Source organism: Arthrobacter sp. NPDC055138, assembly GCF_053607305.1.
Map to the genome: position 1 here is coordinate 1 of NZ_JBSGTH010000008.1, position 107556 is coordinate 107556.

Genomic DNA, 107556 nt, shown 5'->3' on the forward strand with positions numbered 1-107556 from the left:
GAAACCGCCGCCACGGGGGCGGCCGCCCGGGACAAGGCGACCGGCAACGGGGCCGCCGGCCAGGGCCACTGCACCTGCTGCGGCGCGAACACCACTGCCTCGGTCGCAGTCACCGCGCCGCTGACCACGCTGCTCGGGCTGGCCGAAGACCCCGGCGAACTCACCGGCTACGGACTCATCCCGCCCGGCATGACCCGCCACCTCACCGCGCTGGCCAAATCCTGGCTCCTCGTGCTCACCGACGACTGCGGCCAAGCCGTCGCCGCCGCCAAAGACCTGCGCATCCCGCCCGAATGGCTCAAACGCCTCGTCCGGCTACGCGACCGGCACTGCCGCGACTTCGGCTGCACCGTCCCCGCCGACCAATGCGAGATCGACCACACCATCGCCTGGGAAGACGGCGGCAAAACAGTGGCCGAGAACCTCGGCGCCCGCTGCAAACCCGGCCACAAAACCAAACACCACGGCGGCGGCACCGTCACCCAAGACAAGGACGGCACCCTTCACTTCACCACCCGCTCCGGCCACACCCACACCACCACCCCCGACGAAGGCTGGGCCATCACCTACCCCACAGCCGAAGACCAACCCAGCAACACAACCAGCCCCGGAAAAAGCGCAGCAGGACAGCCCGCCGACGCAGAGGATGGCGAACCATGCGACGACACGCCGACGCCCTTCTGATGAAAGCAGCGCGGCGCTGCCTATCCACGGGGTTGCTTATCAGGGGAGCGGGGTGTCGCTCCGGGACGTGCCCCAGCCTGCCGGACCAAGGCTCCCGGCCTCATACTCTTCCAGCGGCACCACGTCATTTTTCCAAGCATTGAGGACTGGTTCGACAATCCGCCAGCAGTCTTCGGCGATGTCTCCGCGGACAGACAACAGTGGGTCGCCGTGCAGGACGCCTTCCAGGACTTCGCCGTAGGGCAGGAGGTCTGCGGCGTGCAGATCTGCCGCCAGCACAGCCCGGTCCAGTGTGAAGAGGTCACTGGGGCCGTTAACATCGATCTCCAACTGCAGGGTTTCGGGCCCGAGGCCGATCCTCAATCGAGTCGGCGAGTCGACGCCCTTAAATCCTGCAGGCAGGTGATTGACCGGCTTGAAGGTGATGATGACTTCCTTTTTCGGCTCGGCCAGCGCCTTGCCCGAGCGCAGGATGAACGGCACGCCCGCCCAACGGCTGTTGTTGATGGAAACCTCAACTTCAGCAAGGGTTTCTGTTTTCCGAGAGGGGTCCACGCCTTGTTCTGAGGTGTAGTCGGGTATGTCACGGTCGCCGATGCGGCCTGCGGTGTAGCGGGCCCGCCGGGTGCTTTTGGCGAAATCGGGGTTGACGCTGGCGGCCCGCATCACGCTGCCGATGTGGTCGCGCAGGTCTCGCTCCTTGAGGGTGGCCGGTGGGTTCAAAGCCGTCAGCGCCATGACCTGCAGCAAGTGGCTCTGGATCATGTCCCGCAATGCCCCGGCGCCGTCGTAGTAGCGGGCGCGCCCCTCCAGGGCCAGGGATTCGTCGTAGAAAATCTCCACTTTGGCCACATGTTCATTGCTGAGCAGCGGTTCCAAGAGGCGGTTGGCGAAGCGCAGACCCAGGATGTTGAAGACGGTCGCCTTGCCCAGGAAATGGTCCACCCGGTGGATATGGTCTTCCGGCACCAGCTTCAGCAGCATCTTGTTCAGCAACTCAGCCGACTCGAGGCTGGTGCCGAACGGTTTCTCCAGCACCAGACGGGTCCCCTCCGGCACCTCCTCGGGCCGGAGCACTTCGCACGCTTTCTGGCTGACGGCCGGCGGCAGGGCGAAGAACACAGCCACCGGGCCCTCCAACTCCGCCAGCAGCTTGGCCAGAGCGCCCTCGGCGGTCACATCCACCGAGTGGTATTGAGTGTCTTGCTGGATGTCGAGCAGTTGCTGCCGACCGTCGTCGTTCGCGGCACCAGCACAGGAATCGAAGGCGCCGCTGACGCGTTCCTGCCATCGTGAGGAGTCCCAGCCATCGGAGCCGGCGCCCACCAGCTTCAGTCCGGTGGTTTTGCCCTGAGCAATCAGCTTGCCCAGCCCAGGCAGCAGCAACCGCCCGGTCAGATCGCCGGAGGCCCCGAGGATGAGCAGTGTCCGGATCTGCATGGGCCCGCTGGCATAGGGGGAGGAGACGTCCTTGGTCTGGGTTTGTTCAGCGCTCACGATTCCCACCTTGCCATGGCCGCGACCCGGAGGGAACGGTACCGGAGGCAGGTGCAGGGACGGCGGTCTACAGACCTGTGTGGTCCAGCCTCCGCAGTAGGGCAATCAAAGGACGGCGCGACTGAGGCCACCGCCAGTTGATACCCTTAAGAGCTGAACTCCGGCGTAGCCCGGGGATTGTGAACCAGATCGACGAAAGTAGACACGGCGCGTGTTCAATTCACTCTCTGACCGGTTGACCTCAACCTTCAAGAATCTGCGCGGCAAGGGACGCCTGTCCGAGGCCGACGTCGATGCCACCGTGCGCGAAATCCGGCGTGCCCTGCTTGACGCCGACGTCGCCGTGCCCGTGGTGCGCGAGTTTACCGCCCATGTGAAGGAACGCGCCCTCGGCGAGGAAGTCTCGGGCGCCCTGAACCCGGGCCAGCAGGTCGTCAAGATCGTCAACGACGAACTGGTCAACATCCTCGGCGGCGAGACCCGCCGCCTCAAGCTGGCCAAGAACCCGCCGACGGTGATCATGCTCGCCGGCCTGCAGGGCGCCGGTAAGACCACGCTGGCGGGCAAGCTGTCCAAGTGGCTCAAGGGCCAGGGCCACAGCCCGCTGCTGGTCGCCGCCGACCTGCAGCGCCCCAACGCCGTGACCCAGCTTCAGGTCAACGGCCAGCGCGCCGGCGTGCCCGTCTTCGCCCCGCACCCGGGCGTCCAGTCCGAGTTCGATTCGGTGACCGGCGATCCGGTGGCCGTTGCCCGCGACGGCATCGCCGAAGCGCGGCAGAAGCTCTACGACGTGGTCATCGTGGACACCGCCGGCCGGTTGGGCGTCGATGCCGAGATGATGCAGCAGGCCGCGGACATCCGCGCCGCCATCAACCCGGACGAAGTCCTCTTCGTGATCGACGCGATGATCGGTCAGGACGCGGTCAATACCGCGCAGGCGTTCAACGAGGGTGTCAACTTCACCGGCGTCGTCCTTTCCAAGCTCGACGGCGATGCCCGCGGCGGTGCGGCGCTTTCCGTCGCGTCGGTGACCGGCAAGCCCGTGATGTTCGCATCCACCGGCGAGAACCTGGACGATTTCGAGATCTTCCACCCGGACCGGATGGCCAACCGCATCCTGGACATGGGCGACATCCTCACCCTGATCGAGCAAGCGGAGAAGTCCTGGGACAAGGGCGAAGCCGAGCGGATGGCGCAGAAGTTCGCCGACCAGGAAGACTTCACGCTGGACGACTTCCTCGCCCAGATGCAGCAGATCCGCAAAATGGGCTCGATGAAGAAGATGCTCATGATGATGCCCGGCGCCGCCAACATGCGCCAGCAGCTGGAGAACTTCGACGAGCGCGAGATCGACCGGGTGGAGGCGATCGTCCGCTCGATGACCCCGCACGAGCGTGTTGCGCCGAAAATCCTCAACGGTTCCCGCCGCGCCCGCATCGCCAAGGGCTCCGGCGTCCACGTCTCCGAGGTCAACGGCCTGCTGGAACGCTTCGGCCAGGCCCAGAAGATGATGAAGAAGATGGCGCAGGGCGGCGGCATTCCGGGTATGCCTGGCGTGGCTGGCCCCGGCGGCTTCGGCGGCGCACGCAAGAAGCAGCAGGCCGCCAAGGGCAAGAAGAAGACCCGCTCCGGCAACCCGGCCAAGGCGGCGCAGGAACTGCGCGAGGCCGAGGAGCGGCGCAAGAACAAGGCATCGGTTCCGGCCGGAAGTGCCTTCGGCGCCCCGCAGGACGGACAGGACTTTGATCCGTCGGCGCTGAACCTGCCTAAGGGCTTCGAAAAGTTCCTCGGCAAGTAGTCCGCCAGAATCCAATCGCATGATGAGTGCCCCGCCGGTGAAGTCCGGCGGGGCACTTGGCATGTAGGGGGAAGGTAAGCTGGGTTGCTGAATCGTTTCGGCGACGACGAGGGCCGTGAAGCCCCACCGGCGAGGCAGCGCAGCGAAGGAGTTTTGTGGCAGAGCAGGCACACAGCGGCGTGGACCGCCCGGCCGGAAGGCGGCAGGCCGCCGTCGTGGTCATCGTACGCAGCGTCGGCGGTGCCGTGGTGCTGGTGAACGGCGCCGCCGGCCCCGCGCTGCCGGCTGCTGCAGTGCGGCCGGGCGAAGACCCGCGGTCCGCTGCGTCCCGAGTGCTCGCCGAATGCTCCCTGCCGGTGCCGCCGGGGCGCATCTTGGCGCTGGACTACCAGCCTGTGGCTCCAGCGGCGGCCGAAGCCATCACCTTTGTGTACGACGGCGGGACGTACGACGGCGGTGAGCTCGCCGCGGGTGCCGGGGGACAGGCCGTCTTCCTCCCGGTGGAACAGGCCGAAGCTGTCTTGGACAGCGCGCAGTCCGCCCAGCTGGCCGCCGGTCTCCGCGCCCATGAACTGCTCACCGTGGTGGAACTGCGCAACGGGCAGGTGCTGCGGACAGCGCAGTCCCGCGTGCCGGAACGCGAGCTGGCGCCGCAGGTCTGGGAACATGAGCCAGCGGCCGGCTCGAAAGGAACTGTCGGGTCCGGCGTCTAGTATTTCTCCCATGGCATTCGGCAGCGGAGAGCGGGTGGTCTTTGTCCACGGCACGGACAGCTTCGGTGCAGCGGCCTGGCCGCACCAGCACCGGCTGGCCGGACGCTACGACTGCCTGTTCCTCCGCCGCCATGGGTTTGACCTGCAGTCCGACCCGCTGCCGACCGACTTTGATGAAGACAACCGGATCGTCGGCCGGCATCTCGGCGAGGGCGCCCATGTGGTGGCACATGCGCAGGGTGCCGTCGCGGCCATGATGGCCGCCGTGGAGCACCCGGACAAGGTGCATTCGCTGACGCTGTTCGAACCGGCATGCTTATCCCTGACCGCCGATTTGCCGGCCACCCGGGCCTACCGCCAACGGCTGGAGCCATTGTTCGCTGCCCGTGGTGAGCTGACCGACGAGGAGTACCAGCGAGAGTTCGTCCGGCTGGTGGTCGGGGCCGAAGCGCTGCCGCTGACCACCGCGGCCGACCGGGCACAGGCCACGCGGGAACGGCTGCAGGCTCCGCCGTGGAACGCGCCGCTGCACATTGTCCCCGGCCTGCCCACGCTGGTGGTCACTGGCGGCTGGGAGCCGCTGTATGAGGAAGTGGCCCACTACCTGTCCGGCACCGGCGCCATCCACCGCCACGCCGGCGGGCACCACCGTCCGCAGGACACAGCCCAGGGCCATGCGCTGCTGGAAGCCTTCCTGGCCGGCAAGGCACTGCCGAACTGACCGGAGGATTTCCGCCCGTCGCTGCGCAGCCGGACCGACCAGAGGTTGCTAGCGTTGAGCTATGAACCAAACAGGCTGGGAACCGGCGTCCGGACAACTGTGGTGGCCATGGCCGCTGGACGAGGCCGGAGTGGCGGCACTGCAGCAGCAACTCACCAACCGGTCCCTGCTGGGCGCCTTCGCCGGCGGAGTCCCGCAGCCCGGCGACAGCGTGGTGTCCCTGCTGCTGGCCGTCAATCCGGAGCAGCGCGCGGCGGTCTTGGATACCGCCGGCAAGGCGGTACCGGGCCCGGACGTCGCGGCCCTGGTCCGCGGGCTCTCCGCCGATCTAGGGGCGGCTGTGGAGATTGACGGCGTCGAATACGAGGCGCCGGCACCGGAAGCCGCGCTGGAGCTGGAAGCCGTGCCCGAGCCGGACGACACCGAAGAGTTCGAAGCGCCGGATGCCGCCGAACTGCGCACCGTACTGGTGGGAAAGTTCCGGCGCGAGGATCTGATGATGTTCGGTGCACTCAACGGCGTGGAAGTCCACGTTTTGGAGTCCGGGAAGGGAAGCACTGACCAGCCTGCGTCCGAGCAGCGCATCGTGCTGATCCACGGCGAGGCGGCGCCGGGGCTCTACAACTGGCCGGCCTCCGCCAAACCCATCGTGGCGTTGATGGATCTGGACGGTTTCCGTGCGGTGGAGGCATGGCTGCCGGGAACCCGCCGCGACCCGGATACCAGTTTCTGGCACGCTTGGGAGGGGCCGGCCAAGCCGTTCCCGTCGGCCTCCCGCGCCGACGCCGAGGCACTGCGGCTGCTCGGCCGGATTGTGCATCCCGAAGGACCCGATCCGCGGCGGCTCAGCGAAGTCCTCGGACTGGAGCCGGGCGCCGTTCAAGGACTGCAAGAGCTGATGGCCTCGCCGGATGAGCCGGGGATCTTGGCCCGCGCCGGTCAACTCCTGGAACTGCCGCCGGTCGCCGCCCGGCTGGCCGAAGGATCTCTGCCGCCTGACAGGGTGCCCGGAATGGAGACCCTCCCGGTCCAATCAATCGGCAAAGCTCTGCTGGAACTGGCCAGCACGCCCGCCGAAGGGAGGGGGCCGCTGGCCGCCTGGCAGCGCGCCGTCGTCGCACGCCCCGGCATGTTGGCTGGCAGCGCCGCCGCCGCGGCCGCCGGTGCCGCGCTGCTGTTCCGGGCCGCGGGCCGGAAACCGGCCAGCGCCCGGTTGCTGCGCGCCGGCGCCCTGGGCCTGGTACTTCAGGCCGCCAGCGACGTTGCGTTGGGCAGCTACCTGGCTTACCGTCGGCGCCGCTGATTCCCGGAAACCCCGGCCAGCCGTTCGACGGCGTCGAGTCCGGCCTCCGTGCCGGGCCAATGCCGGCGCAGCGGATCCGGTCCCGCCGACCGAACCATCGCGCGCAGCAGCCAGGCGGCCACCAACACGTCGTCGGCGTAGCCGAGCACCGGGACGAAATCGGGAACCAAGTCGATGGGTGAGGCCAAATAGGCCAGCAACAGGAGCGGCAGCAGTCGCGTCCGGACCGGCAGTTCCGGGTCTGCCGCCAGCCGGCGCAGCAGACGTAGCAGATCGGGCAACAGGCGCAAGGCGTCCCGCATTCGGACGGTGTCCGGATGACGCCGCGCGTACCCCCACAGGGCCAGGAGCAACAGGGCATACAACAGCGCCAGCCCGCCGGCCACGGCGAGGACGGGTTCCCACCATTGCATCGCGGCATCCTGACTCGAAGTGACTCTTAGGAATCAGGTTACCGGCCCGGGACACGGCCGGATCGGCTGGACCGGCGTCGAAATCAGCTACCAGTCCGCCCGGGGGCGTTCGTCCATGCCGGGGGAGTAGCGTGGCCTTCACCCCCGAAACGGGGGACTGGAATAAACATGAAGCTTCAAGTATTATATTTACATGAACTTTCAAGTAAACCCCCAGGACCTGCTCTCCGCCGACCTCAGCATGGGCACCGTGATGCTCAAGGTGGGGGACATGAAGAACATGACCAACTACTACCAGCAGGCTCTGGGACTGGACCCTGTTTCCGAGGGACTCGGCGGGGTTTTCCTGGGCCGCGGCACCACGCCGCTGCTCCACCTGGCTCCGGCCAACGGGCTGCAGTTGCCGTCCCGCGGAGAGGCCGGACTTTTCCACACTGCCTTCCTGTTCGAGAACCAGTCTGACCTGGCGGCCACCGTGGCCACCGCCGCGCAGACCGATCCCTCCCGCTTCACCGGCAGCGCCGACCACCTGGTCAGCGAGGCGTTCTATTTCACCGACCCGGAGGGCAACGGCATTGAGCTCTACTGGGACCGCCCGCGCGACCAGTGGTCGTGGAACGAGACCGCCGAGGGCAAGGAAGTTCACATGGACAGCCTGGCTCTGAATCCGCAGACCTACCTGCAGAGCCACCTGACCGAGGAGTCGCTCGCCAGCCAGCGCCAGTCCGGCGCCGGCATCGGCCACGTGCACCTCCAGGTCGGCGACACCAACATCGCCGAAGAGTTCTATGTGAAGACCCTGGGCTTCGAGCGCACCGCCGGCTGGCATGGCCAGGCGCTGTTCGTCGCTGCCGGCGGCTACCACCACCACATGGCCATGAACGTCTGGAACAGCCGCGGCGCAGGCCCGCGCAAGGACACCCTGGGTCTGGGCGAAGTGCTCATCCATGTGCCTACCGACGACGAGGTGGGCGCCTTGGCCGAGCGGCTGACCAGCGCCGGCGTCTCGCATCACCACACCGGCGCCGAGCTGCGCTTCGAGGATCCGTGGCGCAACCAGCTGCGCATCGCCGTCGGCTAAGCGGAAATCCGCCCGCTGCGGCTAGGCTGAAAGAGAACCATCGGTCTAGCCGCGGAAGGGCTTGCACATGTCCGGAACCACCGAAATCTTCGTTGCCACCCACGATGCCGCCGTCCGGCGCGCCGCGGAACTCGAGGCCAGCGTCGAATCCCGCGGAGAAACCGACGGGCCCATGGCCGCGGTCGGGGATGCGCCCAGCCTCCGGCTCAATGGCGTCACCGACCTGGAGGTTGAGATCCTCGGCGGCCTGGCCGCCAAGGCGGTCGGAGCCGCCGGCGGCGAGTCGCTGGACATGGCCGACGTCTCCAGCGACTACCTGATGGTGGCCTCGGACGGCATGGTCCAGTCGCTGGCTGAACTACTGACCCACACCGACGACGCCGGTGCCTCCTTGATCCCGGAGGTCGCCGCGCTGTGGGCTGCCGAAGAGGACATGCCGTTCAGCGGCGAGATCGCCGAGGACCACGTCCGCCGGATCGCGGAACTGGCGTCGCAGGCCGAGCAGGCCGAACGCCAGCAGCTCTACGTCTGGTCCAGCACCGCCGAAGCCTAAGCTGCGTTGGCCGGCCCGCCCAGTGGTGCGCCCCTCCGGTGGTCGACCAAGTGAGCGCCAGCGATTGCCGCGCCCGGTGGTCGACCAAGTGAGCGCCAGCGAACGCGTGGAGACCCGCCAGCGAACGCGTGGAGACAGCGCAAAACCCAAGCACCGCCGTCGAGTCGCGCGGATTGGTTCCTATCTGGCACAATAGACAGGTACTCGATCTGCGCGGCCCCTCTCTCCGTGTATGCATCTTGTCCTTTGAACCCCAACCATGGCCCGCCCCACGGGAGCAGACATACGGGTTCGCCCATTTTCAGAACCAGGAGTGACCACAACAGTGGCCGTAAAGATTCGCCTTAAGCGCTTCGGTAAGAAGTTCTCTGCCCACTACCGCGTCGTTGTCATGGATTCCCGCGCCAAGCGCGACGGCCGTGCCATCGAAGAGATCGGGCAGTACCACCCGACCGAAGAGCCCTCGTTCATCGAGATCAACTCCGATCGCGCTCAGTACTGGCTCGGCGTCGGCGCCCAGCCGACCGAACAGGCTGCAGTCCTGCTCAAGATCACCGGTGATTGGCAGAAGTTCAAGGGTATTGAGGGCCAGGAAGGCACTCTCAAGACCAAGGAAGCCAAGGAAGCCTTCGTGGCTCCCGAAAAGGGCTCCGTGATCATCCCCGAGGCCATCACCCCGAAGGCCAAGAAGGAAGAAGCTGCCGAGGCTCCGGCCGAGGAAGCTGCAGACGAAGCCGAAAAGGCTGAGTAATGCTGGCTGAAGCGCTCGATCATCTGGTCCGCGGGATCGTTGACAGTCCCGAGGACGTCAAGGTCACGCAAAAGAACAACCGCCGCGGTGACATCATCGAGGTGCGTGTTCATCCGGAGGATCTGGGCCGCGTCATCGGCCGCCAGGGCCGCACCGCCCGCGCACTGCGCACCGTGGTGAACGCCTTGGCCGATGAGCAGGTCCGCGTCGACGTGGTGGACACCGACCGCCGACGCTGATCCGGATCGGCGCTGCCCGGCGTCATGCCAGGCACCCATTCCATAACCTCCGGCCCCTGTACCAGCTAATGGTCCAGGGGCCGGACGTTTTTCACCCCACGGACGTTTTTCCTCAAGGAGTCTGCATGCAGCTACAAGTTGCCCGGATCGGCAAACCCCACGGCATTCGGGGCGAGGTCACCGTACAGGTACTGACCGATGCTCCGGCTGACCGCTTCGTGCCCGACGTCGAACTGACCGTGGAGCCGGCGAGCCTCGGGCCGTTGACTGTGAGCAGTGCCCGCTGGAATAAGGACATCCTGCTGCTGGGCTTCCATGAAGTCTCGGACCGTAACGGTGCCGAAGAACTCCGCGGCGCCAAGCTCTTCATCGATACCGACGACGTCGAGGACGACGACGATGCCTGGTACGAACACGAACTGGTCGGGCTCGACGTACGCGTGGGGGACGAGGTAGTGGGCAAAGTGTCAGGATTGAACACCATGCCGGCCCAGGACCTGCTGGTGGTGGAAAACGTCAAGGGCGAGGAAGTCCTGGTGCCCTTCGTCGAAGCCATCGTGCCGGAGGTCGATGTGGAAGCCGGTTTCGTCCGGCTCACGCCGCCGGCCGGGCTGTTTGAGCTGAACTCGCCCGACGCACAGGAAACCCCCGACGACGGCGAGGGGGAGCGCTAGGTGCGCATCGACGTCGTCAGCATCTTTCCGGAGTATCTGGCAGCGCTGGATCTGTCGCTGATCGGCAAAGCCCGGCAGGACGGACTCCTGGCGTTGAAGGTGCATGACCTGCGCGACTTCACCACCGACCGCCATCGCACCGTGGACGACACCCCGTACGGCGGCGGTGCCGGCATGGTGATGAAGCCCGAACCCTGGGCTCAAGCGCTCGAATCGCTCGTCACCTCCCCGGTCGTCGACCAAGTGAGCGCCAGCCCGGTGGTCGACCAAGTGAGCCACTCCCCGGTGGTCGACCAAGTGAGCGCCAGCGAACGCGTGGAGACCCAGGCAGAGCCGACCTCCCCGGTGGTCGACCAAGTGAGCGACTCCCCGGTGGTCGACCAAGTGAGCGCCAGCGAACGCGTGGAGACCCGGGCAGAGCCGACCTCCCCGGTGGTCGACCAAGTGAGCGCCTCCCCGGTGGTCGACCAAGTGAGCGCCAGCGAACGCGTGGAGACCCGCGTGAAGACTTCCGCCGAGCCCGCGCCGCACGCTGCCCGCCCGATCCTGATCGTTCCCTCGCCCGCCGGCGAGGTCTTCAACCAGGCCCTTGCCTACGAACTCGCCCTTGAGGACCATCTGGTCTTCGCCTGCGGCCGGTATGAAGGCATCGACGAGCGTGTCCTTGAGTGGGCCGCTGAGCACTTCCGGGTGCGCCCGGTTAGCCTCGGCGACTATGTGCTCAACGGGGGAGAAGTGGCCGTTCTGGCCATGGTTGAAGCCGTGGGCAGGTTGGTGCCCGGCGTGGTCGGCAATCCCGAATCTCTGGTGGAAGAGTCGCATTCGGACGGGCTGCTGGAGTACCCCGTCTACACCAAACCGTCGGACTGGCGCGGCCGCGGCATTCCGGAGGTGTTGCTGAGCGGCAACCACGCCAAGATCGCCCGGCACCGCCGCGACGAACAACTGCGCCGCACCGCCGAACGCCGCCCGGACCTGATTCAGGCGCTGGATCCGGAGACGCTGGATAAGGCGGACCGTGCCACCCTCGGTTCGCTTGGTTACGTCATCACCCCGACGCAGATCCGGCCGGTTGCGTCGGAGTCAGGGGTTGCCGTCGAGGCGACCCCGCACACCCCCTGATCTCGTAGCCAGGGGGAGATCTGCCCGCCACGTAAGGGATTGCTGCCCCCGACCTGGCAGCTAGGCCCAGATCTCGGGGTCAGCCCCAGAGATCGTAGCCGCCAACGACCTCGCAGCCAGGCTCAAAGCTCGTGGCCATCTCTGGGCCACGGCGCCGTCACCGGACCACGGCGCCGTCCCCGGCCTTGCAGCGGCCGCAGACGTCGGAGCCGGGACCGGATCGCCGAGGAATTAGAGCTTCGGCCGCGCCATGTGGCAAAATAGAGGATTGTGTCCGCTGGGCGCGATCCTGCCACAGGGGGAGCGCTGCCAACAGCTGGATTCGTCGGCCGCCGATTCCCGGACGGGCCGGTTCTTGAATTTCGGCAGCGACTGTTGCAGGGTACGCCCTGACCGTCGCGCCGTAACCAAAGTGAATGACCTGTGGCGTTCACCAGGAGTGAGAAATGCATATCCTCGACTCTGTCGACGCAGCATCCCTGCGCGACGTTCCCGAGTTCCGCGCCGGCGATACCGTCAAGGTGCACGTGAACATCATCGAAGGCAAGACCGCTCGTATCCAGGTTTTCCAGGGTTACGTGATGGGCCGCCAGGGCCATGGTGTCCGCGAGACCTTCACCGTCCGCAAGGTTTCCTTCGGCGTGGGCGTGGAGCGTACCTTCCCGGTACACTCCCCGATCATCGACCACATCGAGGTCGTAACCAAGGGCGACGTTCGCCGCGCCAAGCTGTACTACATGCGCAAGCGCCACGGTAAGGCTGCCCGCATCAAGGAGAAGCGCGACTTCGGCACCGCCAAGTAAAGCTGCCCACAGCAGCTTCTTGACTTAGGCAGTGCAGCAAATCTCTGGCTCCCCGGACACTTCCGGGGAACCGCCAAGACGCCGGCCCGGACTTCCGGGCTGGCGTTTTGTGTTGGCCATCGTGGTCTGCGCGGTCGTGCTCAGTGCCATCGTGCGGGCAACGCTGGTGGACGTTTACTACATCCCCTCCGGTTCCATGGAGCCGCTGCTGGAGACCGGAGACCGGGTGCTGGTCTCGCGCACCGACTACCACTTCGGTGAAATACGGCGCGGCGATCTGGTGGTCTTCGACGGCCGCGGCTCGTTCGCGCCGTTCAACAGCGGCAACTCCCCGTTTGTGGATCTCCTGCAGCAGGCCGGCCAGTGGCTCGGCGTTGCCGGCAGCGACACCATCTACGTCAAGCGCGTGATCGGGCTGGCGGGGGACACTGTCAAATGCTGCGGTCCGGACGGCCGCCTGCAGGTCAACGGTGAAGCGGTGCAGGAGGATTATATTTTCGACGGCGACGCGCCCAGCGATATGGAGTTCTCCGTCGAAGTGCCCAAAGATAGATTGTGGTTGATGGGGGACCATCGCTCCGCCTCGGCGGATTCCCGTGCCCTCCTGGGGGCGCCCGGCGGGGGTATGGTTCCGGTTGAGCGGGTCATCGGCCGGCCGCTGAGCATCATCTGGCCGCTGGACCGGACGGCCGGTCTGGACCGGATACAGTTGGGTTCCCAGCCGGCGGACCAGCCCGCGGAGAATTGAGGATAGTGAGCATGAATCAGGACGACCCGAAGGACACTGGCGGGTACCAGCCGGACGCCTCCGGGCCGCAGAAACGCGATCGCACAAACCGCGAACGCAAGAACACCGGGCGAAACTCGCTGTTGTCGTGGCTGAAGGAGATCGCCACGATCGTCGCGGTCGCCGTCGTCCTCTCATTCCTGATTAAGACGTTCCTCTTCCGTGCCTTCTTCATTCCGTCCACCTCAATGGAGGACACGCTGGAAGTGGACGACCGGATTTTCGTCAACCTGTTGGTGCCGCAGCCGTTTGCGCTCACCCGCGGCGACGTGGTGGTCTTCCAGGACGACCTCAGCTGGCTGCCTCCCAACGGGGAGCACAATGCCGGCAACTGGTTCCAGCAGTTCCTCACCTTCGTCGGCCTGATGCCCGACGCCTCGCAGCAGCACTTGGTCAAGCGCGTCATCGGCATGGGCGGAGACCATGTGGTCTGCTGCGACGCCGACGGCCGGATCTCGGTCAACGGCGAACCGCTGGACGAATCTCCGTATCTGGCTCCCGGCTCGGACAACACGCGGATCCCCTTCGACGTGACCGTGCCCGAGGGTAAAATCTGGGTCATGGGCGATAACCGGAATCATTCCGCGGACTCGCGCGAGCACCAGGACGAATCCTCGAAGGGCTTCGTTGACGTGGAATCCGTCGAGGGCAAGGCCAGCGTCATCGCCTGGCCGCTGGACCGCCTGAGCTTCCTAGGAAACTATCCGGAAGTGTTCGACGGCGTTCCGGCACCTTCCGCGGCGGCCGGCGCCGAGCCGCCCGCCATCACCCGTCAGAACGAGTCCCCGTGACATCCAAAGCCCCCACGCTGCGTTTTGAGCGTTCGTTCGTCGAGGCCGGACACCGCCTGGTCGCCGGTGCGGATGAAGTGGGCCGCGGCGCCCTTGCCGGTCCGGTCAGTGTAGGGATGGTGGCCATCGACGCGACCTCGGCCAAGCAGATCCGCGGCGTGCGGGACAGCAAGCTGCTCACCCCGGCCGATCGCGTGGCCCTGGTGCCCAAGATCCAGAAATGGGCGCTGGCCTACGGCGTGGGCCACGCCAGCGCCGCGGAGATCGACACGCTGGGCCTGATGGCGGCCATGCGGCTCGCCGGCGCCCGCGCCTGGGGACAGGTGGTGGAAACCGCCCGCCCGGACATCGTGATTTTGGATGGGAACCACGACTGGCTCTCGGCCGGAGAGCCGTCGCTGTTCGACGACGTCGCCCAGCCGGGCTGCGACGCCCCGGTCCTGACCCGGATCAAGGCGGACCTGCAGTGCCTCAGCGTGGCCGCAGCCAGTGTGCTGGCAAAGGTTGAGCGCGACGCCATGATGACCGGCTATGCGGCCGAATATCCTGAGTACGCTTGGGAGATCAACAAGGGCTACGCCACGGCCGCACACCGCGCGGCCCTGCTGGGCGTCGGCCCCTCCAATCTTCACCGCCGGAGCTGGCGGCTGACCCCGGAGCAGCCGCTGATGCCCGCGGTTGACATCGCCAACTAAACACCGCCAGCCAATCTGGGGCAGGATGGACACATGAGCGCCGAAGACCTTGAAAACTATGAAACCGATATGGAGCTGCAGCTCTACCGGGAGTACCGCGATGTCGCCGGCCTGTTCAGCTACGTTGTGGAGACGGAGCGCCGCTTCTACCTGGCGAACCACGTTGACCTGCAGGCACGGTCGGCCGACGGCGAGGTCTACTTCGACCTGACCCTGCAGGACGCGTGGGTCTGGGATGTCTACCGCTCCGCCCGGTTCGTGAAGTCCGTCCGCGTGATCACGTTCAAGGACGTCAACGTCGAGGAGCTGACCAAGAACGACGACCTCACCCTGCCCAAGGACGGCCTCGGCGGCTGAGCTTAGCTGCCGAACTACTGGGCACGCCGGCGGTCCGCGCGTTCCCGCAGCAGGCTGAATGCAACGACGGCGGTGCAAAGGTACAGCGGTAGGGTCACGGCAAGCGCGGGGCCGTTCAACTCCAGTTCCACACCCGTCGCGCCTGCCCCCAACAGGATCCGGTTGACGGTCAGGAATGCCAGGTGTGCGCCGATGCAGGTCCAGATACTTGACGACACCGTGGCTTCGCGGGCGAAGATCAGCAGCATGCTGAAGCCGGCCAGCATGGCGTAGTAGGTCAACGCTCCCTCTTCGGCGGGCTCGGGTGAGGGGAGCGGTGCCGAGCCGGCGAGCCCGCTCAGCAGGGCCTGCAAACCTAGGGCAATCGGCGGGAGTGCCAAAAACGCTGCGGTGGCCAGCAGAGCTGCGACGCCGCGGGAGCAGTGCGACCGCAGTGCCGTGAGGGCGTAGCCGCGGATGGATAGTTCTTCGGGCAGCGCTTCCAACAGCAGGGCGATCGCCGTGTTGACAGCCAAGAATGTCAGGAACTCCAGTGGATCGAAGCCGATCCAGCTAATGCCCCTGATCAGGGACACCGCGGCGACGATAAAAGCGCCGCAGCCGGATACGACGGCCGCGCCCAGCAGTAGGGAATTCACGCTGGTCCGAAGGCCGGTGAGCCCGATCCCAGACGAACGTCTTCTGTCCCACCGGAGGCGAAGTAACAGTATGGCCGGCACCACTACGACCGAAACCAACGCCGCCGGAAGCAGCCTTTCGACAAAGCTCCTGCCATCACCCAGCCACGCCGTCAGCAGCCCGGCCGCAGCCAGCGCAACTGCCATCACCAGCACGGCAGCGGCAGCCCGCAGAAAGGGCACAGGCAGCGGCGTGCGCGCAGTGGCAAGGAAAGGCTGGGACATCGCAAGCGATCCTGCCATCGTCCGCCTCCAACCGCAATGCGGAACGAACGGACCGGGAGATCCTTGACCGCTGAGTAGTCGTGCATTGTCCTGCAGACATAGCGAAGCAGAACCATGCATCGTCAGGCCACGCCGGCAGAAGGCGGGAGCAGCCAGCCAACGGAGATCAGTGAGACGCCAGCGGCTCTTCCTGACTCGCCCTTCACAGGCTCTCTCCCATTGCGGCCTGTCCACATTCGGGCCCTTCGTTCCGCCCTCCACTGATGCACCCCACCAAGCTGGAGAGTATGAGAGCGAAGGATGAACTCGGGCGGCGCGGCGAGGAGATGGCCGCGGCCTATTTGGCGGGCGCCGGGCAGCGGGTGATCGACCGCAACTGGCGCAGCCCGGACGGGGAGTTGGACCTCATCACCGTGGACGGGGCGTCCATCGTGGTCTCCGAGGTGAAGACGCGCCGCAGCACCGACTATGGGCACCCCTTCGAAGCCATCACCAGCGCCAAGGTCCGGCGGCTCCAATCTCTTGGGCACCAGTGGCTGCACGACCACGGTATGGCAGGCACCGCCATGCGGGTGGACGCCGTGGCGGTGCTCTACGGACAGGCCCGCTGGCCCGTGATCGAGTACCTGAAGGACGTCGGCTGATGGGGCTCGGGCGGACGTTCTCCGTCGCGCTGGTGGGTCTAAACGGTCACATCGTGGAGGTCGAAGCGGACATCGGACAGACCCTTCCGGCGTTCGTGCTTCTGGGGTTGCCGGATGCGTCCCTGTCCGAAGCCAAGGAGCGGATCAAGGCCGCCGCGAAGAATGCCGGTGTCCCGCTCAGCCGACGCAAGATCACTGTCAATTTGGTTCCGGCCTCGCTGCCGAAAAAGGGATCCGGCTTTGATTTAGCCATCGTTCTGGCAGCCCTTCAAGCCGCGGACGACATCCGCCCCACCGGCCGTACGGTATTCCTGGCCGAGCTCGGGCTGGACGGACGGCTCCGGCCGGTGAGCGGGGTCCTGCCGGCCGTCATGGCAGCTGTGGACTCGGGATATTCGCAGGTAGCCGTCGCCGCGGCAAACGCCGAGGAAGCCGCTCTGGTGCCGGGCGCGGAAGTACGCAGCTTCGAGACGCTGGCCGAGGTGCTCCTGGCCTTCGGAGCGGATCTCGACCGGCTCAGCCTTGCCGCGCCGGGACCGCGGTTGGAACCAACGGCGGCTGCCGTTGCCCCTGCCGGTCCGGCGCCGGATTTGGCAGACGTGGCGGGCCAGCACGAAGCCCGGACGGCTTTGGAAGTGGCCGCCGCGGGCGGGCACCACCTGCTGCTGGTCGGCCCGCCCGGCGCTGGGAAGACCATGTTGGCCGAACGCCTACCCGGGATCCTGCCCGACCTGCCTGACCATCACGCCATGGAGGTCACCGCCATCCACTCGCTGAGCGCCACAGCGGCGCCGCTCACCGAACTGATCCGGCGCCCGCCCTATGAGAGCCCCCACCACACGGCCACCGCCGTTTCCATCGTAGGCGGCGGCTCCGGCCTGCCCCGACCGGGCGCCGCCTCAAGGGCTCATCGCGGCGTGCTTTTCATGGACGAGGCGCCGGAGTATGACCGGCAGGTGCTCGACGCCCTGCGCCAACCGCTGGAAAGCGGAAAGCTGGTGGTGCACCGGGCCGCCGGAAGCGCTGCCTACCCGGCACGCTTCCAACTGGTGATGGCGGCCAACCCTTGTCCGTGCGGGCTGTCCGGAGGCAAGGGGCTGGACTGCACCTGTACGGCCGATCAGAAGCGCCGCTACTTTGGCAAGCTCTCCAATCCCTTGACCGACCGCATCGACCTGCAATTAACCTTGCAGCGTCTGACGGTGGGAATGATGGCCGCCGGCACCGGCCGGGAGAGCAGCGCGGTCGTCGCCGGCCGGGTCGCCACTGCCCGAATGGCCCAGCAGGAGCGGCTTCGCCGGTGGGGGTTCGGACTGAATTCGGAGATCAGCGGGGAACTGCTGACCGGCAAACTGCGGCCATCACCGGCTGTCACCCGCGACCTGGACCGGGCGATGGAGAAGGCCGTGCTGACCGGGCGCGGCTATACCCGGGTCCTGCGCGTGGCTTGGACGCTGGCAGACCTAGCCGGCTTGGATCAGCCGGACCGGGACGCGGTCAGCACCGCGCTGACCTTCCGCCAACAGGTCAAGGCGGCCTGAGCATGCTTTCCCCACGAGCGTCGACGACCAGCTACCAGGAGATGACTAGAATGACGCAACTGCCCTCCGACGACGAGCGGCTGGCCCGGGCGGCGCTGTCCCGGCTGATGGAGCCGTCGGACTGGATCGGCCTGGCCCTGGTTGCCGTTGCCGGCCCCTTCGATGCCTTGCGCATCGCCACCGGACAGGTGAGCGCCGGGCACGGTCTGCAGGCAGAGCTGCTCAGGATCCTGGACCGACAGGCCGCGACGGGTACCACGCAACCACTGTCAGATGCCTTGGAACGCTGGGCGCCGCGGATCAAGGATCTGGCGCCGGAACGCGACCTCGCTGTCGTGGGCAGACTCGGCGGCGCGCTGCTCATTCCCGGAGACGCCGTCTGGCCAGCAGCCCTGGCCGACCTCGGGCTCGGAGAACCGCTCTGCCTCTGGGCACGAGGCAGGTTCACAGACGGCATTCCGGCGGTCGGAACAACGGTGGCTGTCGTCGGCTCCCGTGACAGCACCAACTACGGCAACCAGGTGACAGGCGACATCAGCAGCGGACTCGTGCAGCGGGGGTACTGCGTCATCTCCGGCGGCGCCTACGGAATTGACGCCCAAGCTCATCGATCGGCACTAGCAGCGGACGTTGACCACGTCCCGACCATGGCAGTCACGGCCGGCGGTCTGGACCGTTACTACCCGGCAGGCAACGAGGAACTGCTCCGGGCCATTGCCAGCCAGGGGATCCTGCTGGCCGAGGTGCCGCCCGGTGCGGCACCAACGCGTTGGAGATTCCTGCAAAGAAACCGGCTGATAGCAGCGCTGGCGGCGGCCACCATCGTTGTGGAAGCGCGTTGGCGCTCCGGCGCTCTGAACACGGCGCACCACGCCGCGGGACTAGGCCGGGGCGTGGGCGCGGTTCCTGGATCCGTCTACAGCGCGAACTCGGCCGGTACACATCGGTTGCTGCGCGACGGCAGCGCAACGGCCATTACCGACGCGGCGGAAGCTGCCGAACTCGCTGGACCCGTTGGAACCGCCCTCGAATCGGGAACTCAGGAAACGTTGGCGGACCACGACGGTCTCGGCGTGGACGACTTGCTGCTGCTGGACGCCCTGCCGGTTCGCCGCGGAAGCACCGTGGACAAGCTCGCCACAGTCGCCGGAATCCCGGTCCGCACCGTGCTGGCGGGCCTCGGGCGGCTGGAAGCTGCGGGGCTCGCGGTGCAGGACGCCGGTGGCTGGCGGCGGGGGAGGAGGGGCTGAAGGCCGGACAGCGAGACCTGTGGGTGACGATCAGGCGGACGACGACAGAACCGGCGGGCGGATTCGACGCGGTCGGGATACAAAGATCGGGACCATGCCGTGCGCCTGCTTGAGTTCGTCGGGCCCGGACAGCAAAGTGAAGGGATGAGCTCTGCAGATAATCCCGAAGTGCAGGGCACAGACCCACTTCCGGGGGCTTTGGATACGGCTCTGGACGGCTTCGCCCGCTATCTGAGTGCTGAACGTGCCCGGTCGGAACACACCGTTCGGGCCTACCTGACCGACGTCCGGCACCTGCTTGGCTACGCGGCGGAGGCTGGTGCCACAACGCTCTCGGACATCACCCTCGGGACCCTGCGCTCTTGGCTCGGTGCGATGAACGGCGCCGGCATGGCCAGGTCCACGCTGGCGCGGCGCACTGCGACGGCGCGCAGCTTCATGGCTTGGGCGCTGCGGGAGGAGCTCATCCGCGCCGACCCATCGCTTCGGTTGAAGGCACCCAAACGCAACAGTTCGCTGCCGACCGTGCTGCGGCCGGCCCAGGTGGACGAGTTGTTCCGCACCCTCGCAGAGGAAGCAGCCGACGGCCAACCGCTGCCGCTGCGCGACCGGGCGATGATCGAACTGCTCTATGCCACCGGGATCCGGGTCAGTGAATTGGCTGGCCTCGACATCGACGACGTCGACAACGAACGGCGGACCATCCGGGTATTGGGCAAAGGCAACAAGGAGCGCACCGTACCGTTCGGGCTGCCGGCCGCCGTCGCCTTGGATGACTGGCTGCGTCGCGGGCGCCCCAAACTTGTTGGGGGAGACAGCGGCCCGGCCGCGTTCCTGGGCCAGCGGGGGAAACGGGTGGACCCGCGGCAAGTACGCTCAGTGTCGGCCAGGCTGTTCGCACTGCTGGGCGATACGTCGGCCACAGGGCCACACGCGCTGCGGCACAGCGCGGCCACACACCTGCTGGACGGGGGAGCGGATCTGCGTGCCGTGCAGGAAATTCTGGGTCACAGCACCCTGGCCACCACACAGCTCTACACCCACGTCTCGGTGGACCGGCTGCGGCGCAGCTACCAGCAGGCGCACCCTCGGGCTTAGCCCCTGGCTAGCCGGCGCCAATGGTAGCGGGAACGATGAGTCGGGACCAGACATCCAGCAACCCGAACAGGCCTGCTGGGGCCGAATCCGCGACACGCAATGGCACATTGGTAGTTACACTGGCGCAATTAGCCGCCGTACGGCACAATGAGGATCGAAAGCGTCGGAAACAGCAGTACTGACATGTTCCATCTGTCGCAAGGCTGAAGGTCGTTGGGGAAGACGTACCTACAGCAAATGGAGGATGGGATGTCTGTTGTGATGACTCGTGGCGTGCTGTTTGTGCATTCAGCACCTTCGGCATTGTGCCCTCATATCGAGTGGGCCGTCGGGTCGGTCGTGGATAAGCGAACCGATCTCGAGTGGACCGCTCAACCCGCCGCGCCCGGAATGTACCGGGCCGAGCTGTCGTGGGTCGGGCCCCAAGGGACCGGCGCCATGCTGGCTTCTGCCCTGCGCGGCTGGGCGCACCTGCGCTATGAAGTGGCCGAAGAGCCGAGCCCCGGCGTCGACGGCGGCCGCTGGTCGCACACCCCCGAACTCGGGATTTTCCACGCGATGACGGACGTCCACGGCAACGTCATGGTGAGCGAAGACCGCATCCGCTACGCCTACGAGGCCGGTGCCGGCGATCCCGCCGCCGTCTACCACGAACTGTCCCTCGCCCTGGGCGAGGCCTGGGACGAAGAACTCGAGCCGTTCCGCCATGCAGCCGAAGGCGCCCCCGTGCGCTGGCTGCACCAAGTCGGCTAACCGCGGGCTTCAACCCCTCCTCCAACAACGCAAAAGGGAGGGCGACCGGTAAACACCGGCCGCCCTCCCTTTCGTGCTGCCCGCGGGCGGCACACTCAACTACTAGACGTTGCGGAACACGACGACGGCGTTGTGTCCGCCGAAGCCGAAGGAGTTGTTCAGCGCAATGATGTCGCCCTGCGGCAGATCGCGGGCCGAGGTGACCACGTCAAGCGGGATCTCCGGATCCTGGTTGTCCAGGTTGATCGTCACCGGTGCGCGGCGTTCGTAGACGGCCATCACGGTCATGACGGACTCCACGGCGCCCGATGCGCCGAGCAGGTGGCCGGTTTGCGACTTGGTGGCGGAGACAGCCACGTTGGAAACATGGTCTCCCAGTGCGGCCTTCAGCGCGGTGTACTCCGGCTTGTCGCCCACCGGGGTGGAGGTGGCGTGGGCATTGACGTGCACTACGTCGGTTGCCTGCGCCCGGGCGTCGAACAGGGCCGCCTTCAGCGCCCGCGTGGCACCCAGTCCCTCGGGGTCCGGCGCGGTGATGTGGTAAGCGTCGGCGGTGACGCCGGAGCCGGCCAGTTCGGCGTAGATGCGGGCGCCGCGGGCCAGAGCATGTTCCTCGGCCTCCAGCACCAGAGCACCGGCGCCTTCGCCCATCACGAAGCCGTCGCGGTCCAGGTCATAGGGGCGCGAAGCGTGCTCGGGGTCATCGTTGCGCTTGGACAGCGCCTGCATGGCGCTAAAGGCGGCGATCGGCATCGGGTGGATCGCAGCCTCGGCACCGCCGGTCATCACGACGTCGGCTTTGCCGGCGCGGATCAGTTCGATGCCCATGGACATCGCCTCGGTTCCGGAAGCACAGGCGGAAACCGGGGTGTGCGCGCCGGCGCGGGCGCCTAGGTCCATGCTGACAGCGGCAGCGGGGCCGTTGGGCATCAGCATCGGAACCGTCATCGGCAGCACGCGGCGGGGGCCGCGGTCACGCAGCGTGTCCCAAGCGTCGAGCAGCGTCCAGACGCCGCCGATGCCGGTAGCGAAAGCCACGGCTAGCCGGTCGTGGTCCACCTCTTCGATGCCGGAATCCTTCCAGGCTTCGCGCGACGCGACGACGGCGAACTGGGTGGAGGGATCCATCCGCTTGGCTTCGACCCGGGTCAGTACTTCGTCGGGGCGGTTGCTGGCCTTGGCGGCGAACGTCACCGGCAGCTCGTACTTGGCCACCCAATCATCTTCGAGGGTATGGGCCCCGGAAACGCCCTTGAGGGCATTGCGCCACATCGTGGGGACGTCGCCGCCAATCGGGGTGGTGGCGCCGAGGCCGGTGATGACTACTTTGCGTGCCATTGATTCAGTCTCTCAATAGTGATTGGGCGATAAATCTGGTGCGGCGGCCGGACTGGGGGATCACCCGCCGGCCGCCGATTCCCGGGCGGGCCCGGGCAACGCGGAACTAAGCCTGGGCGTTGACGATGAAGTTGACGGCGTCGCCGACGGTCTTGAGGTTCTTGACCTCTTCGTCCGGGATGCGCACGCCGAACTTTTCCTCGGCGTTGACCACAATGGTCATCATCGAGATGGAATCAATGTCCAGGTCATCGGTGAAGGACTTGTCCAGCTCGACAGCCTCCGGGGCCAGGCCGGTCTCTTCGTTGACGATCTCGGCCAGACCGGCCAGGATTTCTTCGTTGCTAGCCATGGTGGCTCCTTTTCTTGTGCTGCCGGACGGTGTCCGGACGGGGTTTCAAGCCGCGTTTTGCGGCCTGGTTCTGGTGGGAATGTAGGGGAGGGCCCAACTACCGCAAGGCAGTCTACGGCAGGACGATGACCTGCGCGCCGAACACCAGGCCGGCGCCGAAGCCGATCTGCAGCGCCAGGCCGCCGGAGAGCGCGGGGTTCTCCTGCAGCAGGCGGTGGGTTGCCAAGGGGATCGAAGCGGCCGAGGTGTTGCCGGCGTCGGCAATGTCGCGGGCGACGACCACGCTCTCGGGCAGCTTCAGCTGCTTGACCATCTCGTCGATGATGCGCATGTTCGCTTGGTGCGGGACGAAGGCGGCGAGGTCTTCCGGCTGCAGGCCGGCGGCTGCCAGCGCCTGCTTGGCCACCTTTGCCATTTCCCAGACGGCCCAGCGGAACACCGACGGCCCGTCCTGGCGCAGCGTCGGCCAGAGCTTGGTGTCCTTTTCGTCAAAGGTGTCGGAGACGGCGGACAGCGAGCCGGCGGCCTCGGCGGCCAGCGACAGTTCGCGCACCGAATTGAGCGAGTGGGTCATGCTGATGGTGTCCCACTTGCTGCCGTCCGAGCCCCACACCGGCTTGCTGATGCCCGGGATGTCGGAGGGGCCAACGACGACGGCGCCGGCGCCGTCGCCGAGCAGGAAGGAGATGGTCCGCTCGGTGTTGTCGATGACGTCGGAGAGCTTCTCCGCGCCGACCACCAGTACATAGTCGGCGGTGCCGGACCGCACCAGGGCGTCGGCCTGGGCAATGCCGTAGCAGTAGCCCGCGCACGCGGCGGAGATGTCGAAGGCGGGGGCCGGGGTGGCGCCCACCCGGTCGGCCAGCGCGGCGGCGGCTGACGGCGTGGCGTACGGATGCGACACGGTGGAGACGATCACCGCTCCGAGTTGGTCGCCGGTGATGCCGGCCTGGGCCATGGCTTCCTTGGCGGCGCCTTCGGCCATGTCCAGCACGGAGGTGTTGGCGTTGGCGCGGTGGCGGGTGACGATTCCGGTCCGCTGGCGGATCCATTCGTCGGAGGAATCGATCCACTGGCAGACGTCGTCGTTGGTGACGATGACGTCGGGACGGTAGGCGCCGATGCCCAGCACGCGAGAGAAGTCGCGGAGCGGGGTCTGCTGGATAACGGGGGTGCTCACTTCTCGGATTCTCCAGACATGCTGTTCAGGACGGGGGTCTGTTCGGTGTGTTCGGCGATGAAGGCCCGGGCTGCGTCCAAGTCCTCCGGCGACTTCAGCGACATGGTGGCCACGCCCTTCATGCCGCGCTTGGCCAGTCCGGCCAGGGTGCCGGCCGGCGGCAGCTCCAGCAGGCCGGTGATGCCGACGGACAGCATCTTCTCCATGCACTTGTCCCAGCGGACCGGGCGGGAGACCTGGGCGATCAGGCTGTCCAGGTTCTCTTCGCCGCCGACGACGGGTTCGCCGTCGTAATTGGAGAGCAGAGTCAGTGACGGCATCGCCGGCTTCAGCTGCGGGCGCAGGTTCTCCAGGGCGCTGACCGCGGGGGCCATGTGCTCGGTGTGGAAGGCGCCGGCGACCTTCAGCGGGATGACCCGCGCCTTGGCGGGCGGGTTCGCAGCGAACGCCTGCAGTTGCTCCAACGTGCCGGCGGCAACCGTCTGGCCGCCGCCGTTGGCGTTGGCCGGGGTCAGGCCGGCGGCCTCGATGGCGGCCAGCACTTCGTCCGGATCGCCGCCGAGTACGGCGCTCATGCCGGTGGGGGTCTGCGCGGCGGCACGGGCCATGGCGTTGGCCCGCTCGCGCACAAAGTTCATTGCATCGTTCTCGGTCAGCGCGCCCGACACAGCGGAAGCGGTGATTTCGCCGACCGAATGACCCGCGACGACGGTGGACAGGTCCAGTGCCTCGTCGGCCGTGAGGGCGCGGGCAGCCAGCAGGCCGGCGGCGACGATCAACGGCTGGGCGATGGCGGTGTCCTTGATGGTCTCCTCATCGGACACGGTGCCGTGGGAGAGCAGGTCCAGCTGCGCGATGTCGCTGAGCAGCCCGAGGTGTTCGGCCACGCCGGGTACCTCAAGCCAGGGGCTGAGGAATCCGGGCGTCTGGGAGCCCTGGCCTGGGCAGACTATTGCAAGCACGTATTCAAGCTTTCCAAAGAGGAGATGGTTTCCACGGTGTTTCGGCACACGAAGCTCGCCGGACCGCTTTGTAGGAAGTCTACAAGGTAGTGTCGATTGCCGCAGGCTACTGCCGGGAGGAGGTGCGGTCCTTCGGGCTCCTCGCCGGAGCAATCAGGCGGCCCACGCCGAGCGCGGTCTGGAGCACAAAGGCCTCCCGCGGCAGCAGCGGGTCCCAGCCGGTCACGTCGCAGACCCGCCGGAGCCGGTAGCGCACGGTGTTGGCGTGGACAAACAGTTCGCGCGCGGTGGCTTCCAGCGAATGCCCCAGGGACAGGTAGCTGGAGAGCGTTTCCACCAGCCCGTTGCCGGCGTTGACCAGCGGAACGTAGATGTACTTGTAGAGGTCCCGGCGGGCAATATCGTCGCCGGACATCACCCGCTCGGGCCACAGGTCGTTGGCCGCCACCGGCCGCGGCGCGGCGGGCCAGGCCTTCGCGGCGCTGAGGCCGGCGAATGCGGCTTGCGCCGAGCTGCTGGCGTCCACCAGCGAGCGGGCCTCCGGTCCGTAGACCACCGGGCCGGGGCCGAAGAGGTCGGCCAGCCGGACGAACGCGGTGTCCTGGTCCGTCACCCCGCCTAGCACCAGGATCAGCCGGTCGCCCTGGATGCCCACCAGCGTGTCCGCGGCATAGCGGGAGCTGGCGCGGCGCAGTTCGGTCACGAAGCTGGGCCCCGGCTCGCCGGGGGAGCCGCCCACCATCACCGTGATGGGGCCGGTGGTCTTCCAGCCGACCGCGGCAATCCGGGAGCGCAGCGCATCGGAGCTTTCGCCGCGCAGGATCGCATCCACCACCAGCGCCTCCAGCCGGGTGTCCCACGAGCCGCGGGTCTCGGCGGCGCGGGCATAAACGTCCGCGGCGGCGAAGGCCACCTCGCGCGAGTAGCGGAGCACGGCTTCGCGCAGCTGGGCCTCGTCGCTGCCGCCGGCCAGGTCCGGGACTTCGTCCTCCACCGCTTCGACCACCACGCGGATCAGCTGCAGGGCGCGCTGCAGGCTGATGGAGCGGGTCAGCTCGGTGGGGGCGGTGCCGAACACGTCGTTCATTACCCAGGCGGGGGAGGTGGGGCGTTCGTACCAGGTGACGAAGGACGCGATGCCCTTCTGCGCCACCAGGCCCAGCGCGGACCGTTCATCCGGCCGCAGCCCGCGGTACCAGGGCAGGTCAGAGTCCAGCCGCTTCAGCGTGGCGGTTGCTAGGGCGCCGATTTTGGACCGCAGCCGCTCCAGGGTCTCGGGGTTGCCGGTGGCCGCGCGGTCGGCCTTCCGCCCTGCGGCGGCGCGGCGGCGCGCGGGGGCCGGGGTCGACGCCGGCTTCTTCCCGGCGGCCTCTGCAGGGGACCCGGCAACGGACTCGGCAGCGGCCTCCGCCGCGGCATCATCGGCTTGCTGCCCGGCTGCAGCCGCGGCCGCCGAGGCGGGCTGCGCAGGAGGCTGCGCGGCAGCTTTGGCGGTGTCGGTGCGGGCTTGGGGCATGCAATGAGCATACGCACTCGCCGGTGCAAGCTCCATTCGGTCTTTTGTGTGGTTCCTACTAAAACAGGCGGCGGGCCCGGCCGTGAAAGGCCGGGTCCGCCGCCTGGATAGTGGCGCTGTTGCCGGGTTTAGGAGTCGCCTCCGGCGTTGCCCGAGGTGCCGGCGTTGACGTCCATCAGCCGGTACTTCTCGAACGCATCCTTGGGCACACTCGCGTCGACCTCGCCGCGACGGGCCAGCATCTGCAGCGCCCGGACCACAATCGAGTGGCTGTCGATCTTGAAGAAGCGCCGGGCAGCGGCACGGGTGTCGGAGAACCCGAAGCCGTCGGCGCCGAGGGTGGCGAACTCGTTCGGCAGGTACTGCCGGATCTGGTCCGGCACCGCCGCCATGTAGTCGCTGACCGCCACGATCGGGCCGGTGGCACCTTCAAGCTGCTGGGCGACGAACGGCTTGCGCGGCTCCGAACCGGGGTTCAGGAAGGCATCTTCCTCGGCGGCCAGGCCGTCGCGGCGCAGCTCGTTCCAGCTGGTCACGGACCAGACGTCGGCGGAGACGCCCCAGTCCTCGGCGAGCAGCTGCTGGGCTTCCAGCGCCCACGGCACGGCCACACCGGAGGCCAGCAGCTGGGTGCGCGGCCCGTCGATCTTGGCCGGAGCCAGCAGGTAGATGCCCTTGACTACTCCCTCGACGTCCAGTTCCTCGGGTTCCGCGGGCTGCACGATCGGCTCGTTGTACACGGTCAGGTAGTACATCACGTTGGGATCGGGATGGTTCCCGCCGTACATGCGCTCCAAGCCGGCCCGCATGATGTGCCCGATCTCGTAGCCGTACGCCGGGTCGTAGGTGACCACGGCCGGATTTGTCGAGGCCAGAATCGGGGACTGCCCGTCGGCGTGCTGCAGGCCTTCGCCGGTCAGCGTGGTCCGGCCCGCGGTGGCACCGATCACGAAGCCGCGTGCCATCTGGTCGGCGGCGGCCCAGAAGAAGTCGCCGGTGCGCTGGAAGCCGAACATCGAGTAGAAGATGTAGATCGGCACCAGGGCCTCGCCGTGGGTGGCGTAGGAAGACCCGACGGCGGTGAAGGCGGCCACGGAGCCGGATTCGTTGATGCCGGTGTGCAGGATCTGGCCCTGCGGGGACTCCTTGTACGCCAGGACCAGGTCGCGGTCCACGGACAGGTAGTTCTGGCCCTTGGGGTTGTAGATCTTGGCGGTCGGGAAGAACGAGTCCATGCCGAAGGTCCGGGCTTCGTCCGGGATGATCGGCACCACGCGGGCACCGAATTCCTTGTCCCGCATGAGGTCCTTGAGCAGCCGGACGAACGCCATGGTGGTGGCGGCCTGCTGCTTGCCGGAGCCGCGCTTGGCCACTTCGTAGGCCTTGTCGTCGGGCAGGTGCAGTTGCTTGTGCTCGGTCCGGCGTTCCGGAACGGACCCGCCCAGGGCGGCTCGGCGTTCCATCAGGTACTTGATCTCCGGTGCGTCGGCGCCCGGGTGGTAGTACGGCGGCCGGTACGGATCGGCTTCGAGCTGCTCGTCGCTGATCGGTATGCGCAGGTGGTCGCGGAAGTCCTTCAAGTCCTGCAGGGTCAGCTTCTTCATCTGGTGGGTCGCGTTGCGGCCCTCGAAGTGCGTGCCCAGGCCGTAGCCCTTGACCGTCTGGGCCAGGACCACGGTGGGCTTGCCCTTGAACTCGGTGGCGGCGCGGTAGGCGGCGTAGACCTTGTGGTAGTCGTGGCCGCCGCGCTTGAGGTTCCAGATCTGCTCGTCGGTCATGTCCGCAACCATTTCCTTGGTCTGCGGAGTCTTGCCGAAGAAGTGCTCGCGGACGAACCCGCCGGACTCGGCCTTGTAGGTCTGGTAGTCGCCGTCGAGGGTGGAGTTCATGATGTCCACCAGCGCGCCGTCGCGGTCCTTATCCAGCAGCGCGTCCCACTCTCGGCCCCAGGTCACCTTGATCACGTGCCAGCCGGCGCCGCGGAAGAAGGCCTCCAGTTCCTGCATGATCTTGCCGTTGCCGCGCACCGGTCCGTCCAGGCGCTGCAGGTTGCAGTTGATCACGAAGGTGAGGTTGTCCAGCTTTTCGTTGGCTGCCAGCTGCAGGAAGCCGCGCGACTCCGCCTCGTCCATCTCGCCGTCGCCCAGGAACGCCCAGACATGCTGGTCCGAGGTGTCCTTGATGCCGCGGTTGTGCACGTAGCGGTTCAGCTGCGCCTGGTAAATGGCGTTGGCCGGGCCGATGCCCATCGAGACGGTGGGGAATTCCCAGAACTCGGGCATGGACCGCGGGTGCGGGTAGGACGGCAGGGCGTGGCCCTCGCGGGACTTCTCCTGCCGGAAGCCGTCCAGGTCCTCCTCGGTCAGCCGGCCTTCCATGAACGCGCGGGCGTACATGCCAGGGGAGGCGTGGCCTTGGAAGAAGACCTGGTCGCCGCCGCCGGGGTGGTCCTTGCCACGGAAGAAGTGGTTGTAGCCCACTTCGTAGAGAGTGGCTGCGCCGGCGTAGGTGGAGATGTGCCCGCCCACGCCGATGTCGGGGCGCTGGGCGCGGTGCACCAGCATGGCAGCGTTCCAGCGCATCCACGCGCGGTAGCGGCGCTCGACTTCCTCATCGCCGGGGAATTCCGGTTCCTGGTCCACCGGGATGGTATTCACATAGTCGGTGGTGGTGACCATCGGCACGCCAACGCTCTGCGCACCTGCGCGCTGCAGGAGGGAGCGGACAATGTACTGGGCCCGTTCGGTGCCCCGGGAATCCACCAGGTCGTCGAAGGACTCAATCCATTCGGCGGTTTCATCGGGATCGCGATCCGACAGCTGGCTTGTCAGCCCGCTCAGGATGTGCGAGGTATCTTCTCCTGCGCTCACGTCCAACCTCTCATACGTGCAGATTGTGTCTGCGCTTTACGTGGCATAGCGACCCGGCGCAAGGTCCGGCCGGGAGGATATTCTTCACTGCCACTCTAACTGTTCACCGCATTACAGCGCAGCCGAAGCCCCGCATGCCAGTTATTACGACGACGGCGCGCGGGCACCGCCGTCGGCCGCCTCCGCAGCGCACTTCCCAAGGTCCGGCGCAGGGTAGCCGCGCCGCCGCGCCAAAGCCGGGCGCTCCGCCGTCGTAGTTGTCCTGTCTCCCTTTAAAAGAGGGACGCGCCGTGACAAAATTCCGCACCGTCTTGCGGGTGGCTTGAAGCGATGGCGATTAGGGTGTTGGCTTGTAACTAGCAACACGCTCGCCGTTGACCGGTGGGCGGATCAATACGCTTTAAACAGGAGGAGCACAGTGGGCGAGGCCGAAGCCGCCGCGGTAGAGAACGTGGCAGGCAATTTGGGTTTCAAAGACGGAGACCTGATCCAGGAATTCGGCTACGACGAGGACGTGGACTTCGATCTGCGCGACGACATCGAGGACCTCACCGGCTCCGAGCTGCTCACCGAGGACGACCACGACGTAGTGGACGCGGCAATCCTGTGGTGGCGCGACGGCGACGGCGACCTGGTGGACACGCTGGTCGATGCGCAGACCACGCTCGCGCCGGCCGGCGTGGTGTGGCTGTTGACGCCGAAGTCGGGCCGCGACGGCTACGTACCGGCATCGGATGTCCAGGAAGCGGCACCGACCGCCGGCCTGCACGTGACCACCTCAGCCGGTGTGTCCAGCGACTGGTCCGCGAACCGACTGGTCAGCAAGCGGACCAACAAGTGAGCGCGGCAGCACCGCAAGTGGGCCGGCCCGCGCCCGATTTCGAACTGGTCAACCAGTTCGGCGAACCCATCCGGCTGTCCGTGCTGCGCGGGGGCAACGTGGTGGTGGTGTTCTACCCCTTCGCGTTTTCCGGGATCTGCACCGGCGAGCTGTGCGAACTGCGCGACGACCTGGCCGCGTTCCGCAGCGAGAACGCCCGCGTGGTTGCGGTCTCGGTGGACCACAAGTTCGCGCTGCGTGCCTTCGCCGAGCAGGAAGGCTACGAGTTCGACCTGCTGGCCGACTTCTGGCCGCACGGCGAGGTGGCCAAGGCCTACGGCGTGTTCGACGAGGAATCCGGCATGGCCCTGCGCGGCACCTTCATCATCGACGCCGAGGGCATCCTGCGGCACGAAATCCGCAATCCGCGCGGTCAGGCCCGCGACATCCAGGAATACCACCGCGTCCTGAAAGAGCTCTAGCCGCCATGGAGGTGCTGGCGCCGGCGCTCGAGTTACTGGCCGGACGCCGTCTGGCCGTCCTGACCGGCGCCGGCCTCAGCACCGATTCCGGCATTCCGGACTACCGCGGCCCCACCTCGGTGCCGCGCACCCCGATGACCTACCAGCAGTTCGTCGGCGACGAGGAACTTCGCCGCCGCTATTGGGCGCGCAATCACGTGGGCTGGCGGCACATGCACCACGCCGCCCCCAACCCCGGCCACTACGCGCTGGCCGCGATGGAAAGCAACGGCGTGGTGGGCGGCCTGATCACGCAGAACGTGGACCGGCTGCACGAAGACGCCGGCAGCGTGAAGGTGATCGACCTGCACGGCCGCTTTGACCAGGTCATCTGCCTGAACTGCGGCGACGTCACCACCCGCTCCTTGCTGGCGCGCCGGCTGGAGGAGCTCAACCCCGCCTACGCCGCCACCGGGGACGCCGGCGACGTGGCCCCGGATGCCGACGCAGACGTCGCTCACACGGCCCACTTCGTGGTGGCGGACTGCCTGGTCTGCGGTGGCATGCTCAAACCGGACTTCGTCTACTTCGGCGAAAACGTGCCCAAAGACCGGGTGGCGGCCGCCTATGCGATGGTGGACCACGGCGATGCGCTGCTGGTGGCCGGATCCTCGCTGACCGTGATGAGCGGCCTGCGCTTTGTCCGCCACGCCGCCAAAACGGGCAAGCCGGTGGTCATCATCAACCGCGGCGCCACCCGCGGCGATGATCTGGCCGACGCGAAGCTGGAAACCGGCGTCTCCGAGGCGCTGGGCTACCTGGCCGCGGAGCTGCCCGGCAGGCTCCAGCAGCCCGCCTGAACCGCTCTCCAGGTTGCCTGGACCGCCACAACAGCCCGCCCGCGCCCCTCCCGAAACGGACGACGGTGGTGCCTCAAGAGTGTGTCGTGGCGCACCTGAGCAGCCAGTCAGGTTTATCGTCCTATCGTGTTTATTGCCACGGAAGTTTAGTTGGCGTTCACGGCCATTTATCCGGTAGAGTAAATCCTCGTGATGTTGCGGCGGATAACGCTCCGCGGTCCCGCTTTCGACATTACAACGGGTCTTTAGCTCAGCTGGTAGAGCGCCACGTTTACACCGTGGATGTCATCGGTTCGATCCCGGTAGGACCCACCCAAAGTGTCGTGCGGGAACACGCGACATCGGAAGATGTGGAGTGTTCCCGTTTGACGTTGTTGCGTGAGGTCGCTTCGCTCACGATGGTTGCGAACGGTGCCAGGCTCGGGCGTAGTTCCTCGTCGTCGGTCATCTCCAACCTCGTGTAGAACGCCTGGTTCGCCAGCCGCCAGTTCCCGTCGTCGGAGTGTGTGTAGGCGCGGTGGGCGTTGGAGAGTAATCGCAGGGAGTCGTGGAGGAACGCGCGACCACCGGTCTGCTGTTCGTCGTGCTGGGCAAGGCGGTGCACGATGTCGGCGAGCCCAGCGTGGATGCGGTCTTGGTGCCGCTTCAACGTCTGTAGATCGATGGCGTCTGTGAAGCGCGCGGCCAGCAGTTTGTCGCTTTCGGCTTCCAGTCGTGCTCGATTCGCAGTGAGATCGGCGAACTCCTGATCCCGGCCCGTACTGCACTTGTCGACTCCCGCGCGTTGCTGGAACATCTGCGGGCTCGTCGCCTCGAACCTCGCTCGGCCAACAACGCGCACGCGACGCCGCGACTAGCTTCTGCGCAGAGCCATATGCTGGACGCCCCGGCCCACGTCGCTTCTCAATCATCCCCGCCGTGTCTCTCGTGTCCCCGGGGTTTCTTCGGCATAGGTATCCCGCCAACAGGCGCGCCGTCAATCGCATACAGACTAGTCCGGTCCGTGATCTGCAAGATGCGTGGCCGCTCGGATAGGAGAGGTTCGGTAGACGAAACTCGGCGGTCACCTCCGGTCGCTGGAGGTTGTCCGCCCGTGCGTGAAGACGCTCAGGTCGGTGCTCTTCAGCGGGAGGGGGCCTGACGGTCAGTAACCCTTGTGAGAATCTGCGCGCCAATCTGGAGTTGGCCAGCAGGGGGTCCGGCTCACCGTTGGGCAAGGAGGAGGAGCAGTTCAGTGACATACTATGTATGAAAATGGGCCTCGGGAGGAGGAATGTCGTGGGCCGTCCGCCTAAACCACCCCAGACCTACATCGCAGACTGCCTCGACTGCGGGCACCACTGGGTGTCGCGCGCAGGTTTCGGTGTACCGGGTCAATGCCCAAAGTGCCGAAGCCAACGGATCACGAGCAAACCGACCGAATCGTCGAGATGACGCACCCACTGTCGATGAGAGCGATGCAACGGTGCGGCTCTTCAATGGTGCAGTACCGCTGCTCACAAGACCAGGACCGAGTGAGTTGCATTGGACTCCGCGACGGTGCAGATAGGACAGAGAAATAGTGGCAGCAAAGTACAACTTACAGCCGAATGAAGTGGTGCTACTCAAGGATGAGCGCGTCATGCACGGCGGCTTCTTGTCGGCATACACGGATGAGTTGATGCTCACCAACCTGAACCTTGTGCTGCTCAGGAAGGGCATGTTCGGCAACTCGAAGGGCGTCCTGACGTTCCCGGTGAACCAGATCAAGGTCCACAACCAGCAGGCGCAGGCCGTCATCGGTAAGGCCACAAACGGTTCAGACCTGTTGGAGGTCTACTTCCTGAATGGACAAGAGAAGTTTGCCTTCCAATCGGGTGGTAAGAGGAAGCTCAACGAGTGGATCTCCAAGATCAACTATGCCGTCACAGGTGAGGAAGTGTCTGTGCAGCAAGGCTCGGGTATGGCTCTCCCCGGCGCAGAGATGGTGGCTGGCGTCTTGAAGGACACGCTCGGCGTCTTTAAGTCCAAGCTTGGCTCCAAGTCGGAGGCTCCCGTTAAGGTCGCCGGAAAGTGCCGTGGTTGCGGGGCCCCGGTGGCTGGCTTCCAGGGTCAGGCAGTCACCTGCGAATACTGCGGCTCAGCGCAGCAACTGTGATCGTTGGATAGGAGGAATCACCAGTGGGAATCATTCAGGCATTCACCGGCGCTCTTGGCGGGACTTTCGCGGATCAGTGGAAGGACATCATCACCGCCGGACACTTCACCGAGTACACGGTGGTCGCTCCGGGCGTCTATCAGCAGACCAATAACGGGCGCGGCGCGAACTTCAAGGGTTCGGCTGACGTCATCTCCAATGGCTCGAAGATCTTCGTCCCTGAGAACACCGCAGCTTTCATCTTCAGTCAGGCGGGTATTGAGGATGTTGTCACACAAGCGGGCGGATACGAGTATTGGGCGGGAGAGCCGAGCATCTTCAGCGGGGAGGGTTTCACCGCCTCGATTGTGGGGCAAGCCGTCGACCGCTTCGGCTACGGCGGGCAGACCTCGGATCAGAAGTATCTCGCTTTCGTCAACCTGCGCGAGATTCGCGGACTCAAGTTCGGCACACGCGGGCCGATGGTCTACCATGACAGGTTCTATGGAGCTGACCTGGAACTCCTGGCATTCGGCACGTTCTCCCTTCGCGTCGTCGATGCCGTCGCGTTCGTTCGGAACTTCCTCCCCGCGAACGCGCGCTACTATGCATTCGACAGTGCTGAGGCTCGCCAGCAGATCTCCTCCGAGTTTATGCAGGCTTTCCTCGTCGCGGTCAACTCGCTTTCGGTAACGCATCGCATCTCCGAACTACCCTCGCAGGCTGGGGCTATCGCTGAACTTATCGCTGACGACAACTCTGCGCTTGGCTCCTGGATCACGCGGTACGGACTCGACGTGGTTCAGGTCGGTATCGAGAGCATCGAGTTCTCGCCCGAGTCGCGAGAACTGGTCAAGCAGTATTCCGCGAACAAGATGAACCTCTCGGCGTACGAGGGCATCTCTCAGCAGGCTTCGAACATCGGAGCGCAGCAGAAGGTTGCGCAGGGCATTCAGGATCACGGCCTCGGCGATGGTGGCGGGATGCTGTTCGGTATGAACCTTGCCCAGGCAATTAACCCGCTGACGGCTGCACCGGCAGCTCCGTTCGTTGCTCCTAGTTCCCATGGGCCGAGTTTGTCCTTGGACGAGCAGATCGAGGCAGTCAAGAAGCTGAAGGATCTCGTCGACGTGGGCATTCTGTCTCAGGATGAGTTCGAGGCGAAGAAAAAGGAAGTCATGGGCCTTTGAGACCCCTTTCAGAAATAAGTGCGCGAAGCTACTTACGGCAGTCGTAGGCACTGGCGGTGGAGCAGGAGATAGCCTTCCTCATCGGGCCAACGTCCGATGTTTGGTTCAAAGTGCGAGAAGGGGCCGTACTTCACACGGGCGGCGTTGCTCGTATACGAATTCACTTCGTCTTCGCCCAGACCATGCCCCGGTGAATCCCAAACCGCCGGGCGATCGCGGTCACGTTGACGTCGTTCGCGCGGTCTGTTCGCATGGCGTCCACTTCCTCGTCGGTCAGCCCTGTTCGAGGTCTTCTCCTTGGCTCTGCCGATGCGCTAGGGAGAGGACCATCCAGTCCGTCAGCAGGCCCGACCGCACCGACGGACCCATTAATCCACGCGGAAGCAAGTCGCTCTACGCGCTGTCGCCTGTTCCCGTATTGTTCAAAGGAATCCACCTGCAACCCCGGGTTTTCCAGTCGAGACTGCACGGAAAGCACGGGGTTCTTCGTTTCCCCGCCAGCCCCAGGTCCACGCACGCGCGGACACCGAACGCCGGAACGTTGAATCCTGAGCAGATCTTTAGCCGCGCGCTCCCGGTTCCGAGGTAGCGTTTATCTCCCGGCAACGGCTACATGGGGGTAGCGCGACCCGGAGCGATGAGGTAACAGCCCCGCCCTCTGTGGGGGAGGGGCGGGGCCGTTCTTCAATGCTGTGGGATGTGCCGGATGAAGTATTCGTCTGTGTGAAGCATCCGACGGCGGCTGCATCCGCTCTCGCGAATCCAGACCACGCCGAGCCCCGCGGCCGAATCCTCCACGCGGCCACGGTAATAGACCACGTCGTTTTGCCCGGCTTCCACTTGGTCTCCTCGACGGAAATGGGAAAGATCGGCCAGCCACACCGGGCTGCCGTCAAGATCCTGGTCACGCTGCTGCTCATCTGACATGGCATCCTCCTTGGAACGAGCGTTCTTCCCCATCGTGCAGGCTCCTCGTTGCAATGGCATTTCCGGCACGTTATGTCGAGGCAAAGGCCCATATCCTCGCAGGCGGGCAGGCGGGCAGGCGGGCAGGCGGGCAGGCGGGCAGGTCCTTGCAGGCGGGCAGGCGGCGGCTGGGGATGAAAGGGCAATCGCGGCCTACTGCGCGCCGCTGGCTGGCCCGGGACGGCATGGTTTAAAAGGGAAAGGCACTGTCCCGGGGAGGGACAGTGCCTTTCGGGCAGCCGTTAGATGGGGGATCAACGGGACTGCCAGGGGATCGGTGCCGCAGCACTTGGAGATGGGGGCTCCAAGGCGTTCAAAAGGCAACCGCCTCGGGCTAGTCTGCCATGGCGATGGGCATTTCTCAACCACAATCATTGAACTTCCCAACGTGTCTTCCGAAGGGTGCAATTCCGCGCGAAGGAGGCGCCCTACAGGGGCTCTTTGCGCTCCCGGATAGCCGGCCGAAGGCTTGTTTTGGGCATACCCTGAGCCAAGGCTGAGCCGACGCTGCGTCGTGCAATAACGGTTAAGCAACGGAGCTTGCGAACCCTCCACAACCGCCCGACTGTCTGTAAAGCTGTACCGGTCATGCTGGTTTTCGTTGGGGGCAACCTTGGATAGATTCTGCCGCGGAGCAGGCCACACTTTCATCCACACGCGCACTGTCACATCCAGACGCTGCGCCTATAGCGGCACCCACCGCTGGCCGTGGACCGCGCCGGCCCCGGGGCAGATGACGCGGCGGGACCTGATCGAGGAAAGCGCACTGCTCACGACAACGCAGGGCAATGGGATCAGCCCAGAGGCCCCTTTGGCCAAGCCGCTCGACGTCGAAGCGGACGAGGATAGCCTTGGCGCCGCTGCCGCCCCCGGGTCTCACGCCGAGGAGGCTGCCGCCGATGACGCCATTGACGTCTGGCTGCGCTTCCGCCCCTCCGCCGCATCAGGCGAATGAGCGCAAGGTAACGCCTGCCCGCTTAGCCGGTGCGGCCGGTCGCGACTAGGCTTGTTGAGGAACCTCGGCCCGCTCGGGCTGTTCGCTGACGTCCCTGCCCGCGGGGACCGCCCACACTTGGAGATTCAATGAGCGCACACATCGGTGTGACAGGTCTGGCCGTCATGGGTGCCAACCTGGCACGGAACTTCGCCCGCAACGGCTACACGGTCGCCCTGCACAACCGCTCGGTGGCAAAGACGGACGCGCTGCTGCAGGCGCACGGAGGCGAGGGCGAGTTCATCCGCACCGAATCGCTGCAGGAGCTGGTGGACAACCTGCAGAAGCCGCGGCGCGTGCTCATCATGGTCAAGGCCGGCAAGCCGGTGGATTCGGTGATCGAGCAGCTGGTCCCGCTGCTGGAAGAGGGCGACATCGTCATCGACGCCGGCAACTCGCACTACGAGGACACCCGCCGCCGCGAAGCTTCCCTGGCTGAGAAGGGCCTGCATTTCGTGGGCATCGGCGTCTCCGGCGGCGAGGAGGGCGCGCTGCTCGGCCCGTCCATCATGCCCGGCGGCTCCCGCCAGTCCTATGATTCGCTCGGCCCCATGCTGGAAAAAATCTCCGCCAAGTACGACGGCGAGCCCTGCTGCCGCTGGATCGGCACCGACGGTGCGGGCCACTTCGTGAAGATGGTGCACAACGGCATCGAATATGCGGACATGCAGGTCATCGGCGAGGCCTACGACCTGCTTCGCACCGGCGCCGGCCTGGAGCCGCAGCAGCAGGCCGAGATTTTCACCGCGTGGAACAAGACCGAGCTCTCGTCCTTCCTGATCGAAATCACCGCAGAGGTGCTGGCCCATACCGACGCCAAGACCGGAAAGCCGTTCGTCGACGTCGTCGTGGACTCCGCCGGCCAGAAGGGCACCGGCCGCTGGACCGTCGTCTCGGCGCTGGAGCTCGGCTCGCCGGTGTCCGGCATCGCCGAATCCGTCTTCGCCCGCGGCCTGTCTTCGCAGCGAGGCCAGCGCGCCATCGCCCAGGACGTCCTCACCGGTCACGAAGAGGACGTCACGGTACCGCAGAGCTTCGTCGAGGACGTGCGCCAGGCGCTGTTCGCCTCGAAGCTGGTCAGCTACGCCCAGGGCATCGACATGCTCGGTTCCGCCGCCGGCGAGTACGGCTGGGAGCTGAAGCTGGACGAAATCGCCTCGCTCTGGCGCGCCGGTTGCATCATCCGCGCCGAGCTGTTGGACGACATCATGAAGGCCTACGCCGGCAACTCCAAGCCGGAGAACCTGCTCTTCGCCCCGGCCTTCGCCGAGGCCATCGGTGCCGCCGTCCCGGCCTGGCGCCGCGTGGTGGCCACCGCCGTCCAGCTGGGCATCCCCGTCCCGGTCTTCTCCTCCTCGCTGGCCTACTACGACGGCCTGCGCCGCAAGCGCCTGCCCGCCGCCCTCACCCAGGGCCTCCGCGACCTGTTCGGCGCCCACACCTACGGCCGCACCGACGCCGAAGGCACCTTCCACACCCTCTGGAGCGGCAACAAGTCCGAAGTAGAAGCCGTCGACACCCACTAATCACGCGGTGACCCTCCAAAGTCGCTGACCCGGTGATCGACCAAGGCCGCCCTCAGCGGTGATCGACCAAGGTCGCCCCAATATCGGTGATCGACCAAGCTTGCCCCCTTGCCGGTGATCGACCAAGGTTGCTCTGCAACCGCGTGGAGATCCTGACGCACGAATGCCCCGTAACTGCTTAAGCAGCTGCGGGGCATTCGGGTTTTGGGCAAAGTCCGGACCGATTTTCCCGGGCACCTCTCGCGCGGGCTACATCATCATGTCCGGGGCCATGTACAGCCCAGGCAATAGCCACGGATTGGCCGGCACGAAACAGGCGAAGACAATCAGTGCGGCGCCGATCGCGCGGCTGAACGCGATTCCGTGGCGCCAGGTCTTTTCCAGCAGGACGGCGGCAGCAATGGCGGCCATCCAGGCTAGGTTCATGACGCCCACAGTGATAAGAACCAGCATCAGCCCCCAGCAGCAGCCCACGCAGTACAGCCCGTGGTACAGGCCTACGCGTAAATCGCGGAACGCACCCCGGTAGCTGGAAACGTGCAGCAGGAAGGCCATTGGCGACCGGCAGTGTCGGAGGCAAAAATTCTTCAGCGGCGTCAATTGGTAGATGCCCGCTGCCGCCAGCAGCCCAGCGCCGATCCAGGCAGCGGCGACCGGGGCATCGGCGGCCAGTCGGGCCCCGAGAACCGACGCGGCATAGGCCACGATGCCGAAACCGGTCCAGGTGAGCAGGTATCCGACCACCAGCGCGGTAGTCCGCATGACCCGGGTCCGGCTGCTGCGCTCGGCACGGATGGACCGCAGGTAGGCCGATAGCAGCGGTGCCAGTGACGGCAACATCATCGCGGTCATCATCAGCGCCCAGCCAGCGAGGAAACCGGCCAGCCCCAACCCCATGGCGCCGGGGCCGGGCGGCATTCCGGCGGCCAGTTGCACCGTGAAGTACCAGGCCAGCAGGGCGCAGCCAATGAGGGCGAGCAGACCCGGACGGAAGCGTACGGCAGGAAAGACGCGCCCGGGCATCCTAGGCGGACCAGGCAAAGGGGGCGGAGAAAGAGTTCTTGCCCACGTTGTCCCAGGTCATCCCGAATACGTCGACGCGCGAGGCGGTTGCCGTGCCCGCGGCCAGTGTGTCCGCCGGGAAGCCGATGCCGCTGACCTTCACACCTTGTCCGGTGGAATCCAGCCGCGAAACGAAGTCCTCGGCTGTTATGTCCACTCCGCCGCCGGCCGTGACTTGGTGCCGGTGGCCGTCGTCGCTGTAGCTGATGTCGACGGCCTGCATCCCGGCCATCTCACCGATCAGCGGAGCCAGTCCCTCCATGGGTCCGCCGCGTTGGCCGCCGAACACGGCTCCGAGCGCCTCGGCCTGCTCGGGAGAGGCGGCGGCGTCCATCAGCATGCCGACTTTCCAGCCGCCGTCGCCCATCAGCGCCGGGGCATCAGCCACGATGCAGACATTCAGCCCGCCAACGTCCACGCCTTCCACCTCGCCGGATGCGACGTGGAACGCCAGCGCCACCATGCAGCGTTCGTTATCGGCCGGTGCGGTCAGGCCCGAAGTGCTGCACGGGCAGATCATGTCGCAGTTGCAGTTTTCGAAGTATGTACCTTCAATGTGCCAGGACATTTGAGGCTCCCTTCAAAGAGGCACCCACCCTTGATTGTCCTCTGCGGCAAAATGCCGGTCAATAAGCTCTGTAACGGCGGTCAGATCCCACGTTGCCGGGTCGATGTACGCCGCCGGATCCACCGCCGCCTTCATCTCTCGCTACGGTCCGGAAGGCCGGGTTAGCCGCCGGCCGGATTCGCTGCAAGGTCCGGCCGGAGGACTGGAAGGGCGCCCAGCTCGGCCGCCGAATTGAGGGAGGGCAGGCCCGGCGAGGGCACCGAAAACGATAACTGCGCCGAACTCGCTCTCCAGGTTCGTTGAGGCCATCTGAAGCACCATATATCGGCACTCATTTTCGTTGACCGAGGTCAGATGCTCCGAGTTTTGGACGACCATATAGCGGCAGTGGTGTATCCGGATTTGGTACCGGTTACTTTCACGCTGATCCGGTCACCGCGATCGGCACGGGTGACCAAGTAGGTCTTGGACATGGCGCCCTTGATAGCTTTTCCGGATCGGTACCACTGATACTTCAGTTTGGTGCCGGATGTCCATGTACCCGTTTTGGCGGTCAGCTTCTTTCCTACCTCGGCTGTGCCGAAGATCTTCGGTTTTACAGATTTCAAGGTCCCGGCGGTGACTTTGCCTGTCTTGGACGAGGCTTTCACTGAGGTTGCGTATCCGGCTTTCATGCCGGTGACCTTTACCGTGATCCGTTCGGCGCGGTCGGCGGACAAAAGAACATAAGTTTTGGACGTGGCGCCCTTGATGGCTTTGCCGGAGCGGTACCACTGGTGTTTCAGCTTGGTACCGGTTGTCCAGGTGCCGGCCTTGGCCGTCAGCTTCTTTCCGACCTTAGCGGTACCCGTGATCTTAGGAGTGGCGGTGGCGAGGACGCCGGCAGTAACTCGGACGGCTGGCGAATCTCGGATTGCGGTCTCGTATCCGCTCTTCGCTCCGGTCATCCGGACTTTGACGGCCCTTCCGTAGTCAGCCGCAGTGAGGACGTAATTGGTACCGGTGGCCATTGGGATGACGGAGCCGTCGCGTAACCACTGATATGTCAGGGCAGTGCCCGTGGTCCAAAGTCGGGTTGTCGCGGCCATGAGCACATTGCCGACCTTGGCGTGACCAGTAATTTCTGGAGCGGCGGTGGCTAGAACACCGGCTGAAATGGCCGCAGATCGGCGGACACTGGTCGCGTAACCGCTCTTGGTGCCTGTCACGAGGACTGAAACCTTTGAACCGGTGTCGGCTGAGGTCAGCCGGTAGGTAGGGCCTGTTGCCCCAGTAATGGACGATCCGTCGCGGAGCCACTGGTAGGAGAATAGGACGGGTTGGGGGGACCACGCGCCTGCGTTGACGGAGAGTGAGCTGCCGATCGCGCCTGTTCCGACGATGAAGGGAGTGCCGGTGATTAGCTTTGGCAGAACGGAATCGACGGCCGCCAGTGCACTCACGAGTCCCGTGCCGCAGCCGCGAGAGCAGCCGGCGATTGGACGCGCCGAGTTCTTGATGACAGCCTCGATCTGTGCGGGGGATAGGAATGGGTCGGCTGACTTCAGCAGGGCCGCAACACTGGCCACGTGCGGTGCAGCCATCGAGGTGCCCTGCATGCTGGCGTATCCCTCTCCCACGGGGACCGTAGTGCCGGTGTCCACAGTCGATAGGATGCCGCCGGTGCGAAACCGCATGTCTCCACCCGGAGCCGTTACGTCGACGGCGGCTCCGAAGTTGGAATAGTGGGCGCGGTCACCGGTCGGGCCAGAGGCGGCTACGGTAATGACGTTGCTGCAGTTGGCAGGGGAGGAGTTTTCGGCGGGCTTGGCTTCGTTGCCGGCCGCGACCACAACAGTGCTTCCCTCACCAACCGCAAAATCGATGGCGTGCTGCATGCTGGGGCTGCAAGCATCGCTGCCGCCAAGGCTCATATTGATAACGTCGGCGGGATTCGGATTGCGAATTGTGTCTTCCACGTCTCCGCCAGCCGCCCAGATGACGGCGTCTGCGATGTCAGACATCCAGCCCCCGCAAGCGCCCAGCACGCGGACAGGAACAACTTTCGCACCATGGGCCGCACCCGCAACTCCTCGACCATTGCCTGCGACGGCAGCGATGATGCCTGCCACATGGGTCCCGTGCCACGAAGAGTCGGAACCGATTTCGTCGCACCAGTCGCCATTGTCCATCGGATCCTGATCGCGCCCGTCGCCGTCCCGCGATATATCGGGGTCGGAGATCAGATCGGCGCCGGGCAAAACATTAGCTTCGAGATCGCTGTGCTGGGTCAGTCCAGTGTCGATCACAGCAACTACGGACCCCTCGCCGGTGGTGGTGAGCCACGTTTCGGGGAAGGCCAGACCGGCATTGCTGTTAGCGAATGACCATTGTTGCTTGTAGTGCCTATCGTTGGGACTGTATGCCGGGTACATCAGGACATCCTGCTCCGCGTACTCAACATCCGGGTGGCTAGCCAAGGCGTCGACGAATTCGTTGGCGTCCGCGGCAGTGAGTTCCCGATCGGACTCGATGACTCTGGCCCCGTCTGCCGTTGTGCGCAGTTCCTCAATTCCCACGTCGGCGTCTGCAGCAGCTTCGCTATAGATGTCGCGCACGGTGTCAGTGGCCTTGGCGGGGTCCCGGAACTTGACGACAAATCGGTCGCCGCCCCGCTCTGGAGGATCCGATTGAAGCGTGGGTCCATTCGGTAGTTCGGGATGATGGTCCGCCGCGCAGGCGGCGGCAGGAATGGGAAGCACCGAGCCAGATACGAACAAAATCGTTGAGGCCATAACGACACAGGCTGGTACGGACCTGCGGAACATCCCCGACATATCAATCCTCAGGAGGTTGGTGAAATTGCCCAGTTATTAGGAGCTGTCCATCGCGAGATGAGAACTCGGGCGGGGTAATTGGACTATCGCTGCGCTGGATGCAGGCCCGCGGTCGGTTCAGGCGCGACCTGCCGCTAAAGTGGGCCACCAGCCGGAAATGGGCTGTTCCTAGAGGGCAACGACCCATTTCCGGCGAGTTGTGTTGGACCGATTCGGTTGCAGTGGATCTACGTCACGTATGGTTCTCCACAGCATCGGTGACGATTAGTCCTTAGAACCCTTTGACATATTCGACTGATCCATCCTCGTAATCTCGGATGCGCCAGACTCCACCCTTGACTTCATCGGCTGGGACATCAGCAAACACGACTCCGTAGCCGATAGAGGATTTAACATCAATGTCTGCGGGAAGCAGAGGCCCGATGTCGCGGTAGGAATCCACCACGGTATACCAGGACTCGTCGTAGATTCCTCCGTGGCGTCCGACGTAGTCCACGACGATAGAGTCAGCTGGGTCGGCCACATACTCGCTGAGGTTAGCCAAGGCCAGTCTTACATAGAGGTCCACTTTTCCTGTCTCGGTGTCACTGGGATAGGCACGTGGCCCATAAAACTTTGCCATCCAGTCAGAAGTCACGAATGTTTGGTCAATAGCGAAAGGGTCTTGTTTCGTTGAATATACATACAACACCGCTTCTGCTGAGGTGGCCTTTCCAGCCTTGTTCGTAACTGTGACACGGTATGTGTCTAATTCGTTCTTAGACCGTGCGGTAAAGCTGTAGTTCGGGCCAGTTACTCCCGAAATTCTCGTCCAGTTGACCCTGCCGTCAGCTCCTTCGACCTCTCGTTCCCACAGGTAGGACAGGGATCCTCCGGTCGCTTGACTCTTGATGGTGACGGATCTGCCGGCCGTGGTTACGACAGAAGTCGGGATCTTAACTGCTGGTTTGACGACAGTGAAGACCCGCGCGGTCTGAGATGTGGCTTTTCCGGCCTTATTACTGGCAATGACCCGATATTCGATTGCAGACTGCGTTGTGGGAGCAGCGAAAGAATAGGTCGACCTGGTGGCTTTGGAAATATTCGCCCATGTAGATCCGGCCTTACGCTGCCACTGGTAGGACATGGACCCGCCGCTGGCTTTGACCGAAAGCGCTACCTTCGATGTTGCAGCCGCGGTCAGGCTCGCGGGCTGAGTTGTGATCTTAGGTGCGGCGACAACGCTGAGTTTGGCGCTCTTGGAAGTAGTCTTTCCGCGTGAATTTGAGATGATGACGCGGTACTGTGCCCCATTGAGGCTCGTCACGGCCTTCACTTTGAGAGTTTTGGTTTTCGCAGAAGAGCCCGTCGCCTTGACCCATTTACGGGACTTGGGCTTCTTGGCTTGCCACTGATATTTGAGCTTGCTACCGGTTGCTTTGACTTTGAAGCTGTGAGTTTTGCCCTTAGCAACGGTCGCAGACTTCGGGTTAGTCGTGATTTTTGCTTTACTGACTGTCGCAGTGGCTGCGACCGTTGAGCTGACGCTGCGTGTGATTGGGCTCGCGTTAGCTGGGGCGATAGCAATCGGCGCTGCGATGAGAAGCGCGGCCGTCAAGAATGTGACGGCGCGCTGAATAGCTTTTTTCAAGAATATTCCCCCAACGAGAATGAACGAATGAGCTGATGAGAGTGCGAGGTCCCCGCCATGAATTGCGAGTTACCTGAATAGTACCCACCATTGCGTCATTGACGACAATGGTGTCTACAAGACCGACATGCGGGTCGGATGCGGACTCGCGCCTGCATCGGTTACTCGGGCCTCCACCAATTGACCGCGAGGCTAGCAGTAAACCGATGAAAGGACTTTGGCGGGCGGGAGTTCGAAAGTTCGAAACAGTCTGGGATAAAGGTGGCCCCGGAGCAACCTGATCGGTTGTCCCGGGGCCAGCCGGCGAAAACTGCGTCCCTGAATTTCTAACTAGCGCTTAGAAGGGCGGTAGCCGGCATTGATTGCTGCGCCCTGACTAGCGAAGCACTCTTCAGGCTTAGTCCGATTGTAGAAACCGCCGCCGGGGACGTGGTAGATCATTGAGTTGGCGTTGCCCTTGATCGGGTAGCCCGCCGGGCAATTCCAACTGCCCGTACCGGATACGCTGCTGGGCTTCTTGCCGGACTTGATGGTCAGCCACTGGGTCTTCGTCGCAGTGCGGGTGGAGGTGGACGACGGCAGACGGTACTTCACTGATGTCGTGACTCGATACTTGCCGGCTCTCAGCGAAGCCGACTTCTTGTTCTTCGCCACCGTCTTGTTGCCCAGCTTGACCGTCAGAGTCTTGGCCACGACTTTCACGCCCTCAGCAGCAGAAACGTTCGGCTTGATAGTCGCCTTGCCGTTGTAGGGAACCTTCTTGCCCGCGATCGACTTCAATGCAACGGCGTTGCGAACGACCAGTTTTTGAGTCTTGGTGGTGCTCTTGGAAGAGGCGTAGACGCGGGTGCCGTCCTCCACCGCATATTTCTTGTACTTTACGGTGGTCTTCACCGAGTAAGTGCCGGCATTGAGCTTCGCCTTGGTCTTGTTCTTGACCACCGTCTTGTTGCCCTGCTTGACCGTCACGACCTTGGAGGTGACGGTGACCCAGCCGGTTGTGGAGACCGCTGGCTTCACGGTTGCCGTTCCGTTGACGGGCGCCACCGGGCTTACGATCTTCATGATCGCCAGGCTCGTCTCGGGTGCAGGAGTCGGAACCGTTTCGTCGACTGGTGTTTCAGATACGGGTGTTGTGGCTGGCAGCGGTGCTGCGTGGGCAGCCGTGACCGAACCAAAGAGGAGCGAGGCTGCGGCCGCTGAGACCGCCATACCCCGCATAAATGATGCGAGTTTCAATTTCCCCAACTTTCCCGGGCAACTGGCCCGGTTAATAGTTTGACGGGGTTATCGTATGACGAATGACTCCAGTGGTGCGTGTGCCGCTGAGCTGAGGACATAATCGACAGAATTCGGTCATGGCCGGACAGCCGTCAGACCGTGAAGGAACTACAGCAGTTCGGTGCGCAGTTGAGCAGCGGACTTGGGGGAGAGCAGGCCCGGCGGGACGTCGAAGACGGTGACGGCGCCGAATTGGCCCTGCTGGTTCAGCCGGTGAACTGCTCGGGCGTAGGCCACCAGGACGCTTGCGGTGAATTCCGGGTTGCTCTCCAACGTGAGTCCGTATTCGATGACCTGGGCGTGTGCGGTGCTGGTGTTGCCGCTGCGGATGGTCATGCCGCCGTGCGGCATGGCGCTGTGGTCGCGGGCCAGTTCTTCGGTGATGAAGTGGACCTCGGTGTCGTACTGGTCGAAGTAGTGCGGCATGGTCACGATGGCCTCGCGGACCGCGGCGGGGTCTGCGCCGTCGGCCAGTACCACGAAGCATTCGCGGGTGTGCTTCTGTCGAGTTTCCAGCTGCGGGCGGCTGCCGTTGCGGACCTGCTCGATGGCTGCTTCCGACGGCAGCGTGTACTGGACGCCGGCGGCCACACCCGGCACCCGGCGAATGGCATCGGAGTGGCCTTGGCTGAGGCCGCGGCCCCAGAACGTGTAGGTGTCGCCGTCGGGCAGCAGGGCTTCGCCGTAGACCCGGTTGATGGAAAACATGCCGGGGTCCCAGCCGGCCGAAATCAGCGCAGTCTTCCGGGCCGCGCGGGCCGGGGCGTCGACGGTCTCGAAGTACTCCGGGATGCGGGCATGCGTGTCGAAGCTGTCCACCGTGTTGAAGCGGGCAGCCATGACGGGTCCTTGCTGCGGGAGGTCCTCCTTGGAGCCGCCGCACAGGATCAGCACGTCGATCCGGTCCTCGTTCGCAGCGAGTTCGTCCATGGTGTGCACGGCGGTCTCGGCGCGCAGCGTGGCCACATCCGCGGGATTCCGCCGGGAGAAGACCCCCACCAGCTGCATATCGGGATTCTTGGCCACCGCGGCCTCCACGCCGCGGCCCAGGTTTCCGTAGCCGGCAATGCCGATTCGAATCGATTCACCCAAAGGTCTGTCCTCTCGTCAGGTTCAACGGTTTGTCAGGCAGTGGGTGTTAGATCCACATCGCCGGATCGATGTATTCGGCCGGATCCACGGCAGGCTTGGTCTCGCGCTGCGGGTCCCGGTGCCGGAAGGTGGCCGGAATGCCGGTGATGATGGATTCCGGTGGCGCGTCCTTGACCACCACGGCGTTGGCCCCGATCGCGCTGTCCGCACCGATGACCACGGGGCCCAGCACCTTGGCGCCGGCGCCGATCACCACGCGGTCGCCGATGGTGGGATGGCGTTTGACCTTGGCCAGCGAGCGGCCGCCGAGGGTGACGCCGTGGTAGATCATCACGTCCTCGCCGATCTCCGCGGTCTCGCCGATCACCACGCCCATGCCGTGGTCAATGAAGAACCGGCGGCCGATGGTCGCACCGGGGTGGATCTCAATGCCGGTCAGGAAACGGCCGGCCTGCGAGATCAGCCGGGCGGGCAGCCGCAGCGATGGGTTGGCCCACATTTTGTGGGTCAGCCGGTGGATCCAGATGGCGTGCAATCCGGAGTAGGCCAGGAAATTCTCCACGCGGCCCCGGGCCGCCGGGTCGTGCGACCGGGCGGCCTCGAGGTCTTCACGCAGTCGCGCTAGGAAACCCATGTGCTCTTTCTGATCGACATTGCGCCGCGGGCGGGCCCGAAACTGGTCGGCCGCCGCCCGCACGGCGCAGGGAAGCTGGTTAGCCGCGGATGTCGTCGTAGAGGAGCGTGGAGATGTAGCGCTCACCGAAGTCGGGCACCACGGCCACGATCAGCTTACCGGCGTTCTCCGGCCGCTTGGCTACTTCCAGCGCGGCCCAGACGGCAGCACCGGAGGAGATGCCGCCGAGGATGCCTTCCTTGATGCCCAGATCGCGCGCGACGGCGACCGAGGCCGACGTCGGGGCATCCAGCACTTCGTCGTAGACGCTGGTGTCCAGCACCTCCGGAATGAAGTTGGCGCCCAGGCCCTGGATCTTGTGCGGACCGGGGTTGCCGCCGGTGAGGATGGCGGAGTCTTCCGGCTCGACGGCGATGATCTGGACGCCGGGCTTGCGCTCCTTGAGCAGGCCGCCCGCGCCGGTGATGGTGCCGCCGGTGCCGATGCCGGCCACCAGGATGTCCACCTTGCCGTCGGTGTCGGCCCAGATTTCCTCGCCGGTGGTGGTGCGGTGGATCAGCGGGTTGGCCTCGTTGGCGAACTGCTGCGCCCAGATGGAGTTCTCGGTGTTGGCCACGATCTCCTTGGCCTTCTCCACGGCCCCGCGCATGCCCTCGGAGCCGGGGGTCAGCACGATCTCGGCACCGAAGGCGCGCAGCATCACGCGGCGTTCGGTGGACATGGTCTCCGGCATGGTCAGGATGACCTTGTAGCCGCGGGCCGCGCCCACCATGGCCAGCGCGATGCCGGTGTTGCCGGACGTGCCCTCCACGATGGTGCCGCCCGGCTTCAGGGCGCCGGCCTTTTCGGCGGCGTTAACAATGGCCACACCGATCCGGTCCTTCACCGAGTTGGCCGGATTGTAGAACTCCAGCTTCACGGCAACCTGGGCCGGCAGGCCTTCGGTGAGCCGGTTCAGGCGCACCAGCGGGGTGCGTCCCACAACCTGGGTGACGTCGTCGTAAATCGGTGCCATGTGTGTTCCTGCCTTCTGGCCCGGAGGCCGCTACAGAGATGGGAGTAACAAAACTTCTTTCAGCCTAGTCAGCGCGCTGATCGGCCTGCTATGCGATGAGCCATTCGGCGTAATATTTACGGGCTTTGGCCAGCTTGGGATTGATGATCACCTGGCAGTAACCCACCTGCGGATGCTTGGCATAGAAGTTCTGGTGGTATTCCTCCGCCGGGTAGAACTCCGGCAGCCGGACCACCTCGGTCACGATCGGGTCGTGCCAGTCGGCCTGCGCGCGTTCGATCGCCGAAACGAAGGTCTGTTTCTGCTCGTCGTCGGTGTAGAACATCGACGAGCGGTACTGCGTGCCGACGTCGTATCCCTGCCGGTTCAGCGTGGTGGGGTCGTGCGAGGCGAAGAACATGCCCAGGATGACCTCCTCCGGCACCACCGTCTCGTCGAACGTGACGGCAACAACCTCGGCATGTCCGGTGGTTCCGGAGCAGACCGCCTCATAGGACGGGTCCTTCACAGCCCCGCCGGTATAGCCGGAGACCACCTCCGTCACGCCACGGGTCATGTTGTAGACCGCGTCCAGGCACCAGAAGCAGCCACCGCCAAGCACAAAAGTCTTCATGGGTTAAACAATGTCATGGGCTCCTCGAATGTTCCCGGGGCGCCAGTCTTATGCTGAGGGCGTGTGGGCGGGCCCGCGACGGATGGGGTAGAAAAGGACCTATGGTCGACGACGAACTGCTCCGCACCGGGGACACCGAAGCCCCCGCGGGATCCACAACTTCAGCGGGAACAGACAGCCCAGCGGGCACCGAAGCCTCGGAAGGAACCACATCCCCAGCGGGAGCTGAAAACCCCGCGGACACGGACGCCGCCGCAACGGACGAAGCACAGCCGAAGACGCCGGTCCTTGGCGACGTACTGCTGGCCATCGAGGAACTGTGGCCCGAATCGCTGGCCGAGCAGTGGGACGCCGTAGGCCCCGTCGTCGGACGCCCCTCGGCCGACGTACGGAAGATCATGTTCGCCGTGGATCCCACGGCCGACGTGATCACCGAAGCCATCGAATGGGGCGCCGACCTGCTGCTCACGCACCACCCGCTGCTGCTGAAGCCAGTCAACTCGGTGGCAACCTCCAGCTTCAAGGGCGACGCCGTGCACCGGCTGATCGAGAACGGCTGCGCCTTGGTCACCGTCCATACCAACGGGGACAGCGCCGTGGGCGGAGTCTCCGACGTGCTGGCCGATGCCCTGGGCCTGCAGGACGTGCGGCCGCTGTCTCCGGCCGACAACGGCCTGCCCGAAGAAGGCATCGGACGGGTGGGGGAGCTGGCCGAAGCCAGGACCCTGGGCGAATTCGCCGAGCAGGTCTTCAGCATCCTGCCGGCCGTTGCCGGGGGAGTGAAGGTGGCCGGCGACCGGAACGGGATCATCCGCAGCGTGGCCGTCTGCGGCGGCGCAGGCGACTCGCTGTTCGACCAGGTCCGGGCGTCTCGGGCGGATGTCTATGTCACGGCAGATCTGCGCCATCATCCCGCCTCCGAGGCGCGCGAAGGAACGGTGGACGGCCGGCCGTACCTTATTGATGTCTCGCATTTTGGCAGCGAATGGCTCTGGCTGACGCCCGCGTCTGCTGCGCTGGACAACGTCCTGACCGACCAGGGTTACACGGTGGAGGTCAAGGTCAGCGTCACCAACACCGACCCTTGGGATTTCGTTCTCACGCCGGGCTAGCAGCGCCGCGTCCGGACGGTAGGCTAGGACGAAGCTGAATCGCAATGGTTCCGCAGCGTGTTGAAAGGACGTACATGGCGAAGGCACCGGCTTCCGAGCAACTGAGGTTGCTCGACCTGCAGGCACTCGATGGCAAGCTCACTCAACTGAGCCGCCGCGCTGCAGCCACTGCCAAGAACGCCGAGATCGATGCGCTGGTGGAGAAGCTGTCCGCTGCCGACTCGTCACTGGTCGCCCTGAACACCGAGATCGCGGACACCGAGCGTGAACTGAAGCGCGCCGAAGCGGACGTGGAGACGGTCCAATCGCGGATCGAACGCGACCAGAAGCGGCTGGACAGCGGATCGGGTACCCCCAAGGACCTCACTGCGCTGCAGCACGAACTGGTCTCGCTGAACAAGCGCCGCAGCGACCTGGAAGACGTGGAGCTGGAAGTCATGGAGCGGCTGGAGACGCTTCGGACCCGCCACACCGAGCACCAGCAGTCCAACGACCAGCTGCGCGAGGAATTGTCCGGCTTGGAACGTACCCGCGACGATGAACTCGCCGGGATCGAAAGCGAACGCGGCGCGGTGTCCGCGGACCGGAAGGAACTGGCCGGCAGCTTTGAACCAGCACTGCTGGCCGTCTACGAAAAGACCCTGGCCCACCGCGGCATCGGTGCCGCCCGCCTGTTCCACGGCAAGTCCGAAGGCTCCGGCATGCAGCTGAGCGCTGGCGATCTTTCCGACATCCGCAAGGCCGCCGCCGACGACATCGTCTTTTGCCCGGACTCCGGCTGCATCCTCATCCGCTCGGAGGAGTGGAACAGCTAGCCCGCATTTTCGGGTCGGGTGCCGCCCGGAGACGGCATCTATCGGCTTGGCGGAAGCCAGCCCAGGTTGTCGAGCTTGCCCTCGATCACGTGGTGCAGGACCGCATACCCCGCGGTATTCAGGTGCGCACGGTTGCTGGAGAGACTGGGCGGCTTGTTGCCCCGCGCCTGTTCCATCAGGTCCTCCGGTGTCGGCCGGACGCCGGCCATCTCCCAAACACCTCGGTGTGTCAGCAGTCGGTCCAGATCCACGTACCGCGGACCGTATTGCGCTGCCAGGGCATCATTCACGCGGTCGATGCGCCGTCGCACGGGCGACGATGCGTGCGTTCCGGTATTGACGAAGTGCCCCCAGACGAGCACGTGTCCGCCGGCGGCTGAAAGCCACTCGTCAGCCGTCTGGGTCCACTCGATAATGGTGTCCGGGTCGGTCGTTGCATGGTGTTTGCCGGTGAGGTTGTTCTTCCCAATGCTCAGGTGGCTGATGCCGGCCCTGAACTCGTTGCCCTCGGCGGAGATAAACGGGGTTCCGGCATGGATCCGCATGCGATTGCCGGGCTGGCTGCGGCGGAAGCTGTAGCCAGGTTGTGCGCCGTGGGCCTTGGAAAGTTTCCCCGGGATGCCGGCTAGGGCGCCCGGAGCGCTGAACGATGCGGCATCCTTGGCGCTCATCGACGGTGAGGACAGGAGGACGGCGCCGGAGGCCGGGATGACGCCGGCGTCAACGCGCGCCGGCCGGGACCCGAGCCGGGCGAGGATCTGTTCAGCGGTCTGACCGCCGGCGCCCCCATTGAAGTACGTCATCCCGTACGCAGAGGCTAGGAGCGCCAGATCCGGGGACATTCCTGCAGCGGTAGAGGAACCCCAGCAGGCCATCTCCGGCGCGCCGGGGCGGGCGGGGCGGCCGGGGCGGGCAGGGACGGCCGGGCCGGCCGTCATTGGCGCCGCAGAATGGCCGGAGAGGTCGGCCGCCACTGCACAGGGGACCGCGGCCAGTACCAGGCCCAGAACGGCTCGGCGCCGGACGGGGCGCTGAATCGAGGACACTGTGTCTCCCTACGGTCACGCCAGCAGTTGCAATGCCCCCGGTCACCGATGAATGGCGCCTTCGAGCGCACGCCCAATATAAGCCTTAGAGACCATACGGATAAAGGTGCAGGTGGGGCTGGTCAGCGCACCACTAGTCGGGACAGTCGGCGTCTGACCTTGCGCCTGATCCTCCGCTGCAGTTCCCTCGGCTGAACCGACCCCCAGCCTCGGCGCCGCAGGGGAGTGGTGTCGTGCATGGCGGCGGTGGTGCCGGTGCCGGCGGTCCGGATTTGTACGGTTTTGCCGGTGGGGAGGGTGTAGAGTCCGCCGGCGCAGCTGAGGCTGACGGACGCATGGTAGGTTCCCGGCGGCAGTGCCGAGATGTCCACGCCGGTGCCTTTGCGGGTACCGAAGTGTGCGCCGGAGTAGTCGCTCAGCGCGTCGCCGAAGACGTTTGCGGCCGCGCGGAAGCCGCCGGCGGCCAGCGCGAAGGCGTGGGTGCCGGCCGGCCCGTGCAGCACCAGGTAGTAGTGGGCGGCTTTGCTGTCGGGGATTTCCACGCCGCGGACGGCGAAGTCCCCGTCCAGGTGCACGCGCTGCCCGCGGGCCCAGCTGGTGCGCAGCCGGAAGTAGGCCTCCTGGGGTGGTGCGGTGCCGAGGACGGGCCGCACATCCAGCACGGCGCCGCCGGGCCGGGCGCGGAAGCGGTACAGCCGCCCGTCCCGCTGCGATTCGGCGCTCAGCGGTGTGCCCGAGGCCAGCGGCAGCTCGGCGTCCCGGCCGGGCACGGCCAGCCGCAGCCGCAGCTCGTACGATCCCTCTGCCAGCCCGGCCAGCTCGATGCCGCGCCTGTCCGGGGACGTGAATTTCGCCTGTTTGTAGTCGCAGGCGGCTTCCTCGTAGTACCTGAAGGAGATCGCCGGATCGCTGGCTCCGGCCAGCTCGTGCTCCTGCCGGATCCCGTCGCCGGAGAGGACAAGTGTGGTGGCCAGCGGGGAGCGGCTCTTGAGGGCGTGCCCGCGCAGGAAGCCCACGCCCTCCGGGAAGAACACCGAGCCGGACAGCCGCGCGCCGGTGAGATTGGCGACGGCGGCGCCGGCCTCCCGCTGACGCGCCAGCACCTCGCTGCGCGACTGGGACGGCATCCGGTTGCCGTTGCGCACCGTACCGAACCGCGGCGGGGTGTTGTCGGCGACTGCGGCCATGATGGAGAGCATCAGCGGCAGGTTGTAGCGGATTTCCCCGGCGTGGTCCCACACCAGGTCCGAGTCCGTCTCGATGTAGTTGAAGTTCGGGTACTTGGCGAACAGCGGCAGCGCCCGGCCGGCCTGCGCGGCGTGGGACTGATCCTGCAGGGAGCTGAAGAGGTAGATGTTCTTGTTCGTGTCCTGGTCCGCGGCAACGGCGTCCGGAATCAGCGCGTCGAGCACTTCCTGCTCCCGGTCCCCGCCGCCCCCGGTCATGTGCGCAAAGGTCTTGGGTCGGGTCCGCCGGGTGTGCGTGCCGACGTAGACCTGCGGGGCGCAGGCGACGATATTGCCGAAGTTGTACTTGATCCCGTAGTACAGCGCGGGGAAACCTCCCTTGGAGATTCCCGCGAGCGTGCATTCGTTCCGGCTCAGGCCCAGCCGCTGCAGCTCCGCGTCGATCAGCGCGATCACTGCATGTTCGACAGCGAAGTCCATGTCTCGGCACAGCGTGTACGCGGGCTGCGGCCCGAACTTGTCCTTGATCCACAGCCAGTTGGCCTGGTTCTCCTGCGTGGACTGGCCGTCGAAGTCGTAGGTGTCCCGCGGCCGGAGCCCGGTGAACATGACGATCAGGTGGCGCCGGTCCTGCTTGGCTTCGCGCGTCTTGTATTCCACCAGGACGCCGTTGTGCAGAAAGTCCTGTTCACGTTGGGGCATGCCTGCGAAGCTACTGCGACCGGGTGAACGCCGGGGAAACAGCTGCCGACCGCGGAGTGCGGAGCCGAAGGTACCGCAGGGCCAGCCGGCGTTTGATCCGGCGCCGGAGCACCGACGGCGCCAAGCGGACGAACCTCCTCCGGAACGACGCCGGTCCGGGTGCGGTGTCGCGCATGGCGGCGGTGGGGCCGGTGTCGGCGGTCCGGATCTGCACGGTTTTGCCGGTGGGGAGGGTGTGGAGTCCGCCGGCGCAGCTGAGACTGACGGACGCACGGTAGGTTCCCGGTGGTAGCGCGGAGATGTCCACGCCGGTGCCCTTGCGGGTGCCGAAGTGCGCGCCGGAGTAGTCGCTCAGCGCGTCGCCGAAGACGTTTGCGTCCCCGCGGAAGCCGCCGGCGGCCAGCGCGAAGGCGTGCGTGCCGGCCTGCCCGTGCAGCACCAGGTAGTAGTGGGCGGCTTTGCTGTCGGGGATTTCCACGCCGCGGACGGCGAAGTCCCCGTCCAGATGCACGCGCTGCCCGCGTGCCCAGCTAGTGCGCAGCCGGAAGTACGACTCCTGGGGTGCTGTGCCGAGGATCGGCCGCACATCCAGCACGGCGCCGCCCGACCGGGTGCGAAAACGGTACAGCCGCCCGTCCCGCTGCGATTCGGTGCTCAGCGGTGTGCCCGAGGCCAGCGGCAGCTCGGCGTCCCGGCCGGGCACGGCCAGCCGCAGCCGTGCCTGGTACGTACCCGCCGGCAGGCCGGCCAGATCGATGCCCTGGTGCTTGGGCGAGGAAAACCGGGCCAGCCGGTAATTGCAGTAGGCCTGCTGGAAGTACCGGAAGGAGATGCCCGCGTCCTCGTTTGCACCCAGCGAGAACTGGCGTCGGGAAGCTTCCGCGGTGAGTACCAGCGTGCTGGTCAAGTCCGCCCACTCCTCGGTGGCGTGACCGCGCAGGAACCCCACGCCCTCCGGGAAGAATACCGAGCCGGCCAGCCGCACGCCGGTGAGATTGGCGACGGCTTCACCGGTCTCCCGCTGCCGTGACAGCACCTCGCTGCCCAGTTGTGGTTCGATCCCGTTGCCGTTGCGCACCGTGCCGTAGCGCGGCGCCACGTTTTCTGCGAGCGCGTAGAGCGTGGCCAGGATCAGCGGCACGTTGTAGCGGGTCACATCCGTGTGCTCGTTGACCAGGTCCGAATCTGTCTCGATGTAGTTAAAGTTCGGGTACTTCGCGAACATCGGCAGCGCTGGAAGTATCTGCGCCTCATGAAACTGGTCCCGCGGGGAGCTGAACAGGTAGATGTTCTTCTCCGTCTGTTCATCAGCTTCCACCGCGTCAGGCAGTAGCCGGTCCAGCGCCTCGAGTTCGGCCTGCCCTCCGCCGCCGGTTAGATGCGCGAAGATCTTGGGCCGGTTCCCGCGGGTATGTGTGCCTGCGAAGATCTGCGGGGCGCTGGCCAGGATATTGCCGAAGTTGTACTTGGTGCCCAGATACAGCGCAGCGAACCCGCCCTTGGAAAAACCCGCCAGTGTGCATTCCTTTCGGCTCAGCCCCAGCCGCCCCAACTCTGCATCAATCAGCGCGACCACCGCCTGCTCAATGGAGAAGTCCATATTCCGGCACAGGTAATACGCGTGCTGCCCGTCGAACTTGTCCTTGATCCAGAGCCAGTGCGCCTGGCTGTCGCTGGAAGCCCTGCCGTCAAACTCGTAGCTGTCCATCCGCCCGACGCCCGCAAACATGACGATCAGGTGGCGCCGGTCCAGCTTCGCAGCGCGCCGCTTGAACTGCACCAGCACGCCGCTGTGGACAAAATCTAGTTCTTGCTCGGACATGTGCCCCAACGCCCCAATCAATGCATCAAGTACTCGGACGCACCGAAGCTACGTGGCCTTGGTGAACGCCAGGCAAACACAGGGTGCCGCCAGCCAAGTAATCCGGTGATCGACCAAGGGCCGCCAGCCAAGTAATCCGGTGATCGACCAAGGGCCGCCAGGCAAGTATCCCGGTGATCGACCAAGGGCCGCCAGGCAAGTATCCCGGTGATCGACCAAGGGCCGCTAGGCCCGCGTGGAGATCTACTCGCCCGGAACAGGACCCAGCGGATCAGTGAAGCGACTAGCGCGCGGACCAACTGGATCTACGTTCCTTAAGGCACCTGATCGAGATGAACGGCTGGCCCACTGACGTATACTCGTCCGGTGATTCAGAGCGCCAAGAAGTTGTATCGTCAGCTGTTCCGCCCGGGCGTTGGAGAGGTGACGCGATTCGCCATCGACGGCATTGGCGGCACGGTTCGCACGGGCAGTCAGCAGACCTCGAACGAGCGCGTCACGCTTTACATCAATGACGTCCCAGTGATGACTGCCCCGGTGCAGATGGACGGCAACGGTTATGGAACGTTCGAGTTCGGCGTTAACGATCTCTGGCGGTTCGCGCAGAGGACCGACGCCCTATCTGTTCAATATGGCGACAAGGCATTGCGAATGCCTTCGGGCGGAACGTCCCACCCGCCCCTGCGCAATGGTAGGGAAAGCCTTGACGCCCTCAAACGCAGGTTCGCGCGGGGAGAAGCCTTCGACAGGGAAGGCAAGATCGCGTTCCTCCCTAAAGATCAGGACACAGCTTGGCAGGATGGTGTGCTCAGCCTGTACGGGGAAGTGGCCAAAGTGATCAAAGGAGTCACGGGCAGCGAGGCGTTCCTCTACAGCGGTACTTTATTGGGATACGTGCGTGAAAACGGGTTCATCCCTCACGACAAGGACATGGACTGCGGCTATTTGAGCCAGGCGGCGAATGCGGAGGAAGCCCAAAGGGAATTCGTGGAAGTGGGCAGGGCCCTCATCGCCGCCGGATACCAGGTGACGCCTAAAGCATCTTGCATCGCTGTCCGTGACCGCGAGGGTTCCCGGGACATGGTGGATATTGCTCATCTGTTTCGAAAGCCAAACGGATTCGTCGGCTTCCCCTTTGGAACGGTCGGCGTGGAAGAGGTACCCGCCGAGGACTTCCTCCCCGTGCAGGAATCAACCCTGAGCGGCCATCCGGTAACTGTCCCAAATCGTCCTGACCGGGTGGTTGCCCACGTTTACGGTGATGATTGGCGGATCCCCAACCCGGACTTCAAATGGAAGGATGCCCGACGGCGACGAGATCCTCAGGCGCTGTTGAGCTACACCGACCGGACCCGGCTCGCGATGGATGACTTCTACGCCCACGAAGCCGATGTCACTCCATCCGAGTTCGCCCAGTGGGTCTGCACCCGAACGGATGGCGTGGCTTTCGTCATCGATCTCGGCTGCGGGAATGGCAGGGACTCCTCGTTTTTTGCCCAGGCTGGGTATCCGGTCGCGGCTGTGGACGTCAGTACTTACGCTGTTGAAGCGGCGAAGAAACACGTCGCTAAGCATTCAGACATCCACGTTGTCGAAACGGACCTCTTGGAAGCCGGTCGACTTGCAGCGCTCCGCGGGGAAGTGCCCGGGACCGGCAACGCTCTTTTTTATGCGAGGTTTTTCCTCAACGGCCTTACGGCGAAACAAGACCGAATCTTCTTCGAACAGCTCGGTTCTGCAGCTGAGACAGGCGACCTGGTTGCGCTTGAGCATCGAACCGACCTGGACGCCACTCGCAAGAAGGCCAGATTCCGTTCCTTCCGCCGGTTCGTTCCTCCGGCGGAGACCCTCCAGCAGCTCCAAGAGCGAGGTTTTGAGATCGTCGAGCAGGCTTCAGGAACTGGTTTGGCAAAGTTCGAGCGGGAAGATCCGGAAGTCATAAGGATTCTGGCCCGCAAGAAGTAAAGCTGAAGGTTGGCACATCCTACCGATCGGTCGGCAGCCGCCCTTCAGCGATCGACCAAGGTCCGACGGGCTAGTAACCCGTTGGCCGACGAAGGGCCGCCGGGCAAGTATCCCGGTGATCGACCATGGGCCGCTGGGCAAGTATTCCGGTGATCGACCAAGGGCCGCTGGGCCCGCGTGGAGATCTACTCGGCCAGAATGATGTTCAGCGCGTGCGCCTTGCGGGCCGTGCCGTCCACTAGTTCCGCCTGCCAGACCTCCTGTGCCACCTTCAGCAGCGCGGCCGGCGTCTCGGGCGCCTTGCCTCGGCGGGTCAGCAGATGCCGGGCCAGCTCGCCGCGGGTGTGCTTGGCAAAGTGGGAGACCACCGTGCGCTTGCCGTTGCGTTCCTGGAACACGTTGACCACAACGGTGCGGGCAGGCTCCGGCGTCCACGCCGCGGCGTAAGTGCTGGAGCGGCAGTCCACCAGCAGGTGCCCCTCGGCGTGGGCATCCAAGGCTTCAGGCAGCCGCTTCTTCCAGTACGAGGCCAGCTTCCCGGTTTCCGGCAGCCCCACGGACATGGACAGCCGGTAGGCCGGAATGCTGTCCGCGAAACCGATAGCACCCCAGAGCGCTGAAATCACGACGACGGCGGCGTCGGCCTTGCGCTTCTGCGTGGCGGTCATCGTCCGGTAGCCCAGGGCGTCGTACAGCACGCCGGAGTAGACCGTGTGAGCCGGGGCGGAAGGTTCGTCGTGCAGTCGGGTATTGCGCTCCACTTCGGCAGCCAACGATGCGCCGACGCCCAGTTGCGCTAAAGCATCCGGACTCTGGCTGATGTGGGCGAGGGCCGCCAATACTTCCTCCCGGGCAGGATTCAGCTCCGGGAACTGCAAGTCCTGCAGTTCGAAGGGATGTCCCTTGGCGGCAGCGGTCTTTCCTTCGGAAGGCGGAAGCAGAATCAGCACCGTAGCAGCCTACCGTCGGAGCGCACCTCCGCACGAAAGGCGGGAGCACCGCCGTCGTCATGCTGGGAAACCGCCTGAAGCGAGGCAGATTACTGGCGGCGGGGGAGCAGGCCGTATCCTGAAAGCGGGACGGGTTGGCTGGGCGATCGCGTCGGACGGGTCTGCGAAGATTCGTCTGCCGAGGAAAGTCCGGGCTCCGCAGGGCAGGGTGGTGGGTAACGCCCACTCGGGGAAACCCGCAGGCAAGTGCCACAGAAAATAGACCGCCAGGGCTGCCTCGTGCAGCACCTGGTAAGGGTGAAACGGCGGTGTAAGAGACCACCAGCGCGCCGGGCGACCGGGGCGGCTAGGTAAACCCCACCCGGAGCAAGGCCAGACAGGGCACGATCGAGGGCTGCTCGCCCGAGTGTCCGGGTAGGCCGCTTGAGGGCACCGGCAACGGTGCTCCTAGATGGATGATCGCCACCCGGCGGCGGGCAACTGCCGCAGGTGACAGAACCCGGCTCATAGGCCAACCCGTCCCACTCTTCCCTTGCATTTACTGGGCGAGGGGCCTGTCGGGCGGATTTGTCGGCGTCGATAGTCAAACCACTGGCCAGAGCTAAGCCGGGAACACGTGGGAATCCTTGGTCGCTGGTTCGAATTCGGCAAGGGCTCCGCTGAAGTGTTTAAGGCCATGGTGTCGCTGGTCTTAGCCGCCCAAGTCTTGAACTAGCCTTTAACCTGAAGCCGGGCTCGATGCCAGCGCCCCGGCCTTGGTACGGACGCACTTGACGGGCACGTGAAGCCACCTGTCAAGTAGCGCCTCCAGGATGTTCAAATGCTTCAGCTTAGAAGGAATACATGGCGGTATCATCGCGCGTGCAATGGGTGGATGCAGCCAAAGGAATGGCAATACTGCTGGTGGCGCTGCATCACTCCGTCATCTTGCTGGGCCAGATGGATCTCATCGCGGGACCCTGGGTGCAGGTGAACAGAACCCTCCAGGTATTTCGGATGCCGCTGTTCTTCGCCGCCTCCGGCCTTTTTGCAGCATCGGTCATAAGCCGTCCGTGGAAGGTCCTTTGGTCCAGCAGGTTGAGCCTCTTGGCATGGGTGTTCCTGCTCTGGTCAGTCATTAGGTTCCTCTATTTCACAGTCCTTCCCATGGAAGCCAGGCCGCAGGAAACAGACCTCACCAGGCTGCTGACCGCCCCACTGCTTCCGACGTCGGGGTTGTGGTTTATCCACGCGCTGCTGTTCTTTTTCATCGCTGCCAAGCTGATGCAGGGAAGGGTCGACTACCGCATCCAGTTGCTGGTATCAGCCGTCATATCCGTTCAGTTCCTGTCCATGTCGTCCTGGAACATCAGTTGGAACGGCATGGGCAAGTATTTCTTCTTCTTCCTGGCCGGCTGTTATCTGCGTGAGCTTGCCTTCGAGTGGGTTCAGAAGCGGAATTGGAAGCGGGCGGTGCTGATCGGGGCGCTGTTCATTGCCGGGGCGGCGGCGCTTGCCTTCTTCGATCTGAGTCGGTCCGGTCCATCCGCATTTCTGGTCCGCGTCGTGGCCGTTGCCTTTGGGTTCATGCTTGCGGCGTATGTGGTTTCGCTGCCCGGCGGCGCTGTTCTTGAATATCTGGGGCGCAACACGTTGCCCATATATGTTGCGCACGTCGTCGTCATTGCGTTCCTAACAACATTGCTGAGCCTTGCAGGGGATCTTTCGGTCGGCACGCGGCTGCTCCTTCCGCCGTTGGTTGCACTTGGTGCTGTTTGCCTCTCACTCGGGTTCATGGTTGTTTTGCGTGGGCCGTTCCTGCGCTACGTGTATGAGGCGCCGGGCTGGTTCCGCGGCCCAGTGCCGACCAAGGTACTTGCAGGCACGGCACGGGACTGACTTTGTAGATCCTGGCCTGAAACTTGCAGCGTAGGGGCGTTCGCAGGTCAGGAGATCGCATCGCCAGAACCAGGCGCATAGGTCAGCCAGTCCACTCCTTGCGCCACCATCCAGAATCCGGCTGGGCAGAAGTTACCCCAAGGAAGCAGCCCCGCCAGGTTGGGGAGTCCGGCGGGGCCGCTTCGACTGCCGAACACCGCCGCAGGGTTGGGGCCGTGGCAGGGTCCGCTACCGCACAGTCTCGCAGTCCTCCGCAGCAGCAGGTATCCCCAAAGTTGGTCGGTCCAGATCCGCCGCTCAGCGGTGGCAGGACGCGATGGTGCCAGCGACGTGTCTAACATTCCGCACGCCGAGGACGACAGTGGCGGATACAGTCTCCGCTGGTTCCACCACCAGCATCTCTCTTTCCTCGGGGGAATAATGTATCGCCCTTCGCCCTCTATTTTGCGCCCCATGCTGCGCGTCGGCCTGACATCTGCCGTGCTGACCGCCCTGCTGTCCTCTGCTCTGCCGGCTGTCGCTTCCGACCCAGTTACGCCGTCCGCCCAAACGACCGAATTGCCCGCACCGACGGGTTCCGCCCTGGACAGCGGTGCGCTCTCCAGCGGGAGCCCCGTCCCTACCGGGACGCCGACCGTCGAAACTCCCGAACCTCAGCCGACAGCGACGGACGCGAGCCCTGCGCCTTCGAATCCTGCCGAGCCGTCCAACAAAGCGTCAGAGGAGCCGGCGGTGCCCGCAGCGCCCGTGAAGCCCGAAGCGCCCGCCGATCAAGGGCAGCCCGCGATTCCCTCACCGCCCGAGGCGACGAAGGAAGCACCGGACGCAGATCCTTCGCCTTCGCCCTCGCCCAAGCGGAAAAGTGCCACCCAGGAAGCACCGGAGACGAGCAGCCCCGCGGCGGAAGCTCCGCATGTGGCCGCGGGGCAGGCCGCGATCAGCAAGAGGGCGACTGCGCTGAAGCTCCGACCGCTGAATGATTTCCGCTGCACGCTCAAGAACAACGGCTGCGTCCGCACCTACACCGATGCAGCTGGGAATGGGAAGGTGGCGATTTACTGGACCGCTGCCTCGGGGGCGCATGCGGTGGACCTCAAACACTCCATCTACAAAACCTATCGCGACGCGAAGTTTGAAAATGGTAAGTACGGCTACCCCGTCGCGGACATGACGGTTCGCTCTGACAAGAGCGCCACCCAACGCTTCCAAGGCGGGACCATCACCTATACGCCGGCGCACATTGTTGCGGGCAAAAAAGCCATCGATGCCAAGGCGAAAAAGCTGAAACTGGTTGCGGTCAACGATCTCAACTGCCGGCTGGTGGGCAATGGGTGCGTCCGTACCTACGCCCCGTCCGCCAACAGCTCTCAGCGCGTCGCCATCTATTGGACGGCCAAAACCGGGGCACGCAGCATGGACCTTCAGCACCGGATTTACAAAAAGTTCAAGGCATCTGGATACGAGCGCGGGACCATGGGCTACCCGACCTCGGATCCGAAGTGCGGTCTCAAGGCCAAGGGATGCGTCCAGACTTTCCAGAACGGAACTGTCGCGTATTCATCCTCCACGGGCGCTCGGATTCTGACTGCGCAGATGAACCACAGCTGGAAGGCCCGTGGCAGCCAGAACGGCAAGCTGGGCTACCCGATGCAGGACGCAGTGAAACGCAGCGGCAAGACCACCCAGGTCTTCCAGGGCGGCTCCCTGGTAGCGGCCCGCGTGGGGGCGGTGATGTACCCAAAGAATGAATGCTGGGCGATCGGTGCAGGTAAGACCCGCTATGCCCATGGCTGGGCCAACCGCATCTCGTTCACCATCGCCGAGAAGTACGGCACTGCCAAGGCGAGCTTCGTTAATTGCGTGCGGATCGGTTCCATCTACAAGCAGGAGTGGAAGACAGGCAAGGCCACCGTGGGACTCAAGGGGTTCAAGCGCCCTGGCGTGGCATCCGGCCACACCCAGTACCGATGGTCCCCGCAAGGCAGTTTCACGGTCCACGAAGCCTTCGGTGAAGGAAACCCCGGCACCGATCTCAAGTACAAGAAGCTGAACAAGAAGTCCAGATGGTCGGGCACTCGTGGCTCCTCCTACAACAAGTACTACGAATCCGGCTCCGTAGGATACGAACGGTGGCCCGACGAGAACATGTGGTTCTATATGCGGCTTCCCACCGGCGACTACCGTCAAGGCGCGGTGATCGACTACAACAGGGGACCGGGGCAAAAGATCAAGCAAGGCGCAGGCTTCGCCATCTTCCTGCATGCCAACCCCGTTCCGACCGCGGGCTGCATCGCGCTGGAGCTGAAAAACGTTGTCCGTTACTTGAAGACGGCAGACCCCGGCGACCGAATCATCATGGGCGTCCGCAAAGACATCTTCAAAGCCTGACCGCTTCAGCCGGTGACGGCGGTGCTTTCCCCAGGCGGGGAAGCGCCGCCGTCACTCTCTCCACCTCCAGACGGCATCATGCGGCGAACAGGTCGATGCCCGTTAACGTGAGGCAGTTCACCCGCAGGCGTACGCCGGTGCCTCAAGCAGTCCCTAGAATGGATAGCAGGTAGGCGTGACTGGCGTCGCTTGGCAACGAGCGGCCAAACCGTGCAGACCTGAAAGCTTCCCGCCGGCAGTTGGCGGTGGCGTGCCGCCGGAACCGGACAGAAGGTCGGGCGAAAGCGGCGTCGTCGTGAAAATCCACGGCGGTGACAACCGGGCTCGAGGGAGAACCCGGCTGATGTAGGAAGGTAATTCTGTGAACCAGATGTCAGAGTCGACCCTAGATGCGTGGAGCAACCGCCAGGCCCTTGCCGAAGCGATGATCCCGATGATCGGTCGGTTGTACCGGGAAAACAACGTGGTCACCTCCATCCACGGGCGCAGCCTGATCAACCAGTCCGTGGTTGGCATCCTCAAGGCGCACCGCTTCGCCCGCCAAATCGACGACGCCGAACTGCCGCTGGAAGAAACCTTCCCGGTGGTTCAGGCCCTGAGCGAGCTGGAACTCGGCGCCGGCTCGGTCGACCTGGCCCGCCTGCTGGTGAAGTTCAAGAATGAGGCTGACGGCACGGACCTGAAGGACTTCGTCCGCGCCGAACTGGCGGACATCGTCGGCAAACACGGTGCGGACGAGCGCACCAGCACCGATGTTGTGCTCTACGGCTTCGGCCGGATCGGCCGCCTGCTGGCCCGCATCCTGGTGGGACACTCCGGTGGCGGCCACGGACTGCGCTTGCGCGCCGTGGTGGTCCGCAAGGGCAGCGACGATGACCTGATCAAGCGCGCCAGCCTGCTGCGCCGCGACTCCGTGCACGGACCGTTCGACGGCACCATCTCCGTGGACGAAGAGAACAACACCATCCAGGCCAATGGCACGTTGATCCAGTTCATCTACTCCAATGATCCGGCGTCGGTGGACTACACCCAGTACGGCATCAAGGACGCCATCGTGGTGGACAACACCGGCAAGTGGCGCGATGAAGCCGGCCTGTCCCAGCACCTGCAGTGCCCGGGCGTCTCGCGGGTGGTGCTGACCGCACCGGGCAAGGGCGGCCTGAAGAACATCGTGCACGGTGTGAACCACTCGGACATCACGGACGACGACAAGATCGTTTCCGCGGCGTCCTGCACCACCAACGCCATCACGCCGGTGCTCAAGGCCCTGAACGACAAGTACGGCATCGCCCATGGCCACGTGGAGACGGTCCACTCCTACACCAACGACCAGAACCTGATCGACAACTTCCACAAGGGCACGCGACGCGGCCGGTCGGCGGCGCTGAACATGGTGCTGACCGAGACCGGCGCCGCCAAGGCCGTGGCCAAGGCCCTGCCGGAGCTCGAGGGCAAGCTGACCGGCAACGCCATCCGCGTCCCCACCCCGGACGTTTCGATGGCCATCCTGAACCTGAACCTGGAGCAGGACGCCACCAAGGAAGGCTTGAACGAGTACCTGCGCGGCATGTCGCTGAACTCGGATCTTCGCAAGCAGATTGACTACGTCAACTCGCCGGAAATCGTGTCCACCGACTTCGTCGGTTCGCGTCGCGCCGGCGTGGTGGACGGTCTGGCGACCATCGCCAACGGCAAGAACGCCGTGCTCTACGTCTGGTACGACAATGAGTTCGGTTACAGCTGCCAGGTGGTCCGCGTGCTGGAAGAGATCGCCGGGGTCAACCCGAAGATCTTCCCGGCCGTGATGGAGCCGGTGGCGGAAACCGTCTAACCCACGCTTATCCAGCAATAACGACGGCGGAGGCCGGCGGCAGTGAATGCCGCCGGCCTTTGCTATGGCTTTTAGCCGGACGGCGTTCCTACAATGGCGGCATGGTTGAGATGACGCGGTGGGAACAGGCACAGGCCAATCACAAGGAAGCCGAGCGGCTGCTGCATGCGGCGGAGGATGCATACGCCCGCGGCAGCATACCGGAGAAGCGCATCGATGAGCTTAAACGGCTGCGCGACATTACGCTGGAGGACCTACGCCGCTGCGAGAAAGACCACAAGTCGGGCCTCACCGACAGCTAACGGCGTCCTGCCGCGGCTGATCAGGAGGTTGCCGTAGCGGGTCGCCAACGTCTGTGCGGCGACGAGAGGATCAGTGGCCGAACGGATCCGGATCGACGCCCGGGAGCCAGGTGTTGCCGGGGATGCCCCAGCCTTCTTTCCGGATGTTTTTGCGGGCGCGCTTGCTCCACCGGTCATTGAGCCGGTCAATGTACAGCTTGCCGTCCAAATGGTCGTATTCGTGCTGCATCACGCGGGCGAACCAGCCTGTTGCCTCGAAGTCCACCGGATTGCCGTCCGCATCGAACCCGCGGACCCGGGCCCACTCGGCCCGCTTCAGCGGGTAGCTGTGACCAGGCACGGACAGGCAGCCCTCGTTTTCCTCGTCGGGGTCAGGTTCCGCGCCGGAAACCTTGCCAAGCACCAGCGTCGGGTTGACCAGCACGCCCCGCGGCGGGACATCGTCGTCGTTGGCAAACTCATAGGTGAAGATCCGCAGACCAATTCCCACCTGGGGAGCCGCCAGGCCCACCCCGTTGGCTTCGTCCATCGTCTCGAACATATCCGCTATCAAGGCCCGGAGTTCATCGTCAAAGGTCTCTACCTCGACGGCGCGGCGGTGCAGCACCGGTTCTCCGGTGACGGTGACGGGGCGGACAGTCATTTTTCTCCTTCAATCAGGATGGCTTCAGCGGGCGTTGACACCGCCGGCTCGACGATGCTGTGCGAACGCTGCCGCTACAGCGGGACATGCAAAGAGCCGTCCCGACGTGCGGGACGGCTCTGCTTGCCGGCTGCTGCCGGACCTTCGGGGTGAGTAACGGGGATTGAACCCGCGACCTCCTGGACCACAACCAGGCGCTCTGCCAGCTGAGCTATACCCACCATGTGCCCTCTTGTTCCTCCCGACGGGCCCCGCTCAAGCGGTTCCTGCCGGTCTCCAACCAGTAAGGCAACGCAGACTAGTTTACATGCTTTTCATCTGGCTTTTGCCACTTTAGCCCATTCCCTAGGGGAAAGTGGCGTACCTAACAATCTAGCCGGCTGGACTGGTGTTGATTCCGGCCGCAATCTTCTTGGCGGTGGCAGAGTCCGGGCCGGGCGAGGGGACAAAGACTGCTTCGCGGTAGTACCGAAGTTCGTTGATGGAGTCTTTGATGTCTCCCAGTGCGCGGTGTCCGCCGCTTTTGGCCGGGGACTGGAAATAGGCCCGGGTGAACCAGCGGCGGGACAGCTCCTTGATGGTGGAGACATCGATGATCCGGTAGTGCAAGTGGTCGATGACGCGGGGCATGTCCCGGGCCAGGAACGTCCGGTCCGTACCGACGGAGTTGCCCGCCAGCTGTGCCTTGCGCGGCTCCGGAACCCACTGCGTGATGTACTCCATCACCTTGTCCTCGGCTTCCGCCATGGTCATGCCGTGCGGCAACTCGTCCAGCAGCTTGGATGTGGTGTGCATGGTTCGAACAAAGTCGTTCATCTGGGCCAGGGACTCTGCGCTGGGCTTGATGACAACATCGACTCCTTCGCCCAAAACGTTGAGTTCCGAGTCGGTGACCAGGACGGCAACCTCGATGAGCGCATCCGCCTCGAGGTCCAGCCCGGTCATTTCACAGTCGATCCAGACAATATGTTCGTTAGAGATTGGCACCCGTCAAATGTATCGCGTCCTGCTCTTGCGTCGCGGGACCAATTGGCACGGACTGGCGAGGTGCCCGGTGCTAACATGCAGAAAGCACCATCAGCAGCTGTCTGCTGATGTGTCCGCCTGACCGTTCTGAGGCGTGCGGACCACCGCCGAGACGATGACCGCACCGGACCAGGTGTACCGACCCCGGAGTGATTGGACCGCCGAGACGATGACCGCCCAAAGACCTACGGCCGAGCCCTCCGTCCCTCGGGATGGAAGCGACGTTAAGGAGCGGTCCAGCCTGAGCATCGTCGAAGGCACCATCGGTTCCCTGATGATGTTCCTCGGTTCGCTGGGGGTCGGCTGGTTGGCCTCGGTGTCCGAACTGCGCCGCTGGCCGCTGCTGATTTTCCTTCGTGTGGAACTGGTCGGCGTTATCCTCTCGGTGATCCTGCTGGCCTTGGGCGGCATGATCTTGGTTCGCGCGTGGTTGCGGCTGGGGCAGCAGTTCACCGTCTGGGGTGCCGAGGCACGCCGGGCCACGCTGACCGCGATCGTCGCCTGGGGCGCCCCCCTGGCGCTGAGCATCCCGTTGTTCAGCCGGGATGTTTACGCCTACATCGCGCAGGGCAAGGTCATGGTCAACAACCTCAACCCCTATGTGGATGGGTATGACCAGCTACAGAATTACCTGCAGACCGGCGCCGACGATCTCTGGGCGCGCAGCCCAACGCCCTACGGCCCGGTCTTCCTGTGGCTGGAAGAGTTCATCGTCTGGCTCAGCGGCGGGCACCCGGAATACTCCATCGTCATGTTCCGGATCCTGGCCGTCGCCGGCGCCGCGATGTGCGTCTACTTCGGGCCGAAACTCGCGGAACTGCACGGGATCAATCCGAACCGCGCGCTCTGGCTGGCCTGCGCCAATCCGCTGTTCCTGACCACCTTCATTGCCAGCATCCACAACGATGCCCTGATGCTCGGGCTTGCCTTGGCCGGCCTCTATTACGCGGCCACCCGGCGGGTGCTGCTAGGCATTCTGCTGGTAACGCTCTCTATAGCCATCAAACCGATCACACTGATTTTCCTGCCGTTCGTCGGGCTGTTGTGGGCGGGCAAGGGTGCCAGTTGGCCGCGTAAGTTCGGCTATTGGGCAATGACCGCGGGCCTGTCCCTCGGGCTGCTTGCGGTCATGGGCGTGATCAACGGCCTCGGCTTCGGCTGGGTGGGAGCGCTCAGCCAGCAAGGCGCCGGCCTGATGATCTGGTACGCACCGGTCGGCCTGCTCGGGATTCTGCTGGGGCTGATTTCCGGCGGACTGGGGTTCGACGGCGCTTTCGTGCAAGCGTCCGTGTACACAGCCGGGAAGGTCGTGGCCGTGCTCATAGTGCTCTACACCATGTTCCGCGGCAGTTACGATCGAATCGTCCGGCGGTTGGCGCTGGCACTGGCCGCAGTGGTGCTGCTGGGCCCGATGATCCAGCCCTGGTACATCGTTTGGCTGCTGCCGCTCTTCGCCGCTACCGGTATTCGTAATGACTGGCAGGTTCGAACCGTCTATGCGGTGACGTCGTTCTTGATGATCTACGCGATCACAGACCAGTTGGATATCTTCCCGTACATCGAGTTCGATCTGGACACAGCCCGGCTTCTTGCCGGTATCGTGGCGGTCGCCTTCGCCTTGTATCTGGTGTTCTTGGACCCGAGAACCCGCAAACTCTTCCGCAAGAAATACGCCGATGCAGACGACCAGCGCCTTTTCTGAGGCCCTGAACTGCGTCAGGCACCTACCAAGGAGACCGTAGGCCCATGACCAACGATGCCGAACACATCATCGCGGCAGACTTTGATGTCACCGACTGGGTTCCCGAACCTTACGAAGTCGAAGGGACCAACTCGGATCTGAGCCGGGTTCTGGTGACCAAGGTTTTTGACGGGTTAATCACAGGCACCAGCCGGGCCGAGTTGCTGATGGCCGGCAACGCAACCGGCGCCGGCTACGTCGCGTCCGAGGTCTTCACCGGATCGGTAGACGGCAGGGAAGGCACCATGGTGATCCAACACTGGGGCCTCGCCGAGGGCGAAGCCGCGGCCAGCGACGGCCACATCATTCCGGGCTCTGGCACCGGTGCCCTCGAAGGGATTGTGGGGAAAGCCATCTACGTCCAGGACGCAGCAGGGCAGCACAGCCTTGAACTGCGGGTGTTCTTTCGCGAGGACGAGTCCGCGGTTCGGAGTTGAATCAACTAAACTCGGTAGGTGCACCGCCGGTCCCTCAGGGATGGCGACGCTGCCATCCACGCGTAAGTAAGGGAAACTACCTGGCATGAGCCTTGCCGAATATGCGAGCGAAAACCGCCTCCACCGAGTCGGCGCCCGGCCATCGCTTTTGAGATACCTTTCGGAAGCATGGACCCGACGCGACTTCGCCATAGCCATGGCGAGAGGAAAAATCGAGGCTTCCAACCAGCGCAACCGTCTCGGCATGCTCTGGGTCTTCATCAAGCCCACGCTGAACGCGTTAATGTACGGGGCGATTTTTGGCATCCTGCAAGGTGCAAACCGTCCGGAGAACTTCCCGATGTATGTGGTGATCGGCGTTTTCCTCTTCGAGTTTTTTGCCAGCTCGATGAACAACGGCGCTAAGTCGATCACGGGAAACGGCGCCTTGGTGCAGTCACTGGCCTTCCCGCGAATCACCTTGCCCGTCTCCACAGTGATCCAGAATTTGATGACACTCGTGCCCATGCTCGCCGTGATGTTCGTCTACATCCTGATCTTGGGGGCGCCGATCAGCGTCGAATGGCTGCTGATTATTCCGTTAGTTGCTATCTTCACGGTCTTCAATTTGGGTGTCGCGCTCATCGGCGCCAGACTGACGGTCCATGTTAGGGATCTGACCCAGCTTCTACCGCTCGTCACCCGGATCTTGTTTTACACCTCCGGTGTACTGTTCGCCATCGACCGCATCCTGAAATCACATCCCTGGGCTGTTAAGATTTTCGACTTCCATCCACTTCATGAGGTCCTCTCCATTGCCAGGGGGATCCTCATGCCTGGGATGGACTACAACCCCATCTACTGGCTGTACTTTTCAATCTGGTCAGTCGGCATGCTCGTCGCCGGCGTCCTGTTCTTCTGGGTGGCGGAGGAGCGGTATGGCCGCGTTGACTAGTACTGGAGGCGAATTGACCGAGACAGATGTGGCCGCTGGAGGACGCAAACCAGTGGTCGTCGTTGACGACTTGCACGTGAAGTACTACGTACATGCGGGCGGCAAGAAGGTCAAGGGGAGCAGACGATCGCTTCTTCAGCGAACCGCCCGCCGGATTCGAACGGTGCATGCGCTCAAGGGGGTCTCGTTCACCGCCTATGAGAACGAGTCCATCGGTGTCATCGGACCGAACGGTTCGGGGAAGTCCACGTTGATGCGGGCCCTTGTGGGTCTTACTCCGCCGGCTCAAGGAGCCGTCTACGCGACCTCAAGACCGAATCTGCTGGGCGTCGGCGCCGCTCTTATCCCGGACCTCTCGGGAGAGCGGAACATCCAATTGGGCGGACTTGCGCTCGGATTTTCGCGGCAGGAGATTGACGCGCTGCGCAACAACATTGTTGAGTTCGCGGAGCTGGAAGAGTTCATTGATCTGCCGATGCGGACGTACTCATCTGGCATGCAGGCACGGCTCAAGTTTGCTATTGCTGCATCGAAGCAGCATGAGATTCTGATTGTGGACGAAGCACTGGCTGTGGGTGACCGGCGCTTCCGGGATCGTAGCGAGGCGCGGATCCGCGAAATCCGAGAGAACGCGGGAACAGTATTTCTGGTTTCACACTCGATGAAATCGATTCTCGACACTTGCAGCCGGGTCCTCTGGATTAACAAGGGTGTCCTGGAGATGGACGGCGACCCCAAGGAAGTCGTGGCCGCCTATAGGGAGTCCAGGAAATAGTGGCTTCTGCATCCGTCTTGCCTCCGCTGGATGAGCAGCACCCTGGCGTGTCCTACATCATGCCAGTCCTCAATGAGGAAGCCCACATCAAGGACGCCGTCCTTAGCATCCTCGGGCAAGAGTATGACGGGCCCAAAGAAGTTGTGCTCGCCCTCGGCCCCTCAACGGATGGCACCAATCGGATCGTTTCCGAACTCCAGGCACAGGAGCCGCGGCTCCGCAGCGTCACCAGCCCTACCGGCCGGACGCCGGCCGGCCTCAACCTTGCTCTTCAAGTCTCTAAGTATCCAGTCATCGTTCGGGTGGACGCCCACACCGAACTGGAACCGCACTACACCGCCCGCGCAGTGGAAACCCTGCGGCGCACCGGTGCGGCCGATGTCGGCGGTCTCATGGATGCCCAGGGCAAAACAGCGTTCCAGCGCGCAGTGGCCGCGGCGTACGTTTCCCCGCTGGGGCTCGGCGGCGCCGCCTATCACAGTGGTGCGCCCGAGGGACCGGCCGAGTCAGCCTATCTCGGGGTTTTTAGACGCGAGGCAATCGACGAAGTTGGGCTTTTCGAGGAGAGCCTCTGGCGCGGACAGGACTGGGACATGTGCCTGCGGCTGCGCCAAGCCGGCTACGACGTGTGGTTCGACCCGGAGCTGAAGGTCACCTACTGGCCGCGCGCCAGCTTCGGCAAGCTTGTTCGGCAGTTCTACGCGGCCGGCATTTGGCGCGCGGAGCTAGCCAACCGCCACAAGGAGGGTAAGTCAGTTCGGCACTTCCTGCCGCCCCTATTGGTGGCAGGCTTGGCTGCCGGTGCTGCCGGCGGTCTGCTCTCCGCCACTGGCGCCACCCGCCGTGGGCCGGCATGGCTGAAGTACACGACAACCGCTTCGGGTTTGATACCCGCTCTCTACGGGGCGGGCCTGACCTACGCCGCCGCCACCATGAAGCAGGATCTGCGCCAACCGGAGCGGCTGCGCCTGCTGGCCGTGCTACCCGGCATTCACATCAGCTGGGGCTTGGGCTACCTTCGCGGTCGGCTCTTCGGCGCCGCTGGCACCGTAGATACCAGTCGGAGGAAGTCATGACCGGCACCACCCGCCCGGCCCATCCCACGCTCGAGCAGCTGCGCGCCGTCGCCCAGCCGCCGGAGGTACGCAGCCGCAAGAATGCCGAGCACTGGACCGCCGAGCTGTATCTGCGGCATATCTCCATCTACCTGACCAGTGCGCTGGTGCGCACCCCCATCAGCGCCAACGGCGTTACCGGGCTGATGATCCTGTCCGGCTGGGCCATCTCCGCCTGCCTGCTCATCCCAGGGATCTGGGGACCGCTGCTGGCTGTGTTCTTCTCGCAGCTGCAGTTGTACTTCGACTGCAGTGATGGCGAAGTGGCGCGCTGGCGTGGAACCCAGAGCCCAAAGGGCATCTTCCTGGACAAGATCGGCCATTACACCACCGAGGGGCTGATACCCCTCGCGCTGGGGCTGCGTTGCCTCGGGGACCTTGGCTTGCTTGGCAGTGGTCCGGGACAGGCGTATTTCCTTCTTTTCCTTGGTGCGGTGCTGGCGTTCCTGATCGTGCTGAACAAGGCACAGAACGAGATGGTCCACGCTTCCCGGGCGCTGGCCGGACTGGACAAGCTGCCGGACACCGCCGCGGCGAAGGCAGTTCCGTCCGCGACTCTGGTGGGACGGCTGCGCCGATTGGCCCGGTTCCTGCCCTTCCACCGGGTGCTGCATTCGGTTGAAATGAGCCTGCTGATCTTGGCCGCCTCGGTCGTTTCCTTGGTTGCAGGCGTGCCGGTGTTGGGAGAGCGCTGGCTGCTCTACGTGATGGTGCCAGCCGTGCTGCTCGTCAACATCGGCCACTTCGTGGCCATTATGGCGTCCCCGAGGCTACGTAAGTGAGCGCCACAGTGCCGGAGAAACGTTCAACAGCGCCCCGAGATTCCACTGTCATGCCCACCTTTGGAGTCGTCATCCTGACCCAGGGCACGCGGTCGGAGGATCTGCAACGCGGCTTTGCCTCACTTCAAGCGCAGCGTGGGGTCAGCCTGGATGTGGTTGTGGTCGGCAACGGCTGGAAGCCCGAAGGACTGCCCCCAGGCTTCAAGTCCCTGCACCTCGAGGAGAACCTGGGGATTCCGGCCGGGCGCAATGCCGGCGTACCGAAGGTCTCGGGGGAGTACCTCTTCTTCCTTGACGACGACGCTTGGCTGCCGGATGATGACTTCCTCCTCTCCTGCGCCCGTCTGTTCCGGGATCGGCCAGACATCGGCATGGTCCAGCCTCGGATCGAAGACCCGGCGGACCCTGGCGCTCCGCAGCGGTGGATTCCGCGGCTGTGGAAGGGCAGCGCATATGCGTCAAGCAACGTGTTCTCCGTCGTCGAGATGGCAATCGCAATGCGCCGCGACGTGTTCGATCGCACCGGCGGTTGGCCGTCTACGTTCTGGTACGCCCACGAGGGAATTGAATTCGCCTGGCGGGTCTGGGACACCGGTTTCCGCACCTGGTACGCCGGGGACCTGCGCGCAGGACACCCCGTGATTGATCCTCGCCGGCATGAGGAATTCTTCCGACTCAACGCCCGCAACCGGGTCTGGTTAGCCCGGCGCAACCTGCGCTGGCCCTTCAGCTGGGCGTATGTGGGCTCTTGGACGCTGGTCCAGTTGCTGCGCTCCCGGCGGGATCGAGGACAGCTCAAACCGTGGTTCGCAGGTTGGCGTGCCGGCTGGCAGCAGGACCCGTGGGGGCCGGGGGAGAACAGACAAAAACTGAAGTGGTCCACCGTCATCCGGATGGGTGCTTCGGGCCGTTGGCCTGTGATCTAGGCAACTCGGCTGTGCAATGGCTCCGGTTCATCGAATTGTTAGCCTAAACTCTTAACAGGCAAATTAAAGGTTAATTCAAGGTTCGAGGTGTAGGCGTGGGCAAGACAGTCCTCACATACGGGACGTTCGACCTGTTCCATGTTGGTCATCTGAACGTCCTCAGGCGCTTGAGTGAGCTCGGGGATCGGCTGATCGTCGGTGTTTCTACCGACAACTTCAACGCGGTCAAGGGCAAGAAGCCTATCGTCCCCTTTGAGCAGCGGATCGAGATCGTGCAGGCCATTCGCTACGTTGATCTGGCGATCCCTGAGGAAAACTGGGAGCAGAAACGTCATGACATCGATAGGTATGGCGTCGACGTCTTTGGCATCGGTGAAGACTGGCGCGGGAAATTCGATGATTTGGGCGACAAGGTTGAAGTCGTCTACCTGCCGAGGACCAGCGGCATCTCCACGACGGAGATGAAGCGGGTGCTCAGCGCCTTCGACGAACGCCACGTCGAGGAACTGAAGCGCACCTTGGACAGTATTAGCCAGATCGTCAAGGAGCTGAGCTGAGTAGCATGCAGCACTCGCGATGCGCTGCTCAAACTTGTGCCGGACGAAGTATTTTAGGGGACATCCATGGTTAAGGATTCAGTGCAGAGGGTGCTGCGCAGGGTTCATTCCGAGGCATCGAAGCAGGTTTCGGCGAGGGCCTTTGTCAGGCACGCTCGACGTTCCGGACTGAGTGAGAATCACCGCATCCTCACCCACTTCCGGGTCCCGTTGATCTGGCGGATCGATCCGGCGCTGCGACTGCCGGAGCAGCGGCTGAAGACCTTTGCGATGGCAAAAGACATACTTCAAGACGCGGGGATCGCCTTCTGGGTGGTTCCGCGGAGAAGCAACCAGCCCTCCGCTATCGGCGTCGCAGCTTCAGACAGAGAGCGCGCCTGGAGTGTGCTGAAGTCCTCGGACCAGCTGGGGCAATGGTATTGCGCGGCTGTCTCGGAGAAGAACCGTGCGGCCCCCATCGTGAAACGTGTGAGCTCAGGTGCTGCTGGCTCTCCGCAGGCGATTCGGATATGGGAATACGTCCGCGCCAACGTGCAAAGCACGTTCACAGCGGGTCCTCAACAGGGCGTTGACATTCAGTTCTGGGACTTGGATGAGCAGGGCATCCTCCAGCCGCCGGTGTGGACTGAACGGGCGACATCCCTTTCACCGGTTGAGGCGGCGGACTGCGATGAGCAGGGCATCCCCAGAGTTTGGTCCACCTATGGCCATCTAGCTTGGACGCAGCTCAAGGTTGACGTTGTCTACACCTGGGTTGACGGCACGGACCCGGTCTGGTTGGAGGAGAAGGCGGCGGCAGCCGGCGTTGCGGATGTAGCTGCCTTTACCGAGCGCGCCCACCACGACGCCCGGTTTGCCGACCATGACGAGCTTCGCTATAGCCTGAGGTCACTGGAGCAGTTCGCACCGTGGGTAAACAACATTTGGATTGTCACGGCCGGCCAGACGCCGTCGTGGTTGAATACGGGCAACCCCAAGGTACACATAGTGGACCACAAGGACATCTGGCCGGATGAAACCGGAATGCCAAACTTCAACTCGCACGCGATTGAAGCTTGCCTGCACCGCATTCCGGGGCTGTCAGAGTACTTCCTGTACCTTAATGACGACATGCTGCTGGGTCGGCCCGTTGCCTCCGAGCTCTTCTTCCACCCCAATGGCGTCGGCAAGGTTTTCCAGTCCCGGGCGCTTGTTGACTTCCGTGCGCCCGCGATCGGTGAAATTGCTTCGTCCACTGCCGCCAAGAACGCGCGTGAGATCCTCATCCAAGATTTCGGAGTCGTCCAGACACAGAAGTTTTTCCATACTGCTGCTGCACTGCGTGTCTCGGTTATGGAGGATCTTGAGGACCGCCATCCAGCCGCCTTCAAAGAAACCAGAGGAGCGGTTTTCCGCACTACCAGCGACATCGCTGCGGCAGGATCCCTGTATCTTAATCATGCGCTAGCGAGCGGCGCAGCGGTTCCTGGAAAGCTGCGTTACGAATACGTAGACCCCGCAACCGAGGATGGCTTGAGGCGCATGAGCATCATCAACCGCAGTCGCGGCTACGATGCCTTCTGTGTTAACGATGGAGCCACCGAGCAGACAGATGAAGAGCGAGAGGCGTCGGACCTGCTGATCCGCCGCTTCCTGTCCTCGTACCTGCCCGTCGCTAGCGAGTTTGAGATTCCGCGCATTTAGCCCGCGGAGCCTGGGCGGTGCTCCCTCAGGTCGGCTTGAAGAAGAACTGATCTTTCCTAGGGCTGCGCGCCACATGCCCTCTACGGAACACCACGGCTCAGGGCGACGAGACCCCTGAAGCGGACCCCAGACAGCACTGTACACGAAGCGATGGAATACCATCATCCAGTGGCAGCGCTCCCAGCTGGCGCGCTAAAATATCAGGAGCGGCCGAACCGCTGCCGAGCCTGCTGGTAGATGAACCGCGAAGACTGGGCCGTCACTGAAATTCTTGAGTCCAGGCCGTGGAAGTCGGCCAAGCCCGCGCCTGCCGAGCCTCAGCAAGGCCAGTGAACGCTCCCTTGCCCTAGCCGTGTTCATCTGCACGAATTCCTGAAAGCAGAGGCTTTCGCGCGGGCAGGACGGTCCTATGGGGAATATATGAGCTGGAGTTTAGCCAACGGCGCCCTTCTCGAGTTATTGCTAACTTGGAATCGGGTCCGGTTTTACGGATGCGTTTCTCCGGATCGGCGTTGTTCCAATTAGGAAACGGGCGAAGGGGGTGCGCCGAATGGCCAAGGCCACAACCCAGGGTAGGACAAGGCCGATCAGAAATACGAATATGGTCCCAGTATTCTCCACTCCCATCAGCCAGTGCGGCACCATGTGAGTCAGCACCACGAGGAACCCTACTTGTGCCAGCGCGGTGGCTGCACGGTGGACTTGCGCTCCAATGCTTGTCATCAGCCACTCAATAGACCACACGAGACCGGCGCTGATCGCCGCTGCTACCAGGACGGACCATCCAGGTGTGCCGAAGTCACCTTGTTTCATATCCAGTGGTGAGGTAATGCCCAATGTTGCGAGAACGAGGCCAGCAGACAGTAACACGAGACCAACGGCTCCGCGTATGTGAAGCCCGGGCTTGTAGAGCTTGGCAAACTGCCCCGCGTATACGAAAAGTAGCGCAGGAAAGGCAATCCCCACGCTCAATGGGACGCCAGCGACGATTTCACCGCGGTCATAAGTTGCTACAAGAGCGTAGATGGCGATTGCCGGCCCGACCCATTTGGGGAAGTTCTCGAGAACGCGCATCAGAATGGCGACTGCGAACAGCGCGGTAACAAACCAGAAAGCCGAGAAAGGTCGTCCTATGTATTGTCCACCCCAAAGGAGATTGAAAAAAATCGATTCTCTAAATTTACCCTCCAGAGCCAGTTTCAATAGCAATCCCGCCCCCAAAATGGCGAGCCAGACTCCGTAGGGCACGAGCAAGGTATGAAAGCGCTTGCCCGCCTCATCCCGGATGGACCTACCGTTCTTCCATAGATACCCGGTTAGGAAGAAGAATACCGGAACATGCCAAGAATAAAGCCAAGCACGTGTATATTCGTTGTTCCAGTAGTGAGCAGCAACGATAGCGATTACGCCCATCACACGTACCGTGTCTATGGCTCCAGATCTCATAAGATTTCCTCGCTTAAACTGCAATCTATTCTGGGATTTCCGTCGGGCACCAGGCCGAGCTTTTACGTTTCGCTGTCACGACGTTTAAATACCGCGAATGCGTGGACGACGGCCTCTCGAATGCAGGTTCACTTCTAGCGTGATACCCAAGCTCACCGTTCAACTACGCTCAGGGACAGTTCATTGCGTAACGAGTAGTAGGGGCGAACATCAACTCGCCGGACGGGCAGATCACGAGCGGACTCTGTCACCTCTGGTCTGACACACACATGAGGGTAGACCTCGACGGTCTTACGTTCGGCGATGTCGTCAAGGATCTTGGCGATACGGATCGAGGTTTCGCCCAACATCAGATGAGCGTCCCAATCGTCATGTGTACTCAACCGTTTGGCGACCAGCTGGTCAATGGACACTTCAAATTCGAACTCGTGATCGCTGGTCACACGTATCGGCAGATAAAGGGTGCGGTTCTCATGTTGTCTCAAAGACAAACGGACAGAACACTGAGTTGCGCTCGAGAGCGGGGCGTTTGTCGAGCCACGGATGCTAATCGCCTCGCCACTTACGGAGATCTGAGACACTTCAGCATGCCGGCGTTTGCTCCAAGATCGAATCGCTAGCAGGCCATCTTTCGCGGCGTAAGGTATCGCGTGAGTTATGTGGCTCGTTTGTCCCAGATCGACCGTGCTGAGAAGGTGCCGTGTATCACGAAGTCCAGCGATCAAACGGATCTTCCTGCCCCGCTGTTCCGCACTGAGGTCCCAATGCCCGTTCGAAGCAATGGTCTGGATGGGAAAGCGAACGGAATAGGTGCCAGGAACGTCCCGGGATTCAGTCATACGTAAGCGGAGGGGTCTTTGATTCTTCTTGCGCATCTGGAATATTAGCCACGTGTCCTGCCAGCCACTAGCCAAGTCGCGCACTTTAATCTGACTGGAATCTCTGTTTAGAAGAACGCATTCAGCCAGTCGGGTTTCCACTCTAGCGCGATTCTTTTTGCCCCAGGGGGTACTGGGATGATTTGCAGCAACATCCATTTTTCGCTTAATTCTCGCGGTCAAGCGTGCCAACTGCTCGAACTGCAGGTGATGAGCGTCGAGTGTCTGCGGATCCAGTGAGGCAGATTCCGCGCGCTTAATCTGCGCTCGTAGCCTTCTGCTAGGGAAGCTGCGATTTACCGCTAGCGTGTGAAACAGTTCCTCATAGGATGACGCAACAACCTTTGGGTCAAAGCGCTGGGACCTTTCAAAGGCGGCTGAACCCATAGCCTTGCGCAAATCTTCGGAGCCGGTGAGAGCGGCGAGTTTCTCTGTCAAGGCATCGACATCATTCACTGGAACAAGGAATCCGTCCCGCCCATCCTGAATGATCTCTCGCGGTCCGTCTGGGCAGTCCGTACTGATGACAGGCAACCCGGCTCTCATTGCTTCCACTATCGTCATGCCGAACGATTCGCGGTCAGATGAGGAGACCGCCACACTGCACTTTGCCCACTCGGACTCGAGCGAAGAACTGCTCCCCATCAGGAAGGCCCTTCCCGCCAGACCTAATTCGTTGATCAATCGCTGGAGTGAAGCATGTTCGCGCCCCGATCCGTAGATTCGAAGTGTCCAAGAGGGATCCGCCATATGCAGTCGATGATAGGCGTGGATTAGCAGATCATATCGCTTGACAGGGTCCAAGCGACCAGCACTGACGATCACCTTATTCGTGTGTGTCGAAGGATCTATCCGAGGCGCGGGAACTGAATTTGGAATCGAACCAACAATGAGGTCAGCAATAGGAGTGGTATCCCGAAACCTTTGGGCATCGGCTTCCGTAACTGTGATCGCTGCGTCCATGCGTGGATACCACGTTCTCATGGCATCCCTGGTCCCTTCCGGAATGGTCAGATGCGACATGTGCTCCTGAGCGATTCGCACCGCCTTGCTAGGTGCGAATTGAGCGACCAGCAAATTCAAACTGGGCCTGGTCCCTATGATGACTTCTGCTGTAGTCCTTCGGAGAAACTGCTCAGTGAGTTCATCGGTGAGACGCGAATACTGACCGTAGAATTCCTCTGAAGGCGGAACCTTGCTGCTTGGATCGTATTTCCGAGGGTCGTCTCGGTGGTTTTTCGGGACGCCCGGGCGCGTATCCACGATGCCAGTTATCCTAATTTTTCTGGAAACTGGTAGTTTTGTTTCGTCGGTACGACGGAAGACAGATGCTATCTCTACCTCGTGGCGTTCAGCCAGCGCCTCTGCGAGGTTGATTACTGTGCGCACAGTTCCGCCAATTCCGTATATGTTGTGCGCCAAGAATAGAATCTTCACTGTCCGACAATCTCCTTCTCCCAGGGCGACGGTGTCGGAAAATACGATTCGAGGAATGGATTCAGAACATTCAACTGCTGTACTAGTTCCTCTTCACGAGTAAATGTGTCATTCAAGCAGAAGGCATCACGGTCTCGCCTGGCAAGTAATCGGCTGAGTCGATCCCCCAAATCTGTGACGGACAAGCCAATGTAGGAAAAGCTGATCCCCCCGGGGATAGCATTGTTGGTGAGATACCCATAGTAGTGCGCGAGATTCGATGGAATGTTGTAGTCTTCAGCGGAACGGAACCTATTTGCTGCCGTTACCCCGAAGGCCTCAGGGTGTTTATCCTCCATGGCCTCGAGTACAGATTTTCGAAGTGCATAGGGAGCATGTTCCATTACCTGCGCTTGTTGAACTCCGAATTCCTTGTGCAGCAGCTGACGTCCGTTCTTTGTGGCTTGATCGACGGGTGTGTCTCGATGTCCCGAGGGCCAGAACGGTACGCGCGACGGAGACGTGAAAAATTTCGCCACTCCATTGCCACCAAAAAAGGTCTGGGGCAACACGGGGCGGCCAAAGAACATGTCGTCGTTCAAGTAAAGAAAATGTTCAGAAAGCCCAGGGATTCTGTGCAGCTGACTTTCTATGGCATGCGAATTAAAAGTTGGAAGATTTGATGTATCAGCAAAGATTTCACGGTGATCTACGACAGTTACGCCAGGAACCGTTGTGTCCAGCCAGGAAGGAGTCTGGCTGGCGGTGACGATGTAGATGTTTCGCACCCAGGGAACGTACTGATGGATGGACCTGAGAGAAAAGCGCAGCTCATCTCGATTGATATACCGAGAGACACTGGTTGCCTCTTCATGGTGATCTGTGCCCAGATGGGCTGCCCTTGCGGACTGCCACCTGAGATCGTTGCTGTCCACCCACGTGTAAACGATGTCGATAGGGAAGCGGACATCATCGACGAGATCGACAGTCATGGTGCCAACGGTCGGTACTTCGGAAACGTTGGAACTAGCTGGTCTGAGCCTAGTGAAGCGGCTAAAGGGATGCAGTACGGTGACTTCAGAATCAAGGATTTTGCGCGTTACAGCATTGGGTCGGGGCGAGACCAACCGCATTTCGGTCTCTTCGCCGTCCTTAGGCTCATCAGGCGCCAACAATTCACTGGACCAAAATTCGATTTCGCAGCCGTACTCCTCACCGAAGGTGATCGAGCCGGAAGCGTCCGTATAGAACCACGTCGTACGCAGCACGTCGGCTGCGCCGTACCTGTGGAGTGTGCCGGTGTCCGAGGCAAGCTGAGCTGGGACTGGTACGCGGACAGCGGGAACCATCTGCCGAATGTAGGGGGCATCTGCCCCTTCAGTTCCCTGAAGTGCACGAAGGACGCTGGGTCTATCGGACAGTCTCACTCCAACGACCGCCCGATACTTCTCCAAGCTCCTCACACAGAAATAGGAAATTGCATTCTGATCGAGAATAGAAGCTAGGCGTAGGAAGTTCTGTTCAACCGCTCGCATTGCCGTGACGTTCCCGACAGCTCTAATAAATCGCTCGTGAAGATCAACGTTTCCGATTCTCAACTCGCCCTCCAGCACAGCAGGCTGATCAGTCGAGGCAATCGTTTCTGACTCAATCATGCTCAAAATTTCAATCTCTATCTTTCGAAATGCATCACTGCAAACGGGCGGAGTCAAGCGGAATTCCGAGGAATTCAGGGTGGTGGAGTGCGTGACACTGCTGGCGGCGGTTGGCAGTTCCGATATAATTGTAGGGGTACTGCGTGTTCCCACTAAATCGGAGCTTCCTAGTCTTGGTACTGGCAAGACAGACTCCACAACTCGCGGATGATGGATTTGCGGCCGTTGCTCCAGCCATTCCGGTGTACGACTGTAGGTTCTTGTTGTCGCCGATCAGTGCTAAGTAGAGCCTCGCGTGATGGCAGCCCCAGTTCGGAGTTCCGGGACGGCCTCACGGGTTCCGTAGGACTACTGACGCGGCAAAGGCGTAGGAGGCCGTCACCGGTATCATCTTCATCGACTTGTTGGGGTCTGCCAGTCCACCCGAAACCGAGTGAAGCTGCTGAAGCCGCATGTCGGGCATCAGGGAGCGTTTGCCACTGGCCAGCAGCCGTTTCGCCATATGAGAGCATCGCTATTGAGGGCCTTCTCCCGCGCACCCCGTTGGGGTCATGGCCAACAGCAGCAGTTTGATCAGGTGCGGCGCGCACTACTGTGGTCCAGCACACCGTCACGTCGTCGTCGTCGAGCACTGGAGGTTCAGGGCTGCAGATTTGGAAAGGGCGCTTCCGCGATGGCCGGTGCAGCATCAGCCATCGGCGAACCCTCCACACGAACACGATCAGCCGGCTCAAACACGAACCCCGGACCCCTGTAGAGGACCGCCCGCGAATCCACCACACCCAATCCACCGGATCAGACGACGCACGCGGACCCGCTAAGCAGTCAGTAACCGGGATCTCCTGGCTCGGAATCGGGTGACCCTTCGGAGTGCGACCACCACCACAGATCACGGATACGCTGGTCTTCCACGAGTCCGGGATCATGCTCAGCGGGCTAATCATTGCTGCCACCCTCATAGGTCGGCGCACCAGCAGTATCAGCCCCACAAGAGCAATAATTGGCGCCCATGTTCAGACTGCACCACGGCAGACAGGGGCCAGCAACCTGCACGCCGGATGCCTTTTGAGCGCCGGCACCCAGAGCCTACTTCTCCTGCTTAGTCAGGTAGAAGTCACCGGAGGGGTCAGCGACCTTCCCGCCATACTGAAACGGGCCACGCGTCGCCTGCACACTGTGAAACCGGCAGGGTCGGTAGCCCCAGCTTCCATCGACCGCTTCACCACCGAACAAACGATGCGGCGGTGCGTCTTCCGGTCAGCGTCAGCGGCGCTGGGCGCTGTGTCTTGGCGGGGCAGGTTTTGTAGGCCCGCATCGCGGCCGGCACGGAATGGACCGCTGGCGTCGTTGACATCGTGGACGCCGCTACTACGGTGCAGATGGAGCCGGTGCTGTCCAGGTCGCGGTGGGATCTGATCGTGTTCCGCCGCAACCAGCCACCGGGCGGGTCCACGTCGCTGGCTGTCGTCAAGGTCGGCTCATCGATGATCATCCCGGCGCGGGAGAGCGTATTGGGCGTGTTGGACGATCAGCCGCTGTGGCTGGTTCGGGTGTGGGCCCGGAACAGTGGCTGCACAGCGAACCATGACCTGGTGCGCTCCTATCTGAACTCCACTGGCACTGTGCCATTGAGATCAAAGGCGCCCTCTGGTCTCTGCCCGAGTGACCCGTCAGCGGTTGCTGTTGACGGTGAGGTGCTGATCTTCGCGCCAGGCGACCCGGCACGCACACCGTTGCCAACCACCGACAATGGGGGCCTCCACCTCTCGAACCCCGTCCGCGTGAACGAACACGGCTTCGGTCCGGCGTTCATCTCGGAACTGGACCGGGCGGCGTGGGAGGCTGCCGGGCTGACAGGGTTCTTCACCTCCTATGAAGGCATGGGTGACGTGGCCGTGCAGTCCGTCAATGAGGTGAAAGCCCTCGCTTTGCAGGCGCAGACATCCATGGCTGACTCACTCTACGAGGCCACCGAGGCGGTAACTGCAGCGCAGGCAGCCGTGGATCTGGTGGACACACCCGCTGACTCCAACTTCGCCACCATCATCCAAACGCCGGAGTCGCAGACCAGGTCCGTCCTAGACGCAGAGTACGCGAGCAGGTCCGTGCAGAAGTGGTGGAGGTCGGTCGCTTGTCCGCCAACGCGCTGGACAAGGCAATTGCATACAAGATCGAACCGATCATCGGGTCGAGGGAGTGGACGGGCTGGGTCGGTGAACGCCTCACACTGCCCACCCGTGAACCGCTCACACACAACGGTGATGCCGCCCACCCGTCCGTCGTGCATGTCCCCGGTGGGCGGAACGGCAACCGCTACTGGATGGCATACAACCCGTACGCTGGCGGCTCCGACGCCTACGACGACCCGTGCATTGTTGCGCCCAACGACGGCACGAACTGGATCGTCCCAGCCGGCGCGCCGTTCCCGCTCGACAACGCGCCGGTGGGGACCAGTACAACGTGGACGTGAACCTTGTCCTCGTTGACGGGGTTACGTAGCTGATCTGGCGGTACTTCGACACTTCGGCCGTTGGCGCCGAAGAGAACTTCTTCCTCCGCACCAGCACCGACGGGAAGAACTGGACGGCCGGCCAAGGTCAAGATCCGCAGTGCCAGCAAGCCCGGCCGCAGGCTGGTCGCACCATCCTTCCAGCGGATCGACGGGACCTGGCACATGTGGGCCGTGGACATTGCCAGCAGCCTAACCAGGCTGGTGCACACGACGGCCCCCGCGATTACCGGGCCGTGGGCAACCCCTGAAATCTGTGTGGTCCCCACCGCGGCCGGCAAGAAGCCGTGGCACATCAACATCAAGAAGGTGGACGGTCTGGTTTTGGCTCCCACCGGGAACTGCCTTGCGAAGTACCGGGAGCGGAACGGCGTGGACCTGGCCAAGCTGGCGCGCGCCCACGGCCAATATGTGATTAATCACAGCATCACCCACCCCAAGAACTTCGACAAGCTCAGCTGCGCCGCCGTCGCTCGGGAGCTGAGGGCTCCAGGCGTCGTGACGAACTTTGGGCGCCCGCCCTACGGCAAACTGGGCGGATCGGTCCGCTGCGGCTACCAGAAAGTCGGGATGAAGCCGTGGAACTGGACCGGCTACACCAAGGACGCGCAGGGGAAGTCCAAGGCGCAGGTGGTTTCGGCCGCGGCGAAGTTGGCCAAGCCGGGAGCCACCATCCTGATGCACATGGGGTGGAAAGCCTTCAACCCGGACGCCATCGCTAAAATCAAGGCCAGGTTGGAGGACCGCGGGCTGAGGGTCTGCCGGGCCTACCGCGGGCTGGACAACCGCGGCGCCATCATCACCAGTCCGACGAAACTTCCACAACGGCTGCCTTGCTGAGTCCGGACTTCGGTCTGCCGCCGATCGCCCCCGGCAGACCGAAGCTGTGGGCTACAGGCTCCGCCAGTCCCGGACGAACGGACCGTAACCGTTGCCCCAGGGCTTCTCCGTGTCCCGCCAGTTGACGATTTTCGGGTCCTGATTCTCGCCGATCAGTGCGGAGTGGTTCCAATCGTCGGGCAGGACGGCGCGGTCGGCGCCGACCACCGCGTTGAGAGCCTCGCCGAAGTCCATTTCATAGTTGAACAGCAGCGTGGTTACGCGGCGGGAGAGCCCGGCGCTCCGAGCGGCCTCCAGATCCAGCACGAAGACCGAAGCGTCAAAGACCCGGAAGTCGAACTCGTGCGCGGCATGGGTCACCGCGATCATTTCCATGGCCTTCCGGTGGTCGTAGCCGTGCCTGCCCGAGATGGATCGCAGCAGCCCGAAGCCGCTTTGCCGGCCCTTGCGGTGCTCGTCCCGGGCCGCCAGCGGATGGCCCTTGAGCGGCAGGGCGGCCATTTTGGCAAGATCTCCGCGCACCAGGGTCGCGGCGTTGAGGAAGACCGCGCGCTTGGCGCTGGTCAGGATCTCCGGGAGCAAGGCCAGCAGCAGTTCCCGATGCTTCAGGCTCGAGTTCGCTCGGACCTTGGGGTCGTTGCGCAGAGCCTTGCCAGACAACCACACGACTTCTAGGCGGGGATCCAGCGCTTCGGCAGCGGCACGGCCCTCAGCGGTGAGGTCGTCCGCCATCGTCCAGACGCGCACCTTCCCGGCCGTGTGTTCCATGACGGAGCGCAGCAGCTTGGGCAGGTGGGGCGCGCTGGCCTTGCCATGGTCAAGCACAACGTCGGTGCAGTCGTCCTGGTCTGGGCCGTTGGCCGGCACGGCCGCAGCCACAAGCCGCGCGACGTCGTCGTCATTCACAACGGTCCCCGGGACGCGGGCCAGGAAGGCGTCCGCCTCCGCCATGGCCGGCGCGCAGACTTCGGCCCACGCCCGGTAGACGTCCTCCTTGGCCGCTCCGGAGGTGATCAGCGGCATGACCACTGCCAGCTTGTCCAGGATGCCGGTGCGGATGGCGTCGAAGTCAGCCTGGGAAGTGTCGATCAGCCCGCCAAAGCGCACGTCGGAACGGTTCTTCGGCTTGAACTCGACCTCGCAGCCCACGGAGCGTGCCGGAAGGAAGCAGTGCAGTCGCGAGGTGCTGATGTTCTTGTAGTCGGTGTGGTAGCCGTTGATCCAGGTCCGGGCCGTTTCAAGTTTCTGCGCGAAGGGCATTTCCCGCATGCCCTTCTGGGTCTGCAGCAGGATGTCGCCGGGACCGGTCTGCGGCGCGTCCACGAACGCGGTTTTGGACCGCTCGTCCCGGCTGTCCCGCCGGAAAACGGTGTCCACCGTGGTGGTGATGCAGCCGGAGAAGAACGCGGGAATGCCCGCGGCACGGAGCAGGGCCACGGTCTGCCAGTCGCGGCAGCCCACCGGACCGTGCTCCTTCAAATAGGCGATGGCTTCCGGGGTGAGCATTGCGGGCTTGTTCACATGGAAGGAGACGAAGATCGGCCGGATGTTCGGGTGGAACGGGAAGTTGAAGTGCTGGCCGAAGGTGTGGTGCATGTACCAGCCGAAGGCCAGCATCCACGTGTTCTTGGGGATGTCCTGCAGCGGGCTGCTGTCCCGGTGGGTCTCGACGACGGCAACGGTCGCGGCAGGTCCGTCGATCCGCCGCTCGTCCTTGACCTGGGACTGAATGTCCTCCAGGAAGCCCACTAGCTGCGGGTCGCCAACGAAGTTGAGGTTGGCCTGGCGGACCAGGTGGCCCATGGACGCCAGCGTCTGGATGTAGTCACCGACGTTGCGGGACCAGGCGTCCGGCTGCTGGTAGCTGAGTACGCCGAACGTGGCGTCTGCGGCCGGCACTTCGATGGGCTGGCGCCGCACGCCCTCCGGGAACCAGGTCTGCAGCCGCTCGAACTCGCGGCGGATATGGGCAGTGTGGGATGGTGCTGCGTCACTGAGGCCGAAGGCGGCCAGCGTGCGCGCCGAGTCCAGTTCGCCTCGGGCGAAGGCCTTCTGTGCCACGTGCAGCAGGGCCAGAGCCGACCACTCCACGTGCGAATCGTCCGCCAGCAGCCGGTCCAGGACCTTGGCTGCCGTCTCCGGTGCCTGCGAGAAGGCCGCCGCGAAGTACTCGTCCGGGCACAAGGTGATGATCCGGTCGTCGCCGAGCAACTCGAACTGTCCCCACGACATCTCGGGTCCAGAGATCTCCAGCAAGGCCATGCCCTGCAGGGCATGCACGAATTCGTGGCTGGCGCCGGCGTCGCGCAGGCTGTAGCTCGCCGCGAGGACAGACTGGCTGTTGCCCGCCGCAATGTTCTGCCGGGCGTCAGCGATGAATTCCGGCACCAGGGTGCCGCCGCCTGAGACGGCCGCAATCAACGACGGCGATGCTGCCGCCGCCGGCTGCTTGGCTTTCGCCCACGCCTCGGGCGCCGTCAACGGCAGCGCCGGCGCTGCCGGCTTGCCCGCCACATTCGTGACCGTGGGCAGGATGGCCCGTGCGGCCGGCTGGAGGGTCGTCTTCAGGTGGCGTTTGCCGGTGCGCAGGACACGGCCGGCAAGGGAGTCTCGGTTAGTCAAAGTCTGGTCCTTGGCTGCATCAGGGAACGTGAGCCCTCCAGTGTACTGGCATTCGAAAGCGGCACTTGACACGGTGGCCGGTCTTGCCCGGCGGAAGCCGCCCGAAGCTATAGAGTTGTGGCGGGCCGGATGGGCCCTATACAGCAAGTCACCTGATCCCGCGAGGGGGAGCCATCGTGTTGCAGCCGCCGGCAGCGTTTGAACCCAGCAAGGCCAGCGTGTCCGCGGACGGCTTGTTGACTCTGTCCGGCACGGTGAGCCCGGACCGGGAGCAGCCGAACGGCGCCTATTCCTTTATCCTCGCCGCCCGCGGAGCCCAGGCCGAACGCGAGTACCCGGCACGGACTTTCTCGGGGGCCGACGGCACGCAGCAGGTGAGCTGCACGGTTCCGCTGGCGGACCTGGATACGGCGTCCGGCGATTCCGTGGACCTCTATTTCCAGTCCCGCCATGGCTCCGGTGCCGTGCGGACCCGGGTGAACTGGAAGCTGCAGTCCCTGCGCTGGCTGCCCTACCCAACGAAATTCGGCAATCTCAGCTTCAAGCGGAAGGCTGTGTGAGCACCGTGAACACGATCGACTCAGTCGCCCCGGCGGAATCTCCGCTGCCCGCGGGCAGGTATTTCATGGTCCTTTGGGGCCTCCCGGAAAGCTTCGGCGGCATGACCACCATGTGTCTGCACCGGGCGGGCGCCTTTACCCGTTTCGGCGGGCGGGTGGCTTCGATCATTACGTTCGAGCCGGAGCCCAGCTACGAGGCACTGACGGGCCGGCTCCGCGAGCAGGGGAAGCTCGCACCGGAGACCCAGGTGCTGAACGTCTTCCAACACTACCGGCAGGCCGATCTGTCGGCGCTTTCCGCTCTGATTGTGCCGACCGTCCCTGCCGACCAAGGCACGGCCGGGGATCCCGACGTGGTGCTCGATCCGTCCGGACAGGTCTTCATGCGCACCTTCATGCGGCCGGACGGAACCACGGTGGCCCACCGCCGGTATTACCGGGAGGACGGGACCGAGTTCCTGCGTGACGAGGCCCCGGTCGACGCCGCCGGCAAGACACTCGGACGCTTCATCACGCTACTCAACCGCCTGGGCCAGGCCGTCGCCCGCTGGCGTTCGGCCGGCGACTTCTACCGCCACTGGATGAAGGAGCTGGCAGCCGGGGATCGAGCCGCGTTCATTGTGGACAGCGGCTTTGCGGCCCGCGTTGTGGCTCCGCTGAACGAGCAGAACATCATCAAGATGGCGGTCATCCACAACAGCCACATCATCGCCGGCGGGGATCCGTTCATCGGCAAACTAGCCCCGGGCCGCAAGCAGATCTTTGAAGACAGCGCTGCGTGGGATGGGCTGATCTTCCTCACCCGGAAGCACCGCCAGGATTACGAGGCGCGGTTCGGCAGGGCGACCAATCTGTACACCGTCTCCAACCCCAAACCACGCGCCGATGTTCTGCCACCTTTCGAGCGGCGGGACCGGAACCGCGGCGTCATGGTGGTGCGCCTGGAAAACCAGAAAAACGTGGCCCATGCAGTAGAGGTCATGGCGCTGGTGCACCAAGAGTTGCCGGATGTCATTCTGGACGTCTACGGCACCGGCTCGCTGCAGGAGGAAGTGCAGGCCAAGATCTCGGACTTGGCGATGACCGACGTCGTCCGCCTCCACGGGCACACGCCGAATGCGGCCGAGCAGTTTGAGACGGCCGGTTTCTCCCTGCTGACCAGCCGCAATGAGGGCCAGCCGCTGGCGCTGATGGAGAGCCTGGGCCGCGGCTGTCCGCCGGTGTCCTACGACATCCGCTACGGTCCCAGCGACGTGATCGAGGACAGCGTCAACGGCTTCCTGGTCCCGGCCCAGGATATTGCCGCCGCGGCGGAACGTGTTGTTAAGCTTTGTACCGACCCTGAGCTGGCCCGCGCCATGGGCCAGGCCGCTTGGGAAAGCAGCCAGCAGTTCTCGGATCCGGCGGTTGTCGGACAGTGGGCCGATGTGCTGGAGCAGGCGTGGCGGCAGGTGCCCGATCGTGTGGCGCTGTCCCGCATGGAGTTCACCCTCGAGGAGCTGGGCCTGCCCGCCACCGGCGGACTGGAAATCCGCGGCGAACTCACCTGGCGCCAGAGCTCCGGCCCCGCCGCCGAGCAGCTGCTGCGGGCGCACCTGGTGATTGGCCGCCGTGCAGAGGGCGGCCCGGCCTTCGTTCCTGCCGAGGTGACGGAACGGGCGCCCGGCAGGCTGCGGCTGCACGCGTCGGTAACCGACGGGCAGCTTGATGAGGGGGTCTCCGAGGAGAACGGCTTTTTGGACATCTTCTTGCAGGTGGAAGGAAACAACGTCCTGCGCACGTTCAGGATCGGCTACCCGGGCGCGTCCTCGTGGCGGCCGTACGCGACCCAGCACGGTTCGCTCAGCCTGCAGTTCGCCTAAGCGCCGGGCGCCTCATCGCCGTCGGTCATCACCGGGCTTAGCGCTGGCCGGACTTCAATGAGCTCAGCGCGTTCCAAGCGCCGCGCGGATCCACCAGCGGACGGATCAGCAGGACCACGGGCCGCGATACCGCCAATGCGCTGAACAGCACCGCGGCGCCAATCACCAACAGGGCACGAACGGTCGGGCTGCCAGCGTCAAGCAACGAGGAGGCCCCCACCACCGTCAACAGGGGCAGATGCAGCAGGTACGGGTACATGGTGTGCTGGCCAGCCCGGGCGGTCCAGGCGCCCATTCGCGTGGGTGCCCCGACCCTTCCGGGCAGCATCAGCATGAAACCCGTCGCCATCGCCGTTCCCACGGCTAGGACGACTAGGCGCCACACCATGCCCTCGAGGTCGCCCACGTCAAGCGCCTCGTAGCCCTTGTTGCCGAGGAAAGGAGGCCGCCAGAAGTCCTTCTTGAGCCAGAGAGCAGTGGCCGCCCCGAGCCCGACGACAACCGCCCCCGCTGCCCTGAGTCGCCAGTCCTGGCGCCACTCAGAGACCCGGTCCACTATCCATGGGCCGGCCAGGAAGATCGGCAGGAAGACCAAGATGCGCGAGAGCGAGAGGAAACCGTCGATCGCCGGGCTCAACCCGGCCAGCAGCGCCACGACGACGGCGATGGGGACGGCGAACCGCAGCCCGCGGAACCAGGGCGCCAGCAGGCGCCAGCCGGCCAAGGCCACCAGGAACCAGAGGCCGAAGGTCTGGGACGTGAACTTCCAGCTCGGCTGATCTCCGTCCAGCACGTAGTTGGTCAGGAAAGCGATCAACTGGAAAATCACGTACGGAACCAGCAGCTGCCAGAAGACCTTGGACAACGTTTTTCCGTCGGCTTGCGCCCTGCGGGCCCCCCACCCGGCCAGCAGGATCAGGACCGGTATATGGAACATGTAGACGAAGTTGGAGACGACCAGGGCCAGTCCGCTCTCGGCGCGCAGCATGCCAACCCCATGGCCAACGACCACCAGGATGATCGCGGCCCAGCGAGCCTGGTCGATCCACGTCTGGCGGACGCCCTGCTGGGCGGGGGCTAGGACAATGTCAGCGCTCAAGCGATCGGTCCTTTGTGTGGTCGGGGGCAAAACGCAGTCCAGTCTACCGGGGAGGTCGGATGGCGTGGTCGCGTGCCCCTTGAACGCTCGCTGGCTGGCCAGCGGCGAGTTACGGCGAGGCCGGGCGGCCCGCGGGTCCTGGGGGCGTTCCGAAGGTGTGCGCCCGGGCATCCGGCTTTGCTTTACCGCCCTGGAGCGCGGCGAGGATGGGCGCGCGGAGGTATGGGGCCAAAGTGCGGGCATAGGTGGCGGTGATGTGCGAACCGTCGCGATAGGCGACGACGGAGCCGATCACGGCAGGGCACACATCGTCGGCACAGAAGTACCGGTCGAGATTGACTGCGGTGATGCCCGGAGCGCCCAGCTCTCGGACCGCTCGGTCCAAGGGGTCCATCCAGTACCAGCTCTCCGGCGTGCCCGCGCAAGCGGAGGGCTGGTCGGGGTGCGCGGCCAGGCAGTCCGGGATCGAGCTGATGGTGGTGCCGGGGAAGGGAGAGTCTTTGAGCGCCAGGACCTTGGTCCCGGACGCCGCCCATTCGGACAGATACGTCTTGTAGCCCTCGACGGCGGGCTCCTCGGTGGTCTTCCAGCTCTCGCCGTCGACGGTCACGGACTGGCGTGCGGAGGTGATCACCAGGTCGAACTTCCCGCCCTTGGTCTGCTCCATCACCCACCGCCCGTACGCGAGACAGTTGCGCGTCCGCTCAGCGTTGTTGAAATCGAGTGGGATCGAAGTCAGGTTGCAGCGGGTGATCAGGTAGGTGGATAGAGTCCAGCCATTCTTTTTTGCCAGCAACTGCAGCGCGGGGAGCCACTGGGCCGCGTGCGAGTTGCCCACCAGCGCAACTTTGGTTTTTCCGTTACCGTACGTGCACACCGGCCGGTCGGTGAAAGCACGAGAAGACCAACAGCCGTCCTTATAGGCGTCGGGAAGGTCGTCCTTGGCGAGCGCAGGCTCCGGGACCATCCGCGGCGGCGACTCGGGCTGGCACTCGCCGGTTCCGCGGGCCATGGCGGCGGCGCCGATGCACGGGTCGCCGCTGTTCTCTATGGACGCCAGCTGTTCCTGCGCCAGCTGATTGCGGTGGCCGACTTCGGCGAGCTGCAGGCCGCCCAGCGCCGTGACGGCCACCATGCCGACGGCAGCGAAGCGGTAGGTCGGCAGCAGACGCCGGGCGGGCAGCCGGGAGCGGAACCTGTCCTCGACGAAGACCTTGGTCAGTGCAGCCAGCCCGAGCGAGAGGACCAATATAGTCATCCTGTCGAACCAGCCGAGCGCGGCCCCGGTGACGAACGGCACCAGCACGATGAGCGGCCAGTGCCAGAGATACACAGAGTAGGAGACGTCCCCGAGCCACTGCACGGGCTTCAGCCGCAGGACTCCGGTAGGGGAGTAAGCACGGCGTGAGCCGGCGAGGATAACCAGGGCCGTCCCGAGCACCGGCAGCAGCGCCGTGTAGCCGGGGAACTGTGTCTCCCGGGTGAACGTCAGCCCGGCGGTGACGATGGCGGCGATGCCAGTCCAGGCAAGCAGTGCCGTTGCCGGTCCGGGCAGCCGGGTGGCAGCCAATGGCACGACCGTGGCTATCAAGCCGCCCACGGCGAGCTCCCAGACCCGGGTTGGTGTGATGAAGTAGGCACGGCCGGCGTCGTCTGCGGTGGCAAGGATGGACACGGCCAGCGACACCGCGATCACGGCCGTGATCGCGACGCGGGCTACGAGATTCACGGTGAGCTTCCAGGCGCCAGCCAGCCAAACGACTGCCAAGATGACCAGCGGCCAGAAAAGGTAGAACTGTTCCTCAAGCGAGAGTGACCAAAAATGTTGCGTGGGCGTCGGCGCATTGTCGGCCGCCAGATAGTCCACCGCGCTGTCGGCGAGCACCCAGTTCTGTATGTACAAGGCAGACGCCATGATCTGCCGGGCGATCACTTCCCATTGTGTGGGCACCACGAACAGCCGGACGGCTACAGCGGTTACTGCGAGCACCAAGAACGAGGCCGGCAGCAGCCGCCGGATCCGACGGCCCCAGAATTCAGCCAGATCCCGGACCGTCCGCGGCTGGCGGCCAATGAGATGGGCAGTCATCAGGAAACCGGAGATGACGAAGAAGACGTCCACGCCGATATAGCCGCCGGTCAGCTGCCCGGGCCAAAGGTGGTAGATCAGGACCAGCGAGACCGCCAAGGCGCGCAGTCCTTGGATGTCCTGCCGGAATCCGGTGGCATCCGGTGCTGTACTGCGCGGGGCTGGCTGGACTTGCGTGCTGGCTCCTGACGGTAGAAATTCCCCAATTTCCGTCTGCGGGCCATTGTACTCAGCGCCTCAGGAGCAGGGAACCGTCTGACCGCGGCAGCGAGCCCAGCCGAGTAGGAAGTGTGCTCAGTCTTCCAACGCGCGGTCCACGGCGTCCAAGAACCGGCGCGTGCTGGCGCCGGGGGAGGTGTCCCCGAAGTGATGACGAATCAGATCAAGCTGAGCCTGGCCAACCGGCTGGGACAACAGGTCAGCCATAATGAGTGGCGCACGCCGCGCGTCTTCCGCCTTCAGAAGTGGCACGGCGCCGGCTATGCCATTGCGGTCCACGGCGGCGGCCGGATCGACGGGCTGGGTCAACAGGAGTGGCTTTCGCCGCGGCAGCCAGTCCATAGCCATGGCAGAGAGGTCACAGACGCATACATCGGCCTGCGCCATAGCAACGGTGAAGTCCGGCCGCCGGTCCACATAGTGTTCGGCGCCCGGCGACCGCTTCTCGGCGTCCTCGATCAGGGCGCTGATCTCCTTGGCCGCAGCCCGATGCGCCGGCATCCGGACGCCGGTGCGCGGATGCGGCCGGAAAATCAGCCGGTACCGAGGGTCGGCCAGAATGGCCTCCACCATCCCGACTCCGTGCGATACCAACGAGCCGTAGGCCATGGCCGGCCGGTCGCCTTCCCACGTGGGGGCGTAGAGCACCGTGGTGCGTTCGCGGCCGTCAGTCCCGTTGCGCCCGCCGCCGTCCACGGTTTTGGTGGCCGCGCTGTCCAGTTGCGGCCGGCCGATCTCGACCAGCTTGGCCGGGTCCATCCGCCGGACGCTGCCCATAATGCGCTCGCGGGAGGCTTGGCCCGCGATGAACGCGTAGTCGTAGGCTTTGAGCTGGTTGGAGGCCATGGAGATCTTGTCACTCTCGCCGTGGCTGAGGTGGACGTGGACCTGCTCGGTCAGGCGGAGGACCGTGAAGTTGTCTCTGTTGTTGTTGACGTAAAAGACCAAGCGCACGCTCTTGGCCTGGATGAACTTCTCCACTTGGTCGATTCCCTGGGCCAGGAAGATCGGGAGCGGTGAGTCCTTGAGCAGTTCGGCGGCCGTGGTGGGCCGGTGCACCAGCAAGGCCACCCGGTGTGTGCGGGCGAGCCGGGCCAGAGGAGCGAACCATTGCCGGAGCTGGTAGGCGCTGGAAGGCTCGTCCGCAAAGTAGACCACGCAATCGAAGCGCGTGGGGCCGGCAGAGTTCGCTGAATTCAACTGCGCCCGGACGGTTCTCCCAACCACGGCGTTGGTGGCCTGGTTCCCGACGAACTTGAGCGCGCGGCGGGCGGTGGCGGTGAATGGCACGAAGCACTCCTGTAGCGGGTCGGGAGCTTACAGCCTATCGAAACCGCCGGGCGCGGCACGGCCCGGTATCCAGCATTTTGTCAGGCTTGGGTTGCTAAACTGTATCGACTCTTGCCCCGGGGACTGGGACTAATTACTGTTTGCCAACCGCGGGGCTGCTTATGTTGCCGGATGAAAGGATCCGATGATCGCCGGACTGCGCGGAACTCTCGCTCGGGTGTTGCCGCAGCCAGCTGTCCAAGGACTCTTTGACCTTCGCCACGGCAGAACGTCCTTCCAGCGCCGCGCCGCCGATGTTTGGCGCTCAGCGCAGACCCGTCCGGCTCGCGCCGGAGTAGACGCCGACGTCGTTCCCGCCTCCTCCCGCGGGCGGACGGTCCTCACCAAACCTGTGCGCCGATTCTGCGCGCGCGACGTTGCCACTTCCAACCGGCAGTTGGTCGCGTCCGCGGCGCGCGGAGCCGGCATCGGCTTCGGCGAAGAAGCATCCGGCCCGCACGGCGGAACGAGAATCAGCGTGGCGCCGGGGGACCTGTCGGAACTGCTCGACGCCGTGCGCCGGACCGGAACCGGGCGGGCCGTCTACGTCAGCGTGGACGGCGGCCGGCCGCAGCTTGCGCGCGACGCCGTCGTCGATGTCCCGCGGGAGGTGACCGTCTTCGAGTTCGCGTCGGCGGACGGACTGGTGCTGGCCGACGAGCGCTTGGGTTGCACCGTGTCTGCGTTGCCGGCTGCTGGTGGCGCCGGCCGCCCTATGACGGAGTTCACGGAGCCAGTGGACCTGGTTTATACGTGGGTGGATGGGGCCGATGCCGAGTGGCGACGGGCTCGGGACGCTGCCTGGGCCCGTATCCACCCAGGTGAACTGAACGAGTTCGCTGGCAATGAGGAACGGTTCCGAACCCACGACGAACTGCGGTACTCGCTGCGCTCGGTGGACTATTTCGCGCCCTGGGCCAACCACATCTACCTCCTCACTGCGGGGCAGGTGCCGGAATGGCTGGATAAGACCAACCCGCGGATCACCGTGGTGGACCACAGGGATGTCTTTGCCGATGCCGATGCCCTGCCCACGTTCAACTCACATGCCATCGAGGCGCAGTTGCACCGCATTCCTGGCCTGAGCGAACATTTCCTGTATCTGAACGACGACGTTTTCTTCGGCCGGCCGGTGGCGCCGGAACTGTTCTTTCACGGCAACGGCATCGCCAAGTTCTTCTTCTCCGAGCAGCGCGTCGCGGACGGTCCGGCTGGAGCCGGGGATCTGCCGGTGGACAGCGCCGCGAAACGCAACCGGGCACTGATCGAGCAGAAGTTCGGAAAGAGCCCCGTCTACAAGTTCAAGCACGCCGCCCACGCGCAGCGTGTCAGCACCCTGAGGCTGCTCGAACAGGACTTCCAATCCGCCCACACCGCGACCGCTCACGCGCGCTTCCGCACTCCTGCGGACATCTCCATACCTTCATCGCTGGCGCATTACTATGGTTACGGCATTGGGGCCGCTGTACCGGGGGAGATCGCCTACCGCTATTGCGACATCGGTGAGTCCACCGCCCAGGCAAAGTTGCTGCGGCTGCTGCGGGACCGGGAAGCCGATGTCTTCTGTCTCAATGAAGTCGGCAAGGCCGCCGTCCACCCCGAAGATCAGGAAAAGATGGTCCAGCGCTTCCTCCAGTCCTATTACCCGGTGCCCAGCTCTTTTGAAGTAGGAATGTAATGCCGAATCCCCAGTCGGTCCTGATGCGGGCCAAGGCGAAGGCCGAGCGCATCCTCGACCCGCGTTCCTCCGCTGCACGCCGCGAACTGCACCGCCTGGCCGTCGGCCAGTCGGGCCCGAGGCTGCGCGTAGCTTTCACGCTTGCGCCTGAACTTACGCCTTACGCCCTCTGGTCGGGCAGCGGCGACGACGCGGTGCGGCTGGCCGCGGTCGAAGCTCTTCCCGGCGCTGAGACGACGGAAGGACGGGACTACCAGGCTTCGCTGGATCTTGAATCGCTGGCCGCCCAGGCGCCCGCCTCCTCCTACGCGGAAGAGGGTGCGGTACTGCGGCTGTTCGTCGAGGTGGAGGCCGAGGCAGCGAATCTGCCCAGGTACTGTCGCGACATTCGGCCCACGGCGGAGGCCGTAGAAGCTGGGAAGGAGCACGGTGCCGCCGTCGGTCCCCAGGATGGTGGACACGGCGAGGGCTTCGCAGAATTCCGTGCCGCCGTGGAAGCCGGGATCATTGGGCCAGCGCTGCGCTATCGAGCCAAGATTCCGTTCGGCAGGTTCCTGCAGACATCGGTCGGGCAGCTCCATGCCGTCACATCGGGAGAATCAACGCTGTCACCCTACGTGAACCGGCAGGGTTACCTCAGCCTCGCGGTCAACCGCCCGCTGAAGCCGTTCAACGTCGTTTACGTCAAGAAATTGTCCGTGGCCGGCGGCGTGGTGGAACTGGCCGGACGATTGGTTACCCGGCACGGCGAGGCCACGAGGGCGCAGCTAGTGCTGCTGGGCCGACAGAGCGAACGGCGTTACACCGCCACCGCGAAGATTGCTCTCGATGCCGAGGCTACATCTCGGAAATACGGGCTGCGTGAGTATCAGTTGAAAGCGACGCTGGAGCTTGCACAGATCTCCACCGAAAATCTGGCAGAGGACGATATCCTCGACCTTTGGTTGGAGGTTTGGGACGGTGAGGACGTCCAGCCGCATAAGGCACGGATCGGCAAGACCCGCTTCGTGACGCGCAAGCTGACCAGGGCCGGGTGGCAACGGCGCGGCGCGAAGACCCTGTGCGTCACGCCTTACTACACGTTCAAGGCCAAAAACACCTCGTTGAGCATCGAGATCCTCGACACCGAGGCTTTCGACTATCTGCAGCGGCAGACTCGCATCCCTTTCCGCAACCACCGCGGCCTGGTCGGCAAGCCGGTGTGGCTGGTGGGGGAGCGGCCGTACAAAGCGCAGGATACGGGGCTGGCCTTTTTCCGCTACCTGAGGCAGCACCATCCCGAGATCGACGCCTACTACGTCATTGACCCGTTGTCTCCCGAGGTCCGGAATTTGGAGGGGCTGGGCCATGTGGTGGCGTACCGTTCCAAGCAGCATGTAGAGGTCGCGCTCAAGGCGGAGCGGTTTATCGGCTCGCACCATCCGGACTTTCTTTATCCCACACGGCTGCCGCAGTTCCGCCGCGCCGCAAGCGGCGTCAAGGTGTTCCTGCAGCACGGAGTCATGGGGACCAAATGGATGGTGCCCAACTACGGCAAAAAAGTCCGGGGATTCGAAACGGACCTCTTCCTGGTCAGTTCCGAGCGGGAGAAGGAATACATCGTCAGCGACTTCGGATATGCACCGAAGGATGTGAAAGTCACCGGGCTGTCACGCTTTGATGCTTTGTTCGCCGACGATGTCCAGGTCAAGCGCAACCAGATTCTGGTGATCCCTACCTGGCGGGACTGGCTGGCGGATCCTGAGCTTTTTCCCGAATCAGAGTACTACCATGCCTGGAAGGATCTCCTGAACGATCCGCGGCTGCGCCAGCTGACCGAGGAGTACAACGCGGAGATCATTTTCTCGCTACACCCCAACATGCAGAAGTTCAGGCATCATTTCGAGGACGCGCCGGTCCGGGTCATCTCACAGGGTGAAGTGGACGTGCAGCATCTGCTCAAGGAGAGCGCGCTGCTGGTGACGGACTACTCCAGCGTTGGCTTCGACTTCAGCTTCCTGGAGAAGCCAGTGCTCTACTACCAGTTCGACCGGGAACGATTCCTTGGCCCACGGGGTTCGCATCTGGATTTGGACGAGGAACTGCCGGGCCGGGTGGCCTTCGACCGTGGCCGACTGTTGTCCCAGCTGGAAGAGGCACTCGACGCCGGCTGCGCCATGCCTGCCGAGTATGTCCGGCGTGCGCAGCGGTTCCTGAAGTACCGGGACCAGGAGAACTGCCGGCGGATTTTCGACGCCATCCGCAGCGCCAAGCCATCGGAACCGCGGGTTCGCCGGATGGTGGATCCGGAGATCTTCGAGCGGGCGATGGGACGCTTCCGCCGCAGCCGGTACTACTTCCCGGCCATGCAGCGGATGTTCAAGGTTCTGTCCAGGACCGCGGTGGACGAGGATCTGATCGTCTTCGAAAGCGGGTTGGGGAAGCAGTACGCGGACAGTCCTCGGTACATTTACGAGGAACTTCTTCGCCGCGGCGATACGCGCCAAAAGGTCTGGGTGTATGACAAGAAGCTGCCGACGGCGGATGCGCACACCCGTGTGGTCAAGCGGCTCTCGCCGGAGTACTACTGGTACTTGGCCAAGGCCAAGTACTGGGTGAACAACCAGAATTTCCCGCACTACCTGCGCCGTCGCAGGGACGGGGTGTTCATCCAGACCTGGCACGGCACCCCGCTGAAGCGCATGGTCCACGACATGGACGAGGTCCACGGGCGGGCGGACGACTACCTGCAGCATGTGTCGCAAGCAGTCAGGCAGTGGAGCGTTTTGCTGTCGCCGAGTCCGTACGCCACCGCCGCGTTCCGCAGCGCCTTCCGCTACAAGGGCAGGGTTCTGGAGGAAGGTTATCCGCGCAACGATGTCCTGGCTTTGGGGAAGGACACCGGCGCCGGTCTGGCGATCCGCGAGAAACTGGGCATCCCCGCCGACCGGACAGTAGTCCTGTACGCCCCGACGTTCCGGGACGACCAGAGCGCCGGGACCGGGCGCTTCAGCTTTGACTTGCCACTGGACCTAGAGAAGTTCCACAAGCGCTTCGGTGAGGACACGGTGTTGCTGCTCCGCATGCATGTGCTGGTGAGCAGCAGCCTGGAAATTCCGGAGAGCGCCAGCGAGAGCGTCTACGACGTTTCGGCCTACCCGGAGATCCAGGAGCTGCACCTGGCCAGCGACGTTCTGGTCACCGATTACTCCTCGGTGTTCTTCGACTATGCCATTTTGCAGCGGCCGATCGTCTTCTACGCCTACGACCTTGAGCGGTACCGCGATACCTTGCGCGGCTTCTATCTGGACTATGATACGGAGCTTCCCGGCCCGGTGGTCCAGACCGAAGAGGGGCTGTTCGCTGCCATCGATGCAGCCCGGACGCCCGATCCCCAACGCCAGGAGAGGCTGGAGGCCTTCGCCGCGAAGTTCGCCCCGAAGGACGATGGCAACGCGGCCCGCCGGGTAGTGGACCAACTCCTCTAGCCGAATCCGAAAAACGCGAGGGCGACGGCGATTGCCGTCGCCCCCGCGTTTGCCGTTACAGCCGGCCAGCCGACTTGCGTGGCAGCAACCCGCCGTTGACGAACCGCGTGCCGTCGTAGCGCCACATGGTCCCGGCCTTGGTGGTGCCGAGCAGGTCTACTTTCCGGTCCGCATTGAAGTCTCCGGGCCCAACAATCCGGTTGAAGCTGTTCCAGCCCCCGGAACCGATCTTCCGTTCGGGAGCGTACCAACCCGATGAGTTGGTCTTACGTCCCGCGAGGAACCACAGCGTGCCGTCGGGCTTCCGGGCCGCGAGGTCGGCGGTGCCGTCGCCGTCGTAATCGCCGACCGCGGTGAGGTAGCTGTACCGCTGCCAACCGGTGGCGATGATGGACGCCCTGCCGTGCTGGCCGTTGCCCGGACCCGCGTACAGCAGCACCGAGCCGTTTGGGCGGACCGCCAGCAGGTCGTTGCGGCCGTCCCGGTTCACGTCACCAACGCCGAGTAAGCGGGAGAACTGGTTCCAGCCGCCGTTACCGATCTTGACGCGGCGTTTGTAGCCATGGTCGCTGGCGTTGACCCGGCCGGTGCCTGCGTAGAACCACAGCGTGCCGTTCTTCTGCCGGGCGAGCAGATCGTTCTTTCCGTCCCGGTTGTAGTCGCCGACGCCAATCACGGTGCTGTAGATGTGCCAGCCATAGCCTATGCGGACCCGGGCACCGTAGCCGCCCTTGCCGTTGCCGGCCGCGAACCACAACTGCCCGTTGGACTTGCGGCCGATCAGATCCGCCTTGCCGTCCCCGTTGAAGTCACCTGGAGTGATGATCTCGCTGTAGCTGTCCCAGATGGCTGTTCCGGTGGCCACCCGCGGCTTCATGCCCGAGGAGTCTTTCAAATGGGTGCCGGAGTAAAAACTCAGGGACTTGTCTGCACCAATCCCCAGCAGATCGTTCTTGCGGTCCCGGTTGTTGTCCCAGACCCCCAGCACGGTGCTGAACGTCTGCCAGCCGGAGGTACCGATCTTCTGGGCGCTGGTGAATAGGCTGCCTACCGCTGCCTGCTTGGCGGTACCGCGCATCAGCCACAACGTGCCGTCCGGTTTGCGGGCTACCAGGTCGTTCTTCCCGTCGCCGGTAAAGTCCCGGGGCGCAATCAGTTGGCTGTAGACCTGCCATCCGGAGGCCACCAGAATGCGTCCGCCGAAGCTGCCCGTTCCTGTGCCGGCGTAGAAGTAAACCGACCCGTTGGAATGCTTGGCCAGCATATCGGCACGCTTATCACCGTTGATGTCTCCGGTCCCGATGATGTCCGGATACTGGCCCCAGCCGGTGCTGCTGCCGATGCGCACCCGGGGCTTAAAGGTGCCGGTGCCGGTTCCTGCGTAGAACCAGAGCGAACCGTTGGTCTGCCTGGCTACGAGATCTGCCCGCCCGTCACCGTTCAGGTCGCCCACGCCAATCAGCGAGTTGAAGATGTCCCAGCCCCCGCCGATCTTCCGCGGAGTGGCATAGCCGCCGGACCCGTTACCCGGGTGGAACCAGAGCGAGCCGTCGGTGCGGCGGGAGAGCAGGTCTCCGGGGCCGTCTCCGTTGAGGTCGCCTGGCGCCGCGTAATCCTGCTTGACGTTGGTGCTCTGGCTGCTGCTTGACCCGATGTTGTAGGCAAAGTTGCGCAGCGACGTCATGGAGCCGTTCCACACGTTGGAGTCCCCGGTGAATGGCCCGGTAGAGCTGTACTGCCAGATGTCATAGGAGGTCCAACCCGCGGGCAACAGGGGCTTGTCCAATGTGTAGCCGGCGTAGGGGTAGTGCGCAATGTGCAAGGGGTGGTTCTTGAAGGCGGTGCTGTTGCCGGTGCACTTCTTCCACCAGTCTGCGGTGGTGTAAATCGCGGGCAGCCGCCCAGTCCGCGCTTTGATGGTGTTGGAGAAGTCTTTGATCCAACCCACCATCTTGCTGGCGCTCATGCTGTAGCACGTGTTACCCAGTTCCGGGTACGGGTTGTACTCGATGTCCAGCAGCGGGGGGAGCGTCTTGCCGTCGGCCGACCAGCCGCCACCGTTGTCCACGAAGTAGTTTGCCTGCCGTGTGCCGGAGGAGACGTTGGGGATGGCGAAGTGGTAGGAGCCGCGAATCATCCCGACCTTGTAAGAGCCGGTGTACTGGGACGACCACTTAGGGTTCATGTAGCTCAGGGCTTCAGTGGACTTCACATAGGCGAAACGGGCTCCGTAATTCCACTCGGTCTGCCAGTTCACGCTGGGCTGATGGCTGCTGACGTCAATACCTTGGACGCCTTGGGGCTTCCACATGTCCCGCTTATCGGCCGGCAGTACGGCGGGTGCAGCGGCGGGTTGCATGGAGCCGGTCCGTTCGATGTTCAAGACCTCCAGCTGTTCTTCCAGCACTTCCTTGGCCTCCGGCTGCTGCAGCTCTTCGAGCCGCTCGTCACGCTGCTGCAAACCTTGGCCCATTTCGGCGCCGTGCTTGCCCTGCAAGGCAGCCAGCAGTTCCAGCAGCTGTTCCTCCGACATCTCTTCGACCGGGACCTCTACCTCTTTTTCAAGGGTGGAAGGGTCTTTCGGCGCGGAGTCAGACGGTGATACAGGCGTCGACTCGATCGGGGTAGGCTCAGCGGTGGCGGGTCCAGCTGGTGCTGGTTCGGTTGGAGCAAGCACCGTCGGGGCCGGCTCCGAGGGGGGTGTGGACGGAACTACTTGCCCCGTGTTGTCAGAGTTGGCTTCTTCGGGCAAGCCGGGTGTCGGCGTCGAGAGCGTTTCAAGCGCACTCTCGTCCACGGGGGAGATTGGATCTGCAGCGTGGGCGGGCGAGCCGGCTTCCTGGGACGGAATGAGTCCCGTTGCAGTTGCAGGCGGCGCGGTGATGAGCCCCGAGATAGCGACCGACAGGACCGCCAGGCCGGTGGCGAACTTGGTGGCGCCATGACGGGCGGGGCGAAGGGGCATCAGGTGACGAGTGCTCATAGCTTAGAACTCCGGTTGAGCCCTTCATAACGGAGGGCCTTTAGCCCTGACTCGCAAGGCCTTTGACGGCAAAAGACGCTTCACCCTAACACCGGGGTTAAAAGAGTGACCAGAGTGACTTGCGGTGCGATACAAAAGTAACCGGAAATTTATCCAGCAGTTGGATGAAAAGCTTTCCAGTGTTCAGAGTTCAAGGCCGAAGATGTCCCCGAGGCAGCCATCGTGCAACCCGCACTTTGATAGGGGAGCAGAGAGGGTAGAAGTGCCGTTGACACGGGTATCCGTGGAGGTCCAAACTGCTGCAACCTGCGCGGAGTCGACCGAGATACAAGCAACTCCAGCCGCGCGGGAATTGGGGACAGCGGGTGGCAAAAATGGGCGCACGCAACCGTGCCGTGGCGGCGGCTGCCTTGAGCATGGCCCTTCTGGTGCTGGGACCGGTGCCCGTGGGCGGTGACGTTGGACCTGGGCGCCTCTCGGGACTAGAGCCGTCGTCTACCGACGCCCTGCCCGCCGTGGGTACGGCAGGCATTCGGGCTGACCTCCGCGTCATGTCGTTCAACATCCACCATGGGGCGGATGACGACGATAATTTGGATCTCGCGGCCATAGCACGCGACATCCGAGCCAGCGGGGCCGACATCATCGGACTGCAGGAGGTGGACAGGCATAAGCCGCGCAGTCATTTTGTCGACCAGTCGGCGTGGCTGGCCCGTCACCTAGGCATGTATTTCGCCTACGGCGCCAACGTGGACCGACCACCGAAAAAGGGGCAGACGAAGCGCCGTCAGTACGGTACGGCCGTTCTCAGTAAGTACAAGATCGTTAGCTCGCGCAATTATCTGCTGAGAAACATCCCGTATGAAGTGGACCCGTCGCAACAACGCGGACTGCTTGAAACCGTCATCGACCTGGGAGGGGTCCAACTGCGTTTCTACAACACACACTTGGACCACCGGCGCGCGGAGCAACGTCAGCAGCAGATCAATCAAGTTGTCGCAATTGCCGGTGCTTCGGACCTGCCCACCGTGCTGGCCGGGGACTTCAATACCATCCCCGGAACGCCTGAAATGCATCAAGTCACGACAAGGTTCTTGGACGCCTTCGCCGAGCGTGGCCAAGATGCGGCCTTTAGCTTCCCATCCGAGCGACCATCCCGCCGTATTGATTACATCTTGGCCAGCGGCCGATTTCAGGTACATGGGGCCAGCGTCATCGATACTGACTCTTCCGACCATCGGCCGGTCGTTGCTGACTTGACCTTGCTGGTGCCAAATTTTGCAACCAGCACTCCACTTGTTGGGCCGCAGCCGGTCTGGTTCTAGCGTTCACCGCGGCCCGTTCGGCCTAGTTTTGCCTGCCACGGACAACGGAGACGGCGGCCGCTGAAGGGGCATGCCCACGCTGTGTTAGGCTCGCCGACGAAACTGTGCCTGATTAAAGGTTCCACCGGGGGAAAACTTGGAAAAATCGCTCTACGCCAGAGTGGCAGCCGTCTGTCTAGCCGCTGTCCTCGCTTTCACGCTCGCAGTGCCGGGATTGGCAGTGGCTGCCCCGGCAGTCCAGCCTGCAATGCAGATTTCGGCGTCCCCGCTGGCCCCGAAAGCGACGAACATTACGCGGGGCTCCATTGGGTTGAAGTACGTTGCCATCGCAAAAGCCCATCGGTACGAGGTCCAGTACAGTCTCCGCGCCGACTTCCAAGGCACCAAAAAGGCGACTAAATACAAGACGTGGAATCTGCGGGGGCTCGAGGACGCCACCACGTATTACATCAGGTTCCGGGCCCTAGACCGCGAGGGGGCATCGATCAGCGGCTGGTCTGGAACATTGAAGGCACGCACCCTGGCGTTCTTTCCGGAAGAGTTCACATCCATCAAGGTCAAGCGGGGTCAGGACAAAATCACGGTTTCCTGGAACAAGACCGCGCATACGACGCACTACAGCGTCAAGGTCGCCGACAATCTGGACCTGACGCGGAATGTTCGCACCTTCCGAAACATCAAGGGCACCAGCTATACCGTGGCCAATCTCAGCAACGGCTCCCGATCGGCGATGCCGAATTTCATTCGGGTTTATGCGCACAACAAGGAAGCGAAGACCCGCACGTCGAAGCGGTACACGGTTTACGCAGCGGCGCCCAAGGTAGCGGGCTCCGAAAAGATATCAGTAGCGAGCTACAACCTCCTCTGTGCCCTCTGCAAAGGGGACCAAGGCACCAATCCTCCAGCCTGGTCTAAGCGCGTCACTTCCATCATGAAGACCATCTCGGCGAAGAAGCCGGACGTTTTACTCCTACAGGAGGCGTCCAACTACAAAGTGCCCGGCACCAAGCGGACGCAGTCGATGGTTGATTTCCGGAAGCGCCTGAAGAAGGCAGGCTACGCACTGGACCGCACCCCGGAGAAGCTGGGCAGTTCCCACTATTCGAACCGAATTGCTTACAACAGCAAGAAATACAAGCTGATCAAGAAGGGAACATTCGCGCTGCCAACGGCCAAGGGTGCGAATAAGCGCGGGGCCGCCTGGGCGCTGCTGAAGTCTAGGAAGACCGGCAAGCAGTTTTATGCCCTGTCCTTCCACGTCGACCCAAAGATCCCGCTGTCCGGCAAGGGCTCCAAAGCCGCGACCATGCAAACGATTGACCGGAAGCTCGGCGCCAGGAATAAGAAACACCTGCCCGTGCTGATAGCTGGGGACATGAACAGTGACTACTACCAACTGCCCTCCAACACGCCCCACGAGACAATGATGGATCTGGGCTGGACGGACGCGGCCTCAAGCGCTTCCAAGAAAAACTACCGATACTCGACCTTCAACGGCTATCACAAGAAGCAGGAAACCTCGTGGTCGCGAATCGACTACATCTTCACCAAGAACGTCCACGGCACTCTTTCCTATGAAAACGTCGTCGACGTCGACAAGAAGGGAAGGCTCCGCTCGGTCCCTGGCTCCGACCACAACATGGTTTTCGCTAGGGTCAAACTCCCGTAAGCTCATGGCGGTCCCGTGAAGGCTTGTCTGACGTCTCTCTGCGCAGCTCGCCTGATGCACTTCTGCTCAGGCCGGCGGGCGCGGTTCCTGGGTGTCCTCAAGGCCAAGTTCTGTAGCGTGCGCGCCTCTTCCGAGGACCGTGTGGCCGCGCGGCTAAGATGTTGAAGGCCCCACTCCGCAATTCCCGAGGATGACAATGCACGCTGATGACCAAGAATTCGTCTTCCAAGGGCTCTCAGTCACCTATAAGTTCCGGCGCTCGCTGCAGGATCGGCGGCACCTTCTGGTGGTTTTCTCCGGGGGCTTCGGCGAAAACAAACGCTACGACCTCGACGGATCGGTCGTGGACGGTATCCGCACCGACATTCTGTGGATCCGAGACCGCTTTGACGGTGATTTCTCCTACTACATCCGCACGCATCGACGGGGGACCGTCGTCGCCGATGCTGTTGCCGCGCTGATTGAGAAGGTCCGGCTCGAACGCGGCCTGGAGAAGCATCACTGCACTTTCCTCGGATTCTCCAAGGGCGCCAGCGGGGCTCTGTACCATGCACTGGTCAATGACTACCCGAATGTCATAGCCGTAGTACCGCGCATGAGAATCGGCAGCGCGAACCGGCGGCTCAGGCCGCACGTCATCAAGCAACTCATCGGAACGGAGACAGACGAAGGGATAGCGGAGTTGGACAGCCTGCTGCCCTCGCTTCTGGCCAATGACCAGAATCTGGACCGCAACCTCTATCTGTTTTCGTCGGAGGCAGACCCTCAATATAAGACGGACATCGCCCCATTCCTCCCAGACTATGAGCGGTACGATAATTTCAACTTCATCGTTACTGACTCCCCGCTTGTGGTGCGGCACCGCGACGTGGGCTCCTACAATGTGCCCCTGCTGCTGGCCACTATCGCTGCGCTCGGTGAGGGCGCTGTGCCGCGGTTCGGTCAGGTGCGGAACGGCACGAATGCCTTTAAATCGTCGGTAGAGACGCCTTCCATTGAAACCGTCCGCGTACGCCAGGAAACCGTTTGCCGGCTGACGTCGCTGGCGCTTAAGGAAGACCGCTTTTATCCGGAAGGAATCCTGTTCATTAAGGGCGTGGGCACCAAAGGATCGGGCCAGCCATCCCGGAAATTAGTCCTCGACTCCGACGCGGCCAGAACGAGCTACACCTTGGAAAGCGTGCTTGACGACCGACTTAACCGCACCTACTTCGAGAACGAATTCTGCGACTATTCCTACGGCAGATTCGCGACTGAGCAGCGCGGCGGAATCGACCTCTCGGAACTCCCCGAAGGGCGGTATTCCCTCAACCTCGAAATTGAACACGGTGGCGTGACAGCCACGGTGGACGCAGTTCCCGCCGAACCACGTGATTCTGCCCTGGTTACGGGCCAGCATCTGGTGCGCCTGCGCTCGACGGGAACAGCCGTGGAACTGCTCAAGGGGCCGGTGCTGACAAATCAGATGCCGGGCAGCCACTTTAGGCTTAGCAAGACCTGGGCACGCGGCAACAAGGTACACATAGGTGGCCGCTATGTCCTGCCCTCGGTGCGGACACTACGCCGCAACGACGTCCGCTACTATCTGGTCCTGACGGAAGCAGGCACCCGCAACGTCGTGGGCACGCATCTTCTCGCGACCAACCGGAGGGCCTTCCCAGGCGACAAGGTGGGCGATCCGCTCGGTGACTACCGATTCACCAATTTCGGAACAAGGTCCGGCGAAGGCCTCGTGCTGGACCGCACCATGCCCGGGGAATACGACGTATACGTCACGGCGTTGGCGGGCACCATTGCCTCCTCGCATCCCGCCGGTCTTCGCCTGACCATTACGGGTGCGAAGGACGAGGTCGAATGCCGTCTCAGGTCCAGCAGCCCGGTTCCCGCGGGCAGCGTCGCTGCGGCGTGGGTGGCCGGCAAAAGCCCGCGTCTGGCTCGCCGGATCCGTCGCGATCTCGGCCGGGTCAAGCGCCGGATCCTGTCGGTCAAGAGGTAGACGGTACGAAGCACCCGAATTGAGGTGCCGCGCTCCGGGCAGGCCGGGCCTTCTTCTATGGCACGGCCTGCCTTCGCGCCATGAGCACCTCCGCGAGACCCCAATGCCGCAGCCGGGACTGAGCCGTACACCACTGCGTATTCGGGGGATCTCCCCTGAATTAGGGGGTGCCTGTTGCCTCATTGCAATACCTCCGGGAAGTCTGATTCGTTGCCTCATTTGAAAACCTCCGGATAGCGGCTTCGTTGACTCAGTGAATATCCTC

The 107556-nt window shown here is 63.9% G+C and carries 86 protein-coding genes, 2 tRNA genes and 1 other RNA gene; 55 read left to right on the forward strand and 34 right to left on the reverse strand.

What is annotated here, in order from left to right; all coding sequences use genetic code 11:
* Positions 1 to 684 (forward strand): HNH endonuclease signature motif containing protein (locus ACWF5H_RS17395; RefSeq protein WP_452038423.1); only part of this gene is annotated, 684 nt, incomplete at its 5' end.
* Positions 685 to 723: 39 nt separating this feature from the next.
* On the opposite strand, the gene ACWF5H_RS17400 is transcribed toward ACWF5H_RS17395, so the two are convergent.
* The gene (locus ACWF5H_RS17400) at positions 724 to 2124 is read right to left on the reverse strand and encodes a glucose-6-phosphate dehydrogenase (protein ID WP_452038532.1); all 1401 of its coding nucleotides are present in this window, start codon (positions 2122 to 2124) and stop codon (positions 724 to 726) included.
* A 268-nt stretch (positions 2125 to 2392) separates the two neighbouring features.
* On the opposite strand from ACWF5H_RS17400, the gene ffh reads away from it, so the two are divergent.
* The 4 genes from ffh (at position 2393) to ACWF5H_RS17420 (ending at position 6716) form a co-directional block, all read left to right on the forward strand.
* A complete protein-coding gene (gene ffh, locus ACWF5H_RS17405; protein ID WP_452038425.1) occupies positions 2393 to 3979 on the forward strand; it encodes a signal recognition particle protein in 1587 nt (528 codons plus the stop codon).
* A gap of 155 nt (positions 3980 to 4134) precedes the next feature.
* On the forward strand, positions 4135 to 4692 hold the full coding sequence (locus ACWF5H_RS17410) for an NUDIX domain-containing protein (protein WP_452038427.1): 558 nt from the start codon (positions 4135 to 4137) through the stop codon (positions 4690 to 4692).
* 10 nt (positions 4693 to 4702) lie between these two features.
* Positions 4703 to 5413 carry an alpha/beta hydrolase gene (locus ACWF5H_RS17415; protein ID WP_452038429.1) on the forward strand — a complete coding sequence of 237 codons (711 nt, stop codon included), beginning with the start codon at positions 4703 to 4705 and terminating at the stop codon, positions 5411 to 5413.
* A gap of 61 nt (positions 5414 to 5474) precedes the next feature.
* Complete coding sequence (locus ACWF5H_RS17420) at positions 5475 to 6716, forward strand: hypothetical protein (RefSeq protein ID WP_452038430.1); 1242 nt, start codon at positions 5475 to 5477, stop codon at positions 6714 to 6716.
* Here the strand turns inward: ACWF5H_RS17420 and ACWF5H_RS17425 are convergent.
* Complete coding sequence (locus ACWF5H_RS17425) at positions 6698 to 7129, reverse strand: YkvA family protein (protein WP_452038432.1); 432 nt, start codon at positions 7127 to 7129, stop codon at positions 6698 to 6700. The genes ACWF5H_RS17420 and ACWF5H_RS17425 overlap by 19 nt on opposite strands.
* Before the next feature lie 193 nt (positions 7130 to 7322).
* Between ACWF5H_RS17425 and ACWF5H_RS17430 the strand changes: the two genes are divergently transcribed.
* The 11 genes from ACWF5H_RS17430 (at position 7323) to ACWF5H_RS17480 (ending at position 14982) form a co-directional block, all read left to right on the forward strand.
* Entirely contained in the window at positions 7323 to 8210 is an 888-nt protein-coding gene (locus ACWF5H_RS17430) for a VOC family protein (RefSeq protein ID WP_452038434.1), read from the forward strand.
* Between the two features lie 67 nt (positions 8211 to 8277).
* Positions 8278 to 8763 (forward strand): hypothetical protein, encoded by a 486-nt coding sequence (locus ACWF5H_RS17435; protein WP_364650537.1) that lies wholly within the window; start codon positions 8278 to 8280, stop codon positions 8761 to 8763.
* 325 nt (positions 8764 to 9088) lie between these two features.
* Positions 9089 to 9514 (forward strand): 30S ribosomal protein S16, encoded by a 426-nt coding sequence (gene rpsP / locus ACWF5H_RS17440; protein WP_364650768.1) that lies wholly within the window; start codon positions 9089 to 9091, stop codon positions 9512 to 9514.
* Entirely contained in the window at positions 9514 to 9753 is a 240-nt protein-coding gene (locus tag ACWF5H_RS17445) for an RNA-binding protein (RefSeq protein ID WP_127514794.1), read from the forward strand. The genes rpsP and ACWF5H_RS17445 overlap by 1 nt, the downstream gene beginning before the upstream one ends.
* A gap of 125 nt (positions 9754 to 9878) precedes the next feature.
* A complete protein-coding gene (rimM, locus tag ACWF5H_RS17450) occupies positions 9879 to 10427 on the forward strand; it encodes a ribosome maturation factor RimM (RefSeq protein ID WP_452038437.1) in 549 nt (182 codons plus the stop codon).
* Positions 10428 to 11549 carry a tRNA (guanosine(37)-N1)-methyltransferase TrmD gene (locus tag ACWF5H_RS17455; RefSeq protein ID WP_452038439.1) on the forward strand — a complete coding sequence of 374 codons (1122 nt, stop codon included), beginning with the start codon at positions 10428 to 10430 and terminating at the stop codon, positions 11547 to 11549.
* Between the two features lie 446 nt (positions 11550 to 11995).
* Positions 11996 to 12352, forward strand: a complete 357-nt coding sequence (gene rplS / locus ACWF5H_RS17460; RefSeq protein ID WP_127514798.1) for a 50S ribosomal protein L19 — start codon at positions 11996 to 11998, stop codon at positions 12350 to 12352.
* A gap of 31 nt (positions 12353 to 12383) precedes the next feature.
* Positions 12384 to 13100 (forward strand): signal peptidase I, encoded by a 717-nt coding sequence (lepB, locus tag ACWF5H_RS17465; RefSeq protein WP_452038441.1) that lies wholly within the window; start codon positions 12384 to 12386, stop codon positions 13098 to 13100.
* An 11-nt stretch (positions 13101 to 13111) separates the two neighbouring features.
* A complete protein-coding gene (lepB, locus tag ACWF5H_RS17470) occupies positions 13112 to 13930 on the forward strand; it encodes a signal peptidase I (RefSeq protein WP_364650546.1) in 819 nt (272 codons plus the stop codon).
* Positions 13927 to 14625, forward strand: a complete 699-nt coding sequence (locus ACWF5H_RS17475; protein ID WP_452038443.1) for a ribonuclease HII — start codon at positions 13927 to 13929, stop codon at positions 14623 to 14625. Before lepB (ACWF5H_RS17470) ends, ACWF5H_RS17475 begins: the two co-directional genes overlap by 4 nt.
* Positions 14626 to 14658: 33 nt before the next feature.
* On the forward strand, positions 14659 to 14982 hold the full coding sequence (locus tag ACWF5H_RS17480) for a DUF2469 domain-containing protein (protein ID WP_127514805.1): 324 nt from the start codon (positions 14659 to 14661) through the stop codon (positions 14980 to 14982).
* A gap of 14 nt (positions 14983 to 14996) precedes the next feature.
* Here the strand turns inward: ACWF5H_RS17480 and ACWF5H_RS17485 are convergent, their stop codons facing one another.
* A complete protein-coding gene (locus ACWF5H_RS17485; RefSeq protein ID WP_452038445.1) occupies positions 14997 to 15620 on the reverse strand; it encodes a CPBP family glutamic-type intramembrane protease in 624 nt (207 codons plus the stop codon).
* A gap of 551 nt (positions 15621 to 16171) precedes the next feature.
* Here ACWF5H_RS17485 and ACWF5H_RS17490 point away from each other — a divergent pair.
* The 5 genes from ACWF5H_RS17490 to ACWF5H_RS17510 all read left to right on the forward strand — a co-directional run bounded on the left by ACWF5H_RS17490 (position 16172) and on the right by ACWF5H_RS17510 (position 21170).
* Positions 16172 to 16528, forward strand: coding sequence for a YraN family protein (locus ACWF5H_RS17490; protein ID WP_452038447.1), 357 nt, complete (start codon positions 16172 to 16174; stop codon positions 16526 to 16528).
* Positions 16528 to 18069 (forward strand): YifB family Mg chelatase-like AAA ATPase, encoded by a 1542-nt coding sequence (locus ACWF5H_RS17495; protein ID WP_452038449.1) that lies wholly within the window; start codon positions 16528 to 16530, stop codon positions 18067 to 18069. Before ACWF5H_RS17490 ends, ACWF5H_RS17495 begins: the two co-directional genes overlap by 1 nt.
* 41 nt (positions 18070 to 18110) lie before the next feature.
* A complete protein-coding gene (locus tag ACWF5H_RS17500) occupies positions 18111 to 19319 on the forward strand; it encodes a DNA-processing protein DprA (protein WP_452038534.1) in 1209 nt (402 codons plus the stop codon).
* A 144-nt stretch (positions 19320 to 19463) separates the two neighbouring features.
* Positions 19464 to 20417 (forward strand): tyrosine recombinase XerC, encoded by a 954-nt coding sequence (locus tag ACWF5H_RS17505; protein ID WP_452038451.1) that lies wholly within the window; start codon positions 19464 to 19466, stop codon positions 20415 to 20417.
* Positions 20418 to 20666: 249 nt separating this feature from the next.
* Complete coding sequence (locus ACWF5H_RS17510) at positions 20667 to 21170, forward strand: DUF3145 domain-containing protein (protein WP_353918298.1); 504 nt, start codon at positions 20667 to 20669, stop codon at positions 21168 to 21170.
* 102 nt (positions 21171 to 21272) lie between these two features.
* Here ACWF5H_RS17510 and fabF read toward each other — a convergent pair whose 3' ends face one another.
* The 6 genes from fabF to aceE form a co-directional block, all read right to left on the reverse strand.
* On the reverse strand, positions 21273 to 22508 hold the full coding sequence (gene fabF, locus ACWF5H_RS17515; RefSeq protein WP_452038454.1) for a beta-ketoacyl-ACP synthase II: 1236 nt from the start codon (positions 22506 to 22508) through the stop codon (positions 21273 to 21275).
* A gap of 106 nt (positions 22509 to 22614) precedes the next feature.
* On the reverse strand, positions 22615 to 22860 hold the full coding sequence (locus tag ACWF5H_RS17520) for an acyl carrier protein (RefSeq protein ID WP_136786952.1): 246 nt from the start codon (positions 22858 to 22860) through the stop codon (positions 22615 to 22617).
* A gap of 112 nt (positions 22861 to 22972) precedes the next feature.
* Entirely contained in the window at positions 22973 to 24040 is a 1068-nt protein-coding gene (locus ACWF5H_RS17525) for a beta-ketoacyl-ACP synthase III (RefSeq protein WP_127514827.1), read from the reverse strand.
* Positions 24037 to 25002, reverse strand: a complete 966-nt coding sequence (locus tag ACWF5H_RS17530; protein ID WP_452038457.1) for an ACP S-malonyltransferase — start codon at positions 25000 to 25002, stop codon at positions 24037 to 24039. Before ACWF5H_RS17530 ends, ACWF5H_RS17525 begins: the two co-directional genes overlap by 4 nt.
* A gap of 106 nt (positions 25003 to 25108) precedes the next feature.
* A complete protein-coding gene (locus tag ACWF5H_RS17535) occupies positions 25109 to 26518 on the reverse strand; it encodes a PucR family transcriptional regulator (protein WP_452038459.1) in 1410 nt (469 codons plus the stop codon).
* 128 nt (positions 26519 to 26646) lie between these two features.
* A complete protein-coding gene (gene aceE, locus ACWF5H_RS17540) occupies positions 26647 to 29388 on the reverse strand; it encodes a pyruvate dehydrogenase (acetyl-transferring), homodimeric type (protein WP_364650571.1) in 2742 nt (913 codons plus the stop codon).
* 418 nt (positions 29389 to 29806) lie between these two features.
* On the opposite strand from aceE, the gene ACWF5H_RS17545 reads away from it, so the two are divergent.
* From ACWF5H_RS17545 to ACWF5H_RS17570, 6 genes are all read left to right on the forward strand, one after another.
* Positions 29807 to 30229 (forward strand): DUF3052 domain-containing protein, encoded by a 423-nt coding sequence (locus tag ACWF5H_RS17545; RefSeq protein ID WP_452038461.1) that lies wholly within the window; start codon positions 29807 to 29809, stop codon positions 30227 to 30229.
* On the forward strand, positions 30226 to 30690 hold the full coding sequence (locus ACWF5H_RS17550; RefSeq protein WP_452038463.1) for a peroxiredoxin: 465 nt from the start codon (positions 30226 to 30228) through the stop codon (positions 30688 to 30690). The genes ACWF5H_RS17545 and ACWF5H_RS17550 overlap by 4 nt, the downstream gene beginning before the upstream one ends.
* Positions 30691 to 30695: 5 nt before the next feature.
* Positions 30696 to 31529: an NAD-dependent protein deacetylase gene (locus ACWF5H_RS17555; protein ID WP_452038464.1), complete on the forward strand. Its 834-nt coding sequence runs from the start codon at positions 30696 to 30698 to the stop codon at positions 31527 to 31529.
* A gap of 239 nt (positions 31530 to 31768) precedes the next feature.
* Positions 31769 to 31841, forward strand: a tRNA-Val gene (locus ACWF5H_RS17560).
* Positions 31842 to 33090: 1249 nt separating this feature from the next.
* A complete protein-coding gene (locus ACWF5H_RS17565; protein WP_452038465.1) occupies positions 33091 to 33666 on the forward strand; it encodes a hypothetical protein in 576 nt (191 codons plus the stop codon).
* A 23-nt stretch (positions 33667 to 33689) separates the two neighbouring features.
* Positions 33690 to 34835 (forward strand): SPFH domain-containing protein, encoded by a 1146-nt coding sequence (locus tag ACWF5H_RS17570; RefSeq protein ID WP_452038466.1) that lies wholly within the window; start codon positions 33690 to 33692, stop codon positions 34833 to 34835.
* A 684-nt stretch (positions 34836 to 35519) separates the two neighbouring features.
* On the opposite strand, the gene ACWF5H_RS17575 is transcribed toward ACWF5H_RS17570, so the two are convergent.
* Positions 35520 to 35762: a hypothetical protein gene (locus tag ACWF5H_RS17575; RefSeq protein ID WP_452038467.1), complete on the reverse strand. Its 243-nt coding sequence runs from the start codon at positions 35760 to 35762 to the stop codon at positions 35520 to 35522.
* A gap of 850 nt (positions 35763 to 36612) precedes the next feature.
* Between ACWF5H_RS17575 and ACWF5H_RS17580 the strand changes: the two genes are divergently transcribed.
* Entirely contained in the window at positions 36613 to 36756 is a 144-nt protein-coding gene (locus ACWF5H_RS17580) for a hypothetical protein (protein ID WP_452038468.1), read from the forward strand.
* 128 nt (positions 36757 to 36884) lie between these two features.
* Positions 36885 to 38321: an NADP-dependent phosphogluconate dehydrogenase gene (gndA, locus tag ACWF5H_RS17585; RefSeq protein ID WP_452038469.1), complete on the forward strand. Its 1437-nt coding sequence runs from the start codon at positions 36885 to 36887 to the stop codon at positions 38319 to 38321.
* A gap of 249 nt (positions 38322 to 38570) precedes the next feature.
* Here gndA and ACWF5H_RS17590 read toward each other — a convergent pair whose 3' ends face one another.
* From ACWF5H_RS17590 to msrA, 9 genes are all read right to left on the reverse strand, one after another.
* Positions 38571 to 39344, reverse strand: coding sequence for a DUF2182 domain-containing protein (locus tag ACWF5H_RS17590; protein ID WP_452038470.1), 774 nt, complete (start codon positions 39342 to 39344; stop codon positions 38571 to 38573).
* A gap of 1 nt (position 39345) precedes the next feature.
* Entirely contained in the window at positions 39346 to 39951 is a 606-nt protein-coding gene (locus ACWF5H_RS17595; RefSeq protein WP_452038471.1) for a DUF1326 domain-containing protein, read from the reverse strand.
* A 350-nt stretch (positions 39952 to 40301) separates the two neighbouring features.
* Positions 40302 to 42767, reverse strand: a complete 2466-nt coding sequence (locus tag ACWF5H_RS17600; protein WP_452038473.1) for a S8 family serine peptidase — start codon at positions 42765 to 42767, stop codon at positions 40302 to 40304.
* 271 nt (positions 42768 to 43038) lie between these two features.
* Positions 43039 to 44397 (reverse strand): hypothetical protein, encoded by a 1359-nt coding sequence (locus tag ACWF5H_RS17605; RefSeq protein WP_452038474.1) that lies wholly within the window; start codon positions 44395 to 44397, stop codon positions 43039 to 43041.
* A 330-nt stretch (positions 44398 to 44727) separates the two neighbouring features.
* A complete protein-coding gene (locus ACWF5H_RS17610) occupies positions 44728 to 45636 on the reverse strand; it encodes a sunset domain-containing protein (protein ID WP_452038475.1) in 909 nt (302 codons plus the stop codon).
* Positions 45637 to 45786: 150 nt separating this feature from the next.
* Positions 45787 to 46770: a diaminopimelate dehydrogenase gene (locus ACWF5H_RS17615; RefSeq protein WP_452038476.1), complete on the reverse strand. Its 984-nt coding sequence runs from the start codon at positions 46768 to 46770 to the stop codon at positions 45787 to 45789.
* 46 nt (positions 46771 to 46816) lie between these two features.
* Positions 46817 to 47404, reverse strand: a complete 588-nt coding sequence (epsC, locus tag ACWF5H_RS17620; protein WP_136786967.1) for a serine O-acetyltransferase EpsC — start codon at positions 47402 to 47404, stop codon at positions 46817 to 46819.
* Between the two features lie 79 nt (positions 47405 to 47483).
* Positions 47484 to 48419 (reverse strand): cysteine synthase A, encoded by a 936-nt coding sequence (cysK, locus tag ACWF5H_RS17625; protein WP_452038477.1) that lies wholly within the window; start codon positions 48417 to 48419, stop codon positions 47484 to 47486.
* Positions 48420 to 48507: 88 nt separating this feature from the next.
* The gene (gene msrA / locus ACWF5H_RS17630; RefSeq protein ID WP_452038478.1) at positions 48508 to 49032 is read right to left on the reverse strand and encodes a peptide-methionine (S)-S-oxide reductase MsrA; all 525 of its coding nucleotides are present in this window, start codon (positions 49030 to 49032) and stop codon (positions 48508 to 48510) included.
* 101 nt (positions 49033 to 49133) lie between these two features.
* On the opposite strand from msrA, the gene ACWF5H_RS17635 reads away from it, so the two are divergent.
* Together ACWF5H_RS17635 and ACWF5H_RS17640 are read left to right on the forward strand one after the other, a co-directional pair.
* Positions 49134 to 50144 carry a Nif3-like dinuclear metal center hexameric protein gene (locus tag ACWF5H_RS17635; protein ID WP_452038480.1) on the forward strand — a complete coding sequence of 337 codons (1011 nt, stop codon included), beginning with the start codon at positions 49134 to 49136 and terminating at the stop codon, positions 50142 to 50144.
* A gap of 74 nt (positions 50145 to 50218) precedes the next feature.
* Positions 50219 to 50959, forward strand: coding sequence for a zinc ribbon domain-containing protein (locus tag ACWF5H_RS17640; RefSeq protein ID WP_452038481.1), 741 nt, complete (start codon positions 50219 to 50221; stop codon positions 50957 to 50959).
* A 38-nt stretch (positions 50960 to 50997) separates the two neighbouring features.
* On the opposite strand, the gene ACWF5H_RS17645 is transcribed toward ACWF5H_RS17640, so the two are convergent.
* The 3 genes from ACWF5H_RS17645 to ACWF5H_RS17655 all read right to left on the reverse strand — a co-directional run bounded on the left by ACWF5H_RS17645 (position 50998) and on the right by ACWF5H_RS17655 (position 55716).
* A complete protein-coding gene (locus ACWF5H_RS17645; RefSeq protein ID WP_452038482.1) occupies positions 50998 to 52005 on the reverse strand; it encodes a hypothetical protein in 1008 nt (335 codons plus the stop codon).
* Between the two features lie 122 nt (positions 52006 to 52127).
* On the reverse strand, positions 52128 to 53894 hold the full coding sequence (locus tag ACWF5H_RS17650; RefSeq protein ID WP_452038483.1) for an accessory Sec system protein Asp2: 1767 nt from the start codon (positions 53892 to 53894) through the stop codon (positions 52128 to 52130).
* Positions 53895 to 53904: 10 nt separating this feature from the next.
* The gene (locus tag ACWF5H_RS17655) at positions 53905 to 55716 is read right to left on the reverse strand and encodes a hypothetical protein (protein ID WP_452038484.1); all 1812 of its coding nucleotides are present in this window, start codon (positions 55714 to 55716) and stop codon (positions 53905 to 53907) included.
* Positions 55717 to 56082: 366 nt separating this feature from the next.
* Between ACWF5H_RS17655 and ACWF5H_RS17660 the strand changes: the two genes are divergently transcribed.
* Positions 56083 to 57681 (forward strand): methyltransferase domain-containing protein, encoded by a 1599-nt coding sequence (locus ACWF5H_RS17660; RefSeq protein WP_452038486.1) that lies wholly within the window; start codon positions 56083 to 56085, stop codon positions 57679 to 57681.
* Positions 57682 to 57866: 185 nt separating this feature from the next.
* Here the strand turns inward: ACWF5H_RS17660 and ACWF5H_RS17665 are convergent, their stop codons facing one another.
* The gene (locus ACWF5H_RS17665; RefSeq protein WP_452038487.1) at positions 57867 to 58631 is read right to left on the reverse strand and encodes a YaaA family protein; all 765 of its coding nucleotides are present in this window, start codon (positions 58629 to 58631) and stop codon (positions 57867 to 57869) included.
* Positions 58632 to 58761: 130 nt separating this feature from the next.
* Here ACWF5H_RS17665 and rnpB point away from each other — a divergent pair.
* From rnpB to ACWF5H_RS17690, 5 genes are all read left to right on the forward strand, one after another.
* An RNA gene (gene rnpB, locus ACWF5H_RS17670) (RNase P RNA component class A) lies at positions 58762 to 59154 on the forward strand.
* A 320-nt stretch (positions 59155 to 59474) separates the two neighbouring features.
* Positions 59475 to 60509, forward strand: coding sequence for an acyltransferase family protein (locus ACWF5H_RS17675; RefSeq protein WP_452038489.1), 1035 nt, complete (start codon positions 59475 to 59477; stop codon positions 60507 to 60509).
* Between the two features lie 732 nt (positions 60510 to 61241).
* Positions 61242 to 62897 carry a L,D-transpeptidase family protein gene (locus tag ACWF5H_RS17680; protein WP_452038491.1) on the forward strand — a complete coding sequence of 552 codons (1656 nt, stop codon included), beginning with the start codon at positions 61242 to 61244 and terminating at the stop codon, positions 62895 to 62897.
* Between the two features lie 370 nt (positions 62898 to 63267).
* Positions 63268 to 64728 carry a glyceraldehyde-3-phosphate dehydrogenase gene (locus tag ACWF5H_RS17685; RefSeq protein ID WP_364650782.1) on the forward strand — a complete coding sequence of 487 codons (1461 nt, stop codon included), beginning with the start codon at positions 63268 to 63270 and terminating at the stop codon, positions 64726 to 64728.
* 101 nt (positions 64729 to 64829) lie between these two features.
* Positions 64830 to 65030, forward strand: coding sequence for a hypothetical protein (locus ACWF5H_RS17690; protein WP_452038493.1), 201 nt, complete (start codon positions 64830 to 64832; stop codon positions 65028 to 65030).
* Positions 65031 to 65100: 70 nt separating this feature from the next.
* Here ACWF5H_RS17690 and def read toward each other — a convergent pair whose 3' ends face one another.
* The 3 genes from def to orn form a co-directional block, all read right to left on the reverse strand.
* Complete coding sequence (gene def / locus ACWF5H_RS17695; RefSeq protein ID WP_452038495.1) at positions 65101 to 65673, reverse strand: peptide deformylase; 573 nt, start codon at positions 65671 to 65673, stop codon at positions 65101 to 65103.
* Positions 65674 to 65821: 148 nt separating this feature from the next.
* Positions 65822 to 65894 (reverse strand) — tRNA-His (locus tag ACWF5H_RS17700).
* Positions 65895 to 66045: 151 nt separating this feature from the next.
* On the reverse strand, positions 66046 to 66660 hold the full coding sequence (gene orn, locus ACWF5H_RS17705) for an oligoribonuclease (RefSeq protein WP_452038497.1): 615 nt from the start codon (positions 66658 to 66660) through the stop codon (positions 66046 to 66048).
* Positions 66661 to 66868: 208 nt separating this feature from the next.
* Here orn and mptB point away from each other — a divergent pair, with 208 nt between their 5' ends.
* The 9 genes from mptB (at position 66869) to ACWF5H_RS17750 (ending at position 75649) form a co-directional block, all read left to right on the forward strand.
* Positions 66869 to 68401, forward strand: coding sequence for a polyprenol phosphomannose-dependent alpha 1,6 mannosyltransferase MptB (gene mptB / locus ACWF5H_RS17710; RefSeq protein WP_452038498.1), 1533 nt, complete (start codon positions 66869 to 66871; stop codon positions 68399 to 68401).
* Between the two features lie 44 nt (positions 68402 to 68445).
* A complete protein-coding gene (locus tag ACWF5H_RS17715; RefSeq protein ID WP_136786981.1) occupies positions 68446 to 68877 on the forward strand; it encodes a DUF3224 domain-containing protein in 432 nt (143 codons plus the stop codon).
* An 85-nt stretch (positions 68878 to 68962) separates the two neighbouring features.
* Positions 68963 to 69811, forward strand: a complete 849-nt coding sequence (locus ACWF5H_RS17720) for an ABC transporter permease (RefSeq protein ID WP_452038499.1) — start codon at positions 68963 to 68965, stop codon at positions 69809 to 69811.
* Complete coding sequence (locus ACWF5H_RS17725) at positions 69795 to 70586, forward strand: ABC transporter ATP-binding protein (RefSeq protein WP_452038500.1); 792 nt, start codon at positions 69795 to 69797, stop codon at positions 70584 to 70586. Before ACWF5H_RS17720 ends, ACWF5H_RS17725 begins: the two co-directional genes overlap by 17 nt.
* Entirely contained in the window at positions 70586 to 71662 is a 1077-nt protein-coding gene (locus ACWF5H_RS17730) for a glycosyltransferase family 2 protein (protein ID WP_452038502.1), read from the forward strand. The genes ACWF5H_RS17725 and ACWF5H_RS17730 overlap by 1 nt, the downstream gene beginning before the upstream one ends.
* A complete protein-coding gene (locus ACWF5H_RS17735; RefSeq protein WP_452038504.1) occupies positions 71659 to 72483 on the forward strand; it encodes a CDP-alcohol phosphatidyltransferase family protein in 825 nt (274 codons plus the stop codon). The genes ACWF5H_RS17730 and ACWF5H_RS17735 overlap by 4 nt, the downstream gene beginning before the upstream one ends.
* Positions 72484 to 72533: 50 nt before the next feature.
* On the forward strand, positions 72534 to 73409 hold the full coding sequence (locus tag ACWF5H_RS17740) for a glycosyltransferase family 2 protein (protein ID WP_452038505.1): 876 nt from the start codon (positions 72534 to 72536) through the stop codon (positions 73407 to 73409).
* A 95-nt stretch (positions 73410 to 73504) separates the two neighbouring features.
* Positions 73505 to 73966: an adenylyltransferase/cytidyltransferase family protein gene (locus tag ACWF5H_RS17745; RefSeq protein ID WP_452038506.1), complete on the forward strand. Its 462-nt coding sequence runs from the start codon at positions 73505 to 73507 to the stop codon at positions 73964 to 73966.
* A gap of 66 nt (positions 73967 to 74032) precedes the next feature.
* Complete coding sequence (locus ACWF5H_RS17750) at positions 74033 to 75649, forward strand: stealth family protein (protein WP_452038507.1); 1617 nt, start codon at positions 74033 to 74035, stop codon at positions 75647 to 75649.
* A gap of 462 nt (positions 75650 to 76111) precedes the next feature.
* On the opposite strand, the gene ACWF5H_RS17755 is transcribed toward ACWF5H_RS17750, so the two are convergent.
* The 3 genes from ACWF5H_RS17755 to ACWF5H_RS17765 all read right to left on the reverse strand — a co-directional run bounded on the left by ACWF5H_RS17755 (position 76112) and on the right by ACWF5H_RS17765 (position 81044).
* A complete protein-coding gene (locus ACWF5H_RS17755) occupies positions 76112 to 77095 on the reverse strand; it encodes an acyltransferase family protein (RefSeq protein ID WP_452038509.1) in 984 nt (327 codons plus the stop codon).
* A 152-nt stretch (positions 77096 to 77247) separates the two neighbouring features.
* Complete coding sequence (locus tag ACWF5H_RS17760; RefSeq protein WP_452038511.1) at positions 77248 to 79410, reverse strand: glycosyltransferase family 4 protein; 2163 nt, start codon at positions 79408 to 79410, stop codon at positions 77248 to 77250.
* The gene (locus tag ACWF5H_RS17765; RefSeq protein ID WP_452038513.1) at positions 79407 to 81044 is read right to left on the reverse strand and encodes a stealth family protein; all 1638 of its coding nucleotides are present in this window, start codon (positions 81042 to 81044) and stop codon (positions 79407 to 79409) included. The genes ACWF5H_RS17760 and ACWF5H_RS17765 overlap by 4 nt, the downstream gene beginning before the upstream one ends.
* A 2131-nt stretch (positions 81045 to 83175) precedes the next feature.
* Here ACWF5H_RS17765 and ACWF5H_RS17770 point away from each other — a divergent pair.
* The gene (locus tag ACWF5H_RS17770) at positions 83176 to 83514 is read left to right on the forward strand and encodes a hypothetical protein (RefSeq protein ID WP_452038514.1); all 339 of its coding nucleotides are present in this window, start codon (positions 83176 to 83178) and stop codon (positions 83512 to 83514) included.
* A 213-nt stretch (positions 83515 to 83727) separates the two neighbouring features.
* A complete protein-coding gene (locus ACWF5H_RS17775; protein WP_452038515.1) occupies positions 83728 to 84393 on the forward strand; it encodes a polysaccharide deacetylase family protein in 666 nt (221 codons plus the stop codon).
* Between the two features lie 51 nt (positions 84394 to 84444).
* On the opposite strand, the gene ACWF5H_RS17780 is transcribed toward ACWF5H_RS17775, so the two are convergent.
* On the reverse strand, positions 84445 to 87015 hold the full coding sequence (locus ACWF5H_RS17780; protein WP_452038517.1) for a hypothetical protein: 2571 nt from the start codon (positions 87013 to 87015) through the stop codon (positions 84445 to 84447).
* A 176-nt stretch (positions 87016 to 87191) separates the two neighbouring features.
* Here ACWF5H_RS17780 and ACWF5H_RS17785 point away from each other — a divergent pair, with 176 nt between their 5' ends.
* Together ACWF5H_RS17785 and ACWF5H_RS17790 are read left to right on the forward strand one after the other, a co-directional pair.
* Positions 87192 to 87575, forward strand: a complete 384-nt coding sequence (locus ACWF5H_RS17785) for a hypothetical protein (protein WP_452038518.1) — start codon at positions 87192 to 87194, stop codon at positions 87573 to 87575.
* A complete protein-coding gene (locus ACWF5H_RS17790) occupies positions 87572 to 89437 on the forward strand; it encodes a glycosyltransferase (RefSeq protein ID WP_452038519.1) in 1866 nt (621 codons plus the stop codon). Before ACWF5H_RS17785 ends, ACWF5H_RS17790 begins: the two co-directional genes overlap by 4 nt.
* A gap of 37 nt (positions 89438 to 89474) precedes the next feature.
* Here the strand turns inward: ACWF5H_RS17790 and ACWF5H_RS17795 are convergent, their stop codons facing one another.
* From ACWF5H_RS17795 to ACWF5H_RS17805, 3 genes are all read right to left on the reverse strand, one after another.
* Complete coding sequence (locus tag ACWF5H_RS17795; protein ID WP_452038520.1) at positions 89475 to 90536, reverse strand: acyltransferase family protein; 1062 nt, start codon at positions 90534 to 90536, stop codon at positions 89475 to 89477.
* 109 nt (positions 90537 to 90645) lie between these two features.
* Positions 90646 to 92832 (reverse strand): acyltransferase family protein, encoded by a 2187-nt coding sequence (locus ACWF5H_RS17800; protein ID WP_452038535.1) that lies wholly within the window; start codon positions 92830 to 92832, stop codon positions 90646 to 90648.
* An 87-nt stretch (positions 92833 to 92919) separates the two neighbouring features.
* On the reverse strand, positions 92920 to 94134 hold the full coding sequence (locus ACWF5H_RS17805; RefSeq protein WP_452038522.1) for a CDP-glycerol glycerophosphotransferase family protein: 1215 nt from the start codon (positions 94132 to 94134) through the stop codon (positions 92920 to 92922).
* A gap of 184 nt (positions 94135 to 94318) precedes the next feature.
* On the opposite strand from ACWF5H_RS17805, the gene ACWF5H_RS17810 reads away from it, so the two are divergent.
* Positions 94319 to 95851 carry a stealth conserved region 3 domain-containing protein gene (locus ACWF5H_RS17810; protein WP_452038523.1) on the forward strand — a complete coding sequence of 511 codons (1533 nt, stop codon included), beginning with the start codon at positions 94319 to 94321 and terminating at the stop codon, positions 95849 to 95851.
* Positions 95851 to 99318 carry a CDP-glycerol glycerophosphotransferase family protein gene (locus ACWF5H_RS17815; protein WP_452038525.1) on the forward strand — a complete coding sequence of 1156 codons (3468 nt, stop codon included), beginning with the start codon at positions 95851 to 95853 and terminating at the stop codon, positions 99316 to 99318. The genes ACWF5H_RS17810 and ACWF5H_RS17815 overlap by 1 nt, the downstream gene beginning before the upstream one ends.
* 55 nt (positions 99319 to 99373) lie before the next feature.
* Here ACWF5H_RS17815 and ACWF5H_RS17820 read toward each other — a convergent pair whose 3' ends face one another.
* Positions 99374 to 101851, reverse strand: coding sequence for a GH25 family lysozyme (locus ACWF5H_RS17820; RefSeq protein ID WP_452038526.1), 2478 nt, complete (start codon positions 101849 to 101851; stop codon positions 99374 to 99376).
* An 824-nt stretch (positions 101852 to 102675) separates the two neighbouring features.
* Between ACWF5H_RS17820 and ACWF5H_RS17825 the strand changes: the two genes are divergently transcribed.
* The 3 genes from ACWF5H_RS17825 to ACWF5H_RS17835 all read left to right on the forward strand — a co-directional run bounded on the left by ACWF5H_RS17825 (position 102676) and on the right by ACWF5H_RS17835 (position 107291).
* The gene (locus ACWF5H_RS17825; RefSeq protein WP_452038528.1) at positions 102676 to 103626 is read left to right on the forward strand and encodes an endonuclease/exonuclease/phosphatase family protein; all 951 of its coding nucleotides are present in this window, start codon (positions 102676 to 102678) and stop codon (positions 103624 to 103626) included.
* A 136-nt stretch (positions 103627 to 103762) separates the two neighbouring features.
* Positions 103763 to 105295, forward strand: a complete 1533-nt coding sequence (locus ACWF5H_RS17830; protein ID WP_452038529.1) for an endonuclease/exonuclease/phosphatase family protein — start codon at positions 103763 to 103765, stop codon at positions 105293 to 105295.
* Between the two features lie 196 nt (positions 105296 to 105491).
* On the forward strand, positions 105492 to 107291 hold the full coding sequence (locus ACWF5H_RS17835) for a hypothetical protein (protein WP_452038530.1): 1800 nt from the start codon (positions 105492 to 105494) through the stop codon (positions 107289 to 107291).
* The last annotated feature ends 265 nt before the right edge of the window (positions 107292 to 107556 follow it).

Coding starts and splice junctions, on each gene's coding strand:
- ACWF5H_RS17400 (WP_452038532.1), bottom strand. CDS start 2,124: ATGCAGATCCGGACACTGCTCATCCTCGGGGCCTCCGGCGATCTGACC.
- ACWF5H_RS17415 (WP_452038429.1), top strand. CDS start 4,703: ATGGCATTCGGCAGCGGAGAGCGGGTGGTCTTTGTCCACGGCACGGAC.
- ACWF5H_RS17420 (WP_452038430.1), top strand. CDS start 5,475: ATGAACCAAACAGGCTGGGAACCGGCGTCCGGACAACTGTGGTGGCCA.
- ACWF5H_RS17425 (WP_452038432.1), bottom strand. CDS start 7,129: ATGCAATGGTGGGAACCCGTCCTCGCCGTGGCCGGCGGGCTGGCGCTG.
- ACWF5H_RS17430 (WP_452038434.1), top strand. CDS start 7,323: ATGAACTTTCAAGTAAACCCCCAGGACCTGCTCTCCGCCGACCTCAGC.
- ACWF5H_RS17435 (WP_364650537.1), top strand. CDS start 8,278: ATGTCCGGAACCACCGAAATCTTCGTTGCCACCCACGATGCCGCCGTC.
- ACWF5H_RS17445 (WP_127514794.1), top strand. CDS start 9,514: ATGCTGGCTGAAGCGCTCGATCATCTGGTCCGCGGGATCGTTGACAGT.
- rimM (WP_452038437.1), top strand. CDS start 9,879: ATGCAGCTACAAGTTGCCCGGATCGGCAAACCCCACGGCATTCGGGGC.
- rplS (WP_127514798.1), top strand. CDS start 11,996: ATGCATATCCTCGACTCTGTCGACGCAGCATCCCTGCGCGACGTTCCC.
- lepB (WP_364650546.1), top strand. CDS start 13,112: ATGAATCAGGACGACCCGAAGGACACTGGCGGGTACCAGCCGGACGCC.
- ACWF5H_RS17480 (WP_127514805.1), top strand. CDS start 14,659: ATGAGCGCCGAAGACCTTGAAAACTATGAAACCGATATGGAGCTGCAG.
- ACWF5H_RS17490 (WP_452038447.1), top strand. CDS start 16,172: ATGAGAGCGAAGGATGAACTCGGGCGGCGCGGCGAGGAGATGGCCGCG.
- ACWF5H_RS17495 (WP_452038449.1), top strand. CDS start 16,528: ATGGGGCTCGGGCGGACGTTCTCCGTCGCGCTGGTGGGTCTAAACGGT.
- ACWF5H_RS17500 (WP_452038534.1), top strand. CDS start 18,111: ATGACTAGAATGACGCAACTGCCCTCCGACGACGAGCGGCTGGCCCGG.
- ACWF5H_RS17505 (WP_452038451.1), top strand. CDS start 19,464: ATGAGCTCTGCAGATAATCCCGAAGTGCAGGGCACAGACCCACTTCCG.
- ACWF5H_RS17510 (WP_353918298.1), top strand. CDS start 20,667: ATGTCTGTTGTGATGACTCGTGGCGTGCTGTTTGTGCATTCAGCACCT.
- fabF (WP_452038454.1), bottom strand. CDS start 22,508: ATGGCACGCAAAGTAGTCATCACCGGCCTCGGCGCCACCACCCCGATT.
- ACWF5H_RS17520 (WP_136786952.1), bottom strand. CDS start 22,860: ATGGCTAGCAACGAAGAAATCCTGGCCGGTCTGGCCGAGATCGTCAAC.
- ACWF5H_RS17535 (WP_452038459.1), bottom strand. CDS start 26,518: ATGCCCCAAGCCCGCACCGACACCGCCAAAGCTGCCGCGCAGCCTCCT.
- ACWF5H_RS17555 (WP_452038464.1), top strand. CDS start 30,696: ATGGAGGTGCTGGCGCCGGCGCTCGAGTTACTGGCCGGACGCCGTCTG.
- ACWF5H_RS17575 (WP_452038467.1), bottom strand. CDS start 35,762: ATGTCAGATGAGCAGCAGCGTGACCAGGATCTTGACGGCAGCCCGGTG.
- gndA (WP_452038469.1), top strand. CDS start 36,885: ATGAGCGCACACATCGGTGTGACAGGTCTGGCCGTCATGGGTGCCAAC.
- ACWF5H_RS17590 (WP_452038470.1), bottom strand. CDS start 39,344: ATGCCCGGGCGCGTCTTTCCTGCCGTACGCTTCCGTCCGGGTCTGCTC.
- ACWF5H_RS17595 (WP_452038471.1), bottom strand. CDS start 39,951: ATGTCCTGGCACATTGAAGGTACATACTTCGAAAACTGCAACTGCGAC.
- ACWF5H_RS17600 (WP_452038473.1), bottom strand. CDS start 42,767: ATGTCGGGGATGTTCCGCAGGTCCGTACCAGCCTGTGTCGTTATGGCC.
- epsC (WP_136786967.1), bottom strand. CDS start 47,404: ATGGGTTTCCTAGCGCGACTGCGTGAAGACCTCGAGGCCGCCCGGTCG.
- cysK (WP_452038477.1), bottom strand. CDS start 48,419: ATGGCACCGATTTACGACGACGTCACCCAGGTTGTGGGACGCACCCCG.
- msrA (WP_452038478.1), bottom strand. CDS start 49,032: ATGAAGACTTTTGTGCTTGGCGGTGGCTGCTTCTGGTGCCTGGACGCG.
- ACWF5H_RS17635 (WP_452038480.1), top strand. CDS start 49,134: ATGGTCGACGACGAACTGCTCCGCACCGGGGACACCGAAGCCCCCGCG.
- ACWF5H_RS17640 (WP_452038481.1), top strand. CDS start 50,219: ATGGCGAAGGCACCGGCTTCCGAGCAACTGAGGTTGCTCGACCTGCAG.
- ACWF5H_RS17650 (WP_452038483.1), bottom strand. CDS start 53,894: ATGCCCCAACGTGAACAGGACTTTCTGCACAACGGCGTCCTGGTGGAA.
- ACWF5H_RS17655 (WP_452038484.1), bottom strand. CDS start 55,716: ATGTCCGAGCAAGAACTAGATTTTGTCCACAGCGGCGTGCTGGTGCAG.
- ACWF5H_RS17675 (WP_452038489.1), top strand. CDS start 59,475: ATGGCGGTATCATCGCGCGTGCAATGGGTGGATGCAGCCAAAGGAATG.
- ACWF5H_RS17685 (WP_364650782.1), top strand. CDS start 63,268: ATGTCAGAGTCGACCCTAGATGCGTGGAGCAACCGCCAGGCCCTTGCC.
- ACWF5H_RS17690 (WP_452038493.1), top strand. CDS start 64,830: ATGGTTGAGATGACGCGGTGGGAACAGGCACAGGCCAATCACAAGGAA.
- def (WP_452038495.1), bottom strand. CDS start 65,673: ATGACTGTCCGCCCCGTCACCGTCACCGGAGAACCGGTGCTGCACCGC.
- mptB (WP_452038498.1), top strand. CDS start 66,869: ATGACCGCCCAAAGACCTACGGCCGAGCCCTCCGTCCCTCGGGATGGA.
- ACWF5H_RS17715 (WP_136786981.1), top strand. CDS start 68,446: ATGACCAACGATGCCGAACACATCATCGCGGCAGACTTTGATGTCACC.
- ACWF5H_RS17720 (WP_452038499.1), top strand. CDS start 68,963: ATGAGCCTTGCCGAATATGCGAGCGAAAACCGCCTCCACCGAGTCGGC.
- ACWF5H_RS17725 (WP_452038500.1), top strand. CDS start 69,795: ATGGCCGCGTTGACTAGTACTGGAGGCGAATTGACCGAGACAGATGTG.
- ACWF5H_RS17735 (WP_452038504.1), top strand. CDS start 71,659: ATGACCGGCACCACCCGCCCGGCCCATCCCACGCTCGAGCAGCTGCGC.
- ACWF5H_RS17740 (WP_452038505.1), top strand. CDS start 72,534: ATGCCCACCTTTGGAGTCGTCATCCTGACCCAGGGCACGCGGTCGGAG.
- ACWF5H_RS17750 (WP_452038507.1), top strand. CDS start 74,033: ATGGTTAAGGATTCAGTGCAGAGGGTGCTGCGCAGGGTTCATTCCGAG.
- ACWF5H_RS17755 (WP_452038509.1), bottom strand. CDS start 77,095: ATGAGATCTGGAGCCATAGACACGGTACGTGTGATGGGCGTAATCGCT.
- ACWF5H_RS17765 (WP_452038513.1), bottom strand. CDS start 81,044: ATGATTGAGTCAGAAACGATTGCCTCGACTGATCAGCCTGCTGTGCTG.
- ACWF5H_RS17810 (WP_452038523.1), top strand. CDS start 94,319: ATGATCGCCGGACTGCGCGGAACTCTCGCTCGGGTGTTGCCGCAGCCA.
- ACWF5H_RS17815 (WP_452038525.1), top strand. CDS start 95,851: ATGCCGAATCCCCAGTCGGTCCTGATGCGGGCCAAGGCGAAGGCCGAG.
- ACWF5H_RS17820 (WP_452038526.1), bottom strand. CDS start 101,851: ATGTCGGAGGAACAGCTGCTGGAACTGCTGGCTGCCTTGCAGGGCAAG.
- ACWF5H_RS17825 (WP_452038528.1), top strand. CDS start 102,676: ATGGGCGCACGCAACCGTGCCGTGGCGGCGGCTGCCTTGAGCATGGCC.
- ACWF5H_RS17835 (WP_452038530.1), top strand. CDS start 105,492: ATGCACGCTGATGACCAAGAATTCGTCTTCCAAGGGCTCTCAGTCACC.